The organism is Algoriphagus locisalis, from assembly GCF_900116615.1.
Lineage (GTDB): Bacteria > Bacteroidota > Bacteroidia > Cytophagales > Cyclobacteriaceae > Algoriphagus > Algoriphagus locisalis.
This window is the reverse complement of sequence record NZ_FPBF01000001.1, coordinates 353,625-468,967: the sequence shown is the minus strand read 5'-3', so window position 1 is coordinate 468,967 and position 115,343 is coordinate 353,625. Positions and strand designations below refer to the sequence as shown.

The 115,343-nt window shown below is 41.6% G+C and carries 109 protein-coding genes, 2 pseudogenes and 1 riboswitch (1 of these 112 only partly in view); of the genes and pseudogenes, 54 read left to right on the top strand and 57 right to left on the bottom strand.

All coding sequences use genetic code 11. The features are described 5' to 3' along the window. On the bottom strand, nucleotides 1-2,355 hold the 5' end (the start) of the coding sequence (locus tag BM386_RS02055; protein WP_091691398.1) for a CHAT domain-containing protein. Its footprint begins 3,057 nt before the window's first position; only the first 2,355 of its 5,412 coding nucleotides appear in the window; it begins with the start codon at nucleotides 2,353-2,355; its stop codon lies off the left edge, out of view. Between the two features lie 566 nt (nucleotides 2,356-2,921). On the opposite strand from BM386_RS02055, the gene BM386_RS02050 reads away from it, so the two are divergent. The 4 genes from BM386_RS02050 (at nucleotide 2,922) to BM386_RS02035 (ending at nucleotide 5,079) form a co-directional block, all read left to right on the top strand. Then, entirely contained in the window at nucleotides 2,922-3,593 is a 672-nt protein-coding gene (locus tag BM386_RS02050) for a CAP domain-containing protein (RefSeq protein WP_091691397.1), read from the top strand. Between the two features lie 135 nt (nucleotides 3,594-3,728). Further along, on the top strand, nucleotides 3,729-4,235 hold the full coding sequence (locus BM386_RS02045; RefSeq protein ID WP_139235830.1) for a DUF937 domain-containing protein: 507 nt from the start codon (nucleotides 3,729-3,731) through the stop codon (nucleotides 4,233-4,235). 25 nt (nucleotides 4,236-4,260) lie between these two features. After that, entirely contained in the window at nucleotides 4,261-4,647 is a 387-nt protein-coding gene (locus tag BM386_RS02040) for a hypothetical protein (RefSeq protein WP_091691395.1), read from the top strand. A gap of 18 nt (nucleotides 4,648-4,665) precedes the next feature. Further along, entirely contained in the window at nucleotides 4,666-5,079 is a 414-nt protein-coding gene (locus tag BM386_RS02035) for a hypothetical protein (RefSeq protein WP_091691394.1), read from the top strand. Between the two features lie 49 nt (nucleotides 5,080-5,128). On the opposite strand, the gene BM386_RS02030 is transcribed toward BM386_RS02035, so the two are convergent. The 8 genes and pseudogenes from BM386_RS02030 to BM386_RS02000 all read right to left on the bottom strand — a co-directional run bounded on the left by BM386_RS02030 (nucleotide 5,129) and on the right by BM386_RS02000 (nucleotide 12,584). Continuing rightward, nucleotides 5,129-5,893 (bottom strand): 3-keto-disaccharide hydrolase, encoded by a 765-nt coding sequence (locus tag BM386_RS02030; RefSeq protein ID WP_170857006.1) that lies wholly within the window; start codon nucleotides 5,891-5,893, stop codon nucleotides 5,129-5,131. A gap of 500 nt (nucleotides 5,894-6,393) precedes the next feature. Then, complete coding sequence (locus BM386_RS02025; RefSeq protein WP_139235829.1) at nucleotides 6,394-6,813, bottom strand: hypothetical protein; 420 nt, start codon at nucleotides 6,811-6,813, stop codon at nucleotides 6,394-6,396. A gap of 126 nt (nucleotides 6,814-6,939) precedes the next feature. Further along, nucleotides 6,940-7,359 carry an energy transducer TonB gene (locus BM386_RS02020; protein ID WP_091691392.1) on the bottom strand — a complete coding sequence of 140 codons (420 nt, stop codon included), beginning with the start codon at nucleotides 7,357-7,359 and terminating at the stop codon, nucleotides 6,940-6,942. Nucleotides 7,360-7,527: 168 nt separating this feature from the next. Beyond that, a pseudogene (locus BM386_RS23875) lies at nucleotides 7,528-7,839 on the bottom strand (energy transducer TonB); the annotation flags it as partial. 213 nt (nucleotides 7,840-8,052) lie between these two features. Continuing rightward, nucleotides 8,053-8,661 (bottom strand): annotated as a pseudogene (locus tag BM386_RS23870) (M56 family metallopeptidase); the annotation flags it as partial. A 128-nt stretch (nucleotides 8,662-8,789) separates the two neighbouring features. After that, a complete protein-coding gene (locus tag BM386_RS02010; protein WP_091691390.1) occupies nucleotides 8,790-9,161 on the bottom strand; it encodes a BlaI/MecI/CopY family transcriptional regulator in 372 nt (123 codons plus the stop codon). Between the two features lie 182 nt (nucleotides 9,162-9,343). Beyond that, nucleotides 9,344-10,180 (bottom strand): DUF4249 domain-containing protein, encoded by an 837-nt coding sequence (locus BM386_RS02005; RefSeq protein ID WP_091691389.1) that lies wholly within the window; start codon nucleotides 10,178-10,180, stop codon nucleotides 9,344-9,346. 1 nt (nucleotide 10,181) lies between these two features. Further along, entirely contained in the window at nucleotides 10,182-12,584 is a 2,403-nt protein-coding gene (locus BM386_RS02000) for a TonB-dependent receptor (protein ID WP_091691388.1), read from the bottom strand. Nucleotides 12,585-12,727: 143 nt separating this feature from the next. On the opposite strand from BM386_RS02000, the gene BM386_RS01995 reads away from it, so the two are divergent. The 14 genes from BM386_RS01995 (at nucleotide 12,728) to dprA (ending at nucleotide 25,424) form a co-directional block, all read left to right on the top strand. After that, nucleotides 12,728-13,693, top strand: coding sequence for a vWA domain-containing protein (locus tag BM386_RS01995; protein ID WP_091691387.1), 966 nt, complete (start codon nucleotides 12,728-12,730; stop codon nucleotides 13,691-13,693). Then, a complete protein-coding gene (locus BM386_RS01990) occupies nucleotides 13,694-14,338 on the top strand; it encodes a hypothetical protein (protein ID WP_091691386.1) in 645 nt (214 codons plus the stop codon). Then, on the top strand, nucleotides 14,328-14,957 hold the full coding sequence (locus BM386_RS01985) for a hypothetical protein (protein WP_091691385.1): 630 nt from the start codon (nucleotides 14,328-14,330) through the stop codon (nucleotides 14,955-14,957). Before BM386_RS01990 ends, BM386_RS01985 begins: the two co-directional genes overlap by 11 nt. A 92-nt stretch (nucleotides 14,958-15,049) precedes the next feature. Further along, entirely contained in the window at nucleotides 15,050-16,228 is a 1,179-nt protein-coding gene (locus BM386_RS01980) for an acetyl-CoA C-acyltransferase (RefSeq protein ID WP_091691918.1), read from the top strand. A gap of 54 nt (nucleotides 16,229-16,282) precedes the next feature. Beyond that, nucleotides 16,283-17,368, top strand: a complete 1,086-nt coding sequence (locus BM386_RS01975) for a toxin-antitoxin system YwqK family antitoxin (RefSeq protein WP_091691384.1) — start codon at nucleotides 16,283-16,285, stop codon at nucleotides 17,366-17,368. A 59-nt stretch (nucleotides 17,369-17,427) separates the two neighbouring features. Continuing rightward, on the top strand, nucleotides 17,428-18,366 hold the full coding sequence (locus tag BM386_RS01970) for a phosphoribosylaminoimidazolesuccinocarboxamide synthase (RefSeq protein ID WP_091691383.1): 939 nt from the start codon (nucleotides 17,428-17,430) through the stop codon (nucleotides 18,364-18,366). 21 nt (nucleotides 18,367-18,387) lie between these two features. Then, the gene (locus tag BM386_RS01965) at nucleotides 18,388-18,774 is read left to right on the top strand and encodes an STAS domain-containing protein (protein ID WP_091691382.1); all 387 of its coding nucleotides are present in this window, start codon (nucleotides 18,388-18,390) and stop codon (nucleotides 18,772-18,774) included. Further along, nucleotides 18,771-19,688, top strand: a complete 918-nt coding sequence (locus tag BM386_RS01960) for a ribonuclease Z (RefSeq protein WP_091691381.1) — start codon at nucleotides 18,771-18,773, stop codon at nucleotides 19,686-19,688. The genes BM386_RS01965 and BM386_RS01960 overlap by 4 nt, the downstream gene beginning before the upstream one ends. Next, nucleotides 19,685-20,476 carry a queuosine precursor transporter gene (locus BM386_RS01955; protein ID WP_091691380.1) on the top strand — a complete coding sequence of 264 codons (792 nt, stop codon included), beginning with the start codon at nucleotides 19,685-19,687 and terminating at the stop codon, nucleotides 20,474-20,476. The genes BM386_RS01960 and BM386_RS01955 overlap by 4 nt, the downstream gene beginning before the upstream one ends. 84 nt (nucleotides 20,477-20,560) lie before the next feature. Continuing rightward, nucleotides 20,561-20,776 (top strand): hypothetical protein, encoded by a 216-nt coding sequence (locus tag BM386_RS01950; protein ID WP_091691379.1) that lies wholly within the window; start codon nucleotides 20,561-20,563, stop codon nucleotides 20,774-20,776. A 557-nt stretch (nucleotides 20,777-21,333) separates the two neighbouring features. Further along, nucleotides 21,334-23,100, top strand: coding sequence for a DEAD/DEAH box helicase (locus BM386_RS01940; protein ID WP_091691378.1), 1,767 nt, complete (start codon nucleotides 21,334-21,336; stop codon nucleotides 23,098-23,100). Nucleotides 23,101-23,178: 78 nt separating this feature from the next. Next, nucleotides 23,179-23,883 carry an RsmE family RNA methyltransferase gene (locus BM386_RS01935; protein ID WP_091691377.1) on the top strand — a complete coding sequence of 235 codons (705 nt, stop codon included), beginning with the start codon at nucleotides 23,179-23,181 and terminating at the stop codon, nucleotides 23,881-23,883. A gap of 88 nt (nucleotides 23,884-23,971) precedes the next feature. Continuing rightward, nucleotides 23,972-24,325 (top strand): MerR family transcriptional regulator, encoded by a 354-nt coding sequence (locus tag BM386_RS01930; protein ID WP_091691376.1) that lies wholly within the window; start codon nucleotides 23,972-23,974, stop codon nucleotides 24,323-24,325. Then, a complete protein-coding gene (dprA, locus tag BM386_RS01925) occupies nucleotides 24,306-25,424 on the top strand; it encodes a DNA-processing protein DprA (RefSeq protein ID WP_091691375.1) in 1,119 nt (372 codons plus the stop codon). Before BM386_RS01930 ends, dprA begins: the two co-directional genes overlap by 20 nt. 5 nt (nucleotides 25,425-25,429) lie before the next feature. On the opposite strand, the gene BM386_RS01920 is transcribed toward dprA, so the two are convergent. Further along, the gene (locus tag BM386_RS01920) at nucleotides 25,430-26,281 is read right to left on the bottom strand and encodes a hydroxymethylglutaryl-CoA lyase (protein ID WP_091691374.1); all 852 of its coding nucleotides are present in this window, start codon (nucleotides 26,279-26,281) and stop codon (nucleotides 25,430-25,432) included. Nucleotides 26,282-26,600: 319 nt separating this feature from the next. On the opposite strand from BM386_RS01920, the gene BM386_RS01915 reads away from it, so the two are divergent. Further along, nucleotides 26,601-27,122: a hypothetical protein gene (locus BM386_RS01915; RefSeq protein WP_091691373.1), complete on the top strand. Its 522-nt coding sequence runs from the start codon at nucleotides 26,601-26,603 to the stop codon at nucleotides 27,120-27,122. Between the two features lie 156 nt (nucleotides 27,123-27,278). Here BM386_RS01915 and metF read toward each other — a convergent pair whose 3' ends face one another. The 5 genes from metF to BM386_RS01890 form a co-directional block, all read right to left on the bottom strand. Beyond that, a complete protein-coding gene (gene metF / locus BM386_RS01910) occupies nucleotides 27,279-28,232 on the bottom strand; it encodes a methylenetetrahydrofolate reductase [NAD(P)H] (RefSeq protein ID WP_091691372.1) in 954 nt (317 codons plus the stop codon). Next, nucleotides 28,229-30,925 (bottom strand): methionine synthase, encoded by a 2,697-nt coding sequence (gene metH, locus BM386_RS01905; RefSeq protein WP_091691371.1) that lies wholly within the window; start codon nucleotides 30,923-30,925, stop codon nucleotides 28,229-28,231. Before metH ends, metF begins: the two co-directional genes overlap by 4 nt. A gap of 4 nt (nucleotides 30,926-30,929) precedes the next feature. Then, entirely contained in the window at nucleotides 30,930-31,982 is a 1,053-nt protein-coding gene (locus tag BM386_RS01900) for a homocysteine S-methyltransferase family protein (protein ID WP_091691370.1), read from the bottom strand. A 65-nt stretch (nucleotides 31,983-32,047) separates the two neighbouring features. After that, nucleotides 32,048-32,146: riboswitch (SAM riboswitch) on the bottom strand. Between the two features lie 90 nt (nucleotides 32,147-32,236). After that, nucleotides 32,237-33,478, bottom strand: coding sequence for a hypothetical protein (locus BM386_RS01895; protein ID WP_244545436.1), 1,242 nt, complete (start codon nucleotides 33,476-33,478; stop codon nucleotides 32,237-32,239). A 144-nt stretch (nucleotides 33,479-33,622) separates the two neighbouring features. Continuing rightward, entirely contained in the window at nucleotides 33,623-35,554 is a 1,932-nt protein-coding gene (locus BM386_RS01890) for a hybrid sensor histidine kinase/response regulator (RefSeq protein ID WP_091691369.1), read from the bottom strand. A gap of 226 nt (nucleotides 35,555-35,780) precedes the next feature. On the opposite strand from BM386_RS01890, the gene BM386_RS01885 reads away from it, so the two are divergent. After that, nucleotides 35,781-36,101, top strand: coding sequence for a YbjQ family protein (locus BM386_RS01885; RefSeq protein WP_091691368.1), 321 nt, complete (start codon nucleotides 35,781-35,783; stop codon nucleotides 36,099-36,101). A 29-nt stretch (nucleotides 36,102-36,130) separates the two neighbouring features. On the opposite strand, the gene BM386_RS01880 is transcribed toward BM386_RS01885, so the two are convergent. From BM386_RS01880 to BM386_RS01865, 4 genes are read right to left on the bottom strand one after another with little or no spacing between them, the layout of a single operon-like run. Next, nucleotides 36,131-36,373, bottom strand: coding sequence for a (2Fe-2S) ferredoxin domain-containing protein (locus tag BM386_RS01880; RefSeq protein WP_091691367.1), 243 nt, complete (start codon nucleotides 36,371-36,373; stop codon nucleotides 36,131-36,133). Then, nucleotides 36,373-37,626 carry a DUF819 family protein gene (locus BM386_RS01875; protein WP_091691916.1) on the bottom strand — a complete coding sequence of 418 codons (1,254 nt, stop codon included), beginning with the start codon at nucleotides 37,624-37,626 and terminating at the stop codon, nucleotides 36,373-36,375. The genes BM386_RS01880 and BM386_RS01875 overlap by 1 nt, the downstream gene beginning before the upstream one ends. A 57-nt stretch (nucleotides 37,627-37,683) precedes the next feature. Beyond that, a complete protein-coding gene (locus tag BM386_RS01870) occupies nucleotides 37,684-38,322 on the bottom strand; it encodes an NUDIX hydrolase (RefSeq protein ID WP_091691366.1) in 639 nt (212 codons plus the stop codon). Nucleotides 38,323-38,324: 2 nt separating this feature from the next. Beyond that, the gene (locus BM386_RS01865; RefSeq protein ID WP_091691365.1) at nucleotides 38,325-39,008 is read right to left on the bottom strand and encodes a hypothetical protein; all 684 of its coding nucleotides are present in this window, start codon (nucleotides 39,006-39,008) and stop codon (nucleotides 38,325-38,327) included. Between the two features lie 319 nt (nucleotides 39,009-39,327). Here BM386_RS01865 and aceK point away from each other — a divergent pair, with 319 nt between their 5' ends. The 4 genes from aceK (at nucleotide 39,328) to BM386_RS01845 (ending at nucleotide 44,932) form a co-directional block, all read left to right on the top strand. Beyond that, nucleotides 39,328-41,055 carry a bifunctional isocitrate dehydrogenase kinase/phosphatase gene (gene aceK, locus BM386_RS01860; RefSeq protein WP_091691364.1) on the top strand — a complete coding sequence of 576 codons (1,728 nt, stop codon included), beginning with the start codon at nucleotides 39,328-39,330 and terminating at the stop codon, nucleotides 41,053-41,055. A 78-nt stretch (nucleotides 41,056-41,133) separates the two neighbouring features. After that, nucleotides 41,134-42,264 carry an alpha/beta hydrolase gene (locus BM386_RS01855; RefSeq protein ID WP_091691363.1) on the top strand — a complete coding sequence of 377 codons (1,131 nt, stop codon included), beginning with the start codon at nucleotides 41,134-41,136 and terminating at the stop codon, nucleotides 42,262-42,264. A gap of 20 nt (nucleotides 42,265-42,284) precedes the next feature. Further along, nucleotides 42,285-43,712, top strand: a complete 1,428-nt coding sequence (locus tag BM386_RS01850; protein WP_091691362.1) for a leucyl aminopeptidase family protein — start codon at nucleotides 42,285-42,287, stop codon at nucleotides 43,710-43,712. 2 nt (nucleotides 43,713-43,714) lie between these two features. Beyond that, nucleotides 43,715-44,932 carry an ATP-grasp domain-containing protein gene (locus BM386_RS01845; RefSeq protein WP_091691361.1) on the top strand — a complete coding sequence of 406 codons (1,218 nt, stop codon included), beginning with the start codon at nucleotides 43,715-43,717 and terminating at the stop codon, nucleotides 44,930-44,932. A 29-nt stretch (nucleotides 44,933-44,961) separates the two neighbouring features. Here the strand turns inward: BM386_RS01845 and BM386_RS01840 are convergent, their stop codons facing one another. The 3 genes from BM386_RS01840 to BM386_RS01830 all read right to left on the bottom strand — a co-directional run bounded on the left by BM386_RS01840 (nucleotide 44,962) and on the right by BM386_RS01830 (nucleotide 47,647). Beyond that, nucleotides 44,962-45,729, bottom strand: a complete 768-nt coding sequence (locus tag BM386_RS01840) for a TIGR02757 family protein (RefSeq protein WP_091691360.1) — start codon at nucleotides 45,727-45,729, stop codon at nucleotides 44,962-44,964. Continuing rightward, nucleotides 45,729-46,283: a hypothetical protein gene (locus tag BM386_RS01835; RefSeq protein WP_091691359.1), complete on the bottom strand. Its 555-nt coding sequence runs from the start codon at nucleotides 46,281-46,283 to the stop codon at nucleotides 45,729-45,731. The genes BM386_RS01840 and BM386_RS01835 overlap by 1 nt, the downstream gene beginning before the upstream one ends. Nucleotides 46,284-46,474: 191 nt before the next feature. Continuing rightward, nucleotides 46,475-47,647 carry a DPBB and LysM peptidoglycan-binding domain-containing protein gene (locus tag BM386_RS01830; RefSeq protein ID WP_091691358.1) on the bottom strand — a complete coding sequence of 391 codons (1,173 nt, stop codon included), beginning with the start codon at nucleotides 47,645-47,647 and terminating at the stop codon, nucleotides 46,475-46,477. Between the two features lie 145 nt (nucleotides 47,648-47,792). Between BM386_RS01830 and BM386_RS01825 the strand changes: the two genes are divergently transcribed. The 8 genes from BM386_RS01825 to BM386_RS01790 all read left to right on the top strand — a co-directional run bounded on the left by BM386_RS01825 (nucleotide 47,793) and on the right by BM386_RS01790 (nucleotide 55,851). After that, a complete protein-coding gene (locus BM386_RS01825; RefSeq protein WP_091691357.1) occupies nucleotides 47,793-49,148 on the top strand; it encodes an NfeD family protein in 1,356 nt (451 codons plus the stop codon). A gap of 22 nt (nucleotides 49,149-49,170) precedes the next feature. Further along, on the top strand, nucleotides 49,171-49,545 hold the full coding sequence (locus BM386_RS01820) for a globin domain-containing protein (RefSeq protein ID WP_091691356.1): 375 nt from the start codon (nucleotides 49,171-49,173) through the stop codon (nucleotides 49,543-49,545). Next, on the top strand, nucleotides 49,538-50,275 hold the full coding sequence (locus BM386_RS01815; RefSeq protein ID WP_091691355.1) for a lysophospholipid acyltransferase family protein: 738 nt from the start codon (nucleotides 49,538-49,540) through the stop codon (nucleotides 50,273-50,275). The genes BM386_RS01820 and BM386_RS01815 overlap by 8 nt, the downstream gene beginning before the upstream one ends. Beyond that, on the top strand, nucleotides 50,266-50,553 hold the full coding sequence (gatC, locus tag BM386_RS01810) for an Asp-tRNA(Asn)/Glu-tRNA(Gln) amidotransferase subunit GatC (protein ID WP_091691354.1): 288 nt from the start codon (nucleotides 50,266-50,268) through the stop codon (nucleotides 50,551-50,553). Before BM386_RS01815 ends, gatC begins: the two co-directional genes overlap by 10 nt. A 17-nt stretch (nucleotides 50,554-50,570) precedes the next feature. Then, the gene (locus BM386_RS01805; protein ID WP_139235828.1) at nucleotides 50,571-53,318 is read left to right on the top strand and encodes a tetratricopeptide repeat protein; all 2,748 of its coding nucleotides are present in this window, start codon (nucleotides 50,571-50,573) and stop codon (nucleotides 53,316-53,318) included. 100 nt (nucleotides 53,319-53,418) lie between these two features. Continuing rightward, entirely contained in the window at nucleotides 53,419-54,135 is a 717-nt protein-coding gene (locus tag BM386_RS01800) for an ABC transporter ATP-binding protein (RefSeq protein WP_091691352.1), read from the top strand. Nucleotides 54,136-54,194: 59 nt separating this feature from the next. Beyond that, nucleotides 54,195-54,746, top strand: coding sequence for a cob(I)yrinic acid a,c-diamide adenosyltransferase (locus BM386_RS01795; protein ID WP_091691351.1), 552 nt, complete (start codon nucleotides 54,195-54,197; stop codon nucleotides 54,744-54,746). A 37-nt stretch (nucleotides 54,747-54,783) separates the two neighbouring features. After that, nucleotides 54,784-55,851, top strand: a complete 1,068-nt coding sequence (locus tag BM386_RS01790) for a branched-chain amino acid aminotransferase (protein WP_091691350.1) — start codon at nucleotides 54,784-54,786, stop codon at nucleotides 55,849-55,851. Nucleotides 55,852-55,908: 57 nt separating this feature from the next. On the opposite strand, the gene BM386_RS01785 is transcribed toward BM386_RS01790, so the two are convergent. Continuing rightward, the gene (locus tag BM386_RS01785; protein ID WP_091691349.1) at nucleotides 55,909-56,295 is read right to left on the bottom strand and encodes a GreA/GreB family elongation factor; all 387 of its coding nucleotides are present in this window, start codon (nucleotides 56,293-56,295) and stop codon (nucleotides 55,909-55,911) included. A 472-nt stretch (nucleotides 56,296-56,767) separates the two neighbouring features. On the opposite strand from BM386_RS01785, the gene BM386_RS01780 reads away from it, so the two are divergent. Then, the gene (locus BM386_RS01780) at nucleotides 56,768-57,274 is read left to right on the top strand and encodes a hypothetical protein (RefSeq protein ID WP_091691348.1); all 507 of its coding nucleotides are present in this window, start codon (nucleotides 56,768-56,770) and stop codon (nucleotides 57,272-57,274) included. A 65-nt stretch (nucleotides 57,275-57,339) separates the two neighbouring features. Next, nucleotides 57,340-58,444 (top strand): peptide chain release factor 2 gene (prfB, locus tag BM386_RS01775; protein WP_211482872.1). Its coding sequence is split into 2 segments (ribosomal slippage): nucleotides 57,340-57,390 and nucleotides 57,392-58,444, totalling 1,104 coding nucleotides; the frame shifts between segments, so codons are not numbered across the junction. Between the two features lie 277 nt (nucleotides 58,445-58,721). On the opposite strand, the gene BM386_RS01770 is transcribed toward prfB, so the two are convergent. After that, complete coding sequence (locus BM386_RS01770) at nucleotides 58,722-59,372, bottom strand: putative polyvalent protein kinase domain-containing protein (RefSeq protein ID WP_091691346.1); 651 nt, start codon at nucleotides 59,370-59,372, stop codon at nucleotides 58,722-58,724. Between the two features lie 213 nt (nucleotides 59,373-59,585). Between BM386_RS01770 and BM386_RS01765 the strand changes: the two genes are divergently transcribed. Continuing rightward, nucleotides 59,586-60,761: an MFS transporter gene (locus BM386_RS01765; protein ID WP_091691345.1), complete on the top strand. Its 1,176-nt coding sequence runs from the start codon at nucleotides 59,586-59,588 to the stop codon at nucleotides 60,759-60,761. A 266-nt stretch (nucleotides 60,762-61,027) separates the two neighbouring features. Here BM386_RS01765 and BM386_RS01760 read toward each other — a convergent pair whose 3' ends face one another. The 6 genes from BM386_RS01760 to BM386_RS01735 form a co-directional block, all read right to left on the bottom strand. Then, entirely contained in the window at nucleotides 61,028-61,462 is a 435-nt protein-coding gene (locus tag BM386_RS01760; RefSeq protein ID WP_091691344.1) for a hypothetical protein, read from the bottom strand. Nucleotides 61,463-61,655: 193 nt separating this feature from the next. Then, nucleotides 61,656-63,008 carry a M24 family metallopeptidase gene (locus tag BM386_RS01755; protein WP_091691343.1) on the bottom strand — a complete coding sequence of 451 codons (1,353 nt, stop codon included), beginning with the start codon at nucleotides 63,006-63,008 and terminating at the stop codon, nucleotides 61,656-61,658. 69 nt (nucleotides 63,009-63,077) lie between these two features. Further along, nucleotides 63,078-64,433: an MATE family efflux transporter gene (locus BM386_RS01750; RefSeq protein ID WP_091691342.1), complete on the bottom strand. Its 1,356-nt coding sequence runs from the start codon at nucleotides 64,431-64,433 to the stop codon at nucleotides 63,078-63,080. A gap of 1 nt (nucleotide 64,434) precedes the next feature. Next, complete coding sequence (locus BM386_RS01745) at nucleotides 64,435-64,977, bottom strand: NUDIX domain-containing protein (RefSeq protein ID WP_091691341.1); 543 nt, start codon at nucleotides 64,975-64,977, stop codon at nucleotides 64,435-64,437. A 57-nt stretch (nucleotides 64,978-65,034) separates the two neighbouring features. Beyond that, nucleotides 65,035-65,517, bottom strand: coding sequence for an Lrp/AsnC family transcriptional regulator (locus BM386_RS01740; protein ID WP_091691915.1), 483 nt, complete (start codon nucleotides 65,515-65,517; stop codon nucleotides 65,035-65,037). Nucleotides 65,518-65,726: 209 nt separating this feature from the next. Continuing rightward, a complete protein-coding gene (locus BM386_RS01735; RefSeq protein ID WP_244545435.1) occupies nucleotides 65,727-66,902 on the bottom strand; it encodes a tetratricopeptide repeat protein in 1,176 nt (391 codons plus the stop codon). A gap of 97 nt (nucleotides 66,903-66,999) precedes the next feature. Here BM386_RS01735 and BM386_RS01730 point away from each other — a divergent pair, with 97 nt between their 5' ends. Then, the gene (locus BM386_RS01730) at nucleotides 67,000-67,650 is read left to right on the top strand and encodes a sulfate ABC transporter permease (RefSeq protein ID WP_091691339.1); all 651 of its coding nucleotides are present in this window, start codon (nucleotides 67,000-67,002) and stop codon (nucleotides 67,648-67,650) included. Between the two features lie 64 nt (nucleotides 67,651-67,714). Here the strand turns inward: BM386_RS01730 and BM386_RS01725 are convergent, their stop codons facing one another. Next, nucleotides 67,715-69,238 carry a DUF4394 domain-containing protein gene (locus tag BM386_RS01725; RefSeq protein ID WP_091691338.1) on the bottom strand — a complete coding sequence of 508 codons (1,524 nt, stop codon included), beginning with the start codon at nucleotides 69,236-69,238 and terminating at the stop codon, nucleotides 67,715-67,717. A gap of 259 nt (nucleotides 69,239-69,497) precedes the next feature. Next, nucleotides 69,498-70,304: a sulfite exporter TauE/SafE family protein gene (locus BM386_RS01720; RefSeq protein WP_091691337.1), complete on the bottom strand. Its 807-nt coding sequence runs from the start codon at nucleotides 70,302-70,304 to the stop codon at nucleotides 69,498-69,500. Between the two features lie 214 nt (nucleotides 70,305-70,518). On the opposite strand from BM386_RS01720, the gene BM386_RS01715 reads away from it, so the two are divergent. After that, on the top strand, nucleotides 70,519-71,322 hold the full coding sequence (locus BM386_RS01715) for a universal stress protein (RefSeq protein ID WP_091691336.1): 804 nt from the start codon (nucleotides 70,519-70,521) through the stop codon (nucleotides 71,320-71,322). Here the strand turns inward: BM386_RS01715 and BM386_RS01710 are convergent, their stop codons facing one another. Next, nucleotides 71,323-71,979 (bottom strand): Crp/Fnr family transcriptional regulator, encoded by a 657-nt coding sequence (locus BM386_RS01710; protein ID WP_091691335.1) that lies wholly within the window; start codon nucleotides 71,977-71,979, stop codon nucleotides 71,323-71,325. Nucleotides 71,980-72,148: 169 nt separating this feature from the next. Here BM386_RS01710 and BM386_RS01705 point away from each other — a divergent pair, with 169 nt between their 5' ends. From BM386_RS01705 to BM386_RS01675, 8 genes are all read left to right on the top strand, one after another. Beyond that, entirely contained in the window at nucleotides 72,149-72,376 is a 228-nt protein-coding gene (locus BM386_RS01705) for a FeoA family protein (protein ID WP_091691334.1), read from the top strand. A gap of 5 nt (nucleotides 72,377-72,381) precedes the next feature. Then, nucleotides 72,382-74,514, top strand: coding sequence for a ferrous iron transport protein B (gene feoB, locus BM386_RS01700; RefSeq protein ID WP_091691333.1), 2,133 nt, complete (start codon nucleotides 72,382-72,384; stop codon nucleotides 74,512-74,514). A gap of 1 nt (nucleotide 74,515) precedes the next feature. Next, nucleotides 74,516-74,632, top strand: coding sequence for a FeoB-associated Cys-rich membrane protein (locus tag BM386_RS23420; RefSeq protein WP_139235826.1), 117 nt, complete (start codon nucleotides 74,516-74,518; stop codon nucleotides 74,630-74,632). Between the two features lie 51 nt (nucleotides 74,633-74,683). Next, nucleotides 74,684-76,159, top strand: a complete 1,476-nt coding sequence (locus tag BM386_RS01695; protein WP_091691332.1) for a lipopolysaccharide biosynthesis protein — start codon at nucleotides 74,684-74,686, stop codon at nucleotides 76,157-76,159. Between the two features lie 435 nt (nucleotides 76,160-76,594). After that, nucleotides 76,595-77,515: a universal stress protein gene (locus BM386_RS01690; RefSeq protein WP_091691331.1), complete on the top strand. Its 921-nt coding sequence runs from the start codon at nucleotides 76,595-76,597 to the stop codon at nucleotides 77,513-77,515. A gap of 104 nt (nucleotides 77,516-77,619) precedes the next feature. Beyond that, complete coding sequence (locus BM386_RS01685) at nucleotides 77,620-78,168, top strand: RNA polymerase sigma factor (RefSeq protein ID WP_091691330.1); 549 nt, start codon at nucleotides 77,620-77,622, stop codon at nucleotides 78,166-78,168. A gap of 33 nt (nucleotides 78,169-78,201) precedes the next feature. After that, nucleotides 78,202-78,561, top strand: a complete 360-nt coding sequence (locus BM386_RS01680) for a hypothetical protein (protein ID WP_091691329.1) — start codon at nucleotides 78,202-78,204, stop codon at nucleotides 78,559-78,561. A gap of 123 nt (nucleotides 78,562-78,684) precedes the next feature. Continuing rightward, nucleotides 78,685-79,125: a hypothetical protein gene (locus BM386_RS01675; protein WP_091691328.1), complete on the top strand. Its 441-nt coding sequence runs from the start codon at nucleotides 78,685-78,687 to the stop codon at nucleotides 79,123-79,125. A 34-nt stretch (nucleotides 79,126-79,159) separates the two neighbouring features. Here BM386_RS01675 and mscL read toward each other — a convergent pair whose 3' ends face one another. Beyond that, entirely contained in the window at nucleotides 79,160-79,573 is a 414-nt protein-coding gene (gene mscL, locus BM386_RS01670; protein WP_091691914.1) for a large-conductance mechanosensitive channel protein MscL, read from the bottom strand. A 185-nt stretch (nucleotides 79,574-79,758) separates the two neighbouring features. Between mscL and BM386_RS01665 the strand changes: the two genes are divergently transcribed. The 4 genes from BM386_RS01665 to BM386_RS01650 all read left to right on the top strand — a co-directional run bounded on the left by BM386_RS01665 (nucleotide 79,759) and on the right by BM386_RS01650 (nucleotide 84,251). Further along, on the top strand, nucleotides 79,759-81,813 hold the full coding sequence (locus tag BM386_RS01665) for a S9 family peptidase (RefSeq protein ID WP_091691327.1): 2,055 nt from the start codon (nucleotides 79,759-79,761) through the stop codon (nucleotides 81,811-81,813). 82 nt (nucleotides 81,814-81,895) lie between these two features. Next, complete coding sequence (locus BM386_RS01660; protein ID WP_091691326.1) at nucleotides 81,896-82,267, top strand: methylglyoxal synthase; 372 nt, start codon at nucleotides 81,896-81,898, stop codon at nucleotides 82,265-82,267. Between the two features lie 3 nt (nucleotides 82,268-82,270). Beyond that, nucleotides 82,271-83,257: a 6-phosphofructokinase gene (gene pfkA / locus BM386_RS01655; RefSeq protein WP_091691325.1), complete on the top strand. Its 987-nt coding sequence runs from the start codon at nucleotides 82,271-82,273 to the stop codon at nucleotides 83,255-83,257. Between the two features lie 100 nt (nucleotides 83,258-83,357). Continuing rightward, nucleotides 83,358-84,251, top strand: coding sequence for a tetratricopeptide repeat protein (locus BM386_RS01650; RefSeq protein WP_091691324.1), 894 nt, complete (start codon nucleotides 83,358-83,360; stop codon nucleotides 84,249-84,251). Between the two features lie 53 nt (nucleotides 84,252-84,304). On the opposite strand, the gene fbaA is transcribed toward BM386_RS01650, so the two are convergent. From fbaA to BM386_RS01625, 5 genes are all read right to left on the bottom strand, one after another. Beyond that, the gene (gene fbaA, locus BM386_RS01645) at nucleotides 84,305-85,366 is read right to left on the bottom strand and encodes a class II fructose-bisphosphate aldolase (protein WP_091691323.1); all 1,062 of its coding nucleotides are present in this window, start codon (nucleotides 85,364-85,366) and stop codon (nucleotides 84,305-84,307) included. A gap of 15 nt (nucleotides 85,367-85,381) precedes the next feature. After that, complete coding sequence (locus BM386_RS24075) at nucleotides 85,382-85,558, bottom strand: T9SS type A sorting domain-containing protein (RefSeq protein WP_091691322.1); 177 nt, start codon at nucleotides 85,556-85,558, stop codon at nucleotides 85,382-85,384. 710 nt (nucleotides 85,559-86,268) lie between these two features. Continuing rightward, nucleotides 86,269-86,892 (bottom strand): DUF6992 family protein, encoded by a 624-nt coding sequence (locus tag BM386_RS01635; RefSeq protein ID WP_091691321.1) that lies wholly within the window; start codon nucleotides 86,890-86,892, stop codon nucleotides 86,269-86,271. A gap of 166 nt (nucleotides 86,893-87,058) precedes the next feature. After that, nucleotides 87,059-87,679 carry a LysE family translocator gene (locus BM386_RS01630; protein ID WP_091691320.1) on the bottom strand — a complete coding sequence of 207 codons (621 nt, stop codon included), beginning with the start codon at nucleotides 87,677-87,679 and terminating at the stop codon, nucleotides 87,059-87,061. After that, nucleotides 87,676-89,226 carry a GH3 family acyl-acid amido synthetase gene (locus BM386_RS01625; RefSeq protein ID WP_091691319.1) on the bottom strand — a complete coding sequence of 517 codons (1,551 nt, stop codon included), beginning with the start codon at nucleotides 89,224-89,226 and terminating at the stop codon, nucleotides 87,676-87,678. The genes BM386_RS01630 and BM386_RS01625 overlap by 4 nt, the downstream gene beginning before the upstream one ends. A gap of 49 nt (nucleotides 89,227-89,275) precedes the next feature. Between BM386_RS01625 and BM386_RS01620 the strand changes: the two genes are divergently transcribed. Both BM386_RS01620 and BM386_RS23415 read left to right on the top strand, forming a co-directional pair. Continuing rightward, complete coding sequence (locus BM386_RS01620; protein WP_091691318.1) at nucleotides 89,276-89,944, top strand: YggS family pyridoxal phosphate-dependent enzyme; 669 nt, start codon at nucleotides 89,276-89,278, stop codon at nucleotides 89,942-89,944. 244 nt (nucleotides 89,945-90,188) lie between these two features. Further along, nucleotides 90,189-90,335 carry a lmo0937 family membrane protein gene (locus BM386_RS23415; RefSeq protein WP_139235825.1) on the top strand — a complete coding sequence of 49 codons (147 nt, stop codon included), beginning with the start codon at nucleotides 90,189-90,191 and terminating at the stop codon, nucleotides 90,333-90,335. A 477-nt stretch (nucleotides 90,336-90,812) separates the two neighbouring features. Here the strand turns inward: BM386_RS23415 and BM386_RS01615 are convergent, their stop codons facing one another. From BM386_RS01615 to BM386_RS01550, 14 genes are all read right to left on the bottom strand, one after another. Continuing rightward, nucleotides 90,813-91,655, bottom strand: a complete 843-nt coding sequence (locus BM386_RS01615; protein ID WP_091691317.1) for an endonuclease/exonuclease/phosphatase family protein — start codon at nucleotides 91,653-91,655, stop codon at nucleotides 90,813-90,815. A gap of 329 nt (nucleotides 91,656-91,984) precedes the next feature. Further along, nucleotides 91,985-92,170 carry a hypothetical protein gene (locus BM386_RS01610; RefSeq protein ID WP_091691316.1) on the bottom strand — a complete coding sequence of 62 codons (186 nt, stop codon included), beginning with the start codon at nucleotides 92,168-92,170 and terminating at the stop codon, nucleotides 91,985-91,987. Between the two features lie 74 nt (nucleotides 92,171-92,244). Then, nucleotides 92,245-94,011 carry a RagB/SusD family nutrient uptake outer membrane protein gene (locus BM386_RS01605; protein WP_091691315.1) on the bottom strand — a complete coding sequence of 589 codons (1,767 nt, stop codon included), beginning with the start codon at nucleotides 94,009-94,011 and terminating at the stop codon, nucleotides 92,245-92,247. 11 nt (nucleotides 94,012-94,022) lie between these two features. Then, nucleotides 94,023-97,565 carry a SusC/RagA family TonB-linked outer membrane protein gene (locus tag BM386_RS01600; protein WP_244545434.1) on the bottom strand — a complete coding sequence of 1,181 codons (3,543 nt, stop codon included), beginning with the start codon at nucleotides 97,563-97,565 and terminating at the stop codon, nucleotides 94,023-94,025. A gap of 147 nt (nucleotides 97,566-97,712) precedes the next feature. Beyond that, on the bottom strand, nucleotides 97,713-98,726 hold the full coding sequence (locus tag BM386_RS01595; protein WP_091691314.1) for a FecR family protein: 1,014 nt from the start codon (nucleotides 98,724-98,726) through the stop codon (nucleotides 97,713-97,715). A 107-nt stretch (nucleotides 98,727-98,833) separates the two neighbouring features. Next, a complete protein-coding gene (locus BM386_RS01590) occupies nucleotides 98,834-99,451 on the bottom strand; it encodes an RNA polymerase sigma factor (RefSeq protein ID WP_091691313.1) in 618 nt (205 codons plus the stop codon). 409 nt (nucleotides 99,452-99,860) lie between these two features. Beyond that, a complete protein-coding gene (gene kdsB, locus BM386_RS01585; RefSeq protein WP_091691312.1) occupies nucleotides 99,861-100,586 on the bottom strand; it encodes a 3-deoxy-manno-octulosonate cytidylyltransferase in 726 nt (241 codons plus the stop codon). Between the two features lie 18 nt (nucleotides 100,587-100,604). Then, nucleotides 100,605-103,058, bottom strand: coding sequence for a GumC family protein (locus BM386_RS01580; protein WP_091691311.1), 2,454 nt, complete (start codon nucleotides 103,056-103,058; stop codon nucleotides 100,605-100,607). Further along, nucleotides 103,055-103,867: a polysaccharide biosynthesis/export family protein gene (locus tag BM386_RS01575; protein WP_091691310.1), complete on the bottom strand. Its 813-nt coding sequence runs from the start codon at nucleotides 103,865-103,867 to the stop codon at nucleotides 103,055-103,057. Before BM386_RS01575 ends, BM386_RS01580 begins: the two co-directional genes overlap by 4 nt. Next, complete coding sequence (locus BM386_RS01570; protein WP_211482871.1) at nucleotides 103,864-104,883, bottom strand: polysaccharide deacetylase family protein; 1,020 nt, start codon at nucleotides 104,881-104,883, stop codon at nucleotides 103,864-103,866. Before BM386_RS01570 ends, BM386_RS01575 begins: the two co-directional genes overlap by 4 nt. A 1-nt stretch (nucleotide 104,884) precedes the next feature. Beyond that, nucleotides 104,885-106,072, bottom strand: a complete 1,188-nt coding sequence (locus BM386_RS01565; protein WP_091691309.1) for a hypothetical protein — start codon at nucleotides 106,070-106,072, stop codon at nucleotides 104,885-104,887. Next, a complete protein-coding gene (locus tag BM386_RS01560; protein ID WP_091691308.1) occupies nucleotides 106,069-107,259 on the bottom strand; it encodes a glycosyltransferase in 1,191 nt (396 codons plus the stop codon). The genes BM386_RS01565 and BM386_RS01560 overlap by 4 nt, the downstream gene beginning before the upstream one ends. Before the next feature lie 181 nt (nucleotides 107,260-107,440). After that, on the bottom strand, nucleotides 107,441-109,129 hold the full coding sequence (locus BM386_RS01555; protein ID WP_280140985.1) for a DUF6044 family protein: 1,689 nt from the start codon (nucleotides 109,127-109,129) through the stop codon (nucleotides 107,441-107,443). A gap of 60 nt (nucleotides 109,130-109,189) precedes the next feature. After that, on the bottom strand, nucleotides 109,190-110,260 hold the full coding sequence (locus tag BM386_RS01550; RefSeq protein ID WP_091691306.1) for a glycosyltransferase family 4 protein: 1,071 nt from the start codon (nucleotides 110,258-110,260) through the stop codon (nucleotides 109,190-109,192). 693 nt (nucleotides 110,261-110,953) lie between these two features. Here BM386_RS01550 and BM386_RS01545 point away from each other — a divergent pair. Continuing rightward, entirely contained in the window at nucleotides 110,954-111,262 is a 309-nt protein-coding gene (locus BM386_RS01545; RefSeq protein ID WP_139235824.1) for a hypothetical protein, read from the top strand. A gap of 258 nt (nucleotides 111,263-111,520) precedes the next feature. After that, nucleotides 111,521-111,826, top strand: a complete 306-nt coding sequence (locus BM386_RS01535) for a hypothetical protein (RefSeq protein ID WP_091691303.1) — start codon at nucleotides 111,521-111,523, stop codon at nucleotides 111,824-111,826. 1,182 nt (nucleotides 111,827-113,008) lie between these two features. Here BM386_RS01535 and BM386_RS01530 read toward each other — a convergent pair. The 4 genes from BM386_RS01530 to BM386_RS01515 form a co-directional block, all read right to left on the bottom strand. Then, nucleotides 113,009-113,251, bottom strand: coding sequence for a hypothetical protein (locus tag BM386_RS01530; RefSeq protein ID WP_091691302.1), 243 nt, complete (start codon nucleotides 113,249-113,251; stop codon nucleotides 113,009-113,011). Between the two features lie 243 nt (nucleotides 113,252-113,494). Continuing rightward, nucleotides 113,495-113,719 (bottom strand): hypothetical protein, encoded by a 225-nt coding sequence (locus BM386_RS01525; protein WP_244545433.1) that lies wholly within the window; start codon nucleotides 113,717-113,719, stop codon nucleotides 113,495-113,497. Continuing rightward, nucleotides 113,719-114,165, bottom strand: coding sequence for a DUF5675 family protein (locus tag BM386_RS01520; RefSeq protein WP_091691300.1), 447 nt, complete (start codon nucleotides 114,163-114,165; stop codon nucleotides 113,719-113,721). Before BM386_RS01520 ends, BM386_RS01525 begins: the two co-directional genes overlap by 1 nt. Before the next feature lie 3 nt (nucleotides 114,166-114,168). Further along, the gene (locus BM386_RS01515) at nucleotides 114,169-114,915 is read right to left on the bottom strand and encodes a hypothetical protein (RefSeq protein ID WP_091691299.1); all 747 of its coding nucleotides are present in this window, start codon (nucleotides 114,913-114,915) and stop codon (nucleotides 114,169-114,171) included. Nucleotides 114,916-114,940: 25 nt separating this feature from the next. Between BM386_RS01515 and BM386_RS01510 the strand changes: the two genes are divergently transcribed. Next, nucleotides 114,941-115,180 carry a hypothetical protein gene (locus BM386_RS01510; RefSeq protein ID WP_091691298.1) on the top strand — a complete coding sequence of 80 codons (240 nt, stop codon included), beginning with the start codon at nucleotides 114,941-114,943 and terminating at the stop codon, nucleotides 115,178-115,180. Nucleotides 115,181-115,343: the final 163 nt, after the last annotated feature.

Here is a 115,343-nt window from a genome sequence, read left to right as displayed (position 1 = left end):
TTTACCGCTTTGTCCCGCGATGTAGGTAAAGTTACTGAAATCCAAAGGCTCCTTTATTGACCAGATCTTACGCTGATGCTCACCAAACTCGGCCAGCAAACCCTCATCGGGAATTGGCCAGCCTTCGTCTCCATGCGCTGTCCTCATTTTTTGCCAGAGTTTCGGATCTGAGAAATCGAATTTCCCATTCGGATCTATAGGTAAGAGGTTGAGAATTCCCGGGAAATCACAGAAGTATTGAAGAAGTTCCTTGGTAGAATGCCTTATGTCGATTTTGCCCAACAGCTTTATCAAACTGTCCTTGCCAAAAAGTACGTAGGGAATCCTGAAAGATCCACCCAGAGGAGAACCCAGAAATATTCCCCGAAACCCAACTGAAGTATTTAGCCTGTTCCAGGTTTTAGAATAATATACCATAAAATCCCTGACCAAAACGCCCCCCATACTATGAGCCACAATTTTGATGGGTTGCTCTTTCTTCAACAGCTCATCTATTTTACGTTCGAAAACAGCAGCGGTGTCTTTCAGGGGCTTTCTCCAATCAAACTGGAAAGTGACCACATCGTAGGTTTCCGCTAACTTTTTACCCAAATCATGGTACGATGTTTTGATTAGAGAAAGTGCATTCAGGTCACTCGAATTGTTTTCTCCAAGCTTCAATTGGGATAACCCTCCCCTAAAAAAACCCAGGTAATTTATCCAAATGAGTTCTTCTTTTACATTAGCTGCCTGCGGGGATTTCCCAATATTTGAACCCATTATCCCAGGGATCAGAATCAAAATCGGCTTGTCTCCGGAAACCTCCGAAGCCACATAAGAGCCCTGTTCTATACCAAGACTACCACGAGTACCATAGTTACTTCTTAAGGTGTATTCTGCTGGAAATTTGCCGGGTTGTGCAGCAAGCCCTGCCGCAATAGCAGTTAAGGTTTGTGGACTGCAGAAATACTTGAAGTGGTCAATTTTTCCACTTTCCTCCATATAAATCCCTACTTGATCGTCTTTCCGAGGCGATCCCCATTTCATACTTTCCGTATCGACGACCAGGTCATTTTTTCCCAAAAAGAAAAACTTACCCAGCAGTACCACCAGCGTTTTAAAAGTAAAACTCAGTTCGGCACTACCTCCTACGACCAATAAAGGAAAATCTATCTTAACCTCCGTCGCTTGATTATTCAGTGCCTTGATGAATGGCGATTTGGGATTCATAGCTTCCAGGCCAGGAAGCACATCTGCATCATCTTTGCAGGCGACAGCAGCCATGATGAATTCCTTGAAAGCAACGAAAACCGGATTCCCCACATGCCCCACTGCCAAGCCAACCAAATTAAAGGTGACGTTTAGGTAAATATTCAATCTACCGGATGCCAGTGTGGTGCCATTAGCCGGTGCAGCAACACGTACCATCGATCGAACCTGAATGTTTTTCTCCTTAACGATTTTTGAAATAGCCGCTATATCTTCTAATTCCTTAGCTCTTTTGTGTTTGGTAAACAGTTCCTTTTCGGCCTTATCAAAGCCGATTTTATCCTCACCGGCACAGAACCTTGCCAGTAACTCAGCCAGTAAGCCACCTCGGGATTGGCTGAGTAGGTCTAGCTTTATATTCGCCGGTAGGCTCTTTACCAAAACAAGAATATTTTCCAAAGGGCTGGAAGTCAAGGTCCGATGCTGGAAAGCCAGTATATGATCTGCTTTGTATTTCCCGGAATTGTCCTCATCATCAAAAAGTTTTTGCCACTGATCAGATTTCCCTAGATCCCCAAAGGAACTCTGGGTGGATGATGCCGTGCCGTGAAGCAGAAGCACATATGCATCATCGACCTTCAATTTGGCAGCACCGTCACGGCCAAATTTCAAGGGACTCAGCTCAATAGCTGTAGAACATTGGGTCAGAAGACCATGCCCGATTTTTTCAAAGGATTCGCCCGGAAACGCCAGTTGCTTATTTTCCAGCTTGGTTGCCAGTTCCTTTATTTTAGGCGGTATGATATTCTTTTTTACAAAAATCTTGACCAGCCTGATGGCTACTTTTTTGAATACTCCCCGATCCTGAAACTCGGAGGCAAGTTCATCGGGAAGATAAAGCTCATCTCCCGAAGCCGATCTTTTTAACTCTTGAGGAAAAAGGGAGTGTAAGGACTCGCTATCGCCCATCCATACCGTGTCGTCTTCAAATTCAAACTCAATGATACGATCATCATCGAGTTCTACGGTCTGCTCAGGCACATCGCCACGGGTGGGACTCAGCACGGTGTAAGCTTTATCCAGCTGATAGAGGTCAAAGCCCTGATCCTCTCCTGCTATGAATGGCAAATGATCTTGTCCTTTCAGCTTGATTTTCAAAGTAGCCATAAATAAAAATTATAAGTTTAATTATAAAATATCCTGTCAATAATGAGAAGAAAGAAATGCTAAACCGCCAGCACGCTGTCCAATGTGTAAGCTAGAGATGAGAAAAAATCATCTCTGAATTTTCAAAAACTAATCGAATTGTAATTTCACCTGACGGAAAAACCTATTCTGAAAACTCCCCTACAAATTAAAATTTATTGTTTAAAAAAAGTCATTATCACCAAATAATCTGATACTTAAACAATAGTAATCCAATGTATTATCTGCAAATGCAGTGAATAAGTAATATGATTATCCGCAAGGATGCCAGTGACCAAAATTTCTCTGCTCAACCTGCCAGAAGACCTCCCGATAGCTATCGGGAGACCGAAGACTCCCGCAGGAGCGGGACAGGCTGAAGTACCAGCAACGCTAGTGTTTACCATACTTTAAGTCGCTTTTTATCTTTTACTGGTAGAATTGCGTTTATCCGTAAAGAAATTCATCCATTTCAAATAAAATATTCTCTTCAATTTTTCGTCTAGAAATAAGATTAATCCAACTCTCATTTTCAAAAATCCGCACACTTGAAATTCCAGTTTCTTGCCTTTACCCTACTGTTATTTGCCAATAATTTGCTTGCCCAAACTTGGATCCCCTCAGATTACAATCGCTTCACACCATCGCAATTTTTCCAGCTTGCAGCAGTTAATCAAACCATCAATTACAAAAAAATAGACCGGGGGCTTTTGCAGGCTGCTATGTTTTACGCCACCAATGAGGAACGCGTCAAGCATGGCTTGAAACCTTTTGAGTATTCTGATCAAATAGAAAAAGTAGCATCAGAGCATGCCAGTGATATGGTGAGCTATAATTTCTATTCCCATGTCAGCAGGGTAAAAGGCAAAAAAACCATTGGGGAGCGATTTGCAAGAGAAAATGTAAACCGAGCCTATATAGGAGAAAACATTAGCTCAAGCATAGCTTTGCAGTATCAGCCGGGAAGGAAAATCAATATTCCCAGAAGTGGAGGAATGTACACCTATGCTAATAATAGCCGGGAAGTAATCCTTCCGCATACCTATTTGACCTATGCCCGGGAAGTGGTGCAACTTTGGATGAGCTCACCTGCCCACAGAAAAAGTATTCTCAATCCTAATTTTGAGGAATTGGGTTGTGGCGCTCAGGTTTACAACAACAGGGAATCAGACAATGTACCCTATTTTATGGGCGTCCAATGCTTTGGGAGTAAAAACTAAAGCGGATTTTAATTCCTTGTAAAAGTAGTGAGAAATGGAAAAGCAACTGAGACTGCCCATTTTTGCATTTTTTATATTTTTTATTGGATTACTTTTCCTATTTCTTGAAATTACACCAAACAAACTTTTATAATCATGCTAGAACAATTGTTAAGTATGGCGGAAGGCCCGCTACAGGAAATGCTCGCCGGAATGAATCAAAACCAGGCTGGAGCTTCGGCCTCAGTATTAAAAGACTCGATTGCATCTAGTGTGCAGAAGCAGGTTGCATCGGGAGATCTGAGTGCTATCAAAGAAATGTTTTCGGGAGGCGAAACCTCTCCCAGTGCACCTGTAATCAATAATTTGCAGGGAGACGTTTCCCAAAACCTCATGGAAAAACTGGGAATCTCCAAAGAGCAAGCAATGGGAATAGCCGCAGCTGCACTTCCCATGATCATGAACTTCTTCAACAAGCGGGTGAATGATGCTCCACAGGATAATAATGATATCATGTCTTCACTGATTTCATCCGTACAGGGTGGTCAGGGCAATATCAATCCTAGCGATTTACTGGGTTCGCTGATGGGCGGAGGAAAAGGTGGAAGTGGAGGATTGGATCTGGGTGGGCTGATGAATATGGGCAAAGGGCTCTTTAAGTAAACGATTCAACTTAAACTCCCTACTTATGAAAATCAAATCTCTCTTATTCGCAATGCTGTTATTAGCAATCAGCTGGCAAGCTTCGGCTCAAAAAATCATTTTGCCATCTCCGGATTTCAAAAAGGATATGTTAAGTGCCTTTGAGCCTGGAAACGATCTGGAACTGACTAGTTCACAGAAAGAGGAACTCAAGAAAAGTAACAGTGGCTTCTTAGATGAGGTAATCGATATTGCCGGAGGTTCTGATTCTGACGATGCCAAAATCAAGAAAATCACAGACCTCACCAAGAAGCAAAACTCCAAGTTAGGAGGAATTCTTGGGGATAGCGCGGTGAAGGATTACCGTAAAAAAGTCAAAAAACAAGTTGCTCCTTTCAAGAGAAAGTATAAACTGGCAACTCTTATTATTTAACAACAAACTACCATTACGATGAACAAATTGAAATTAATCCTAGGCTTTGCACTCTTCTTTTTCTTAGCTTCAAATGTAAATGCCCAGTCTATTCCTTCTGTTAAAACTCCAAAAATGAACATCCCAGAGATGGATTTGTCCACGCAGGTTCTGGGAATCCTCAACACTACAGATGGCTTGGGACTAAATTCGGATCAAAAAGACAAGCTGACTAAAGAAAATTCCAGCTTTGTGGATCAACTGATGAATATCAGCAAAAGCGGAAAGTCTGACGATGACAAAAAGGCGGCCTTTTTAGGATTGAAAAACAATCGTACAAAGTTCCTTACCAGCTTACTCGGGAACGATTTATTCAAAAAGTATTCAGGACAAATATTGAAATCTATCAACCCACTGAAGAGTAAACTCGGACTGGCTGCGTTGGCGTTTTAAAAGCTTAGATCAAAAAATAAAGGCTTGGAAATTTCCAAGCCTTTATTTTTTACAACTCCCTAACCCAGATATTTCTGAATCGCACCGGGTTGCCATGATCCTGAAGTTTGATTGGTAACTTCTCAGGATGTGCTTTGTAATTTGGAATACCTATGTATTCAGTAGGACCTTTTAGGGTTACATGGTTCTGAACTACTACCCCGTTCATTATCACAGTCACTGTAGCAGGGGAGGTCACAATACCATCCTTGTTAAATCGAGGCGCTTTGAAGATGATATCGTAGTAGTTCCACTCGCCTGGAGGTCTTAGTGCCATAGCCAACGGTGGATGCTGTTTGTAGATACTTCCAGCCTGTCCATTTGTATAGGTTTTACTCTCGTAACTGTCCAACACCTGCACTTCATACATTCCCATCAAAAAGAATCCGGAATTGCCTCTGCCTTGACCTTCACCTACGATTTCTGTAGGAGCAGACCATTCTACGTGATACTGGGCATCGCCAAAAGGCAACTTGGACTGAATATCACCCTTACCTCTGGTGACTACCAATTCACCGTTTTCTATAGTCCATGCAGCAGGACTTCCGTCTCTTGCACTCACAAAACCATTCAGACTAGTTCCGTCAAAAAGTACAATTGCATCTGATGGAGGAGCAGTATTTTCTGCACCTGGGGTAACTTTTGGGGGTACTGGCGTATAAAACTCGGTCGCTTCTGGCTTCATAGGCGGAGGAGTTTTTTCTTGAGCATTGGCTAAAGAACTCAAAGTCAAAGCACTTGCTGTAATAGCTAGCGAGAATATTCTCTTTTGCATAGTATAGATTATTTAGGGAAAATAACTTGAGGCGATAAATTACTCCAATTTGAACTCAATCAAAAAACCATTGATGGATTTTATGGAGTTGAAGGTGAAAAAATGGAAATGGAGTAGATGTCGTAGAAAGTGGAATTAGGCAGGATTAAGTTGCAAACTCAAGTTAGTTTGAGTCTTAATACATTCCTGATCAGAAGACAGGCTTCTCTTGGTGCCCAAACTAAAGGTTCGACCCTCTTCGGGGTCATTATAACTATAAAATCATGCTGTTTCCTAACCCATGGGGTTCACCCATAGCAATGGAAAATTTGATCCTATCAGGATCATTAAATTCACACTAATCTTTAGGTGCAAAGTCGATCTCTCGCTGCTGTTTGATATTTGCAGTCGGAGACTTATGCTAACATTAAGTCCTAAGGCCTTCCTGTATCGCTAGGTAAGCTTCTATTGCTCTTTGCTTACACAGTTACATTTTTGGTCCATGACAAATAGCCATCTAGTTAGCGAGTGTAGGACAACCTGATTTTGCCTTTCAATACGCCACTGGGTGTTTCTAGTTCTACTCCGTGAAGTGTAATCAGCTCATGATCACTTACTTTAATCAGGGTGTAATTCACCTCCTCACCGGATTCGTTTCTGGCAATGAGTTGATCATCCTGCACGCTCCACGTGCCTTTGCCATTGTCATATTCTCCAACCAACCGTTGAAAAGAGCCATCTTCCTCAAGGATCAATTTGCTTCTCAGATGTTGCTCTATGCCCCCATTTACGGTTACGACGATATCTGGCCCACCTGTTTTCTGAAAAAGATAATCAGATCCCTGCCATGCTCCAACCAGCTTTTCTTCAAGCCCAGCGCTACATGAAAAAGTACCTAGCACGAAAACCAGCAAGGCGGAAGACAAGGAAAATTTACGCACTAGTTTGGACGTATTCATGGGAGAATTGCTAAATAAGTCCTCTAAACTAGCTGTTTTGCCAATAAACAAAAAAAAACGCCCAAAGAAGCTTTGGACATTTTCCACCTTTAATTAAAACTTAAGTCTTTATAATTTGAACCTCACGGGTAGCCTCATTTGAACATTCACAACTTCTCCGTCCTTTTTACCCGGTGTCCATTTAGGAGCCTCCTTCACAAGGCGCAATACTTCTTCATCGCAACCGCCGCCTATTCCTCGCAGGATTTCAACTTGATCCAGTTCTCCACTATCCAACACCACGAACTTAACGATCACGGTGCCTTCAATTTTCTTTTCCTGAGCAGCTTCCGGGTATTTCAGGTTTTCGGCCAAATAGGTATTCCAACCTGCGAGCCCACCCGTGGGCTGTGGCATCACATCAACTTCAGTCAGTACTTCCTCTGTCTGAGCCTGAGCAGTTTGATTGGGGAGAAAAGCGAAGAAAAATAGCGCGGCCAGCACCAGGGAGGTTGCTTTTGGTAGTAAATTGAGGGTTGATAGTTTCATAGTTTGTGGTGTAGTTATGTTGTCAATAATTACTTCAGTAATTACAGTATTGAATAATTTACAAGATCACTCAAAACAAAACACTTAGTTCCTAACTGGAACTTCGATCGTTTCAGGAAAATCATTTGATGGTGTAACCTGCGGATTCCCCACACCTTGAACATCTCCTCCAAGTTTGAATCGAATAGGCAATCTCATTCTGGTATTTACAGGGTTACCTTTTTGTTTTCCAGAGATCCAGTTGGGAGCATTTTCTACCACACGAACAGCCTCTTCATCTGCTCCTCCACCGATTCCCCGAAGGATTTCTACATCAGAGATGCTACCGTCAGTATTCACCACAAAGACTACAATTACAGTTCCTTCAACTCCCAATTGTTTGGCTTGGGCAGGATAAGTCAAATTTTGACTCAAGTACTGATTCCATCCTTCCATTCCACCTGGAGGCGAAGGTTGCTCTTCCACTACATCAAAAATAGGTTCTCCATCTTTCGCTAATTTTCTAGCGCTAATGTCACCCGGACCGATTTGCACTTCTTTTACTTCGCCTGCCATCATTGGCCCTTCCATTTCTTCCTCTGAAGCTATTTCGCAGGAAAAGACGAAAAACATAGCTGCCAGAACAGGGATCGCGAGTAGGAACCTACGTAGTTCCTTCTTCTGGGATTGTGGTTTACTCATCATAATAATTCTTTTTTTGGTTTGAAATTGGTTAAAGTTGTTCATGAAATGCCAGCCTTGTCCCCGAGTGATCAGCTGAAGCAAAAGGCCAGAATATTCCTTTCTGGAATAGGAAGAAGTCACACCCCGGTCTGCCTGATATTCATGCACTTCCCTGAGGGATTTTTCAAATTGATAGATCAAAGGATTGAACCAAAAGATGATTTTAGCAAACTGGATCAAGAGCAAATCCCAGCTGTGTTTTAAGCGCACGTGAACGGACTCGTGCAAGATAATTTGCTGCTGATCAGACCGATTAGGATCAAAATCCGGCAATAAAATGTAATCAAAAAAGGAAGCAGGAATAAATTTGGGATGCACGGCTATCCAATAATTCTGATAGCGAAGTAATTTAGACTTCCCTATCATACGCTGTGAAGTAAAGTAGCCTAACATCAGATAAACAGCCATAATGACCACTCCAGCGAGATAGGTCAAAAAGACAATTTCCTGCCAGGTAAAGCTTGAAGTATCCCGAGTCACAGGATTACCCACCAGGAATTCAGGAAGCGTGATTTCCGCAGTACCCAGGGAAGTGATACCGATTTGGAAAGAAAGCAAGGGAATAATGAAAGAAAGCATCAGCATGCCAATCAAGAGTACGCGGTTCAATGTGAAGAATGTAAGCCCACTCAACACAACCCGGTAAAATAACACCGTGATACCTACGCAAATACTTGCTTCGACTAGATAAGTTAAGATTAGATTCATTATTCTGAAGGTTTATCCATGTCATCAATCATTCGCTGCAAGTCTTCAATTTCCTTGTCAGAAATCTTATTTTCCTTCACCATAAAGGACAGGAAATTCCCCACCGAACCTTCGAAATAATGCTTCACCAATTGATTCACACTTTTCTTGCTGTATTCAGCCTGCGTGATCAACGGGAAATACTGGTGTGTGGTACCATAGGCTTTGTGATCCAGATACCCTTTCTTCTCCAGAAGTTTGATGGAAGAAGCCAACGTAGTGTAAGGAGGCTTTGGCTCTGGCAGCTCATCAAGTACATCGCGTACTAGCGCTTTTTCGAGTTTCCAAAAAATGCGCATGATTCTTTCTTCGTTGCTATTCAATTCGTTCATATCCCTAAGGTAAAAACGATTTTTTAATAATCCTACGAATTTTTCGTATTACTACGGAGAACATGAAATATTTAGGAAAATCTTAATGCGATCGATAGCGCATTCGCAAACAGAAACTTCAGGTGGAGCTATTTAATCTATTGCAGAATTACCCCTAAGAAGAGGGTTTCCCTAGATCAAGCTTACTCCTCTTGTTCTTCAATCTGAATGGTTCTCGTGAGCACGGAAGAAACATTAAAATATCCAAGAACATCAGAATCACCACTTTCGACTACAATATTTGTATCCGGGTTTTGTGGAGGAGGCGAGAATAATCCCCCATCACTGAAGAGTAAATTAACCAATTGTGATAGGTAGTCATAAGCACTCTGGTTCATACGATAAAGCTCCAGCCTAACTTTATCCCCTTCCTCAAAAGAATAATTCAGTTCCAGCCCTTCCTCAAAAAACGTTAGCCCAAACGTGTCATCAAAAAGCAAATAGTCATCCCTTCCATTTTTCAGCGTATCATTCTCAATCACCTTGATTCGGTAATAATTATCCTCCTCAAAGGGAATCTCTCCAAACACTTTAATATAATAGCCTTCATCCCGGAAAAGCCTATCCTCCTGATACTCATAAGTGACACTATCCACTGTAGGCGGAGCCAAAAGTGTCCCCATGGAACTGAAAACTTTATCATCCCAAACCACCCGCAACTGATAGGTCTCTCCCACTTTTGCGGTCTCATTTGAGTTTAGCGGCAGGTAACTTTCAGAATATACGTTGTATTCAAAAGGAATTTCACGGGAGGTACTCTGGGCGATGATGGATACACTGGCATCAGATACCACGCGGGTTTCTACAGAGTCAAAGTAATTTCTCGCCAGAGAAATATCGATCTGATTATAAAAGGGTGTATCAGTCCAAGTGGCTTCGATTACGGGCACTTCCCCATCAATAGTCGCCAGTGGTAAATCAACCTCTTCCTGGCAAGAAAAAGCAGCTACAGCTAGGAGAATAATCCAAAATCTCTTCATCTTAAAATTGGAAATTATAGGTGATTGATGGTAAAAACGTGAACAAATAGGTCATTACTATACCTTGCCTAGTAGATACTTTCGGGCCATCTTCATCGCCATCGTATCTAAAATCATCGTTGTAGATTTCTCTGAATTCATAGGCAAAGGGATTTTTTCTCCCATAAAGATTATAGATAGAAAAGTTCCAGCTGCCTTTCCATTTTCTCCCCTTGTCTGCATTTTTCCAGGTCACTGAAGCATCCATTCGATGGTAATCCGGGAAGCGATCTTCATTTCTAAAATCCGAATAGAGAGGCACCGACTGATTGTCCAAGTCATACACTCCTATTGGAAATGAAACAGCTTGACCAGTAGTATAGATGAAAGTAAGTCCCGCTGACCAAGCCGGTGAAAACTCATGATTCAACACCAACGTGATGTCATGTGGTCTATCGAATCTCGGGTTATAGGCTTGATCCAATGAGATACCATCTATTTTTCGCCAGGCTCTGGAGTAGGTATAAGCCAACCAGCCGGTGGTTTTACCAATATTTTTCCTCAACAAAAATTCCGCACCGTAGGACCAACCGTTTCCAGTGAGCAGTTCCGTTTCCACATTATCAGTAAACAATACCTGAGCACCATTTCGCAGGTCAATTACATTTCTTAAATCTTTGTAATACCCTTCCACAGAAAACTCCCAACGGTTCTCATCAAAGTTTTTGAATAAACCCAAGGAAACCTGATCAGATCGAATCGGAGGAACATAAGTCCCTGCCAAAATCCAGCGATCTATTGGCAATCCGGCTGAAGAGTTGGAGGCGATTTGCACATACTGGAAATTACGGTTGTAAGCGGCTTTCACAGAAAGCTCATCGTTGATTAGGTATCGAAAAGCAATTCGAGGTTCCAACCCCTGATAGAACTTCATATTCTCAAGAGTCTTGTAGCTCAGCGTATCCACAACCGGGGAGTCAGGGCTTACCTCATTGCCTTCATAGATGTAATCCACTCCTTTTCCGATCTGGTTGAAAAATCCCCAGCGAAGTCCAGCTTCTGTGCTGAGTTTGGGAGTGATTTCATAAGTGATCCCGGCAAAGGCACTATTCAAAAAACCGTTTTTCGGATTGGTGACAATAGGTTGAATGTTACTTTCAGGAGCTGGATTTAATTCTATCGGCGCAAAATGGTACAACTGGCTTTGGAATCCCCAATAGCTTTGAACTTTATAACTGTTCAGTAAAGTCCATTGTACTTTCATTCCGGTTTCAGAGAGTTTATTTCTCCACTCGAACCCAGAACTTGGATCATCAAACTCCACCCGGTAATTATAGCGGGAATGATATCCCTGTAAATCAAAAAACAGTTTTTCGGAACTATTTCTACTCCACTGAGCTGAGGAAATCCAGTTGGTCCAACCCAAACCAAATTGATCATCGAGTCCCAGAAAATCACTTCCCTGATAGCTGGAAATCGTCAACTTATCTTTATCACTTAAAAGAAACGTCAGTTTTCCACTTAAGTCATGAAAATTAAGCTTGTTGTTTCTAAGGTCTTCGTCATTCGAAAGTTTCAAAAACAAATCCGCATAAGTCCTCCTACCGGAAATCACAAAGGTGGATTTGTCCGAAAATAAGGGGCCGTCTAAGGTCAAACGGGAAGAAATACTCCCTATGCCGCCTTCTCCATGGATCTGTTCAGTATTGCCTTCTCTCAAAGTCACATCTATCAAGGCTGAAAGTCGCCCACCGAAGGAAGCTGGCATATTCCCTTTGTAAAGCTCCACCTGATCCAAAGCATCTGGGTTGAAAACAGAAAAGAATCCGAAAAAGTGGGAGGGATTGTAAATAGGCGCACCGTCCAACTGCACCAAATTCTGATCTGCCGAACCTCCCCGCACGAACAACCCTGTAGTTCCTTCCCCAGCGGTCTGAACGCCGGGAAGCAGCTGCAAACTTCTGAGCAAATCCACTTCTCCGAAAAGGGCGGGGATATTTTTAATTGTAGCAATTGGGATAGTTGCTTTTCCGGTTTCCATATTGCGCACTTGCTCATCAGGCCTGCGCTCCTGAATGATGATTTCATCAAGAGACATATCTTCAGGTTTGAGGAAAAAACGCTGTGTTTTTCCCAAGTCTTTCTCGGCGATGACGCGAATAGAGGTTTCATAACCAATAAAAGAAACAACTAAGCGAGCGGGCAGGGATTTGATTTTGATCCGAAAGACTCCATCAATATCGGATACCACGCCGGAAGAAATGTCATTTTCCCAATAGACGCTTGCTCCAGGGAGTGGTGATGTATTTGTTACGTCAAGCACCTCAGCAGAGAAAAAGCCGTTTTCCTGAGCTCTGGCCGTGGTTAATAGTAAAACAAAAAAAGAAAGTAAAATGAATTTGCTACGCTTGCCAGTTGGCTTCATCCTTTGTTAATTAGAATTGTAAACTCAAAACTAGACGATTCAAAAAAATTAATGTTTGTTAATTATTAATAACATTTGAATTTACCTTCACCACTTATAGCATTCTCGCTTTTAAAGTAATCTTTATTTTATAATTTCAGGCTATGATTTGGGCATATCCGGACGTAAAACTCACCCTCTTGCTAGCCGGCATATTCGGCTTGCTGTATTTTATTTACCTATTCCGCTACTGGAGGATCAATCAAAAACTGGTCGTAGAAAAGCGCAGGCTATTCACTAAGGTGGTCATTCGCACCGTCTATTTTGTGTTGTTCCTGATAGCTTTTGCTGGTCCTTCCATAGGAACTTCCCTGAAAGAAATCCAGGAAGAAGGCAAGGACATCTTCATCGCTGTGGATTTATCACAGTCAATGAATGCTACGGACATTGGTCCCAGCCGACTTCAGCGCATTAAGTTTGAATTAAAAAACTTAACAAAAAGTTTTCCTTCAGATAGAATAGGCTTGATCATCTTCAGTTCCGAAGCATTCATGCAATGTCCGCTTACTTTCGATCAAAGTGTTTTGCAACTTTACATTGATGGATTGAATACAGGCTTGGTTCCAAATTTCGGGACTGATCTTAACGGCCCCTTAAGAATGGCTGAGGAAAGATTTTTGAATGATGAAAGTCAGGAAGTGAAGTCCAAAACCATCATTTTGATCTCCGATGGAGAGAATTTTGGGGACGATCTGGATGAAATTGGTTCCAGGCTGAATAGCGAAGGAATAAAAGTATTTTCCTTAGGAATTGGAACGAAAGGTGGTAGTAGCATTCCTAGAGGAAATGGTTTGGTCATTGATCCTCAAACTGGCAAACCTGCCCAAACTGTTCTTGACCGTGCACCGCTTCAGCAAATAGCAGCGGAGACCAATGGTGCCTATTTTGAGATATCCGATGAAGTGCAGGAAATTGGAGATTTAACTGCCGCAATAGAACGAGTAGAAGGTGGAGTAACAGGATCCAGAGTGGTGGAAGCTTCCGCAAATAAATATTTCTATTTCTTATTGGCCGGCTTAGTTCTTTCTATGCTGGACATGATTTTACCGATCAAAACTATCAAATTATAAATGAGCTGGAGTAAGCTAACATTGGCCCTTTTTCTTCTGGTTCCTGCGTCATGGACACGAGTTTCCAGGTTGAATTCCGCCATTGATTTGGCAGCAGAAAGCTATGCCAAAGCCGAATACGAGCAGTCTATCACCAATCATCTGATTTTGGTGGATGAGTTTGGCTATGCTTCCCCGAAGCTGGATTACAATCTTGGGCTGAGTAGCCAATTTGCTGGAAAAGTAGATGAAGCTACAGGCTATTATGACAAGGCTTCTATTGCACCAAATAAAATGCTCGCCTCTTTCGCTTACAACCAAGGTGGCGTATTATTAGGTGATAAAAAGGAGTACGAGCCTGCCCTCTCCAAATTCAAATCTGCCTTGATTCAGGATCCGAATAACGAAGTTGCCAGATACAATTATGAATTGCTGGCAAGATGGCTGGAACGTGACGAAGAGCGCAAGAATGAAGACCAAAACAAACCAGAACCATCGGAATTTGCGAAGCGTAAAAAGGCAGAGGCAGATCGCATGGTGGAACAATTCCGCTTCAAAGATGCGTTGAACCTAATGAACGAAGCAAGACTTCAAGATGAAACCGTTGATGCCTATCAAGATTTTATGACGAGTCTTCAAGAAATCACTGAAATCGATGAACAATAAAATAGTAATACTACTGGGATTTATTTTCACCTTAACTCTTTCCAGCAGCATAGCACAAACTTCTGGCGAATACTTCAATCGCGCCGCGAGATCCTATGTCAAAACTGAAAAGGACCAGGCATTGGCAACTGTAAATGATGGGCTGACCAAATATCCTGGCGATGCCAAACTACAGGCGTTGAAGGAAAAGTTGGAGAAAGAGCAGGAAGAGCAAGAAAAGCAGGATCAGGAAAATAAGGAGAATCAAGACCAGCAAAACCAAGAAGAAAAGCAGGATCAAAAAGATAACTCCCAACAAGGAGAGGATGGTGACCAGCAAGAGCAAAAGGAGGATGGCGAAAAAACCGATGAGGATAAAGCCAAAGAATCTCAATCTGGCGATCCTTCAGAGCAAAGCGAGGACAAACCAGGCGAGAATTCCAACGATCAGAAGGACGCCAATCTAGCAGATAAGCAAAAGGCCATGGAAGAGTTCAAAGAAAAGCTTAAAGCGATGAACTTAACCCCTGAGCAAGCCGCGCAAATCCTGGAAAGTATGAATGCTGCAGAATTACGCTACATACAGCAAAACAAGAAAAAGGCCACAGAGAGACCGAAGAGAGGTATTCCTGATTGGTAAGAATGCCTGGTGTTGGATGTCGGGTGCCCGATGTTTCCTACACCGGACATCCGACATCGGACACCTAACATTATAAAACCCAAATAAACATGATCAAAGAAGTATATATCGTTTCGGCCGTTAGAACTCCTTTGGGGAGTTTTGGTGGAAAATTAGCTGGATTGACAGCAGTAGAATTGGGTAGCATCGCCATCAAAGGTGCACTGGAAAAAGCCGGAGTAAAGTCAGAAGCTGTTCAGGAAGTTTTTATGGGAAATGTAATTTCCGCCAATCTTGGACAAGCTCCTGCGCGTCAAGCATCTATAGGCGCTGGAATCGGCTACAATGTCCCATGTACAACTGTAAATAAGGTTTGTGCTTCGGGAATGAAAGCAGTCATGCTTGGTGCTCAGTCCATTATGCTAGGAATCAATGACGTAGTCATTGCTGGTGGTATGGAAAGCATGTCCAATGTGCCATTCTATGTCCCAAAAGCCAGGTTTGGATACAAATATGGCAATGCCGAATTCGTAGATGGCTTGGTGAAAGATGGCCTTTTCGAAGTCTATAATAAATTCCCGATGGGAAACTGTGCAGACAACACTGCCAAGGAAATGAATATTTCCCGCGAAGCTCAGGACGCTTACGCGATTCAGTCGTACCAGCGTTCCGCTGACTCCTGGGCCAAAGGTTACTTCAAAGATGAAGTTGTTCCAGTGGAAATGAAAGGCCGAAAAGGTGAAACAATCATCATCGATGAGGATGAAGAATATAAGAACGTGATGTTTGACAAGATCCCTTCCCTTCGACCTGTTTTTGATAAAGAAGGAACTGTCACGGCTGCGAATGCTTCTACCATGAATGACGGAGCTTCCGCCTTGGTTTTGGTGAGCAAAGAAAAAGCTGAGGAGCTAGGTTTAAAGCCATTGGCAAAAATCAGAGGTTTTGCAGATGCGGCAAGAGATCCACTTTGGTTTACCACAGCTCCTGCTCTAGCCATCCCAAAGGCAATTCAACATGCAGGACTGACTGCTGAAGATATTGACTTCTATGAAATCAATGAAGCATTCTCAGCTGTGGCTTTGGCCAATCAACAAGAATTAAATCTGGACAATGACAAAGTAAACGTCTTTGGCGGTGCTGTTTCTCTTGGACATCCACTTGGAGCCTCTGGTGCTAGAATTATAAGTACATTAAACTCGGTATTACACCAAAAAAATGGCAAGTTCGGCGTTGCTGGAATATGCAATGGCGGTGGAGGAGCATCAGCCTTGGTCATCGAAAAAATGTAAACCAAAACTCATCAAAGACCTCAGGGCAATTTGTCTTGAGGTTTCTTTTATCCTATGAACAAACTCTTCCTGCTTGCTTTTTTCTGCACTATGGCCAACACTGCATTGGCTCAGGATACTATTCGTACTTATTATGACGAGGAAGAGACTATCATCAAGGAGTTATATTTTAGGCTGAATGGTCAGGCAAACGGAGAAATCAAACGCTTTGACGAAGAAGGGAATCTTATTCAAATCGGTGAATTAAAAAATGGTCAACGAAATGGAGTTTTTGCTGATTTGGATCCTCGAACTGGAGACACAATAAGAACCACTCCATTTATTGACAATATCAGATCGGGCGTTGCAAAGAGCTTTTTTCCTAATGGAAATCCAAAACAAGTATCCACCTATGTAGCTAATCAGATCGAAGGAGAGGTAATTACCTATTTCGAATCCGGACAGATTAGCGACAAAACCACTTTTGCAAAGAACAAGCCTAATGGGTTGAGTGAAACCTTTTACGAATCTGGAAAACAGGCCTCGAAGGTAAATTTCACGGAAGGAAGATACGATGGCCTTTTTGAAGAATTTTATGAAAATGGACAGCTGATCGTTTCTGCCACCTATTCCAACGGAGACTTGGATGGAAGAGAAACTCAATACTATGAAGATGGACAGGTATTATCTGTCATAGATTATTCTGATGGAGTTTTGGATGGTGTCTATGAATTGAACTATCCAGACGGTTCACCCCAGAGAAGAGGGAATTACAAAAAGGGATTTGAGGATGGAGAATTACTGTCCTACCATGAAAATGGGAAGGTTAGTGAGAAAGCGATTTTCAAAAAAGGAATCCCAACTCAACCGATCGAAAAGTATTATCCTTCTGGGGAAATCGAGCAGAAAAAGTCCTTTGATAAGGATGGGAATTTGGTTTTAGAAATCAACTACTTTGAAAATGGGACAGTATTTTTTGCAGTGAATTATGTGAACAATGAAGCTGAGGGAGAAGTGAGAATATTCAGAGAAGATGGTTCCTTAGAAGAAATCAGGCGTTTTCAAGCAGGAAAAATGCACGGAAAGCGCGAATACTTCGATGAAGAAGAAAGTCTCATAAAAAGTGAAACCTACGAATACGGAAACAAAACAGATAAATAATAGAGCTCGAAAGAGAAGAAAGGCAAAGCTTTTTCTATTTTTGCCCAAACGATAAAAGGATGAGTAACGCAATCAAAGAAACCCATTTTCAATTCCCTGGACAGCAAGGATTTTACAAAGGTAAAGTTCGTGATGTCTATATGTTTGACAAAGAATTGGTTGTGGTGGCATCTGATAGAATCTCCGCATTTGATGTGGTTCTTCCTAGGCCTATTCCTTACAAAGGACAAGTGTTGAATCAGATCGCTGCCAAGTTCCTTCAGGCAACATCAGATATCGTCCCAAACTGGGTCACTTCTATTCCAGATCCAAATGTGACGATCGGGACGCGTTGCGAGCCTTTCAAGGTAGAAATGGTGATCCGTGGATACATGTCAGGTCATGCAGCCAGAGAACACAATGCTGGAAAGCGAATGATCTGTGGAGTAGCAATGCCAGAGCATATGCATGAGAACGATCCTTTTCCTGAGCCTATCATCACTCCTACTACCAAGGCTGACGAAGGCCACGATGAAGATATTTCCAGAGAAGAAATTTTAAAACAAGGAATCGTAAGTGAAGCAGACTATGTGCAACTCGAAAAGTACACTAGAGCCTTATTTCAAAGAGGTCAGGAAATGGCGAATGACATGGGACTGATCCTGGTGGACACGAAATACGAGTTTGGAAAAGTTGGAGATAAAATTCTCCTGATCGACGAAATCCATACGCCGGATTCTTCACGCTACTTCTATGCTGATGGCTATGAAGAAAACCAAGCAAAGGGTATCGCACAGAAACAACTTTCCAAAGAATTTGTTAGACAGTGGTTGATTTCAAATGGCTTTCAGGGTAAGGATGGACAATCTGTGCCAGAAATGACTGATGAAATTGTAGAAAGCATCTCTGATCGCTATATTGAGCTCTTCGAAAAAATCACAGGAGAAAAATTCCAAAAAGCAAATACAACAGAAATTGAGTCTAGAATAGAGAAAGCAATTCTTTCACATTTAGGCTAAAAGACCAATATAACTTACACTATGAAATATTCAATTGATAAAAAAGAACAGTACGTCATCTTCACTCCACAGGAAGAGAAATTGGATTCATTACTTGCTCCAGTTTTGAAGTCTGAATTGTTGACGATTCATGCTGAAGGCTTCGAAAATCTTGTTTTGGACATGAGCGAAGTGAAATATGTAGATTCTTCAGGACTTAGTGCGCTTTTGGTAGGAGATCGTGAGTTTGGCAAAAACGGTGGTGTATTTATCATCTCCGGTGTTCAGGATCATGTGATGAAGCTTTTGAAAATCTCCATGCTTGACAAAAAGCTGAACTTGGTAAGCTCTCTTGAAGAAGCGAGTGAAGCAATCTTTATGCATGCTATCGAAAATGGCGAGGAGGAAGAAGAAGAGGAGGAAGGTTGATACCAGACTTTGAAGTCACCATATTAGGAAACACATCTTCCATCCCTGTGCATGGAAGGCATCATACTGCCCAAGTCGTTAGATTTGGGCAGGATTTTTTGCTACTGGATTGTGGAGAAGCGATGCAGCTTCAGGCTCGTGCCTATAAGGTCAAGGTCTCCAAAATCTCAAGTATTTTCATTTCACATCTCCATGGAGACCATTATTATGGCTTAATTGGCTTGCTTTCTAGCTACAGTTTAGGAAAGCGAACTACTCCCCTGACCATTTATGGACCAAAGGGATTGGATGAAATCATCACCACTAACTTCAGATATAGCAATACCAAATTGCCCTATCCTCTGAATTTTGTGGAAACACATGACGATGGATTAAACCTTCTCATTGAAACTTCCCGATACCAAGTTTTCAGCTTTCCATTAAAACATAGGCTGACTACGACAGGTTTTTTAGTCAAAGAAAAACATGGGCTGAGAAGTATGGTCAAAGAGAAACTTCAACAGAGTGAAGTGCCTCTTGCGGCGATACAGTCCCTTCGCCAAGGGGAAGATTATAAAGATGAGCAAGGAAAAGTTTACAAAGTAAAAGTTTACACGCACCCTTTGCCCCCACTCCGCTCCTACGCTTATTGCTCAGATACGATCTACAATCCAGCGTTGAAGCAATACATCAAAAATGTAGATCTGCTTTATCATGAGTCCACCTTTATGGAAGATAACCTTGAACGTGCAGCTAAGACCTATCACAGCACAGCCAAACAAGCTGCCGAAATAGCGAAAATGAGTCATGTGAAGAAGTTGCTTCTAGGTCATTTCTCCTCCCGATATGTGCATCTTGAGCCTTTATTGGAAGAAGCAAAAACAATTTTTGAAAATTCCATCTTAAGTGAAGAAGGCTCAACCTATGCACTATGAACAAGTCTCAAAACTCCAGAAAAACTAACCTATTTATCATTCTGGGAAGCATCTTCCTGACCAATGCTATTTTGGCAGAAATCATCGGGGTGAAGATATTTTCTGCGGAAAAAACCTTGGGTTTTGATCCTGTTAACTGGACTTTCTTTGGAGAATACTTATTGGATTTCAACCTGACTGCTGGGGCAGTGATATGGCCTGTAGTCTTTATTACTACCGATATTATCAATGAGTATTTTGGTAAGAAGGGAGTGAGAAAAATTTCATTTTTGACGGCTGGGCTGATTGCCTATGCATTTATAGTAATTAGTGTAGTCACAGCATTGACACCCGCGGATTTTTGGCTTGATGTAAATTCGACCACTCCCGATGGGGAAAGTTTTAATATCAGCTACGCCTTCAATACGATTTTCCGTCAGGGATTAGGAATCATAATTGGATCACTCACTGCATTTTTGCTCGGTCAGCTGATCGATGTGTATGTATTTCAAAAGCTGAGAGCAGTGACTGGAGAGAATAAAATTTGGCTCAGGGCTACTGGTTCCACATTGGTGTCTCAGTTTATTGATTCCTTTGTCGTTTTGGGCATCGCGTTTTATGTGTTTGGTAACTGGAGTTTCAGCCAGATCATCGCAGTGGGAATCATGAATTACATCTACAAAATGACTGTGGCTATTGCCCTTACTCCCCTACTATATTTAGCACATGGAGTTATTGATAAATACCTCGGCAAAGCCTTGGCTGCGGAAATGACAGCAGAAGCGAGTGAGGATAAAGCTTTTTTGTGATTGAGATTGGAAAATTGAAATATTGGAAGATTGGAAGATTAACTCCTTCTGGAAAATGACTAATTATTTGAATATCTTTGAGTAATGAAAACTTTACGGCTAGATATATCATTAACAGACCTGAAGAAATCACTTCAAAGCCTGTCTAACGAGGACAAAAAAGAACTCTATTTTTTCTTAGAAAATGAACTTACTAGCGATAAAGTGGAAGAACCTTCTGAAATACATTATGCATCGGAAAAATCTCTAGCCAAAGACTGGCTTACAAAAAAAGAAGATGAACAGTGGAAGGATTTGTAAAAGGTGATATTGTTGTAGTATCTTTTCCCTTTTCAGATTTAAGTGCATCAAAAAGACGGCCTGCTTTAGTTTTGGCCAATGCTGATAATGGAGATTACCTGCTTTGTCAAATCACATCCAAAATTATCAAAGACAAATAGGCTTTAGTGCTACCCGAGAATCGAATCATTGAAGGCTCACTTTTCAAATCAAGTAACATAAGACCAAACCGGATATTCACGGCAGACCAACGAATCATACTTTATAAAGCAGGTGAAATCGATCCCTTATTTCATGCTAAAGTTGTAGAGAAAATTATAGAGCTCATATCTTAACTTACCATACAATCCTTGGGAAAGCTAGCCTAGTTTACTTGCAACCAAATATTTTTCTCCCAAAACGGTCAAATTTCAAGTAATATTCTAAATACTTTCAAATATAGTTTGGTATTCCAAATTATTAATCATACTTTTGTGCCGTCAATAAGACATAGAACAATTTTTCGTGCCGTGAATTCCTTACTGTCGCTTGTCGGGATATTTATTAGGACCGAATGGCAGGGAAATTAAGGAAACATCATGGATCAAACACTCAAGTTCTCAGACTTGGGAATTTCTGCGGAAATTCTTAAGTCAGTGGAAGAGATGGGCTATACCCAACCTTCCCCAATTCAATCACAAGCTATTCCTTTCGTACTTCAGGGAAGAGATGTCATCGGACAGGCTCAAACTGGTACAGGTAAAACAGCAGCTTTTGCTATTCCTATTATCGACTTAGTCGATTCTGAATTCAACAAGCCACAAGCAATTATTCTTTGTCCTACCCGTGAGCTTGCAGTTCAGGTAGAAGGAGAAATTCAGAAACTTGCAAAATACCACAGACAGATTAACTCTGTTGCCATATATGGTGGTGAGTCTATCGACCGTCAGATCAGAGTGCTTCGCAAAGGAGTTCAGATCGTAGTTGGTACTCCAGGCCGTGTACAAGATCATATCAACCGTGGCACATTGAAGCTTGATTCAGTAGGCATCCTAGTATTGGACGAAGCTGATGAGATGCTAGACATGGGCTTCAGAGATGATATCGAGGCTATCCTTCAGGAAATGCCAGAAGAAAGACAGACGGTGTTCTTCTCTGCAACTATGGCAAGACCTATCATGGACTTGACCAGAAAATATCAGACAAATCCTGAGATTGTAAAAATAGACAAGAAGGAATTGACGGTATCGAACATCGAACAAACGTATTACGAGGTTAAAAATCCATTGAAATTGGAATTGATGGCTCGTTTGATGAATGTTCACAACATCAACCTTAGCGTAGTATTCTGTAATACTAAGAGAATGGTAGATGAAGTTACTGAAGGCTTGATCGCTAGAGGAATCGCTGCTGATGCACTTCACGGTGACCTTTCTCAAGCTCAGCGTGACAAAGTAATGGGCAAATTCCGTAAGGGACATTGCAAAGTACTTGTTGCAACTGACGTAGCTGCAAGAGGAATTGACGTTGACAATGTAGAGGCTGTATTCAACTACGACCTTCCATTAGACGAGGAATATTACGTACACCGTATCGGTCGTACTGGCCGTGCAGGTAGAAATGGTAAAGCCATCAACTTCGTAACAGGCCGAAGAGATAACTTCAAGATGAGAGATTTGGAAAGATATACCAAAGCTACCATCACCAAGATGTCTCCTCCTTCTGCTGCTGATTTGATCGAATTGAAAAAAGCTCAATTCGTGAAAAGCGTAACAGAACAAGTTCAGAAAGAAGAAGACAATCAAATCTTCGAAGCAACTATCGGACAGATGCTTGCTGAAGGTCTTACAATCGATCAGGTAGCTGTTGGCTTGATGAAGTTAGCGATGGGCGACTCTGTGAAAGAAATGAGCGAGCAGAACTTTAGCATTGACACTTACGGTGGCGACAGAAGAAGAGAAGGTGGACGTGACGGCGGAAGAGGCGAACGTGGCGGAAGATTCGAAAGAGGAGAGCGTGGCGAGAGAGGCGGAAGAAACGAACGTGGTGGCGAGAGAAGAAGAGAATTTGGATCTCGTGATGGAGGCTCAAGAGACGGAGGTAAAAGACCAGAAAGAGCTCGTGAAGCAAACATGACTCGTCTATTCCTGAACCTTGGTAAAAAAGACAGAATTCGTCCAAATGATATCGTAGGTGCAATTGCCGGTGAAACTGGTGTACCTGGTCGTAGCATTGGAGGTATCGATATCTATGACAACTTCTCTTTTGTAGATGTTCCTTCTAAAGATGCTGATCAAGTGATCAACGGTATGAAGAACAACACCATCAAAGGCAAGTCTGTCAGCATGGAAGTATCAAAAGGTTAATAGATTTTAAGGTTTATATGTAACTAAGGCACATTTCCTGGGGAAATGTGCTTTTTTTGTGTCTTAGTAAATTTAACGATGCAGCTTTTTTTTCAAGAAAACATAACTCCTCCCCTTATCACACTTGAGCCTGATGAATCCAAGCATCTCTGTCGTGTGCTTCGCAAAAAGCAAGGTGATCAAGTTTTTGTCACTAATGGAGAAGGTAACCTTTTCGAATGCGTCATACTGGAAGCAAATCCAAAAAAGACAAGTCTTAAAGTAATTCAAACTAGTGAGGTGGCATCAGATGATTTCCACATACACTTGGCAATTGCTCCAACCAAAAGCCCAGACAGAATGGAATGGATGGTGGAGAAAATCACAGAAATCGGCTTCCACGAACTTACACTTTTGGAAACGATGAATTCAGAAAGAAGCTACCTGAAAACTGATCGACTGGAGAAAAAAATAGTTTCTGCCTGCAAGCAAAGTCTGAAATACAGAATCCCAAAACTTCATACCATTTCCAAACTGAATGAAATCCTTGATTCAGGGGAATTTGAAGATTACCAGAAGTTTATCGCCTACGTAGATGAAAACCATGATTTTCATTTATTTGACAGTGCTGTGGCAAAAGGAAAGTATCTTATTTTAATTGGTCCAGAAGGCGATTTTGATCCGCTGGAAATCAAAAAAGCGCTTGCATCAGGCTTTAAACCTGTTTCACTGGGCAATGCAAGACTTCGAACGGAAACTGCTGGATTGGCTGCAGTGCAGATGCTGCAAACACTAAATCGTTAAAATATTCGTTTTTTTGTTAATCAGTTAAAGTTCTTGTTGAATAAACTATTGCATTTTCATTAATTTAGAGTCAAAGACCATTTTTACCGTGCCGTACAAAGAGCGAGAAATAGAAAAGAAATATTATTCCATTGGCGAAGTAGCGCAAATGTTTAAAGTTGCGCCTTCACTGATTCGATATTGGGAAGGTGAATTTGACATCATCCGTCCTAAGAAAGATAGAAAAGGCAATCGCCGCTACACCAAAGTTGACATCCAGAAGATCAAATACATTTATCATCTGGTGAAGGAAAAAGGATATACGCTCCAAGGCGCCCAAGAAGTGATCAAATCTGGAAAAGAGCAGGGATTTGATAAAGTTCAGGCGGTACAAAAACTCCAGGAGCTCAAAGACTTTTTAATAAATATCCGGGACGAATTCAATGCAAAATCAGGGGCATGAGGATTTACGCTACTATTTAGCTTTAGCCCTTGCTCCTAAAGTCGGGCCAGGAATATTCAAAGCTATTATAGCCTATTCCGGCTCTGCTGAGTTATTTTTCAAGCTTCCCAAAGGAAAAGTTGCCAAAACCCCAAAAGTTGGAGGTAAGCTTTTGGATCTTCGAAATCAAGAATCCGAACTACTGAGAAAAGCCGATGAGCTAATTTCCAACTGTCAAAAAAAGAATTTTCAAATTCTTACCTCCCTTCATCCTGACTTCCCAAAACGATTCAAAATGCAGGAGGACAGTCCCGTTGTGATTTTTGCTCAAGGAAAAACTGACCTTAATTTTGAACGAAGTGTAGGAATCGTCGGCACCAGAAGTGCTACAAGCTATGGAAAATCTGCCACAAGAAAGATCATTGAAGACTTGGCTATTTACCAACCTGCTATTATATCAGGTTTGGCATATGGGATAGATATAGAAGCACATCGAGCTGCACTTGCAGTTGGACTACCTACTATTGCTGTGATGGGCTCACCTATAGGGAGAATTTATCCTGCCGTTCATCGGAAAACAGCGGAATTGATTTTAGAAACCGGCGCTGTCATCAGTGAATATGCTCCGGAAAGCACAATGGTTCCGGGTAATTTTCCTGCGCGAAACCGGATAATAGCCAGCCTATCCGATGCACTTATCGTCGTAGAAGCAGCAGAAAAAGGAGGCGCTCTGATTACTGCGGAGATTGCCTACAGCTATGACAAGGATGTCTTTGCTGTGCCGGGTAACTTGCAATCCCAATACAGTGAGGGTTGTAATCTGCTGATCAAGAAAATGAAGGCTAATATCTACACTGGGCCAAATGATGTAGCTGAAGCGCTTTTCTGGAGTAAACCTGGAGAGGTAAAAACGGTTAAACCTAAACTGGATTTTACAAATCGAGAGGAAGATGACATTACGATTTTGAAACTTTTACTGGAAAAAGGCGAGATGGAAATTGACACCTTGAGTCTTTCTACCGACATACCGCTCGGACTACTGTCTTCTAAACTATTATCCTTAGAATTTGAAGGTATTGTTAAGTCTTTACCAGGGAAAAAGTATAGGCTTCTGATTTAGCGATTTTATGGATTGAATACGAAGTTTGCCAACTTCATAGCTTCTCCAAATTCCAATTTATTCAAGTTCAGCTCAAGGCCATCCAACTCCATCGTTTCGATCATCACCTCCGTAGCCATATTTCCCACCAACTCATCATCCGCCATCGGACAACCGCCATATCCTTTCAGCGCTCCGTCAAATCTCCTGCAACCCGCCTTTACCCCTGCCCTGACTTTTTCCGCAATTTCTTGAGGCTTACTGTGAAGATGTGCACCAAATTCAATATGAGGAAAAGCAGCAATCTGAAGACTCAACAAACTATTAATCAAAGTAGGGTCTGCCACGCCAATCGTATCAGATATAGAGATGATTTTCACTCCTAACTGATCCAATTTCTCTACGAACTCAGCCACTAATTCTGGAGAGTAAGCATCGCCATAGGGATTTCCAAAGCCCATACTTAGGTAAGTCACCAAGGTTTTCCCCTTCACTTCACATAAATTCTGGATTTCTTCTACGGTTGTTAACGCCTGAGCTATGCTTGCGTTAGTATTACGTTGTTGAAAGGTCTCTGAGACAGAAAGTGGAAAACCCAAATAATCAATTTCGGGGAAATCCATTGCGTCCTCAGCTCCTCTCACATTAGCTACAATTGCCAGAAGTTTACTCTTAGCATTATGCAAATCCAACAAGCTCAATACTTCAGCTGTATCTCGCATCTGCGGGATAGCCTTGGGGCTCACGAAACTCCCAAAATCAATCGTATCAAATCCCACCTCCAGCAATTGGTTGATGTAAGCGGCTTTGATAGCGGTATCTATAAATTTCGGAATTCCCTGCATGGCATCCCGTGGGCATTCTATCAATTTAATCATGGCTCAAGTTACCAAAGATCATTTACTCTTAGTTGAAAATTGGCGGGAAGTATTTTCGAGTTCTTATTTGCGGCTTTTATTCCACCATAATTATTGCTTTCAGAATGTCCCGAATGTGGGATTTTTGGGTAATAATTCTCATAAAGTGGGGAAAATTGATCAATGCTTAAGATAACTGCCAAGAAAGTAAAAACAGCTTAATAAGCAATTAAAGGCACTTTTTTTGTCAAATTCATTTGCCAAAAAAAGCTTGGAGACAGTATTGTGATTGAAACATTAGAATTAACCACTAACAACCTTTATTTAAACCAATCTAAAAATGAAAACTCAAGCAACACTACTTATCGGAGCAGCGGTATTGGCTGTCACTTCATGTGACACAAAAAATTACACAGAACAGGATCGTGTGCAGGCAACACAAAACTTAGAAAATTATGTAGATAGTGTAGAAACTGCAGTAAAAGTAGTTCCTGTACACAATTGGTCTGTAATTGACGAACGCTATGATAGCCTGGATTCCCGTGCTGAGAAAGTTTACAATGACCTAAAAGTAGAGGACGATAATCTGGAAATGATCGAAGAGCGCTATGAAACGGTAGTTAAAAATGCCAAGACTGAAGCGGAGAATTTCGAAAGAACCGCTGAGATGCACATGGGCAATGTGGAAACTTGGTGGGATAAAACTACGGCAGATGTAGAAAAAGGTACTAAAAACACCGCCGAAGATATCGAAGAGGCTACTCAGGAAAGTCTGGACTGGCTAGAAAAAAACTTCGACAAACTAGGTGATGAAACGAAGAAGAAATACCAAGAAATCACTGCGGAACTTCAAAGAGATTAATCTAAGTATTTCCTATAGAAAAAGCCTTCTGAATCAGTTTCAGAAGGCTTTTTTCAATTTTATCGTAAAGGGATCAGAATATTTTGATTCCTTTCTTTCCTCGTGAATGGCATTGTGTTTAGGTTTGTGGAGACACAAACCTAGGCTATGGAATTATTAAAATATCTCCTTAGCGATTTTATACGTGGTATCTGCCTTGCTCATGGTATAAAAATGCAAGGAAGGCACCTTAGCATTCACCAATTCTTTGCACTGCTGTATTGACCATTCTATCCCAACTTCTTTGACTTCAGCATTGGTTTTACACTTCTCCAACTCATCCATCAGCGGATCCGGTAAATCCAAAAAGAAGGTACGCGGAAGCATGGTAATCTGACCCAAAGTCGTGATAGGTTTGATTCCAGGAATAATCGGCACGTTAATGCCTGCAGAACGAACCTGATCTACAAATTCGAAGTATTTTTGATTGTCAAAGAACATCTGAGTTACGATGTACTCTGCACCCTTATCCACTTTCTCCTTCAGGTATTTCAGATCAAATTTCATTGATGGTGCTTCAAAGTGCTTCTCAGGATAACCAGCCGCGCCTACACAAAAATCAGTTTGAAAACCAATTTCAGTTTCTTCGTGCAGATACCTACCCTGATTCATGCGTATGATCTGCTCAATCAATTCACTGGCGTAACCATGGCCTTCCGGCTCTTTAATGAATTTCCCTTCTGTCTTTGGAGCATCTCCACGAAGCGCTAGCACATTCTCTACCCCAATGAAATTGAGGTCAATCAATGCATTTTCTGTTTCCTCCTTAGTGAATCCTCCACAAAGCAAATGAGGCACCGCATCGATGTGAAATCGATTCATAATTGCTGCGCAAATACCTACCGTTCCTGGACGTTTTTTGGTACTTATTCTTTCAAGCAATCCATTTGGGTGCTTCTTATAGATAAATTCTTCCCTGTGGTAGGTAACATCAACAAAGGGTGGCTTGAAATCCATCAAAGGAGCGATTCCTTCAAGCAATTCTTTCAAGCTTTGCCCTTTTAGAGGAGGCAAAATTTCGAAGGAAAATAGCGTGTTTTTCGCATTTCCTAAGTGTTCGGTGATCTTCATGTGGTAGGTTCTACTATGGTTAAATTAGGCTGATAAGCAAGGTTTGGAGAGAGTAAGCGCTCAGCATCTTTAAGCGAAATCCCTTTTCGCTCGGCATAGCTCGCCACTTGGTCCTCTCCTATTTTCCCAAGACCAAAATATTTGCTCTCAGGATTTCCAAAGAAATACCCTGAAACGGATGAGGTTGGGTACATCGCAAAGCTGGAAGTTAGTTCGATCCCAATTTCTTTCTCCATATCCAAAAGCTGTGAAATCGTGATCTTCTCTGAATGTTCAGGACAAGCTGGATATCCTGGTGCAGGTCTGATACCTAGGTACTCCTCTCGTACCAAAGAATCATTTTCCAGGTTTTCATCAGGAGAATAGCCCCAGTATTCCTTTCTCACCAATTCGTGAATATATTCTGCAGCAGCTTCAGCTAGGCGATCCGCAACAGACTTGAACATAATATCATTGTAGTCATCCCCGTCTTTCTGGAATTCGGCAAGTTTCTTTTCCATTCCAATTCCTGAAGTCACCGCGAAGCAACCCAAGTAATCTTGCTCGGAAGGATGTAAATAATCAGCTAAAGAGCGATTTGGAACTCCCTTTCCTTTTTTGCCTTGCTGGCGCAAAAAGTGAAAGGATGCGGCCTGATTTCCATCTTCATCAAATACGACTGCATCATCTTCAGATCTTTGCACAGGGTAAAGCCCAAAAACAGCATTCGCAGAAAGCCACTTCTCAGCAATTGCTTTGTCTAGCATAGCGTTGGCTTCATCATAAACTTTCTTTGCTTCATTGCCCACCACTGGATCGGAGAAGATTTTAGGAAATTTCCCGCTGAGCATCCAAGTGCTGAAAAATGGAGTCCAGTCAATGTATTCCCGAACAATATTCAGATCAAGTTCTTTCAGCACAGTCCTGCCCAATTTCTTTGGAACCACCGGCTCATAGGAACTCCAGTCTATTTCCACAGGATTAGCTTTAGCTTCGTTATAGGATACGAGTTGCTTAACCGATTGCTTGGCCTCGTGCTCTACCCGGAGTTGGGCATAGATCTCTTTATATTTTAAGCGATAAGCCTCCTTTGTTTCCTCAGAAATAGCCTCTCCCGCAATAGGAACAGACTTACTGGCATCCATTACATGGATTACCGTGCCACTGTACACAGGGTCGATTTTGACTGCAGTATGAATTCTAGAAGTTGTGGCGCCGCCGATTAACAAAGGAATTTTAATTCCCTGCCGCTCCATTTCCGAAGCCACATTCACCATTTCATCCAGAGAAGGAGTGATCAAACCGCTAAGTCCAATGATATCTACTTTATTCTTTACCGCTTCATCTATGATTTTCTGGGCATCCACCATTACTCCCAAATCAATGATTTGGTAGCTATTACAGGCTAAAACCACACCCACGATATTTTTTCCAATATCATGAACATCACCTTTGACAGTTGCCAAAAGAATCTTTTTCAAGGAAGAAGCTTCCTGACCTTCTTCAGGTAGAGGCATAAATGGCTCCAGATAAGCTACCGCCTTTTTCATAACCCGGGCAGATTTCACCACCTGAGGAAGGAACATTTTTCCTTCACCAAATAAGTCCCCTACCACATTCATCCCATCCATCAAAGGCCCTTCTATGACTTTCAGCGGATTCTTAAGCTCAATTCTAGCTTCCTCCGTATCTTCTACGATGAAGTCCAAAATCCCTTTAACCAAGGCATGCTCCATACGCTTAGCCACAGGATCCGAACGCCAAGCCTCGTTGACAACTTCCTTCTTATCAGCAGACTTAACAGTCTCTGCAAAATCAAGCATACGCTCAGTGGCATCCTCTCTTCTATCGAAAAGCACATCCTCCACTCTTTCGAGCAGGTCTTTTGGGATATCGTCATAGATCTCCAACATGGTTGGGTTGACGATACCCATGTCCATTCCACTTTTGATCGCATGGTAGAGAAAAGCAGCATGCATTGCCTCTCTCACAGGGTTATTTCCCCTGAAGGAAAAACTCACATTACTGACTCCTCCACTGACCTTGGCACCAGGAAGATTTGCTTTGATCCATTTAGTTGCATTGAAGAAGTCAAGCGCATTCTTTCGGTGCTCATCCATCCCGGTAGCAACTGGGAAAATATTCGGATCGAAAATAATATCCTGAGGATTGAATTTCACCTGATCCACAAGTATTCTATAGCTTCTTTCGCAGATCTCTATTCTACGCTCATAAGTATCCGCTTGTCCTGCCTCATCAAAAGCCATCACGACTACAGCAGCACCGAATTTCTTTACAGTCTTCGCCTGCTGGATAAATTCTTCTTCACCATTTTTCAGTGAGATAGAATTCACAATTCCTTTTCCCTGCACACATTTCAATCCAGCGACGATGATCTTCCATTTGGAACTATCGATCATAATAGGGATTCTGGAAATCTCAGGTTCAGAGGCTATCAGATTAAGGAATTTGACCATCGCAAATTCCCCGTCAAGCATCCCTTCGTCCATACAGACATCCAGCACCTGGGCTCCGCCGCGTACCTGATCCAATGCCACTTCGAGAGCTTCATCGTAATTCCCATTCAATATCAGACGGGCAAATTTTTTCGATCCGGTGATATTGGTTCGTTCGCCTACATTGACAAAATTGATTTCAGGGGTAAATACCAAGGGCTCTAAGCCCGAGAGTTTCATGTAGTTATTTCTTGCCATCTTCTCAGTCCAACGTTTCTTCTAATTCTTCTTCTTGTAATTTTCTAGGCTGGAAATTAGCAGCCATTTGCGCCAAAGCAGCGATATGTTCAGGCGTAGTTCCGCAGCATCCGCCAAGTATGTTCAGCATTCCTTCTTTCAAAAAGTCTCTCACCTGATCAGCCATTTCATTTGCTCCCTGATCGTATTGCCCAAATTCATTTGGCAAGCCGGCATTTGGATAGGCACTCACAAAGAATGGTGCCTTATTCGCAAGTACCTTCAAATAAGGTCTCAATTCTTTGGCTCCCAAAGCACAATTCAGTCCAACTGAAAGTAAAGGCACATGGGAAATTGAAATCAAAAATGCTTCTGTAGTCTGACCGGAAAGCGTACGCCCTGAAGCATCGGTAATTGTACCCGAAATCATAATCGGAATACCTCCTTCTTTTGGATCCAAAGGAATATTTCGCTCCTCATACACGTCCTGAATGGCATACAAAGCTGCTTTTGCATTCAGTGTATCAAAAATCGTCTCTACCAAAATGATATCTGCCCCACCATCCAAAAGCCCATGAACTTGCTCTGAATACGCTTCTGCCAATTGATCAAAAGTAACCGCACGATAGCCCGGATCATTTACATCAGGAGAAAGTGAGGCTGTTCTATTGGTTGGCCCAATTGCTCCTGCTACAAATCGCGGTTTATCTGGATTCTTTGCTGTGAATTCATCAGCAACTTCACGAGCCAATTTTGCAGACTCAAAATTGATCTGATAAGCTAAGTGAGAAAGATCGTAATCTGCCTGAGCGATAGTAGTCGCTGAGAAGGTATTGGTTTCTATAATATCTGCTCCAGCTTTGAAATATTCAGCATGAATATCCTTAATAATCTGAGGTTTGCTCAGAGATAAGAGATCGTTATTCCCCTTCAATGATTTAGGGTGTGACGCTAGTTCAGGAGTACGAAAATCCTCCTCTGTCAAAGTATATCGCTGAATCATGGTACCCATGGCTCCATCGAGAATCAAAATTCGCTGAGAAAGTTGTTGAAGTAGGGTTTCCGTTCTGTTTTGCATACTAGTCTTTTTTTAATCAAAAAGCTTATCGAGCAACACACGGAAAAAAGTACAAAGTACTGATCCGCTCATCTGTTCCCGATGAATCGGGATGGGAGTTAGCACCTTGTTTACAGGTTGCTAAGACTTCGTCGGGCCCTTCCCTCAGTCTTTCTCGATAAGCATCCCAAAGTTAATAGCATTTTGATAATAAAACAGGAGTTTTGCTTAAAAGGCTCTACTAAAAATAGACCTGAATTGAATAAAGTATAACCTTAAGGCCTCACCCCTACACCGAAACTCAAGTATGATCCTGACATGAAACTCGCCATACTTTGATCACCCAGCTTGTAGTTTGCCAAAGGAATTTCATAGCCGGCAGCAGCTGTGAATACAAGTTTAAAAAGCTTGCGTTTTGTCATAGGAATAGCATAATCCACAAAAACCTCCGGCTTCATCATTAATCCATTATTTTTTAAATACCCATCAAATTCCCGCTGCTCGAATAGCTCAGGAAAATCAGGTTTTGCCTCTTTAAGTAGTGAATAACGTATGTTTCCAAAGCCTAGACCTGCCAGTGCACCTATTCCAATATTCCTATATTCTATGAGATTATACCCCATATTACCATAGATTCTGAGACTATTTAAGGAGTGATTTCTTTCTGCATTTGCTTTGCCACTCAAGGCTAGATTGTAGAGTTCTGCTCCATACAGCAAGCGATCAGTATTCCCCAATATTCTCAAACCCCAATTTGATGGAGATCCAGTCAATGGGTTTAAGCCTGCGTCTTCTAGTTTAGCATTGAATGCTTTGGCATTGGTAAAGTGAAAGCCTCGGATCAAAGAAACTCCTATGCTCGCGTCTTTATAGAAAAAGTTTCGGTCAGCTAGTGAAATCCCAGCGCCAACTCTGATGAATGCGCCACTTTGGGCATTGTCAAAAGAAATTCCATGCATGTTCCATTTTCCCTGAATAGGGCTGAAAGAATATCCCATTTTGGTGATTAGCTGCAAAGCCTCCGGTCTGCCAGGCAAATCAAAATCATAACTCAACTGAAAACCAATCTCCGTAAGAAAGTTACCGTAGTTGAACGTTCCTTTTTGAATGTCTTTTTTCCTTAGAATAAACCCTTGGGCTGGATTTGCTAAAAAAGAGTCCAGATTTTCAGAGCGCTCTGAGGGCAACATCTGGAAATTTAGAAATCCCACACCCAACGACATGTAATGAATCAGCTGAAAACGAGACTCTTCAGTAAATGCATACCCAACATTCAGCAATGCTCTGGAGGTGCGGTAATTCATCCTAAACTCATCCAACTCGCTCACTCCTCCTCTATTATGAAGCACTTCCATACCCAAAACAAAATCGTTGATTCTAGTCTGGTAGCCCAGCCCGACGGTTTGATATCGGTTTCTGAGACCTGACAAGCCTCTAGCCTGAAGCATCTGGTCAAATTGATTGAGCTTACCGCCAGAGGTCCCCAGCAAAGCATAAAAGGTTGGCCGTTTTGACATTAATTGCTGTCCGTATGAACTCGCAACAAAAGAAAAGAAGAAAAAAAGGAAAATATATCTTCGAAAAAGGGGCATTGAATAGTCGGTTTGAAATAAGCTGGTAAAAACCCAGAGCTCCAAGGCAAAATTAATGCTAAACCGCTTTCAGCTGAGATTTTTTGGGGTAAGATGCTCAGTTATTTTACCATATAACCCTTCTGGGGTAAATGGCTTTTCTATAAAATCATTAATGGCTAACTCCAGCATTTGAGACTTTAAATCTTGATGTGAGGCGGCTGAAAGAACCAAAATGGGAAGTTGACTTTTCTTTAAATCACTGTCTTCACGTATTAGCTTGGCTACAGAAAGCCCATCCATAACTGGCATCTGTATATCTAAAAGTATAATATCAAAATCCCCTTTACGGAACTCATCAATTGCTTCTTGACCGTCTGAGGCTATCACTAACCTACCAACGTGCCAGTTTTTGAGAAATTTCTTAATCAGGATTTGGTTAACCAGATTATCCTCCGCTACTAAGATTGAGGCATGCTGCAAAGACTTTTCTTTATATTCCTGTTGTTGGGACTGACCTGTACTATTTAATTCCACGCTTTTAAATTTCAATGTAAACTCAAAGGAACTGCCTTGATTCAACGAAGTTGATACCCTGATTTCAGAGCCATGAAGTTCAACTAATCTCTTCACAATTGCTAATCCCAGCCCTGTTCCACCAAATTTACGGGTAGTATCTGAGGTGGCTTGGGTGAATGCTTCAAAAATTGAATTAACCTTATCTTCAGGGATACCAATTCCGGTATCCTCAATTTTAAATTTGATCTGGCAGACATCTTCGTCTGCGCTTACTATCTGCAAAACAGTCCTTACTTGACCTTTATCCGTGAATTTGATTGCATTAGAAAGCAAGTTATTAATGATTTGACTCAATCTCAAAGAGTCCCCAATAATCATTTCCGGTATTTCACCATCAATATCGGTATTGATTTTCAATCCCTTTTCCTTGGCTTGGAAACTGTAAGAATGCACTATCCGGTTGATTAATACACGCAAATCAAATGGGGAATGCTCCAGTTCTATCTTCCCGGCATCTATTTTACTGAAATCAAGGATATCGTTGATCAATCCCATCAGGTTCTCCGCTGAAAATTTGAGTGTTTTTAGGTTTTCCAATTGGTCTTCTCTGGGGTTTTCATCCATCAGGAGATGTGCCATACCTATGACTGCATTCATGGGGGTTCTGATCTCATGACTCATTACCGATAGAAACTGGGACTTGGCAAGTGATGCCTGCTCTGCTCTTTCTTTTGCAAGAAACAAATCCTTCTGCGTCTGCTTCAGTTCCGTAATATCCCTCGCTATTCCCGTGTAGAATTGATTTTTCCCTCCTGCTTCCTGTACCATTCTTCCATTGGAGCTAACCACACGATAGCTTCCATTTTTATGCCTAATGCGGTATTCTAAGTATTGGTTTTCATTTAAAAAATCACTGATTTCACCACCTATTGAAAGAAATACATCTAAATCTTCAGGATTGAGGTAATCCAAAAAGCTTTTGCCTGTGACCTCCTTCGCGTCATAGCCGAGGAACTGCTTCACATTTGGAGAAATATAATAGATGTCAAGTGTGTCGGAGAGAGAGAAAATAATCTCAGTTGATTCCTCCACCAGTCGCCTATACTTCTCCTCGGACTGCAATAGTTCCTCCCTGGTTTTGGCCAGTATTTCGTCCTGACCCACTCGATACGGTGTTTTGTGACCCCGTACGATCAAAAACCTTTCAGTGTAGCTTGAAGGAAGATTTGTAAACGTCCACTCATATTCCCCTGAATCAGCTTGTTTTGGTTTTATTGTTTCCAGATGGGTGTTTTTCGGAATTGTTCCCGTCCTAAAAAATACCTCAAGATCCTTGACCACCTTTTCTTCAACTATGCTACTCCTCCAATCAAATGGTATTTCCAGGAAGTTTTCTAAAAAATACCTGTTGAAAAATATTATCTCCTCTGCTTCTATGATAAATAAAGGAGCATTCAACTCATTGAAAACATCTGAAATATCAAACTGATTGAATTGTTTCATAGGCTAGGAAGCCTCTCCTTCTTACGTTTTATATCAAAATTGAATTGGATTCTACAACACCATGCATTTTAAAACTAAAAACAAAATATAAGTAAACATCTTCAATTTTCAACTATCTGCTTTTGAATTTAAAGCAACTTCTTTTTCACCTTAATTTAGCAATAAACCTTTTCTTTGTAATATTCGTGATCACATTTAAACCTATTTCAACTTAACTTCAAATACAATGATTGTAACAACCACTAACACACTTGATGGCTACAGCGTAGAGCAATACTTGGGAATTGTATCCGGAGAAACCATTATTGGAGCCAACGTTTTCAAGGACTTTTTCGCAAGCATCACCGACATCGTAGGAGGAAGATCATCTGCTTATGAGCGGGTATTGCGTGAAGCAAAAGCAACCGCGATGACAGAAATGGAAATGCAGGCTAGAACATTCGGAGCCAACGCAATAATTGGGATTGATCTAGACTATGAAACCATTCGGGATGGAATGCTGATGGTCACCGCCAGTGGCACGGCAGTAAAAGTTGTGAAACAGTAACTATAATGTATCTGGAAAGTCCTGAGAAATCAGGACTTTTTTATTTGTCCAATTACAGCTGCCAAATTGGCTTTTTTACAAAAATGATCCCCTACGATTACATTTGGGGCAGTTTTACACATATCCATACATTTGGTTTTGATGAATTTGCATGTGCCTTTCATAGAACTTTCATTTGTAAGATTTTTAAGTTCTTTACTCAGCTTTTTAGCACCCTCCTTCTTACAGTCAGATCCATTGCACACAAAAACCAATTTTCTGGAATGTTTCATTATCCTACCGAAATAGCCTGCATCATCAAACCACAAAGATACGCTCCATAAGTGCCAGCTGCATAGCCAAGAACAGCTAATAATACTCCAACCGGAGCCAGCGAAGCATCAAAGGCAGCTGCAACGATTGGTGCGGATGCCGCACCGCCTACGTTTGCCTGCGACCCAACTGCCACATAGAAGAAAGGAGCTTTGATGATGTATGCAACGATAAGCATGATGATGATGTGAAAAATCATCCATACTATGCCTACCACAAACAATAGCGGATTATCAAGAACTGCTCCCAAGTCCATTTGCATCCCAATAGTAGCCACTAACACATAGAGCAATACACTTCCCATACGAGATGCACCAGCACCTTCCAATTTCCTTGCTTTGGTAAATGACAATAAAAGTCCGGCTGTGGTTGCTATTACCACAATCCAGAAAAATGCCGAATCCAGTGAATACTGCTTCAGGTTAGGGTAGTTTTCTCCAATGAAAGGTGCTACATAATCTGCTGTCAAATGTGCTAATCCTGTTACACCAAACCCAACACCGAGAATAATCATCGTATCAGAAAGCGTCGGAATCTTCATTATTCCCTTCCTGAATTCTTCTATTTTATCACGCAGTTCATAGATTTTGGTACTATCCGCTTTGAACAGCTTATCGATTTTTTCTGGCTTTGCAGCCCAATAAAGCAATACAGCCATCCACAGGTTAGCGACCAAAACATCCACTGCTATCATCTGACTGAATAACTCCGGACTAGGCCCAAACACTTCCAACATTGCCGTTTGATTAGCACCGCCCCCTATCCATGATCCTGCAATAGTCGATAGTCCTCTCCAAACTTCCTCCGGACCGGAGCCGCCAAGCAAATCAGGAAAGAAAGTACCCACCGTCAGTAAGGCTAAAGGTCCCCCAAGCATGATTCCAACTGTTCCCGCTAAAAACATGGTTAGTGCTTTTGGTCCCAATTTCAAAATCCCCTTGATATCAATACTTATGGTAAACAACACCAAGGAGGCCGGAAGCAAATACCTACTTGCAACTTTATATAGTGAGGAACTTTCACCAGAAATCAAACCGAATGAATTGGCAAGTGCCGGGATAAAATAGCAAAGCAAAACGGTGGGAACTACTCCGTAGAATTTCTTCCAAAAAGGTTTATCACTGGCTGAAGTAGCAAAAATGAGCGCCAAAATTGCCATCAGTAATCCGAAAACTACAGCATCATTTGTAAGCAAAGGGGTATTTTCTTCCATTATATCTGGGATAATCGACTGCAACAATACCAACATTTGCGCAAAAAGACCAGAATTCTAATTCTTTCCGTTTTCCAGAATCTGCAAAAACTCACTTAAAATCATTGCGGTAGCTCCCCAAACCATCTCCTGATCCACTTCAAAATAGGGCGTGTCTAATCGGAAACTATCACTGAACTCCAAGACCTTTTGTTTGCGAAAAGATGGCTCATAAAGCGTACTTACTGCAGTTTGAATTATTCTGGCTACTTCCTTTTCCTCAGGAACAAAATCAGGAAGCACTTCTGAATAACCCAAAACTGGACTAACCAAAAAATTACTCGTAGGAATAAACAAATCACTCATTCTTCCTATCAATTTAACTTGCTCTGGCTTAATATTGACTTCCTCCCAAGCTTCACGAAGTGCTGTTTCTATCTCATCTTCGTCATCTTCTTCCATTTTACCGCCTGGAAAAGCAATCTGCCCACTATGAACTCCTTTGTAAACTGGCCTCTTGATCAGTGGAAAAAATGCCTTGTCATCGTTTGGATAAAGTAGAATCAAAACAGATCCTTTTCGATGATTATCAGGCAATTTAGAATCAAACCGCCTTGAATCTACAGGATTTGGAGACATGGACAGCTGAGCTTTTTTGCCAGGAAGGGGATATTTCATCCCTTTTTCCAACAAATCCAAAACGCTCCTAAAATCCATTATTAACTTAAGTCTATCTGTTTTATTTTTTTATTGAGATAAGAGTGTGACTCATAGCTCTGGGAAACCGAGGTAAATTGGAATTGCCTCAATTCATGATTTTCTACATTGATTAGCCATGCCATAGGTCGATATCCGGACTCTTCCTGAAAATATCCAAATACTAAAAACTCCTGAGCACTTAACCATATCCCGTCTTCAAACATTCCCGAAGGCCCCATAAAAAGTAAACGCTCCTTCATACCATCTTCCCGGTACCAAACCACTTCAGAATCTGGGTTCAAATAAGGCGTATCTAGACCTTCTTGTGCTTCTACTTTATAACTATAGATGTCAATAGTCCCATTTCCCTCAGGGTGTGGAAACTGATAGGGAAAAAGCGGATCTTCTTCCAAAATCGGGTTCTTCTCCGGCATTTCCATAGGATCTATCGAGTCAGTCATGACCAACTCAAATTGGGAAGCGTCAAACCTCCCGAGGTCACTACTCCAGTGACTAAACCAGGTCTTATTTTGAGCTAAGGCTAAGTCTATCTGGGCTCGGTTTCGGCTTACTTCTTCGGCTGTAGTTGAGCTGTTGCCCAGACGGTTTTCTTCTAGTTTCTCCTTGGAATCACAGGCTAAAAGAGACCATATCGCCATGCCAAAGGTGATCAAATAAGTAGGTGTAAATTTCGAGCTCCTCATGGAAGGTTAAATTGAGAAAGTTAAGCTAAGTCTTGACGAGTAAAAATCAAAAAAGGTTGAAACATTGTTCCAACCTTTTCCTGCTCTCAAACCTATTAAACCTATTGTAGATATTCGTTTTATGAATACCTGCGAAAATTAGAAAATGTTTTCATATCCACCAAACAATCGATTGCGAAAGATTTTCAAAATTTTATTTTCCCAAAGAATTTTTATTCTAAACCCTTAAAAATCAATGAAATTATATCTTAGCTGATCGTTAAAATTTTATGAAATATTTTTTTTTGATTTTATTCCCTCTTCGAATAGTTAACTCTCTATGAACTCAAATCTATCCCAACAAGTCTCCAATAAAATTTACCTAGGATTTATCACCTACATGGAGACGTTTAATACTTACACTAGATTAGCTCCTCAATATTTCAGTGAAAAAGCCTGGCATGCTACCCATCTGAACAACAAACAGCGCCTTCGACTTTACAAGGATCTACTTTTTCCACTTGCCCATGACTGCTCTGAACTATTGGGAGATTTGGCAGCTGACTCAGCGAGCTGGATGGAAATAAAGTCCATGTATCAACTGCTCATAGCAGAACGACCAGACATGGAAATAGCCGAGACATTTTTCAACTCCGTCATCAGAAAAAGCTTTCCTAAAATGACCATTGATGAAGACTTGATGTTTGTGATGGAAGGGTATGACAGCTGCACCGTCAGAGAATCTGATGAACTGTTGAGAACCTACCCTTCTTTCTTGGGTTTAGAGAAAAATATACGCCAAATCCTGGACGATTACGACTTTGGCGCACCCTTTATGGACAAAGAGCAGGACATCAAATTTCTGATTTCCAGCGTCAAAAAAGTAATTCTTAGCAGGTATCGAGTTGGTCCTGATACAAAAACGCAGATTTTGAAATCTGTTTTTTATAGAAATAAAGCGGCTTACTTGATTGGGCGAACATTTCTAGGGCATAAATGGATGCCTTTCATCATTCCTGTGCTTCATGGAGAAAAGGGGGTATTTGTGGACACCTTGATTTTTGACCCAAACCTGATGAGTAGCATGTTCAGCTTTACCAGATCTTACTTTATGGTCAAAGCCGAAGTACCTTCACAGGTCGTTAGCTTTCTGAATTCGGTGATTCCCCACAAGAAAATCCACGAACTCTACAATGCAATTGGTTTTAATAAGCATGGGAAAACACTTTTCTACCGAGACTTTCTTCATCATTTGGATGCGAGTAATGATCAGTTCGAGGTGGCTGCCGGGATCAAAGGAATGGTGATGACCGTGTTCACTTTGCCATCGCTGAACATAGTTTTTAAGATGATTAAGGATCATTTTGAGCCTCCCAAAACCATGACCAGGCAGGAAGTAAAGGGAAAGTATAAATTGGTCTCCCTGCATGATCGAGTGGGAAGAATGGCTGACACGCATGAGTTCGAGTACTTTAAAATCCCAATCGAGCGAATCAGTACCGAGTTGATGATTGAGCTTAGAAAAACCGTCAACTCACTTTTGAAAGTGACCGATACTCATTTAGTAATCAAACATTTATATACAGAGAGAAGAATGGAGCCTTTAAATCTTTTCTTGGAGCATTGCAGCACTGAAGAAGGCATCAAAGCTGCTGAAGATTACGGGAGAGCCATCCTACAATTAGCCCAGGCAAACATTTTTCCAGGGGATATGATGACCAAGAATTTTGGACTGACTAGACAAAAACGGGTAATCTTCTACGACTACGATGAGATCGAGTTTCTGACAGACATGAATTTCCGGGTAAAGCCAAAAGCAGAAACATACGAACAAATTTACGCTTCGGAGCCTTGGTATTCCATTGCAAAAAATGATGTTTTCCCGGAAGATTTTAAGCGTTGGATGATTGGGCGCAAGGATATCAAGGAAAATTTTCTGACTTATCACAAAGACCTTTTTGATCCGCTGTATTGGCAGGAAATTCAGGAAAGAATCACTGCTGGCGAACTGATTCATGCATTTCCCTATCCGGATGAAATTCGGTTCAGGCCAGAGGAAAAGATTTAAGTAGAGAAGTTTATTTCATTGCTATGAGTGCAAGCGTTATTTTTGCAGACTGGGTTTGTCCCCTAATCACCCCTTAGAATGAATTCTGAATCTACACCGAATATATCACCCAAATCCGAAATCAAGACTAAGACCATATTCCTGAGCACAGCCCATGACGATGAAAGACCTGTCTATATCTCAGGAAATTTCAATAACTGGACTACTCAGGACCCTCGTTTTTTGATGCAAAAAACTGCCAAAGGAAAGTATGAGTTTACCTTTCCCGAAAGCGAAGAATTTAACAAAGAGCTAATCTATAAATTCACAAAAGGAGATTGGTCTGAGGTAGAAATAGACCGCTACGGGAATAGAACCCCTAACAGACACTGGAATGATGAAATGGCTACCAAGCAGGAAAAGGTAGCAAAATGGCGAAAAAACTGGCTTCCTTACCGCCCCAGCCAACTGCCGATAATCCGCTTGATCTCTGAAGAATTTGAAATTCCTCAACTTAACAAGACACGAAAAGTCTGGGCGCTTTTGCCGCATGATTACAACAACAGCGGGGAGCATTATCCTGTTCTTTACCTCCAGGATGCCCAAAACCTTTTCAATGAAAATGCAGAATTCGGTAACTGGCAGATAGACAAAAAACTGGCTGTAATGTCGGATTATGGAATTGGGAAGATCATTATCATCGCCATAGAGCATGGAGAATCCGAAAGATTGCAAGAGTATAATGTGGGTAAAACCGTATTAGGACAAGGCAGCGGAAAGAAATATATCCGATTCATTACCGATACACTTAAGCCATTTGTTGATAAAACATACCGTACAAAACCCGAGCGGGAATTCACCGGAATTGGAGGTAGTTCTATGGGAGGATTGGTAAGTATATTCTCAGGCCTGATTTATCCTGAGGTTTTTGGAAAATTGATGGTTTTCTCCCCATCACTATGGGTGATTCCAAAAATCAAACTTGGATTCCTGGATATTTTCGAACCTCAGGAAACAAGGCTATATCTCTACGCAGGTGGAGATGAAAGTGAAACCATGGTGAAGCATGTAACTAAATTCCGAAAGCGCCTACTCAAAAGAGAGAGTCTAAAAGGCAAAATGAAGGTTCATCTCAGCATCAACGAAGAGGGAAAGCACAACGAGACGTATTGGAGTGATGAGTTCCCCAAAGCCATAGAATGGCTATTTTTCAGTACTAAAGAAGATTAAAACAGCGAAAGCCATAGCATATGCAATTCAAGACTCAAACAGAAGCGGGTGAAAACACAGGACTTCTGATCATCCCTGTTCTAAGTAGTAATTCCGAGGAAATCATTAAGAGTAAACTTGGTGGATTCAGTGTAAACTCGGCGCTTTTCTCAGGAAAAAAGGATAGTTCTTATCATTTGGAAATAGATGGACGATTGATTCTACTCATAGGTTTGGGAGAAAAACCAGATATCTCCAGTATTGAAAAGTCTTTTCGCAGGGTTCTTTCCAAAAACAAAGACCTTGTAGAAAAGTCCGTCGCTATAGATTTCTCAGATGATTTTTCGGCTGAGTTAGTCGAAAGTGCATTAGTCGGCTTGCAACTGGGCGCCTATTCTATTGGCTTTTTCAAACAAAAGAAAGCTGATCAAAAAGACTTAGAAGACTTAGAAGTCAATGTAATTTCTACAACTCCTGACCTTCCAAAAATGCTGGTTCGAGCTTCCAAAATTGCCGCAGCTAAAATTGAAGGATTCAAATTAGTTGACCTCCCTCCCAATGTAATCACACCGGAATATTTGGCAGACTGGGCGACAAAGCAAGGAGCAGCGCATGGGTTTGATGTCACGGTTTTTGATCAAGAAAAAGCCAAAGCTGAAGGTCTGGATGCATTTTTAGCTGTTGCTCGTGGCAGTGCCAAAGCTCCAAAATTTATCATCATGGAGTATAGAAGCCCTGATGCAAAATCCCATTTAGGGCTAGTTGGGAAAGGGGTTACTTTCGACACGGGCGGACTGAATATCAAAACTCAGGGCATGGTTTACATGAAATCCGATATGGGTGGAGCAGCAGCTGTCCTAGCTGCGACCCAACTTATCGCCTCCCTCAAACTCCCGATCAATCTCACGGCTATTGTTCCGGCAGTAGAGAATTCTGTTGACAAAGATGCCTATCTCCCATCTGAAGTGATAGGTTCACATGCAGGGCTGAGCATAGAAGTGATTGATACGGATGCAGAAGGACGCTTGATTTTGGCGGATGGCCTCTCCTATTTGGTGAAAAATTATCAGGTTGATCAACTTATTGATCTGGCAACTTTGACAGGAAGTAGCGTTGGAACTTTCGGCTATGAATGTGGCGCACTATTTTCCAACTCTGATGCTATTTCAGATGCTTTAAGAGCGGCAGGAATGCAATCCGGAGAGAAAGTCTGGCCGCTGCCGATGTGGGAGAGCTACCGTTCTGAGATGGATTCAGAAATCGCAGACATCAAAAACTACCATGGCAAACCCATTGCCGGAGCCATTACTGCAGCAAAATTCCTGGAAGCTTTTATCCATGAGCATCCTTCTTGGGCTCATCTGGATATTGCTGGGGTAGCATTTGGCGACAGTGAATTTTGTAAAATGAAGTCAGGAACTGCTTTTGGAGTTCAATTATTACTTAAATTCATCGAAAATCAATTGTAATTATGGAAGACCAAGGCAAGACTTTTCTTTGCATTTCTAATTTTTTCAAGGGAAATGCATTTTTAACTCAGTTGAAAAAACAAGGCAATCGAGTTTTTCTAATCACTTCTGAAAAGTTAAAAACCAAGCCCTGGGCTTTCGAATACATAGATGAGATTTTCTACATGCCTGGTCAGGATTTGGACTGGGATCTTGATCTCTTGATGAAAGGTGTAGGCGGATTGATGAAGAATCATAAGATCGAAAGCATAGTAGCCCTCGATGATTATGACGTGGAAAAAGCTACCTATCTCCGAGAGAACCTGAGGATTCCTGGAATGGGCCAGACCACAGGAAGATTTTTCCGGGACAAACTAGCCATGCGTATAAAAGCTCATGACTCTGACATCAAAGTCCCTGCCTTTGCACCGCTTTTCAATGACGAGGACATCAATCAGTTTGCAGATCATATTCCAGCACCATGGGTTTTGAAACCTCGTTCTGAGGCTTCTGCTCATGGAATTATCAAAGTACATGACAAGGAATCTCTTTGGGAAAACATCCATCAATTAGGAGATAACAGACTTTACTATTTGGTAGAGCAATTCAAACCAGGCGATGTTTATCATGCTGATGGATTGATGCTTGAGGGCAAAAATCTTTTCTGCTCGGTATCCAAATACTTATCTACACCAATGGAAATCTCCCAAGGCGGTGGAATCTTCCGTTCAGCAAATTTGAAGTTCGGGTCAGAAGATGAGAAAGCAATTAAAAAAGCAAATGCAGCAATCATGAAAGCTTTTGGAATGCTTTCTGGCGCTACTCATACTGAGTTTATCAAGTGTCGTGAAGACGGAGAAATATACTTCCTAGAAACCTCTTCCCGCGTTGGAGGAGCACATTTAGCTGAGATGGTTGAAGCTGCGACTGAAATCAATCTTTGGGCTGAATGGGCCAAAATCGAAGATGCTTTGGCTAAAGGCTATAAATACCAACTCCCGAAAGTGTCCAAGAACTATGCTGGCATACTTCTCACTCTTTCCAAATTCGAGCATCCTGACTTGAGTAGTTTTGATGATCCAGAAGTTTACTTCCGTGTTCCGCTGGAATATCATGCAGGTCTGATTGTAAAGTCGAAAAATCAGGATCGAGTGATGCAGCTCTTGGATGATTATGCAGAACGGATTGCAAAAGAATTCTCCACTGTTGCAGATGCCCCTGAGCTTAAGAAGTTTCATTAATACATTGAAAAAGCAATTTCAACCTCTTTTTAAAACTTCTCTTCCACGCCCAAACCAAAAAGTGCAAAGTCATATTTGACCGGATCAGCTGCGTCAAATTCACGTAGTTTCTGGGTTAGTTCTAAAGCAGTAAGCCAATCGGTTTGCTTTCTGGTAATCATCCCAAGTTTCCTCCCTACCCGATCCACATGCAGATCACATGGGCAGATCAATTGTGCAGGTGAGATTCTTTTCCAAAGTCCAAAATCGACTCCTTTATCATCGTCTCTCACCATCCAGCGCAAATACATATTAATGCGCTTGCAAGCTGCCTTGCGCGTAGGTGTGGCGATATGTTTTCGTGTACGATGTGGAGAATCGGGAAGTGAAAAGAAAAACTCCTGAAACTTGGTTAAAATTGATCCCATAGCATCGATTTCTTCAGTTTGTCCAAGTAGAAAAGCTTCTTCTAGAGAATCATGGGTTTTGTAAAACCAACTTAAAAAGTGGATGAAGTACAGCGTATCCACATCATTGAAGGTTCTATGTTTGAAGTGTACAAACGGTTTCAGATCATCTTCCTGATGATTCAGCAAAAAATCATGAGGAGCATTATCCATCATCTCAAACAACTCAACGCACTTATTGATGATTGTTTTCCGCTGTCCCCAAGCTAAAATAGCAGCAAAGAAACCCGAAATTTCTATGTCCTGTTTTTTGGAAAAACGATGCGGAATAGAGATTGGATCAAGAATTATAAACCCAGGCTGATTGTACTTCTCGACTTTCTCGTCTAAAAAATCCTTGAGGTTTTGCATTAAAGCGCGACTTTAACTTCACCGCCTTGGGTACCATCAAACCATTTGAAGCAAAGCTCATTATCGACTTTTTCCGAAACATGCCAGTCAAAGCATTTGATATTGGTAAGGGAGCGCAGTGAGTCCTCATCCGGATCGTATAAGCAAATATCGAAATCCGGTAAGTCCTTTGATTCAGTGCTATTCCATTTTTCGAGGATAAAACCTTCCTCCAGCACACGAACTTTTTTTCCAAAAACATAATCAGAAAGAATAGAAGGCACGCCGTCTTTTCTTCTAAACTTGAACCCTGAAGGACCAAACACGATATGCTTGATCAGTTTGGCTTCCAGCAATTCATTAGAAAATGGTAAATCTTCCCACTCTGATTCTTTTAAAACCACGGTTTTGCCTTCGGGACGAAGTCTGTTTAAAAATCTGGAAAGAAGAGAAAATAAGTAGGTGACACCAATAAATAACAACCCAAAGCTCGCCAGAATCGGATAAGAAATGATAAAGATCAGATTCCAGATAAAGCGGAAAATGTGGTGAAATATAAGTTGGACTTTATTCATAGCGGAAACGCAAAATTAGCAGTGGCTTTGCGGAAACCAAAATTCATCCTTAAAACCTGAGGAGCAAATGATAGGTTCAAAACGCAAAAAGACCGCCACTTCTGACGGTCTTTCTAGAATCTCTAGATTAACAAACTATACTCTTTTAATTTTCAAAGCTACATCGGACACCCTACATCGGGCATCCATCATTAATACATCACCTCTACAGGGAATCTTCCATTCACTGCTTTTAGCTGATCGAAAGCTGCTTGGGAAAGCTTGATCACCAACTTACCATTGTCGCCTGTTTCAGGAAGCGTACCGACTACACGAGCAAAAATGGTCACATCGTTCTCTTCATTTTTCACTCTCATGATGGTGCCGACCGGAGCAGTTCTATGAAGAACCAGATATTTCTTATGACCACCCGTTCCTTCAATCAGTTCAGCTTGGCCAGTTTCCTTGATGTTCTTAAATCCTCCAGAAGTAGATGCATCTGCAGGCTCCACCATCATTTCATCTACACTATTCACCACTCTTGGCGTTCCGATTACGGGAACTGTAGATTCCTGCATTGCTCCGCGACCTACTTTCAACACTTGACCTTGCTGAAGATTATTTGATGTCAAGGCATTCCAAGTAATCAAATCTTCCACACGAGCCGAGTATTGACTAGCGATTGAGAAAAGTGTCTCGCCACTTTGAACGGTATGTGATCTCCACTCTCCGGGAACCATTGGCTTGCTGGTTTCTACTGCTTCTTCAGGTGTTGCAGTTTTAACAGGCGCTGGTTTTGGAGTTGGTTCTGCTTTCTCTTTTACTTTAGGAGTTTCTTCTGCCTTCTTAGCTGGCTTTTCCTTCGCTTCATTTTTCGCAGTCACTACTTCAGTGCTGGTTGCGACTGCAACTGTTGGGGCAGGTTCTTTAGCCACAGAAACAGGAACTGCCGGCTCAATAATTAGAGACTGACCGACACTTAGGTCATTTCCTTTCAGCCCATTGTCCTTCATCACACTTTCCACAGTCACCCCATATTTTTTTGAGATCGAGAAAAGCGTTTCTCCTGGAACTACATTGTGAAGAACTGATCCGGCAGGAATCTCGGCCATAGAAACAAAGGGAACTTTGATCGTTTGACCGATTTTCAAGCCCTGCTTCAAAACCGGGTTAGCATTAACTATATCACCTACCGGCGAATTATATCTTCGGGAAATACCAAATAGCGTCTCTTTTGGATCTACTTCATGCAGAATAAAGGACTGATCTCCGATACGAGTCACTCCTACCGAATCGATAGAAGCATGCTCCGAAGCCATTGACAAAGAAGAAGATAAGGATAAAACAAGAAGAAAGGACCAGAAAAACTGTGATCTATTATTCATAGGGAATTACTGAGTTGGGAATAAACGAATTAGAAATACAAGATTAATTTCCAAAGTCCAGTGGCGCAAGAATTATGCTAGAAAAGAAATGAATCTGTTTTACGGGTATTTCGTATCTTTTCTCACTCGTACATGAATTCAAGCAATGAAAACCTATATCAGTACCCTTCTTATTCTCCTCCTACTTTCTTCTCAATTTGTTCTAGCTCAAACGGATACAGGTATTGATAAGAAGGTTTTTACTTTCAAAATCGATACGGATATCGATCCAGCCATGACCCGACGGGTAAAATTGGCACTTGAGGAAGCCGAAAAAGAGGCTGTGGATTTGATAATTATTGACATGGATACCTATGGAGGCGCAGTAAATGATGCGGATGAGATCAGAACGTTGATCCTAAATTCCAGCATTCCGATCTATGTATTTATCAATAAGGACGCTGCATCCGCAGGAGCGCTGATCTCAATAGCTACAGATAGTATCTACATGGCCCCCGGCGCCAGCATAGGTGCTGCCACTGTGGTCAATGGGACTGATGGAGCGGCAGCTCCTGACAAATACCAATCTTACATGCGCTCCATGATGCGGAGTACAGCCGAAGCACAAGGCCGTGACCCAAAGATCGCAGAAGCCATGGTCGATGAGAAAATCGAGATCAAAGGAATCTCTGAAGCAGGTTCTGTGATTACGTTCTCTGTATCTGAGGCGGAAAAATACGGATTCTGTGAAGGTCAATACGATTCCATCGAAGCTATTCTAATCGCTCAAAACCTTGGAGAAGCATCCGTTATAACCTATGAACCCGCTTCTACTGAGCAGATTATTGCCTTTTTTCTGAACCCAGCTGTAAGTGGCTTTTTGATATTAATCATTATTGGCGGACTATATTTCGAACTTCAGACGCCAGGTGTTGGCTTCCCTATCCTAGCTTCGGTAGTTGCAGTCTTACTCTATTTCATCCCTTACTATCTTAATGGTTTGGCTGAAAACTGGGAGATTTTGGTATTCTTCATCGGGGTAATTTTATTGGCGGTAGAGCTTTTCGTTATTCCGGGATTTGGGATTTTTGGCGTGCTGGGAATTATCGGGATCTTGACTGGTTTAGTGCTTGGAATGATCCCAAACCAGAATTTCAACTTTGATTTCGTCCCAGCAGCGGACCTTTTCGGTGCCTTACTCACGGTCATCATCGCGGCTATAATATCTGTAGGATTAGTTTTCTGGCTTACGCCAAAAGTGAACGAATGGGGCGCATTCAAAACCATCACGCTTGCCTCGACCCAACAAAGAACTGAAGGATACACTTCTTCATCTTATGCAGACACCTTAAATGGAAAGACTGGGGTAGTTCACTCCAGGTTAAGACCGAGTGGAAGAATAGAAATAGACGGAGATATCTACGATGCTTATTCGCGAGGAGAGTTTATCGATCAGGGAGAAAAAATAATAGTAATCTCTACTGAAGGCACTTCGCTAAAAGTAAAAAAACAGGAGGCTTAATAGAATTTGGTAAGTTTGCCCCATGAATACGGCTCAGACCATCTACGACTTGATCGGTGAAGAACAAATACGCCTGTTGACCAAGCATTTCTATCAGGAAGTCTCCAAAAATGAAGCGTTGAAAAAATTGTATCCTGAAGATCTGGAGCCTGCGGAGGAGCGACTGTTTCTTTTTTTAATGCAAGTTTTCGGCGGACCGGATACCTATTCTGAGCAAAGAGGACATCCACGCTTACGAATGCGACATGCCAAATGGAAAATAGATGCCGCAATGCGAGATCATTGGATGAATGCTATGCTTGTTGCGCTAGATCAGATCCAGGTGGATCAGAATGTACGGGAGGCGATGATGACTTACTTTGTCAAGGCCGCTAATCACATGATCAACCATGATTAACCTGCTTGCAAGGCTGTATTCTATCTATGCAGCAGTGATATTCGCTTTTAGTTTCCTGATAATTTTTCCATTTATTCTTATTTGTATCTGGATTCCAGGTTGGAAAAAGTATGGCCGGAAAATCAACCGATATTGGGCAAGAGCATATTTTACCTGCATTTTTCTACCAGTTAAAATTGAAAGGAATGCCAAGATTGAAAAGGGCAAGTCCTACATTTATTTGGCAAATCACTTTAGCTATCTGGATATCGCCATGATGGGATTTATTCCAGGTGACGTACTTTTTGTTGGAAAAGCTTCCATTCGCAAAGCGCCACTTTTTGGCTATTATTTCAAAAACCTACATATCGCAGTTGATAGAGATAGACTGAAAAGCCGGGCTGAAACTATGAAGCGAACGGATCAAGCGCTTGGATCTGGCAGCAGTATCATTATATTTCCCGAAGGAGGTATTTACACGAAAAATCCTCCGGAGATGATTGCCTTTAAAAATGGAGCATTCCGAATGTCCAAAGAGAAACAAATACCCATTATCCCTGTCACTTTATCCTATAATCATCTAATTTTGCCTGACGACGGGAAACTTTTGCTTCATTGGCGTTCTGCAAAAATGGTTCTTCATGAGCCTTTACTTCCAGAGAATTTTGAATCTGAGAATGCTTTGAAAGAAAAATGCTTTGAAGTAATTCAAACTCAACTCGAACTAGACAACATTGACTCATGCAAATAGACATCAATACCATCAAGAAAATCGCTCATTTAGCCCGGCTGGAATTTGACGAAAGCAGCGCGGAGAAAATGTCCAAAGACATGAGTCAAATCTTGGATTGGGTAGAGCAATTGGATGCAATTGATACGACCGATGTGGAACCACTGACTACCATGTCATCGGAGGTAAACGATATGAGGGAGGATAAAATTGGCCATCAGTTAGACCATGAAGCTGGTTTGAAAAATGCGCCTAAAAGAGACTCAGACTACTTCCGCGTACCAAAAGTAATGGAATAGTCCACTTGAAAACGAAATTGAAAACATCCATCCTATTTAACATTATAGCCCTCCTATTTATAATTTCGGGAGGGCTTTTTGCGCTGTATTATCTGATTTTTGATCCTCAGCCTTACGTCAGTATTCAAGCTGGCTCATTTTTGGATACGATCGCAATTCCTTTTGACTGGGTTCAAATTGGACCAATCTCCTTCCCGATTAAAGTTGATAATTATTTGGTTTTCCAGGAGTTTAAAGCCCTAGCTCCTGAAATTCACCTCACCGAGTCCTTCATTTATGCGCTTTTGGTTTGGTTGGCTGCAGTTTCTGTGCTGACTTTACTCACTGAATTCAAAAAAGCCTATTTCATCCTCGGAGGCATTATATGGATTATACTTCTCACTTTTAGCAATTTCAATGGCCTTAATATAGGAGGTCAAAGTGCTAATTACCCCTTGATAATCCTCCTTGCTGGGACGCTAATTCCTTTGATCTATTTTCATCTTTGGGGTCAAAAAATCCATCTGGCTATCAAATGGCTGATAATTTTTGTAGGAACATTTTCAGCTCTAGCTATTCTTATTGCAAAAAGCCCTATTGCCAATCCTGAAATCTACCTTTCCGAACATAGCCTTACCCTAGGATTTGGACTAGCGATAGCCTGGGTATTCTGGAATGGTCACGGCATTCTTTCGGGAATTTACATTTTGCTGACTAGGGCAAACCGGAATCTTAACCTGAACATAACTGTTCAAATCAGTCTAATAACATTAATTTATTTAGGCACTTTATTCTTTATCCTGTTGGGGCTGCGGGGCGAACTCAGGCTTCCTTTTCCCACCTTCTCTCCCCTTTTCCTACTCCTTCCATTAGGACTCTTTGGATGGATTTCTATTGGTGAAAAGGTCAGTCAAAGTGATGAACTGATTTCCACTCCTGCCGTCATAAAGGCATTACATTTAATTGGGTTAGGCCTTGCGCTTTGGTTAGTTTGGAAGGTAAAGCTATCCGGAAACCAACCAGCTGAGGAGCTTTTCAAACACTTGCTCGTCTATTCCCAAATCGGTTTTACCTTGTTTTTCTATGTTTACCTACTGGCAAATTTCGTGTCGGTGATGAACTCTGGCAAAGCCATTGATAAGATCCTTTACAAACCATACTCACTTGTCTATTACCATATTAGAATAGGTGGATTAATTGTAATTCTAGTGTTAACTACCTACACGGGCGGAATTGTAGGCGTTCAGGCAAGTGCCTTGACCAGTAATATTCTTGCTGATTATTATTACCAGGCTGACAAGAAACTAGAGGCGAGTATTCTATATGAAAATGCCTGGATGCACTATCGCAAAAACCCAAAGGCTAAATTCCTCACCGCTCAATTGCTTCTGGATCTCAAGCAGCCCACCTTGGCGAAGCAGCATTTGGAAGAGAGCTTTACCGAAGCTCCACAGATAGACAATATCCTCTTGTTGGCAGATAGGCTGCACCAAGAAAATAAGGTCTTTGAGGCAATTTATTATTTGGAAAATGGTTTGGCTATTTTCCCAAATGAGCCCCATTTAATCAATAACCTTAGTTTGCTTTACGCTAAGGTGAACAAGACAACGGAAGCCTTAGAACTGATGGCTCAGCCTGAAATCAAAAATGCAATTTTGCTGTCCAATCGAAGTGCGCTTAAAATCAAATTAGGCAAACCTGAAGCAAGCACAAGTCGAAAAACGGATCTGATTTCCCAACTAAATGAACTGGCCGCATCCAATGCGCTGGCGAATATTCCTGATGAAGAATTAGTTGCATCGATCAAGAAACACTTGAAATCAGAGGATTCCCCTTTGCTTATCGCGGCAGGATGGAGAAACGTACTCACTGAAATCAACCGAAATGATCCAAGCAAGGACCTAAATCTATTGGATAGTTTGGGACAAACGCCCGAAATGAATGCCTATATCATGTCACTTCAGGAAACGGCCGTGATCCGGAGTCTGGCAGCTGGAAGAGTCTCCGAAGCGGTAAAAAACCTGAATGGATTGGCATTCAGAAACCCAAATGACGCTGCTTATTACCTGCAACTCTCAGGAAGTATTTTAGCTCAAAACCTTGATTTCCAAAAAGCCGCAATGGAATTTATCGCAGCTGAAGAGCGAGGATTCCAAGGGTTTGATACCCACCACTGGAGCATTTTTGGATTGGCGGGAATGCCGGAAAAAGCTGTGGAGATTCGAGAGAAATATAATGTGTTATTACCGATTTATCTTACTGCCGAAGGACCGAGTGCAGCTGAATACTTAAAAATTATCAGCAGATTTCACCAATCATTTGCCCAAACTCTACTGTCCCAATGGCGAACACTTGATGAAACTGAGTTAAAAACGGACATAGCTATTCGCTTAATTGCTTATAAAGCACATGGCCTTGAAACGGATGATCTGAAAGAATTGGAAAAATATATTTCCGGAAAAATCGATTCAAATGAGGATCTGAAAACTTTTGTGGCTAACCCGGATCTCAAAAATAAAGCATCAGTCAATGCATTTACTTCATGGATTAATTCCGGAAAGGAACCAATAGCTAACCCTTACCTTAGCCCATTGATTATTAGTGAATTACACAATAAAACTGATCCTTTGGATCAATATGAAATTTTAAATTCAGCCACCGAATTCAATCATGACCCCATCCTTTGGCTTAAAAAAATAAAAGCTGCTAGAGAAAGTGGACTGGACAAATATGCCGATGAATCCTTAGAGATTTTGAAACAATGGGTTAGCGATGATGAGCTTTAAACGATTTTGAACTTGAACTATTGATTTTCATTAACGTTTTTTGTGTAAGTGAAAATTCTTTTCCCGAACCAAACCAGTACCTTTAACAAAACCTTTAGCCATGAAGAAAATCATTGAAACCCACGAAATAAACAAAACATATAAAATGGGTGCTGAAATTATCCAAGCACTTAAATCTGTCTCCATTTCAGTAAACAAAGGAGAATATGTTGCTTTCATGGGACCTTCAGGATCGGGAAAATCCACTTTGATGAACATCATCGGATGCTTAGACACTCCTACTTCAGGCAGTTATATTTTGAATGAAAAGGATGTCTCCGACATGACGGAGAATGAATTGGCTGAAATCAGAAACAAAGAGATAGGATTTGTATTTCAGACGTTCAACCTTCTTCCTAGAGCAAGCTGTTTGGAAAATGTTGCTCTTCCCTTAGTGTATGCCGGTATGAGTAAATCAGATCGTGAGGAAATCGCTTTTCAGGCACTTACAAACGTAGGATTGGGTGACAGAACCAAACACAGACCAAATGAGCTTTCCGGTGGTCAGCGTCAACGTGTCGCAATTGCAAGAGCTTTGGTAAACAACCCAAGTATCATCCTCGCCGATGAGCCGACTGGTAACTTGGATTCAAAAACATCTTACGATATCATGGAGCTTTTTCACGAGTTGCACTCCAAAGGCAACACCATCATCATGGTAACGCACGAAGATGACATCGCACATTACGCACACAGAATTGTGAGATTGCGTGATGGATTGGTAGAAACGGATACAATTAATCCGAATCCTACCCGCGGAATTGCCATGCATGCCTAATCACCCCAAATAATATCAAATAGATTCTTATTTTTGTCCTAAGAGATCAAGGATAAAAGATGAAAATCTATACAAAAACGGGCGACGAAGGTCAAACCTCACTATTAGGAGGAGCGCGAGTTCCAAAGTTCGATGTGAGAATTGATGCTTACGGAACCGTAGATGAGCTTAATTCCTATATTGGAATGCTCCGAGACCAGGAAGTCAACTGGATGAGAGCAGATGTGCTCAAAGAAATTCAGGATAGACTATTCACCATTGGTGCAGATTTGGCTACAGACCCTGCCAAGCCCAATGTAAAAAAGCCTGATCTGTTGGGATCTGACATTGAGATGCTGGAAAAGCAAATCGATGAAATGGAAAAGCCCCTTACTCCTCTTACCTCTTTCATTCTTCCGGGTGGTCATCCTTCTATATCTTTTGGCCATATAGCCAGAACAGTATGCAGAAGATGCGAAAGAATTGTCACAGAACTTGCAGCTATGGAAGAAGTTTCCGAATTAGTCATCCAGTACCTAAACAGGTTGTCGGATTATCTTTTTGTACTATGCAGAAAAATGGCTCAGGAACTCAACGTAAATGAAGTAATCTGGAATCCCAGAAATAAATAATCAGCTATCTGGCTCAGCCAGACTAAAGGCAAAACCAATGAAGACACAACTTGCCCTACCGGTAACTAAGGTTCAGAACTCTAGAATACCAGAAACAGATTTTTCCAACTTAGTATTTGGACGCACGATCAGTGACCACATGTTTGTCGCTGATTACAAAGACGGTGAATGGACGGACCTTAGAATTGAACCTTACGGCCCGCTAAGTATCAATCCTGCAAATGCAACCTTGCATTATGGACAGTCGATTTTTGAAGGCATGAAGGCTTACAGAAATGAGGATGGAAAGATTTTGGTGTTCCGTGCTGATGCGAACTGGAGACGTCTAAATGAATCCGCAGAGCGTATGTGTATGCCTGAGCTTCCTGAGGAAGTTTTCATGGAAGGCCTTACCCAACTGATCGATTTGGATAGAGATTGGGTGCCTACGGCAAAAGGTGCTTCGCTCTACGTGAGACCATATATGTTTGCCATGGATGATTACATCGGAGTTAGGCCTTCAGATACTTACAAATTTATCATTCTTACCTGCCCAGTTGGGAATTACTACAGCAAACCTGTAAGTGTAAAAGTGGAAACTACTTTTACCCGTGCGACTGAGGGAGGTACTGGTGCAGCTAAGACAGCAGGAAATTATGCTGCGTCACTTTATCCTGCGCGTCAGGCGCAAAAAGCTGGTTATGACCAACTGCTTTGGACTGATGGTAGAAGTCACAGCAAAATTGAGGAAAGCGGTACCATGAACGTCATGTTCAAAATCAACGGAAAACTAATTACTGCTCCCACCAATACAGGAACAATCCTAAAAGGAATCACCAGAGATTCTGTTATCCAACTGGCAAAAGACTGGAATGAGCCCTTGGAGGAAAGATTCCTGACTGTAGGAGAACTGGAAAGTGCTTTGATAGATGGAACCTTGGAAGAAGCCTTTGGCACGGGTACAGCAGCAACTATTGCTCATGTAGAACGCATTAATGTGAACGGAAAAGATTACATACTTCCTTCAAAATCTGCTGATGCTTTTTCTCATAGAGTGCTCGCGGAGCTAGACGGGATCAAATACGGTCAAGTGGCAGATCCTCACAATTGGATCATTTCTATTTAATACCCGACCCAAACATCCTCAAAAAAAGGGCTGCCTATTTACTAGACAGCCCTTTTTTCATTCAGAATGAACAGGGTTTCGCACGCTGAGAATTTTCAGCTTTTTCAATCCTCCAGGAAGTGCCCATTCTATTTCCATACCTTCCTGAAACCCGATTAGAGCCACGCCCAAAGGGGAAAGAACAGAAAGTTTCTTGGCTGCTAGATCTGCAAGCTTTGGCAAACTCAATTGAAAGTTCAACAGCTTACCCGAAGCTACATCCTGCACTTCAAAATAGGAATTGAGTCGAAGCACCTGAGGTTCTATTTTAGAATCAGGGACTTTCTTGGCAAGTTCTATTTCTCTGGCAAGCAAGGAAATCTCTTTTGTAATAAGATGCGACGGAGTGCCTAAGATCAGATCTTTGATCGTATTATAATCGGATTTTGTGAGTATTGGCTTCATGATTTTTTTTTATTAAAAGATTGAATCCGAACAGGTTAAGTCGGATAAAAATGTAGAAAATAAGTCTGGAAAAATTGCCCTACTTACGTAATACTAAAAATTACAGAGGGCTAAGAAATAAAGGCTTTATTCTTTTGGATATGCACACACTTCCTATCGCTGCATGTAAAGACCGCAGAAAAAGTTTCAAGAATAAAATATGATGTGTGTACTGACAAAATGATCCAGTTTCAGTTTGAACTAGTAAGCTTTGAAATAACTATTGCCTGAACTAGTGAATGATACGGATTGCCGCCAATTGAGTTTCTTTTGTTGAGATATAAAATCCAAACCAAAGGAATCGTATGATAAAGCCTGGCCTCAATGGACTAGGTGACAGAAAGTGAAATTCATTTGAAACAGGAAGCGCGCCTTACGAAATTTTAATAAGATCCTGAATGATTCTTTGTACAAATTGCTTTTATTTAGTGCTATGAAAATCCTAGTAGTTTTTTTTCTCCTGTTTACTGCATCGCCCTTCAGCTTTGCCCAAGGAACAGATTTCATTCTTCTTAAAAGAGGAGCAAAGCAAAAATCTCAAATCCGTTATTACCCCGGAGAAACGATCACCTACAAGAGCACCAAGATTGACTACTTCGTCACTGATGTGATTGAAAGTATTGACCAAAACTTTATTTACCTCAGCGAAAACATCCTATCGCCAGAATCAATTACTGAGTTGGATATTCGTAATAAAGACCGCCGAAACAACACACTGAGGGCTTTAAACATGCTCACACTTGGTGCAGGAATTATTTTACTAGGCGCGGAATCCATCAATAGCATCTACCATGACCAGGAATTTTCTATCGACAAAGGAGTTGGCGTTACCTCGGGAATATTATTGGGAACAGGCCTTGCCATGCTTCCTTTACGTTACAAAACATTTAAAAACTCCGGAAGAAACAAGATCCAGCTCATCCAAATGAGAATGGATTAATCGAAGATTTCTGGCATAAACAGATATTTTTTCGGACTTTTGCACCCTAATTTTAACCTAGACAGATGACTTCAGAACAACTGAAAGACTTGAAAGCCCGCACATCGGCTTTGAGGAGGTATCTTTGACTACGATCGTAAGATTGCCGAAATAGAAGACCTAGAGGCCGTATCGGCCCAGCCTGACTTCTGGAACAACCCGGAAGAAGCAGAAAAAAGCATGAAGCAGATTCAAGCCCGTAAAGCTTGGACAGGTTCATTTGAATCCCTCAATAAAATCATCGAGGATCTCGACGTTTTATTTGAATTCTACAGCGCAGATGAAGTTTCTGAAGAAGAAATGAAAGCTGAGTACGTAAAAGCGGAAGCTGCCGTACAAGAACTGGAACTCAAGAAAATGCTCTCTTCCGAAGAGGATCAGTTGAATGCCGTATTGGAAATCAACCCGGGAGCCGGAGGAACAGAAAGTAATGACTGGGCCTCGATCCTCATGAGAATGTACATCATGTGGGGTGAGAAAAACGGCTACAAAGTGAAGGAAGTAGATATGCAGCCCGGTGAAGTAGCCGGGATCAAATCCTGTACGCTTGAATTTGAAGGGCCGCTCGCTTATGGATTTTTGAAATCTGAAACGGGTGTTCACCGACTGGTTCGAATCTCTCCATTTGACTCAGGAGGAAGAAGACATACCTCTTTTGCCTCGGTATATGCTTATCCTGAAGTGGATGATTCTATAGAAATCGAGATCAATCCTGCTGATGTGGAGTTGCATACTTCCCGATCTGGAGGTGCCGGTGGACAGAACGTGAACAAGGTGGAAACCAAAGTTCAGCTGACACACAAGCCAACAGGTATCGTGGTAGTTTGTCAGATTGAGCGTTCACAGCTTGCTAATAGGGAAAAAGCCATGCAAATGCTGAAATCCCGTTTATTCCAGATGGAATTGGAGAAGAGAAATGCGGAAATCGCAAAAATCGAATCCTCAAAGATGCGGGTAGATTTCGGATCCCAGATCCGTAATTACGTGCTCCACCCATACAAACTGGTAAAAGACAACCGAACTGGACATGAAACCTCAGACACACAACACGTGCTGGATGGTGGATTGAATGAGTTTATGAAAGCCTTCTTGCTTGCGCAAAGTGAGGAGCAGGCGAGTAAGGACAGTTAATAGTTGGCAGTTGCTTGCACATTTCCCCATTGACAATCAAGGCTAGGATAAATATCCTGGCCTTTTTTACAGCTCACAAAAGTTTATCCTAGTTTTCAATTTCAAGTTGCCTTACTTCTAGTGCCAGAAGCATTTTTATTTGCTCAGCTTATTTGGCAAGAAGTAGAGTTTGTTCTTAACACGACTACCAAAAGTATTTTCCTGAACATATCACAATTGTCCGGCTTCCGAATGTAAACTTTGGCTCCCAAACTTTGTGGTAGTTTCCTGCAAATTTTTAATTAAAAATTTTCCAAAATTCTACTGGATCAATATAAAAAACAGTATCAATAAAGTAGAGAAGTCCATCGTTAGTTAACACATTTTCATCGTGGAGATCTTCAATAATCAACCCTAAATCTGGATGATAATAATCGTGTCTTCTGGTATTCAGAAAACCATTGACTGCCATAAATGATTTTACCTCATTCAAATCCGTCATGCAGTTTGCTTTTACATAAGGTTGAGAAACTACGGCATACAAAACTGAATTCAATTCATAAAAACCAAGCAGTTCATAAGCTGTGTCTGAAAAAAAATAATTATGCAACAAGAGGTTATGAAAGTAATCCTCCCAAGACGCATAATAAATTGCATCATTCAGTTTAATCACCTGCTTAGCACCCTTGATATAAACCTTTTGCTCTGCACCACTGGAAATAAACTTCTCTTCGGAAATCTTCTTTATAAAAAGCTGGTTTTCTTTTGCAAATACTTTTAGCCTTGCTGTTTCTTGAATTTTGTTTTGGTGTTTTTCTTCAGCCACTGGGCCTGTTCTCTTGCCGCTTTTAAGGTAGTGGGAGACTGTCTGGATAAGCGCATCATAGCTTGCGCTGCTCGCTCCTTGAATGATATGCTGTAATTCATATTTGGTTTGTTTTACGTCCATACATTTGAACGGCAATTTAATCAAAATAAGGATTATTTTAATTACTGCCTGAAAATTCGAAACCAAACTCTACCCATTGATAATCAAACAGTTTAGCTCTTTCTTTGGTCTCAAATCAGGATTATAGGCATTTAATTTTCCTCCGAGACACTTATCTTATACTACTAGAATCTTGCTACGCTATCCCCCATTTTTCTTATTTTCGCAGCTCTCATGCGAATCCTCCCCAGCTTTTTTACCCTAGACTTCTCCCTTCTCTGCCTGAGCTCATTTCTATTTTTTTCTTCTTTCAATATGATTATCCCAGAACTTCCGCAGTACTTGACATCCCTGGGAGGCGAAGACTACAAAGGATTTATCATCGCCTTGTTCACACTCTCAGCTGGGCTTTCCAGACCTTTTAGCGGAAAGCTTGCGGATAAAATCGGGAGAATACCGGTAATGATGATCGGGGCGAGTGTTTGTTTTATTGTCGGGATGCTCTATCCTCTGCTAAGTTTTGTGGGTGGATTTCTGTTTTTAAGATTCGCTCACGGCTTTTCTACGGGCTTTACGCCTACCGGAGCTTCAGCCTATGTAGCAGACATTGTTCCTTACCAAAAGCGTGGGGAAGCAATGGGCATATTTTCTCTATTCGGATCCATGGGCATGGCCGCTGGACCGGCAATCGGTGGCTGGATGGCTACCTTATTTCCTTTGGAAACGGTATTCTACGTCTCTGCATTCACCTCTGTATTTTCCATTCTGATCCTTCTGAAACTCAAAGAAACCTTGCCAGATAAAGAGGGTATTTCTTTGAAAATGTTTCGTCTAACTAGAGATGAAATTATAGAAAAGAGAGTGCTCGTTCCTTCTGGAATACTCTTTTTGTGTTGCTTTTCTTTTGGCGTTGTACTTACCATAATCCCGGATTTCTCAACGCATTTGGACATAGAAAACAAAGGCCTTTTCTTTGGGGTATTTACGCTTTCCTCTCTTGGGATTAGACTTTTGGCAGGAAAAACCTCAGATCGATACGGGAGAATTCCAGTCATGCGAGTTGCCAGCGCGACCTTAGTTTGTGCGATGGTTTTGATCGCCTTTGCAGAAAGCAAGTTTGGCTTATTGGGATCAGGGGTACTTTTTGGCTGTGCAATTGGGATGTACAGCCCTACCACTGCAGCTTGGGTGGTTGATCTCTCTCTGGATCAATTCCGGGGAAGAGCATTGGCCACCATGTATATTGCCTTAGAGGCCGGGATTGGAATTGGCGCACTGACTTCAGGATTTCTATTTGCAAATAGTGCAGACAACTTCCGCTTGGTATTTCTTACCAGTGCCGGAATGGCAGGATTGGCTTTTGTTGGGTTGCTTTTTGTGAAAAAGAATCAGATCGTAGCATTGGAATAATGGGTATGAGTAGGTTTCCCGCAGATAGCCGCTGATAAATCCGCAGATTTTACGCGGATCTTAAAGCTAATCCCTACAAATCACTGACTAAGTCTTTATTCATAAATTAACACTTAGCATAGCTCTTTCCCGCAGATAAACGCTGATAAAGCCGCAGATTTTACGCGGATCACAAGGTTAACTTTACGCCGATTTTAAAGCTAATCGCTAAAAAATCTGCGATAATCTGCGCATTAAAATCGGCGATAATTTGCGGGAAAAAGCTGTCATTCTTTAAAATCGAGTTTATATTCAACAACCTTTCTGCTAGTTGCTTCCCCGTGCTCAATTGACAGTACAAACTCTGGGTAACTAGTTTCCTTCATCTCAAGAATTTTTGGATTAAGAATCCCCTCAATTTTATAAAGTTGGCTAGCTGTATAATAGTCGCCATCGGGAGCAATAGAAACCAAGACACTGGACAAAACTCCATCATATCCTTCAAAGTATCCTTCTGGAGTAGCTTTGGAGTCAGACATTATATAGACATTGACAAAGAAACTCCGATTATAGAGCTCATGGTTTGAATAAACCACTTCCTCGATAGTTGCTAACACATAACTTAATGATTTTTCATCCGAAAGATCCTGAACTGCATTTGATTGTGCATTACAATCAATCAAAAAGAGGGAGCTAAGAGCAAAAAGAATGACTTTATTCATGTGTTTAAAATTTGATTTTTAATTGCCACAACCTGTCCCGTGACGAAGGATACGGGATGGAATCTTCGCAAGCACTATAATCATACCTCTGTGTCTCGATTTGGGTCATGCCTGTCTGCCTCAGGCAGGCTCGATTTCATACAAGCTTAAGGTTTTGAAACAGAATGCAGTTAAAATAAACGTATTTCAAATTTCAAAGTCCAAGATGCTTATTGGCTCTTGGAATAGAGAAGATCTCTTTCTGTCGGCCGTTGTAATACGTCACTTTTTGGCCGTCAAATAATGCACCCTCTTCCAGCATTATTCTCACATCCTTATTCCATTCAGGCACAAAAACCACGGCGTTCAATTCGATAGCATAGCCTGTATTCTCATGAAGTGGAAATTCCCCGGCACCTGGAGTATCCCCTTGATTATCCCACATTCCTATAGTTGGGCCTGCAGAGTGACCATAGAAACCCAATGGATGCGTGTATATACTTCCTCTGATTCCTTCTGCCCCCATTACTTGACGTGAAGCCCGAAGAATCTCATTTCCCGTTCTGCCGGTTACGTAATTGGAAGTCAAAATATCCTGAACCCTATTTCCCTGCGCAAAAGCCTTGCTCAGGTATTCCGGCACCCCAGTCTCTCCGGCTTTCAGCACATAGGCCATTTCCTGAGTATCGGTATTCAGCCTTAGGTAAGTGATTCCAAAATCAACATGTAACAAATCTCCAGGCATAATCACTGATTCAGGCGACTTGGTTGCAAAGTTTCTGTTTTGCTCATTATTTGCCGGATCTGCACGCTGTATATCCACAGAAGGATGAAACCAGGTATCCAATTTCAGTTCCTTGATTCTCTCCCTATACCACCAAATCACATCTTCTGTAGTAGTCACTCCGGGCGTGATCACTGCCTCGGAAAGTCCTTCTGATATAATGGAATGTGCGATCTCCTGAATATGCTTATAAGTAGCCATTTCAGGCTCTGTTCTAGTTTCCAGCCAGCGAACCGCCAAGGTTTGTGCTGAAACAACATTTGATTGAAGATTTTCGGGTAAATAGTCAAGGAAGACCTGATGCTCGTTTGTGGTCAAGCCATCTGCATGTCCATAATCCTTAGCGTAGTTCAAGCCTATTTTCTTTGGGTTTTTGGAAGAGATTAATTCCATCAAAGCTTTCCACTGGTCAGGCTGATTCTCTGGATCCCAAGCTCTTTTGAAAGATTTACCTACATCGTATCTAGCCACCGCATATGTTTCCACAGGAGCATTTGCCGAAGGCTGATACATCACCAGAATAGTACGTCTCCTCGCGGCTTGCCAAGTGGAAGGAAGCATGGTTCTAATTACAGGATCCTCATTGTATTCTCTGGAGATCACCACCCACATATCAATTCCAGTTTCGGTCATCAACTCTGGAAGCAGATTCTCAATACGGTATTCCAGCCAGGTATCAATCACTTTGGCCTGCTCACGCTGGGTTAAAACGGCTATGTTCTGAGCAGAAACAAGATTGGAAATAAGAAAAACTAAGAAAAGGAAAGGTAGCTTTTTGATCATAATAGAGGGGTTTTGTCCTGAAGATATAACAAAAAGAAGGAACTGCTGATAAGAATGGTACGAGAATCCTTATACTGACACCACAGGTTTATTTGCGGTAATCATACGATTACTCAATTTGTGGAATCGGTAAAACAAGACTACCGCAGTCACACTTAGTCCAATCAACAAACCGTACCATATGCCCTTTTCAGCAAAACCAAGCTCAAAAGCCAAGAAATAACCTAGGGGAAGTCCAATCACCCAGTACGCAACCAAGGTGATCAAGGTAGGGAATCTCACATCTTCCAGCCCTCTTAACACTCCCAAACCTGCCACCTGCACTCCATCGGAGAGTTGGAACAAACCCGCAATAATCAGCAAGGATGCAGAAAGTGTTATGACCTCCTCATTATTGATATAAAGGGTAGGTAGATAGAATCTCATCAGAATGAATAGCAAGCCAGTGACTGACATAAAAACCAAAACCATCCCGAAAACAACCATCCCTGCCTCCCGCATTCCTTTGAAATTATTGCGTCCGATCTGATTGCTCACCCGGATCATACCAGCGGTACTCAGACCCGAAACCATCATGTAACTCACTGACGCCAGGTTGATAGCAATCTGATGTGCTGCTAGCGCATTAACGCCTATCCAGCCCATCATAATGGCAGCGGCACTGAATGCACTCACTTCGAATATGTATTGAAAACCTGTAGGAACGCCGATTTTAAGGATTCTATTCAGCAGAAGAAATCTAAGTTTTCCCAGTCCCAACTGTAGGTTGAATACGCTATATCTTTTAGAACGCATGACATACCAGCCCATCATGAGCGGCATCAATACTCTAGAAATCAACGTTGCCAAACCAGCTCCGTTAAGGCCCAATTCAGGAGATCCAAGATTTCCATAAATAAATACCCAGTTTAGAAATACGTTAACCAGATTACAAAAAATAGTGACGTACATCGCCTGTTTTGTCTGGGAAAGACCTTCTGCCAGCTGCTTAAATGACTGAAAAATCATAAAAGGCAAAAGTGATGCTGTAATAATAAAAAGGTACGGAATGGTGAGTGTCACTACTTCTTCCGGCTGATCAAGGAAATGTAGGCCTTGAGATAAACCTAGGACAACTACAGTTAAAAGTAATGCGGTGGAAATATTGATCCATAAACCATGCTGAAAAAGATGACCAATTCGCTTGAATTTACCTTTTCCTTCAGCCACAGAAACCAACGGAGTAATACCCATGGAAATCCCCATTCCAAACATGAGAATAACAAAAAATATACTATTCCCCAAGGATGCAGCAGCCAAAGGAACAGCACCCATGCGGCCTACCATCATACTATCGGCCACGCCCACTAAAACTTGTCCCAATTGACTTAAAACCACAGGGAATGCCAGCGTGAAGGTGGTCTTGAAATGATCCTTAATCGTCATATTACAAATTTATCATTCTTGCCACTTTGAGAATTCCAGCTATACTGATTGCATCTGTGATTTCTCCATTCAACACCATTTCCAGTACTTGTGAGAAAGGTAATTTCTTTATTTTGAGCACTTCAGTCTCTTCAAATTCAGTTTCTCCCTGAGTTAATTCTTCGGCCAAGTAAATGTACCCTACTTCATCAGTGACAGAGTTTGAAGTATGTATTTTCATGATTTCCGTCCATTTTTGCGCAGACAGGCCAGTCTCTTCCTTCAGTTCGCGTTTGGCACTTTCCAATTTATCTTCTTCCAAAGGCCCTCCGCCCATAGGTATTTCCCAAGCGTATTCATCCAGGGTGTAGCGATATTGACCAATGATCCAGGTATTTCCTTCAGCATCAATCGGAATAATTCCCATTGCCCTATTCTTGAAATGCACCTTGCCATAAACCCCTTCGTTTCCAGCAGGGTTTACGATGTCATGATGCTCCACTTTGATCCAAGGATTTTCATAGATCTGGGTAATTTTGCGTGTTTTCCAGGGATTCTGTTCCATTTTTCTCAAAAAAAAAGGGCGACTTTAAGCCACCCTTTAGCATATATAAATGATTGACTAAACCGGAATCGGCATTACTTTAGAATCTTTGAAAGTAGATAAAATAACCATGGATTGCATGGAATCTACTTCTTTGATTTCAGACACTTTCTCAAGCATCAAGTTCTGATAGGATGTAATATCCTTTGCGATAATCTTGAGGATAAAATCTCCAGTACCGGTGATATGGTGACACTCTATCACTTCCGGTATGATATTTATTTCCTTCATGAAGGCTTCAATATTCCCTTTGTTGTGACCTATCAAGCTCACCAAAACAAATGTACTCACGCCCAAGCCAATCTTCTCAGGATCTAGCTTTGCATGATAACTCTTTATGATTCCAGACTGCTCCAGCTTCTTCACTCGCTCCAAAGTAGGGGCAGGAGAAAGCCCAATATCTTTTGATAACTGAGCATTCGTGATTTTGGCATTAGCCTGTAAGATTTCTAGAATCTTCCTGTCGATTTTATCGAATTTTATTCTTAAGCTATGATCCATGATCTCTTGCATTTACAAAATTTTATATGGTGCAAAGTTAATATAATTGATGATTGTTTTAAACCATTCATCAGAATTTTCAAGAGTAAATTCGAAATTTTCTTAATATTTCCAAGGGTTTACACAAACAATCCTTTTAAAATCACTTGTCTCCTTTGATAAATTCAAATTTTCTCCTGTTAGCACCATTAAAGACGTAACATTTTCAATTAAAGTTTATTCTTTTTGATATATTCTCGCGCTTCTTGATGAGCGGGATGTTTTCGCTTGGCATACTTCTTTACTTCTTTGAAATACTTTTTAGCAAGAGTCTTGTTTTTCTCCTGATTCGCGATCTTTCCCAATTGAAGCAAGGAATGCAAATAATAGCCGCTTTCTTGAGATTCGGATTCCTCACCGTAGGACAGCGTTTTCAGGTAATACTTCTTAGCTTCTGCCTGATTGCCCATGCGTTCATTGAATTGGGCAATATAAAATGCGGCATACCTCCCACTATTCGATTCATAGCCCATTTGCCCAGCATCAATCCGGTCGAGTATCTCTTTGGATTCCTGCACCGACTGTGGCCATCGCCCTACGGCATATAGATGCCGGGCATATGACCTGTGGAAATAGGGATTGTCCGGGTATTTAGTATGTAAGTACTCAGAAATCTGTAGCGCCTTAAAGGGCTCCTTTTCCTCGGAAGCATAAAGTCTGAAAAGGAAATACTGCGCCTCTATTCGTGTGTAGAATGCATTAGTAGCTACTTCCTCAAGTTGCTGCAAACCAAGTTCCTTATTTCCCTTAGGGAAAAGTGCCATGACTGGCCTCATTAGCGGGTAATGTTCAGGTATCCATTCGGAGAAGTAATTGAACAGCGCATCACCTAGAAGCAATTCAGGATTGAATTCTTCTTCTCCCCTACTGTATTCCATGTATTTCAGTGCATTTTTACCCGCCCAGGCAGCTTTTGTCCAGCTTCTTCTTTCGGAATATAGCCTTCCCTTGAAGCCATATCCTGCAGCTAAAAAGAAAGCCGCTTCCTTATTTTCCTCATCAGCATCAAACATGGCCTGAGCCTTATCTATAGACCGGTCTAGGTATTTGAGTAAAGTAGCATCGTATTTTTCATTGGTCACATCTACTTCTATCCTCCACCAATAGCCCAAAGCCACTAAAAACTCCGGCAATGGGTGATCCGGGTATTGAATAGCAAGCACAGCATAATCCCGCTCTGCCGCAGCAAAATCAAAATTATACATGCTATTAATGGCTTTGGTAATTCTAAACTGTAGCCCCTTGTCCAGTAGTAAATATTTAGAAGGCGCAAAGAACATAGAATCAGCTTCTGCCTCCTGCGCCTGTACAAGACTGAAGCAACTAACCCAAATACTAAGAATCATTACGATTCGTGTCAACATATATTTATTCCTTTTTAAAACTCAAAATTAGAGGTATTCCCAAACAAAATTTTAGATTTGGCCAAGATTCATCACAATTATGGCTAAAACTTTAACTCCAGAGGGACAACGTCTGAAAGAACTAATTGATTTCGACAAACGGGTTTATTTTTTCGTACTGGTGTTTTTGTTTCTGCTGATCAGGTATCTCACCAATACCTTAATTCTTGAAGCTATCCCGGATTATGACAACCTGGAAGCACGAGGGGATTTTATGATTTTTCATATTTTCAATGCACTCAATTACCTCTGGACACCTTTTGCTTTGCTGTGGAAATTCACTGTAATATCCTTCCTCTTTTGGCTGGGCGCGTTTTTAATTGGCTACAAAGTCCCTTACAAAGAACTTTGGCAGTTTGCACTGATTGCAGAAGTGGTATTTATTTTCCCTGAACTGGTTCGCCTTTTGGTTTACATCTCTCCATCCACTGGGGTGACTTACATGGAAATAGATGAATTCCGGCCCCTATCTTTACTTTCCTTATTAGGTTCAGAAAACGTAGCCCCTCAATATCACTACACTTTTGCCACGCTAAATATCTTCGAAATTATCTACGGAATAGTATGGCTGTATGGTTTTCATATGATCAGTCGAAGACCATTTGGAGAATGTTCCCTTGTGGTTTTCATCAGCTATTATATCCCTCTGGCTATATGGCTCACTTGGTATATTATGGTTTATAGAGCTTAATTTATTGGCAAAAAAAAGAGGATCAGAATTGACTGACCCTCTTTTTTTTAATTTTATTGCTGATTTAGAACCCTAGACCTAATGCCATGGTAGTCGGATTGAAATTCAGATCAGAAACCTTGGATGTTGCTCCAGTCATTAGATTCACTGAATACACTCCCGTTGCTCCACCTACAGTGAAAACTCCGTAAGCCATATCGGAGGTACCACCTACATCAAATCCATTATCGCTGGTAATATCGATTCCTAATGCACCGATTTCCACAAGTACGCCATCGTTTGGAGGGGAAACTTGATATAACATATCATTCTGAGCATCCACTACGAAAAGCGCAGTTTCTGTAGTTCCGGCAAAGTTCTTCGTATAGGCAGCTCCGCTGGCCATAGGTGACCCAGGACTAAGACTTCCATCTACTGCCACTACCGTCCCTAAGTCCGGGTGAAGTCGTAGATTCTGTCCCTCATCAGTAATCAGACGGATTCTATCTACAGTAGGATTGAAATCAAATCCTATAAATGTGCCCATTGCAGCTGGCATCAAAGGATCTCCAATTGCTGTTACAGCTCCACTGGATGGATTTACGCTATATAACTGGCTCATATTAGATACTGCCAGCAATTGACCATTTGCAGGACGGAAATCCAGACCTATAAGCATTTCGCCATCCATCAACCCTGTAATATCCACCGCGATAGGCTCAGGACTAGTAGGATCAAATCGGTACAGCTTATTGTCAGCATCCGTAGCATAAGCAATTGGATTGGTTTTGAATGCTATGCTTACGACTGGCTGGGAAAATGTACCTACCCACATAGCCTCACCAGAAGAAAGGTCAATTGTATAAAGTCTGGACTCATCCTCTTTTCTATTCACAGCCAGAGCTACAGAATTATCAGGATTGATATCCATGTCACCAAGGCCATCAAAATCTACTCCCAGATCACCTACTTCTTCCAGGCCTCCATCATTTGGCGGCACTTGCTTATAAAGCTTGTCCTGCTCAAAATCAATATCAAAAAGAGTTGTCATCGTTGTTCCGGAAAAGCTATTGGTATAAGCAACTGCTCCGATTCGGGGATTCATACCTCCATTAATAGAGCCGTCAGTAGCGACCACGGTACCCAGTTCTGGATGTAGTCGTAGATTTTGACCTGATTCGGTCACCAATCGTATTCTATCTACCGTAGGATTAAAATCCAAAGAAGGATTTGCTCCTTGATAAGCTGGAGTGAATGCAGCAGCACCTAAAGCAGTGGCAGCACCTGAGTTTTCATTGATGTGATAAATTCGGCTCATAGAACTAAGAGCATAAAGCTGACCGGTAGCCGGACGGTAATCAATAGATACGATCATCTCACCTGACCCCAGCCCAGTAATTTCCATGGAACTTGTCGGGGCGGAAAGATTTTGAGCATCATACATCAAAATCATATTGTCTGGAGTCAATGCTGTGAAACTTACTTCTGGTGCAGTGCCAGGCATGTCGATGATAGGATTTCTATCCTCATCTTTGTCATCACATGAGATAAACGCCAGTGACAAAATCATACTGGCAAGAAGTGCGGGGAAAATGTTTCTTGTTTTCATTAGTTGATTAGTTAGTTTCAATCAATTACGAACCCAACTATCCAACTGGATTTTTCAGTAGAAAATAAATTTTCAAAAAAGTAAAACTCCTAATATGAAATCGAGCATATCGAAGATCGTCACACACTGGGATGATTATAAGGTATGCGAGATTCTCCCGAATCAAGTTTGGGACAGGCTATGTGGCCATTGAAATACAAATTATTAACACATGAAATCAAGTAGCCAACCTTCCTTAAAAAAATTGGAAATCAACCAGTTACATTGAAATAAGCTCGGTTGTAATGATGTAAAACCCCATAATTAAAACAAACCATCCAAAGCCTTTTTTAAGCGCCTGTTCGTTTATTTTCTTTGAGAGGGAGCTACCTATAAAAATACCAACTATGGATAAACCTGTGAAAATCAGGAGCATTTTCCAATCTATCGTTTGATTGGCAACATCGCCCAAAAACCCTATTAAGGATTTTGCTGCTATGATTAACAAGGATGTTCCCACAGCCATTTTCATCGGTAGTTTAGCAAGTAGAACCAGTGCCGGAATAATCAAAAAACCTCCACCAGCTCCCACCAATCCGGTAATTAATCCCACTACTATTCCTTCCAAGGCAATCAAAGGAATATTAAACTTCACCACGCTTTCTTCCTCATCTTTCGCATTTCCATTTCGTTTGATCATGGAGTAAGAGGCTGCAAGCATAATTATTGCAAACAACACCATGATGCCTATGCTCTTGGTAACCTCCATTCCTGCCATGTCAAACAAAGGATCCGGAAGAGCTGGGACGATGAATTTCCGTGTTAAGAATACTGCAATAAAAGAAGGAACAGCAAAAACCAAGGCCGTTCTATAGTCCACCAGCTGTTTTTTCATATAGGTAAATGACCCTACCAGAGAAGTACTTCCCACCACAAAAAGCGAATATGCGGTAGCCAGTACTGGGTCTAACCCCAAAATATAAACCAGAACTGGCACAGTCAAAATAGACCCTCCACCCCCAATAAGCCCCAGACTGATCCCGATAATAACTGCAGCTGTATATCCTACTAATACGATAATGTCCATAATAAATTTCTAAGATTTGATAGCACAAAAGTACCTGCAAGCCTTAGCGTATGAAGTGACAAATGTTACACTGGGTTTGGATAGAAAAAAACTTTGATGAAATTTTTATGCTAAATCCACTAGCTCTAGTTGCAAAATAATTCAGATTACATCTGCAGAATCCCACTTTTATTCCTCCACATTTGCTTAAATTGACTAAAGTAATCCACTAGCCATGAAAATAATTCTTGCGATCGATTTTTCGGAAAACTCACTTAACGCATTAGATTTTGCTGTAGCCCTAGCGGAAAAAAAGGAAGGTGAAGTGGTCTTAGTGCATGTGATAGAGGCCGTTTTTGATTTCGCATCCCAGGCGGCAGTCGCTATAGAAAGTATGCACCGGGATGCTGAAAAGTTGATGCAAGAGGTCTTGGAGAAATACAAAGACTCAGCTCTATCCTTTAAAACTGTAATCAAAGAAGGCACAGCTTCTATTTCAGTTGCTAGACTGGCGAAGGAACTAGATGCCACCCTGATCGTGATGGGAACTCAAGGAGCAAGCGGAATTAAACTTGCCTTGATAGGTAGTACGACGATCAACCTGATTAAAGAATCGGCTGTACCTGTCCTGGTAGTTCCGGCGGAATCCGTGGCAAAGGATATTCGAAAGATTGCCCTCGCATTAGAATTTGCGAGTCACGAAGAAAAATTCATCGATTGGGTAATCGACATGAGCAAGCGATGGGAACGGCGCTTAGAATTCATCCACGTACAAACTGCCAATGCCTTTGAGGAAGATCCTGGCATCAAAAAATTAGAGAATTTAATTGTTTCCCAGTATCCTGGATTACCTGTCAAGATTCATACATTTTATGCAAAAACACCCATAGAGGGTCTAGACCAGTTTTTGGAAGAAAATGAAAATACAATCTTAGTGATGTGCCATGAGCATAAAAACCTCTGGGAGCAGATTCTTAACAGGAGTAGAACCATTGAAATGGTTTTTCATTCTAAAGTCCCGCTTCTGGTAATGGTCTGATCACTTACTGATCAACTCTTCGAAATCATCACGGATATAAATCACATTTCTTCCCAGTTCAATCCACTTCTTCTTTTCCAATTGCTTCAGCAATCTAGAAACTACTTCTCGGGAAGTCGTAAGCTCATTGGCAATTTCCTGGTGAGTAGTATGAAGCTCATTCGTCTTTAGCTGCTTCATTTTGGTTACTATATATCCCATCAGCCGCTCATCCATTCGTTTGAAAGCCACAGCATCCAATGCCACCAGCATTTCCTGGAAACGGTTTTGGTAGGTATTTGACACAAAATCCTTCCATTGCTTGAAATCATTTGAGAATTGCTCGATAGCAGTTATCGGTATAGCAATAAGTGTAACATCTTCCTCGACAACTGCCTTTATCTCACTAGGCTTTGAAGCCGAACAACACGTCAAGGATAAGGCGCAGGTCTCTCCCGCATCCAAAAAATACAAGAACAACTCTCTCCCCTCATCGTCCATTCTGGAAATCTTAATTGATCCCTCCAACACGATTGGCACCATCTTCACAAACTGGCCAGGCTCCATAAGTACTTTACCAGCCTGTAATTCCAGGATTTGTCCTTTTTCTATAAGTTGCTCTAGCAGTGCAGTATCAGTGAAAATAGGTAGTGCTTCTTTTAGTTCTTCTGTAGTCATATCGTAGTGAAAAGATGGCCAATATAAGAATCAATGCATTTTATCTAAGTGATATAGATCACAAAATCGATTCCGGGTCAAAAACATGACAAAAATCTTCTTTGTTTTTCTTTAGATTCATTCCAAATAATCCTATTTTTGCAATCGGTCAAAAGGCCAAGTCAAAACTATGTTAATAACTGCTGATTCAATACCTATCACCCGGGCTGCAATTATCCAAGATATCTTAGATTCTCCGTTGAAAATCAACTTGATGGAACTTGGTTTTTTACCAGGAAAAACAATCACACTACATCACTCTGCCCCAATGGGAGGTCCAATGGCGTTTAAGCTTGATGAAACTATCCTTGCCTTAAGAAAAACTGAAGCTTCGCTCATTGAAGTACAATTGCTCTGAATTTCATGAATGAGTCCCCAATTCCTTCCCAAGTAAAATCACCAAAGATTGCCATCATCGGAAACCCGAATGTCGGTAAATCCACCATCTTCAACCAACTCACTGGGCTGAACCAAAAAATCGGTAATTACCCTGGCGTGACTGTAGATAAAAGAACTGGATCCATGCACTATCATGGGGCTAGTTATGAGATTATTGATCTGCCTGGCACGTATAGCCTTTATCCTAATTCTGAAGATGAAATCATCGCCCATCGTGTACTGAACCAGCTGAGCGAAGGAGAGAAGCCGGATTTTGTGCTAATGGTCATCGATTCCTGCCAGATTTCCAGAGGACTCTTTTTAGCAACCCAGTTAATCGACTTGGGGCTAAATATGGCCTTGGTGCTTAATATGGCTGATATTGCTACCAGAAAAAATATTGCCATCAAAAGTTTTGAAATTTTCAAATCCCTTGGAGTCCCAATCTTAAGTACTGATGCGCGGGGCGAAAAGGGATTAGATCAAATCCGGGAACTGATTCACCAACAAAACTTCAGTAATAAATCAACTTTTTTAGCTATTGAAGAGGTAGTGCCGGCGGCCTTCCTTGATGAAGTGAAAGCCAAATTCGGATTTTCCAACTCCTATCAGGCCTATCAAATGCTCCGGTTTGGAGATAAGGATAAAACGATTTCTATAGAGGACAAAAACTGGATCAAGTCAAAACTTGCCGAAAGAAACTTTGACTTGGACAAAGCCCAGCTGGAAGAGACTAAGATCCGATACAGGCTGATTACCGCAATCGTAGAAAAAGCTGTTGTGAAAACTCCGGATGTAAAAAAAGAATCCGGTATCGATAAAATTCTACTTCATCCGGTTTTTGGATATTTGATCTTTGGAGCAATTCTCTTGTTGATTTTCCAAGCCATATTTGCCTGGGCTTCAGTACCCATGGATTTAATCGATGGGTTCTTTGCTGAGATGTCCGGCTGGGTTTCTACTCTGCTTCCTGAAGGTCCACTTGCCAGTCTGATCACCGAAGGTATAATTCCCGGTATAGGTGGAGTCGTGATATTTATCCCACAGATAGCCATGTTATTTGGTTTTCTGGCGATTCTCGAAGATACAGGATACATGTCCAGAGTGGTGTTTTTGATGGATCGCTGGATGAGACCATTCGGACTGCACGGCAAAAGTATTGTTCCATTGGTTTCCGGCGTAGCCTGTGCTATTCCCGGTGTGATGGCTGCTAGAAATATCGGAAACTGGAAAGAGAAAATCATCACTATAATGGTGACTCCCCTGATGAGTTGCTCTGCACGGCTCCCTGTTTACATCATTCTAATCGGGCTGGTGGTACCGGATGAGTTTATAGCTGGCATTTTCAATCTTCAGGCTGTTGCGCTACTTGGACTCTATCTGCTGGGTGTGGTAGGTGTATTTTTCACCGCATTACTTATGAAACACGTGCTGAAGTCAGAGGAGAAAAGTTTTCTGATGGTAGAACTTCCCACTTACCGAGCACCACGCTGGCTGGATGTATTGCTGACCATGTACAACAAATCCAAAACCTTTGTCATGGAAGCGGGAAAAGTAATCCTTGCGATTTCCATTATTCTATGGGTATTGGCTTCTTATGGTCCTCCTGAGCGCATGGATGCTGTCCGAGCTGAGGGAGAAGCTAAATTAGAAGCGGCCACTTCGGAGGGTCAAATCGCCGAAATAGAAAATGAAACAGCTTCACATTTACTTGAAAACTCTTTCATAGGCATCATGGGTCAAGCCATAGAGCCTGCTATCCGACCGCTGGGCTATGATTGGAAAATCGGAATCGCGTTGATCACGAGCTTTGCTGCAAGAGAAGTATTTGTCTCCACGATAGCCACTATCTATAGCATTGGCTCAGATACTGAAGATGAACTAACGATAAGGGAAAAACTCAACCAGCAGGTAAATCCGAACACTGGAGAAAAAGTGTACACCACAGCAACAGCTTTCTCGCTTATGGTGTTTTATGCTTTTGCCATGCAGTGCATGAGTACGCTAGCAGTGGTGTACAGGGAAACTAAAGGCTGGAAATGGCCGTTGATCCAGACAGCATACATGACAGCTTTGGCCTATTTCTCGGCCTTGCTCGTTTATCAAATTCTATCGTAATATGTGGCAGGAAATCGTAGTAGGAGTACTTATTTTAGCAGCTTTGGGGTTTTTGGTGAAAAAGTATTTCTTCAAATCAAAAACTGAAGCAGGCTGTGACAAATGCGCCAAACCCTGATTTTTGTGTCAAATAATCTCATAATGCTAGTTTTTTGATACTTTTAGGCTCATGGGCAAAGTAGCCAAGCAGAGTATTCAAACCACCATTTTTTCTTACCTGGGCGTAGTCATAGGATATGTTAATGTCCTTTGGCTCTACCCCTATGCCCTAGATGCATCTCAATTAGGTGCCTTCCGAACAATCCAAGATTTAGGTTTACTTTTCGTTCCCTTTGCACAATTGGGCGTAGGTCATGGGATCACGCGCTTTTTCCCCCAGCTCAAATCCAATCAATCGGCTTTCCTTAGTTACGGGCTAGTCTTTTCCATGGTAGGCTTTGCGCTGGTAAGCGCCATATTCCTAGGTTTTAGAACGCAGATCATCGATCTCTTTGCCGTCAATTCTCCCGAAGTACTAGACTTTTTCGGGGTAGTTCTATTGATCACACTATTTGCGCTTTTGAGTAGCATATTAGATGCATACAGCCGTTCGTTTGTGAAAGTTGCAGTTCCCACCCTCTTCCGGGAGGTTTTTCTGCGGCTACTAACCGGGGTTCTCGTCGGAGCATATCTGCTGAAATGGATCAGCTTCCCGCAAGTGATGCAGGGCCTAGTGGCAGTTTATGGACTGGCTTTTTTGGGGGTTCTAGTGTATTTACTTTGGCTGGGAGTTTTGAAGTTTGACTTTCGCTGGAACACTTTTCCCAAAGGTTTTCGTACCTCTTTTGTTCAGTTTAGTTTGGTTACTTTCTTGGCCACTGCTGCTTCTACCTTGATCATGAAGATTGACAGCATTATGGTGAGTTCTATGATCAGTCTTGAAGCTAATGCCATTTACACCATTGCATTCAGCATGGCGATGGTAATAGAACTTCCCCGGAGAGCGATATCACAAGTAGTGATGCCAGTTATTGCAGACCATTTTGCCAAAGGCAATCTCGAAGAAATAAATACACTTTATAAGCAAATATCAAACCGTCAACTCTACATCTGCCTCCTACTTTTCCTAGGAGTTTGGGCAAACTTAGATGCCATCTATTATTTTATACCAAACCGGGAAATCTATGAATCTGGTAAATATGTGGTGGTTTTAATAGGGTTGGGAAAATTACTTGACGTAGTTTTCTCAGTGAATGGTGAAATTCTTGTTTTCTCCAATCATTACCGATTCAATCTGATAGCGACAATTGGGATGAGTGTCTTAATCGTAGCATTGAATTACCTCCTTATCCCACTCTACGGTATAGAAGGAGCAGCCCTAGCCTCGGTTGCGGTGATGTTTTTATTCAATTTTGTAAAATACCTATTCCTAAGGATCAAATTAGGTTTTGATCCATTTTCGAAGGAAACGTTAAAAATAATTTTTGTGGGAGTTATAACCTATAGTCCTACCCTTGCTGGTTCATTTACCCTATCTCCTATTCCTAATATCATTATTACCAGTTTGTTGATCCTTGGTTTTTATTGGTTTTGGTCAGGAATACTAGGTGTGGGAACTGAAGAATGGGCATGGATAAAAAATAGAATAAAAAAGTCCGGATCTTAGAGTGTTGCAAACCTCCTACTTGACAAGATTTGAGCTGCCTGTAAACCGCAAACTTCCACTGTTATCCTGACCGTTTATAGGACGAGGTCCCGCAGATGCGGGATGAGGCCTGTTTTTGGGAAGGGCTTCACTCGGTAAATTTGTAATTTGTGAAGTTTGAACATGTCGGCGACCCGGACTCTGCAAATATACGATTTATTACACGGCAGGTTGGCGATTTCCCTAGATGATTACGATCATGCAGGATAAACCTTAGAAAAGACAATGTACTTCAGCGATTTAACTCAGAATAAAATTTTCTCTTTCTTGCACTCACAATCGATTGCAAGCGCATTTAACTTAAAAATTGATTTATTTCGGAATTTTATCTTAGTAGAGACCTAAAGTTTTACTCCTTTTAATATTAAATTTGCAAACTTAACCCTTTGGCGCTTTATGTATTTGATTAAAAAAATGGTCGTTTGCCTGGATCAAACATCGCTGGATCAGACGCTGATTCAGCATGCAGCTTTTATTGCTCAGGTAAACCAAACCAAAAAAATCTACTTCGTAAATGTGATCAAGAACCTCAGTATTCCTAAAGAGGTGCTTGAGGAGTTCCCGAATTTGGTAGAAAACATGGTCAACGAAAGACAGGAAGCCATGGAGTCTGTGGTTAATGAACATTTCAAAAATCCTAAAGGAATATCTCTTAACTACATCGTAAAAGAGGGATCTCTCTCTAAGAAAATACTGAAGCTAGCCGAGGAAAAATCCGCCGATATGATTCTTATCGGGAGAAAAGTGCACCTTCCCGGCACAGGTGTGGCTTCCACCCGTCTTGCCAGGCGCGCCAGTTGTTCTCTATTAATCGTCCCAGAAGGTTCAGTCACCAAAATGAAACGCCTGCTCGTTCCTAGCGACTTCTCAGATTATTCTAAGGATGCTTTGGAAGAAGCAATCATGATTGCAGAAAAGCATGGTGGACTTGAGATTGTGTGTCAAAACGTATTCACAGTCCCATCAGGATATCATTATACTGGCAAGACCTACGATGAATTCACACAAATCATGCGCATGCATGCTGAGATCAACTACAAAAAGTTCATCCGTAAAATTGACACCAAAGGCAATAAAATAACCCCTGTCTATACGCAGGATGTGAATGACGATCCGGTAGAAGAGATCGTAGCAAAGGCAAAAGAAATCGATGCAGATGGCATTATCATAGGTGCAAAAGGGAGGACTGCTGCCACAGCGCTATTCATAGGCAGTATGGCAGAGCGATTGATCCAATACAATGACAGCATTCCGCTTTTAGTCACCAGACCAAAAGGAAAGAATGCCGGCATTCTGGATTATATCCTAGAGATTTAGGATCAGTAAATTCTGATTTTTTTTTTGCGCTGAAAATCAAGCTGTAAGCTTGAATAATAACATCTTCACTAAACCCTTTTCTGTATCTTGGGTCTAAAAGGCGAATGAATACTAAAGGTGACCAGGAAATCCTCCAACTCATACAAAACCCCAAAACCAGGGATATGGGTTTTAGGCAACTAATCCAGGTTTACCAAAAGCGAGTTTATCAAGTCATCCGAAGAATGGTTTTGATACATGAAGATGCTGATGACATCACCCAAAATACCTTTATCAAAGCTCATCAGTACATCGGGAAATTCCAGGGACAGTCAAGCCTCTTTACCTGGCTGTATAGAATTGCGACCAATGAATCATTGACTTTCTTAGAAAAGAAGAAAAAAAGGTACTTCTTCTCTATAGATGATCATCAGGAGAAATTAGAATCCTACATAGACCAACCGGGAAATGTGGATGGAGACGAAATACAGCGCTTACTACAGAAAGCATTGCTTACACTTCCTGACAAACAACGGCTCGTATTTCATCTGAAATATCAAGAAGAACTAACCTATGAGGAAATGTCAGAAATCACCGGCACGAGTGTAGGGGCTCTCAAAGCCAGTTATCATCATGCTGTGAAAAAAATCGAACAATCCTTATCCTTAGAATAAACTATTGACCCTCAACCCAGTCTAAAGTACGACATGCAAAAAATTCCAAAAATCAAGGATTTCAAGGCACCCGATAATTACTTCGAAAGTCTCCCCGAAAGGATAATGGATAGAATCCAACCAAACAGGTCTTTTCACTGGATGAAATACGCCGCAGCTGCCGCTATTCTGATAATCAGCTTGGGAGTCTGGCAGTTCAATACATCTACTTCCCAATTTGAAACGCTTGCTATGGATGAAGAAGTTAATTTATACATAGAAAGTCAGTATTGGACAGCTGAAGATGTCCTGACTATGGTAGATAATCCAGAGGAAATTTTGGATCAGATTCTTGCCGAGGAAATGGTTTACGAAGTTGAGGATCTAAGTGAAAATGATCAAAATTGGTATTAAGATTATGAAATCGAGAATGTCGAAAACGGCACACAAGGGAATGATTAATCACCATCCGAGATTCCATCCCGTATCCTTCGTCACGGGACAGGTTATGGCCTTTGAAAGACAAATTATTCACATATGAAAAAATACATAGTAATAGCACTTATGTTTTTCCTTGCCATTGGCCCCACCATGGCCCAACGCCCCGAAGGTGGATATGACAGAGAAAAACTAGAAGCTGCAAGAGTAGCCTTTATCACTACTAGATTAGACCTAAAGCCAGAACAAGCACAAAAATTCTGGCCTATTTACAACGTCTTCAATGATTCTAGAGAGAAAAGCCTCAAAGAAATGTCGGCCCTAGGAAGAACGAGAGACCTGGACTTAAGCGAAGCAGAAGCTAAAAGTAGAATTTCTAAGAAATTTGAAATTCAGCGCCAAATGATTGTTGACGAAGAAAAATTCGTCAAGGATCTCTCAGACGTGATCACCTATAATCAGATTATTCGATTGGATGGCATCAATAGAGAATTTGCCAGACATATTTGGCAAAGACGAAGAGAGGATGACAAGAATTAAAAAAAGCGGCTTCATCGCCGCTTTTTTTAATTACTTACTTTTTCAAAAGATCTCTAATTTCTTCTAATAGCACTTCAGATTTTGGAGGTGCAGGAGGGGGTGCTGGAGCAGCTTCTTCCTTCTTTTTCATGCTATTCATGGCTTTCACAGCTATAAATATCACAAAAGCTACAATGATAAAATCAACCACATTTTGAATGAAAATACCGTAAGTAAGTAGAACAGGGCCTAGTTCTTCCCCAGCAGGTCCAACACTACTTTCCTTGAGCACGATGGCCAAATCGGTAAATTCCATACCTCCCAGCAATACTCCTATTGGTGGCATCACGATATCCTTGACAAAAGAAGCGACGATCTTACCAAATGCGCCGCCAATAATCACGGCAACCGCCAGATCGACCACATTGCCTTTGACAGCAAATTCTTTAAACTCTTTAAGAAATCCCATACGATTTTGGTTAATGGTTATATGAATCATTGAATATTTTAAAAAATATGCTCCAAAGCAAGAGTTAAGAGTTTTACCCAGTGTTTTAATTAACAAAAAGCGCTGTTCAAACAGCATTTTCATTCTGAAAAGAGAACTCTTCGTTCATTTTTTTCATTAACATTGCACCCTTAAAACAAAGAAAAATGCAGGCACCTAAAGCCAAAAAAATAGCTCAGCTTTTAGAATCTCATGGTCATCAGCGCATTGACAATTACTATTGGATGCGTGATCGGGAGAACCCCGATGTAATAGCCTACCTAAACGCCGAGAACGAATACCTCAAAACAAGCCTTAAATCCACGGAAGACTTTCAGGAAGAGCTTTTTCAGGAAATGAAAGGTAGGATCAAAGAAGCAGACGAAAGTGTTCCTTACCTCAAATCCGGATACTACTGGTACGTCAAGTATGAAACAGGAGGAGAATATCCTATCTATTGCAGGAGAAAGGAAAGTATGGATGCAAAAGAAGAAATTTTCTTAGATGTCAATGTACTTGCTGAAGGTAAATCATATTATCAAGTAGGTGGAACAGCGGCGACGGAAGATCTCAAAACCCTCGCATTTGCTGCTGATGAGGTAGGTAGAAGAATCTATGCCATCCATTTCAAAGATCTGGAGACAGGTGAAATCCTTTCCGATCACATTCCCGCTATCACCGGAAACTTTGCCTGGGCATCCGATAATGAGACGCTTTTTTATTCCAAACAGGACCCAGACACACTTCGCTCCTACCAGATCTATTCCCACAAACTAGGAACATTAGTATCTGAAGACCGCCTGATCTACGAGGAAAATGACGAGGAATTCTCTTGCGTGGTGCATAAAACCAAATCTGAAAAATATATCCTAATCCATTCTGAGAGCACTATTTCTTCCGAAATGAGGTTTTTGGATGCTGGCAATCCTACTGGTGAGTTTCAGGTTTTGCAATCCAGAATTCCATTCTTGGAATATGCCGCTGATCATTACAAGGATCACTTTTGGATCAGAACCAATCATGAAGCTCAGAACTTCAAACTGGTAAAAGCTCCGATCGACTCACCTGAGTTGGAAAATTGGGAAGATGTGATTCCGCACCGGGAGACGGTTTTGCTGGAGGATTTTGACATTTTCGCAAACTTCCTCGTGGTACAGGAGCGTAGCAAAGGGCTATGCAAAATCAACATCAAACCCTGGGATGGTACTCAGGCACATACCCTGCAATTTGACGATGAGACCTATACCGCTTGGATCAGTACCAATCCGGAATTTGACACTTCAATCCTTCGCTTTGGTTATAATTCGCTCGTTACTCCGGCAAGTACCTTTGATTACCACATGGTCACAAGAGAGAAGACTTTGCTAAAGCAACAAGAAATAATCGGCGGTTACGATGCTTCACAATACACTTCGGCCAGAATCTGGGCCAAAGCATCTGACGGTGTCATGGTCCCTATTTCTCTGGTTTATAAAATCGACAAATTTTCTCCAGACGGATCAAATCCCCTCCTGCTCTACTCCTATGGCTCATATGGCTTTAGTATGGATGCTTATTTCTCCAGCAGCAGGCTAAGTCTATTGGATCGAGGATTTGTATTTGCAATAGCCCATATCCGTGGCGGGGAAGACCTAGGCCGTAATTGGTATGAAGATGGAAAAATGCTCCGAAAGCGAAATACCTTCACCGATTACATCTCCTGCGCGGAGCATTTGATAGCAGAGAAATATACCTCAGCAGCACACCTATACGGCATGGGAGGAAGTGCAGGAGGGTTATTGATGGGTGCAGTGATGAATATGCGTCCTGATTTGTTTAATGGGTTGATCGCAGCAGTGCCCTTCGTAGATGTAGTGACTACTATGCTGGATGAAAGTATCCCTTTGACTACAGGAGAATTTCAGGAATGGGGAAACCCAAAGAATAAGGAATATTACGAATACATGCTTTCTTATTCTCCTTACGATAATGTGGAAGCCAAAGAATATCCGAATTTATTAATTACCTCAGGCCTACATGACAGTCAGGTGCAATATTGGGAACCAACTAAGTGGGTGGCAAAACTCCGGGAAATGAAAACAGACTCAAAACTGCTTTTCCTACATACGAATATGGACGCTGGACATGGGGGAGCTTCAGGAAGATTCAACTCCCTAAAAGAAATGGCATTGGAATATACATTTCTGCTTTATTTGGAAGGTTTGGTTTTAGCCAAAGGTTAAGTCCCCTTTAAATAACCAAACTCCACTTATCAGGGAATTATTTTTTCCTAACTTTGGCATCAACCTATTACACTAAAACCCCATGAAAATTGCTCTTATAGCCCATGATGGTAAAAAAGCCGACATGGTTCATTTTTTAAGTGGATTCCGCGAAAGGCTACATCAGGCCGATGTAGATTTAGTAGCTACTGGGACCACTGGATCTCATATAGAAAAAGCTGGATTTGAAGTAATTAAATTGCTATCAGGACCATTTGGCGGTGATGCACAGATAGCGGCTATGGCTGCACAAAAAGAGCTCGCCATGGTTGTCTTTTTCAGAGACCCTCTTGACAAGCATCCGCACGAACCGGATGTACAAATGCTGATGAGAATCTGTGATGTGCACAATATTCCATTGGCTACCAATCCGGCTTCAGCCGAACTTATGTTTAAAGCCTTTACTCAAACCTAAGAAATGGAAGCGAAAACCATTAAAAAAATTGGCGTTTTAACCTCAGGAGGAGACTCTCCCGGTATGAATGCCGCAATCCGTGCTGTAGTGAGAGCTGGATTTTATTACGACATAGAGATGTATGGAATCTACCGCGGTTACGAGGGTATGATTTCGAATGATATCAAAAAGCTGGAATCAAAGCACATCACCCATGTGCTTGAGCGTGGTGGAACATTCTTGAAGTCAGCGAGAAGTGCTGAATTCAGAACTCCAGAAGGCCGTCAAATAGCCTACAACAATCTGAAAAGCCATGGCATTGATGCCTTGGTAGTGATCGGGGGCGACGGTTCTTTGACTGGGGCACATTTATTCTACAAGGAATTTGGAGTACCTGCCATCGGATTGCCAGGCACTATCGACAATGACCTTTCCGGTACAGATTCCACCATTGGTTTTGACACCGCATGTAATACAGCTATCGAGGCGATTGATAAGATCCGTGATACAGCAACTTCTCATGATAGACTTTTCTTCGTGGAAGTAATGGGAAGAGATGCTGGATTTATTGCCATCAATGCGGGTATAGGCAGTGCAGCTGCTGCTATTTTAATTCCGGAGAAAAAGATGCCGATTGAGCACTTGGTTGATAAATTAAGAATCAGAACAAAGGCAAAAAAAGCATCCAATATTGTGATCGTAGCAGAAGGTGGAAAAAGTGGCGGAGCTACAGAAATTGCAGCGTTGGTATCCAAACACCTGCCGTATTATGACATCAAAGTAACCATTTTAGGCCATTTACAACGTGGCGGATCGCCTAGTTCTTATGACCGTCTGCTTGCATCCAAACTTGGAGTTTCAGCTATTGAAGGTTTATTGCAAGGCAAATACGATGTAATGGCTGGTCTGATCAACAATAAGGTTGTTTATACCCCTATCAAAAAAGCAATCGTGGATGACAAATCTGTAGATGAGGATGATTTCCGTGTGGCAAAGATTCTGTCCACCTAAAATCTCTTAAAAATTCTAAAAACTCAAAGTCCAAGATTTATCTCTTGGACTTTTTGCTTTAATTAAATGCGATTTTAACCTACTCTTTAAAAACACTTCAATGAATCGATATTTTCTATTTGGTCTTATTCTTTTATTCACCCATAAAATCTTAGCTCAGACACCACAAACCTATACCAACTCAGCGGGAGATATTCATCTCGCTGGCGAATTAGATCTAAGTGTTTTAAAGACAGACACTACTTATCAAGGGTGGTTTGAGCAATATTATAATGCATTTCAGCTCTCGGGGAAAAATACCGATTGGAAAAAACGATTTGAAAATACTGAGATAGAGATATTCTTGGGTACCTGGTGCGGAGATAGCAAACGCTGGGTGCCGCAGCTTGTCAAACTTTGGAATGAACTGGGGCTGGATGAAAATCAACTCAAATTCACAGCCTTATACGATGGGGAAGAACGCTACAAGCAAGGTCCTAAGGGAGAAGAAAAAGGAAAATCAATTCACCGGGTTCCCACATTCATTTTTAAAGAAAATGATAAGGAATATGCACGGATTGTAGAATTTCCTGTGAATGATTTAGAAACTGATTTGGCTCAAATCGCGCTAGGTTATGCCTCAGAACCTAATTATAGAGCGGCTACTTATCTTCTTGAATTATTTGATACAGATTCACTGGAATCTATTTACAATAATGTCCAAACACATTTCAATGAAGTGTATCAACGTGTGGGCAAAGAAAAGGAATTGAATACGCTAGGTTACCTTTTCGAAACTTCAGACCGCTTTCCCCAAGCTTTACTTACTTATGAGATCAATTCTGTGATCTTCCCCTACTCTCCGCGAGTATTAAACAGTTATGCGGAAGCCTTGGTGAAAAATAAGCAGACAGATCGTGCTATTGAAGTGTTCCAAAGAGTAGTAGCTCTGGAGCCTACGTTTGAAAGTGCTGTCGCAAAATTGAAAGAATTAGAAGAAGAAAAAAAGGACTAAAACAACAAAGCCTGATCCATCGATCAGGCTTTGTTGCTATTGGAGAACTACTATTAGTTTCTGTTTACTGCATTTAGCATATCGAAAGCCAACTCTAGACGCTTTACGAAGTTCTCTTCGCCTTTACGCAACCAGTTTCTCGGATCGTAAAACTTCTTGTTTGGGCTATCAGCTCCATCAGGATTTCCTAATTGAGTCTGTAGGTATGCCTCATTCTTTTTGTAATTATTCAAAATACCTTCCCAGAATGCCCATTGCATATCTGTATCAATATTCATTTTGATTGATCCGTAGCTATTTGCTTCTCTGATTTCCTCCACTGTAGATCCAGATCCTCCATGGAATACAAAGTTCAATGGCTTGCCTGTCAGGCCATGCTTTTCTTTGATGAAGTCTTGGGAATTTTTCAGGATAATTGGCTTCAAGCTAACATTTCCAGGCTTGTAAACACCGTGCACGTTGCCAAAAGCTGCAGCAATTGTAAATAGATCACCAATTTCTTTCAAGTGCTCATATGCATAGGCCACTTCTTCAGGCTGAGTATAAAGCTTGGATGAATCGATGTCTGTGTTGTCCACACCGTCTTCCTCACCACCAGTCACACCCAATTCGATTTCTATGGCCATTTCCAGCTTTTCGAATTCTTTGAAGTAATTGCAGGAGATCTCCACGTTTTCTTCCAAAGGCTCTTCAGAAAGATCAAGCATGTGAGAGCTATACAAAGGTCTTTTGTGCGTAGCGTAGTATGCTTTGCCAGCATCAAGAAGGCCATCTATCCAAGGCAATAATTTTTTAGCTGCGTGATCTGTATGCAAAATGACAGGAACACCATAAGCCTCAGCCATTAAATGCACGTGATGTGCACCAGAGATACCACCGGCAATACTAGCTTGTTGTTTATCGTTAGCTAAAGATTTTCCGGCAAAAAATTGAGCTCCACCATTTGAGAACTGAATGATCACTGGTGAGTTTAACTTTTTAGCAGTTTCCAAAACAGCATTCACCGAGTTGGTGTTAATCACATTTACTGCAGGCATAGCAAACTCATTTTCCTTTGCGTAAGCATAAAGGTCTCTAAGCTCTTCACCGTATTTTACTCCAGGTTTAAATTTCATAGGTATTAGATTTGATTAATTCTTTATAAAGCGCCCGACTAGCACTCGTTTCGTATCGAATGCTTCAAAGATATAAATCCCTGCCTGAATATCCGTAACATCTAATTCTAAAATTTCCTGTTGAGCGGGTGTTAAGCCTTGCTGCAGAACCCTTCCTGCCATATCCACAATCCTATAATTAGCCCTTGCCATCTCTGAAGGAATCCTTAATTACAGTCCCGTTTGGGACTAGCTATAGGTAGCCCATGAGTTAATAGTGAAGTTAAAAGTGCCTTTAGGTACGATCCTCTTTTGAACTGAACCTTTTTTTACCACATAAGTCACAAAGCAAACAAAGAAATAGAGGTATGAATTGATTGCGGGAATTACGATTTTAAAAGCTAGGTACAGCTATGATTTACTTTACGCTAAAAAAAAAATTGAAGCTACTTTTTACCACAGAGTTCACAGAGTATAGCACAGAGGACGCAACTAATACGGGATTCAAATACTTAAAAACCCCGATAAGTTAACTGTCCCGTTAGGGACCTACTATCGGTAGCTCTGCATAATTATACCGGAGCCCAAAGTGCCTTTAGGTACGATCCTCTTTTGAACTGAACCTTTTTTTACCACATAAGTCACAAAGCCAACAAAGAAATAGAGGTTTGAATTGTATTGAGGAACTAGGGTTTTAAAAGCTAGGTACAGCTATGGTTTACTTTTCGATTAAAAAGAATTAAACTTTTTGATACTACAGAGGTCGCAGAGGATATCGCAGAGAGCGAAGCTAAACGACGATTCCAATCTTTGAACATTGAATTTGATAATTGACCATTGAAAATTTTTCACCACAATGCTCGCGGAAAATAACGCAGAGAGCGAAGCTGAGATAAACGCTGTAATTCCCTAACTCTATAACTCTACTTCTTCGAACCCAGCGGTATAGTCAGGTTAAAACCCGTAGGACCCAAACTAATCTGATTTACGATCTGCGGAAGCTCCTTAGCATGTGAGTGGTGAAAAGTGTACATGACAGCATCAAATGTCAGCAGAAAAGCACCTTGAAGTATGATCGACTTTCCAAATCCTACAAACTTTTCTTTGTCAATCCGAAGTCCTCGCTCCTTCAGATACATACCCCCAGCTATATAGGCTATATCCAGAGCAGCATTGAAAAGCAATATTTTCTCCATGTTCTGCTGAACATCCATAGTGGCCCAAAAGTCGGTACTTGGGCTATCTTTTGTTGCCTGCCAATACCCAAAACCAGCGATAACCAGATTTACAGAGTTCCAATACAGATTCATTTGGTGAAAAGCCTTCGTCTGCCCACTAGTTTGCCCAGCTGCAATTCCTCCCCAAATCATATTTCCAACAGCCCAGCCACCCAAAATCATCATTCCCTTTTCATTGTAAGAAATCCGGGTTTGGTTGAAATCTTGCAGTTCAGGAATGCTTTGTGCCATGGTTTCAAGCGGGAAGAATACCGCAGCTAGGAGGAGAATGAAAAGTGCAAGCGAGTAAGATGGAAATTTGATAGTCATAGGAAAAGATTTGATACCGGAGACGGATGTTTGATGTCGGGTGTAGGATGTCCGATGTCGGATGCTTGAAAACGTGACACAGGAGACAGAAGACGGAAGACTGTAAGTTATCTAAAGTATCTCATATAAAATCTTAACTAACTAGTAATACAACTTGTTTTTATAGCTAGGCCATTGCAAACAAGATCAGTCTAAATCCAAAACCTATCATGGCTACTCCCACAGCTTTGTTCAGCCAAAACATAACCTTTGGAGTGACGAACTGTGCAAGCTGCTTTGCTATAAATGCTTTGATCAAGTCAATGGAAAATACTGTAAGTAGAATTCCCAAATAGTAAGACCAGAAATCAACTCTATCAAAATCAGTCTTTAGATGTATTAAGCTTGCGATAGAAATCCAGAAAAGCAGGACAAAAGGGTTGATGCCATTGATGCTAAAGCCTTTCAGAAATGCACTTCTCTTTTTGGCTCTTCTCACCTCTTCCACGGAAGCCTCAGCTTTGACAGTTTGTTTTTTGACTAGGTAAGCTATTCCAAATCCTATCAAAATTGCACCCCCCACGTAGCCTAAGACAGCTTCAAAATAGGTTGCCTTTGCCAAGAATTTTACCCCAAAAAAAGTAAGCAAAACATAGAGCGCATCGCTAACCTGAATACCCAATGCAACCATCGCTGCATAGCGGAAGCCCTTTTCCAGGCTACTTTGGATCAGGGTAAAAAACACGGGGCCAATCATGGCGGACAGAAGCAAGCCCATGCTGATTCCTTCCAAGAGTGCTTGACTCACAGCTTGATTTCTCTATTGTTTAAAAATGCCTGCCAATTTGCGGCTTTGTCCCCTTTGAGCACGCGGGGAAATTTGTGCGACCCTCCTTCTTTGCCATGCTCCTTCAGCCAATCATAAAATAAAGAAGAGGGAATTACGCTAACAATCAATTTTTTCAGCGCGTGGTTTCTCTCCACAGCGTAGTCGTCATTGAGCTCTTTTAGACGGGTATCAATAGTAGCGCTTAGTCTTTTGGAATCTACTTTGGAATCCACTCCGATGAACCAGTGATGCGCAAAAAGACTTCCATGAGGAACTCCGATCACGGTAAATTCACGGATATTTAAGTCATGTTCTTCAGCGGTGAGCTCTATTGCCTTGTTCATATTATCCACAGAAAGATGCTCTCCACAAAGACTCAGGAAATGCTTTGTACGACCGGTAATGATTATTTCTGACTCTTCCTTTGAGACAAAGCGCACCACGTCCCCGATCAAGTATCTCCAAGCACCTGCACAGGTACTGATCAAGAGTGCATAGTCCTTCCCTACTTCTACTTCATCTATTTTCAGGGTCTTGGCTTCTGGGTTGATATTTCCATCCTCGTCGAAGTTCTCCTGATTGAAAGGCACAAACTCATGGAAAATGCCATTGTTGAGCACCAAGCGCATAGATTTACGGTTTGGCAAAGCTTGGAAAGCCAAAAATCCTTCCGAAGCCAGGTAGGTTTCCAGGTAGAGTAAGGGTTTGCCCAGAAGCTTCTCAAAGCCTTTTTTATAAGGCTCAAAAGAAACCCCTCCATGAACAAAAATCCGGAGGTTAGGCCAAATCTCATGGATATTATCCACCTGGTAATGGGTTATGATTTTCTCAATCAAAATCTGAAGCCAGGCCGGCACCCCAACTATTATCCCAATATCCCAGGACTTCGCCTTCCCAACTATCTGATCCAACTTATCTCCCCAGTTTTTGCTTCTGGAAATCTTCTTGCCCGGCTTGTAAAAGCGCTGAAACCAAATCGGTAATCTTCCTGTGGTGATCCCACTGAGATCACCGGAGAAATACGTGCCGTTAAACTCCAAATCCGTACTGCCTCCCAGCATCAAAATCCCCTTGGTCAACAAGGATGCAGGCAGATCATATTTTGAAAGAGAAAGAATCTGGCGGACGCCTGTCCTACGAATAGCCTTCACCATGTCTTTGGTGATGGGGATAAATTTGGAAGTAGCCCCTGAGGTACCGCTGCTCAGGGCAAAATGTCTAACTGGCCCTGGCCAGGTAACATTTGATCTACCTTCCAGTGATTTGTACCACCATTCCTGATGAATTCGGTCGTAGTCATAGATGGGTACATTAGATTTGTACAACTCATAAAAATCATCCTCTCCATTTCGGAAGCTCTTTAAGATTATGGGAAATTCATATTTCCGCCCTATCTCAGTTTCAGCAGCTTGTATCAGCAGTTTCTTCAATTCCTGACGCTGAAGCTCCAATGGATGAGAGTATTCCTGTTCCAAACTCTCCCTCAGGCGGATGCCTTTTTTTAGTAAAGTACTAATGATCGCCATATCTTTGTTTTAGGCCTTCTGTAAAAGTAGTAAAGTATAAAAATAGAAAATGGACATCAAAGCCAACCTCGAAGCGGTAAAAAAAACATTCAATAACCAGAATTGCCTCCTAGTGGCGGTGAGTAAAACCAAGCCTCTGGAAGATTTAAAAGTGGCTTATGCTGCTGGAATCAGGGACTTTGGGGAGAATAAAGTGCAGGAACTTCAAGCCAAGCAGCCAGAGATGCCAGCCGATGTGAACTGGCATATGATCGGTCACTTGCAGAGCAATAAGGTGAAATACATCGCTCCCTTTGTGCATCTTATTCATGGAGTTGATTCCTTCAAACTACTGAGGGAGATCAATAAGCAGGGTAAAAAAATCGAGCGAAAGATACCTGTGTTGCTGCAAATGCATATTGCAGAAGAAGAGAGCAAGTTTGGTTTTGATGCAGCAGAATTGAATGAGATGCTTTCAAATCCAGACTTTTTGAACCTGACTCATGTGACTATCCAAGGCCTGATGGGGATGGCGACCTTCACTGAAAACACCGATCAGGTGAGAAAGGAGTTCCGGGGATTAAAAGCACTTTTTGAAGAGTTGAAAAGCCGTCAACTTCCAAGTTTCGTCCAGCTGAAAGATATCTCTATGGGCATGAGCGGGGATTACCTGATAGCTCAGGAGGAAGGAAGTACTATGGTGAGGATAGGTTCGGCGATTTTTGGGGGAAGAGGGTGAGATTTTGGATTTCGGATTTCAGATTGGGGATTTCGGATGTGGGATTTGGGATGTAAGATTTCGGATTGTTTACGCATTAGAAAAATCCCGTAATGGGATTAATAATTCCCAAAAATCAATGGAATGCTAGGTGAAATTAATGATATGAGCTGAAAAAGGTGGATTAGGACATTTTTTGTTTGCTGGCATTAGGATTGAATTTGATGGTATTCAAAGAATCGAGTACTAATCAAACATTAACATCATGAGTTCATTATTATATATCATTGCAGTAATCCTTTTAATTGGCTGGTTAGTTGGAGTATTTGTTTACAGCGTCACCGGCCTGATTCATATTCTTTTAGTATTAGCGCTTGTTGCAGTAATTTTTAGGCTGATTGGTGGTAGGTAGGTAATGAGAAATGTAAAATGATGGAATTTAAATTTTATTACTACATACAATCTTGCCAGTCACCTTAGATACCTCGCTTCTCTGGTCAGAAGACCGAAGATGTTCTAGATTGCTTTTCATCATTTCCTGCGGAAAAGTGTGTATGCATAAATTTAAAATTTAAAGAGTGATTATTTAATATGTATATCCGCTTTTCTGCCATTAAGGAGGCAAAAGCAACATAGTATATGTTAAACTTAAGAATTGAGGTTACTTCAGCCTGTCCCGCTCCTGCGAGAGTCTTCGGTCATCCCCGCCTGCTGTCGGGCAGGGGTCTTCTGGCCGGTTGAGCAGAGAAATATTGGTTACTGGCATCATTCCGTTTAATCATATTATTTAATTGCCTTTACCTATAAAGGAAATTCACTCCTAAGCCAGAATAACAAAAAGCCATCAAGGTATTCCTCAATGGCTTTCAATTTCTTAGAAATAGCTTGCTTAATTTGCGAAGTGCACGGTGGCTACTACCGGCAAATGATCAGAAGGATATCTCTGATCCTTAGCGTCTGTTAAAACTGCGTAGTTGGAAACAAGAAAGTCTTGGCTTACAAAAACATAATCAATTCGATTTTTCATGGATGCAGTAAATCGAAAACCATTGGACGTTCCAACTGGGCCATAAGGAGGCATCTTAGTCACGGTGTAAGCATCCTTGAGGTAGGCAGACAATCCTATGATTTGCTCGGTATCAGGGGTTGAATTGAAGTCACCTGTACAGATAACCGGCTTGTTTTTGGCGATTTCCTTCATTTTCTCAACCATAAGCTTTCCTGATTCCCTTCTAGCCACTACCCCTTGATGGTCAAAATGCGCATTGAACACGTAGAATTCCCTTTTGGAATCCTTATCCTTGAATAAGGCCCAGGAAGCAATTCTGTTACAGCAGGTTGCATCCCAACCCAATCCTGGTTTATCAGGCGTCTCGCTCAACCAGAAATCGCCTGAATCGACTACCTCAAAACGGTCAGTTTTGTAAAATATCGCAGAATGCTCCCCGGTAGTTTTACCATCATCTCTTCCAGCTCCCACAAAAGCAAATCCTGGCATTTCAAGTAAATCATTGAGTTGGTGGATAAATCCTTCCTGCGTACCCATGATATCAAAATCATGATATTGAATTAGGGCTTTCACGTTTTCTTTACGAAGCGGCCAAGCGTTCATACTATCCCGTGGCGTATCCATCCTGATATTGTAACTAGCTACCTTTATTTCACCCTCTTCCTGAGAAAAGGCCGAAATAGATACTAGTAGAGCAAAAATAAGTGCTAAATAATTTTTCATCTGTTTATAATTTGATTTTCAATGGTCATATGTCCGCCCGGCTTACGTCAGTCGGACGGGGAATCTTGCAGCGATTATAATCATGCCAGTGTGTCTGTTAATGATGATTTTAATCGTGTCGATTTCAAATGTTTATAAATTAAATTTCTTAGTTATTTTGAAGAAGTAACCCTGGGTTTCTCCGTTCTTTTGGCTTGGCCCAAAAGAACCAAAAGGCCAAGACGCCAGCAAAGCTTCAGCACGCAAACCAGCCGCTGGCTCGCTGCTGCGTCACCCTCCGCGCCATAACAACAAGCACATCTGCTAATTTGATGGATGCTCGAATATAATCATCCCCCTGTGTGTTCCAATAGGTACGGAATCATGGATATTTTAAATGACGATAATTTCTCTTTTAAGGCCATAATCTGTCCCTTTACAACGGATACGGGATGGAATCTAGCATGGCTTTTAATCATCTCAGTGTGTGTCGCTCTCGACATGCCTGCCTGTCCGGTAGGCAGGCTCGATTTCATTTTATAGGGGTTAAAACACCCCATAAGCCGCTAGAGAAGGGCTTACGGGGCGTATTTGAATTAAAAACTTTTGTTTATTCCCAGCCCGGATTTTGCCCCAAGGCAGGATTTCGGATAAGATCAGACTCCGGGATCGGGTAAAGGTACTTTTTATCCATCCACTCTCTGAAACCCGGATTAAAGATTACTTCCCCGGAAGTGCCGTTAGAAAGCTGCAATCTGCCTGCTCCCGAGGAGGTACTTACATCTACAAAGGCTATAGCTGGGTTGGAAGACTCAGGCTTCGTTCCCTGGTAGAAATACACATCCATTATTCCATCGCTGTTCAGGTCATATTCTCCCAAACCAGGAACGTACATGCCGTTCATTTGAGATTCAGCAAACAGTTCTCCAATATGCCATCTTCGCAAATCATCTGGTCGAAGCCCTTCAAAGATTAGCTCAACTGCCCGCTCCCTGATTACTTCCAATAATACAGGATCAGTAAATTTGCCCTTATAGTAATCAATCAAATAGGGATCTGCCTGGGTGGGGAGACTAGTTAAGGTACTTCCTGTGATCCCAGCCCGGGCACGAAGGGCTCCAATGGTTTCAGCCCATTCACCGGGAGTCATAGTGCCCAGCTCTGCGAGTGCCTCAGCTTTATTCAATAAAACCTCAGCATATCTCATAATAATATGGGCATTGTCATTCCGGCTTTCATCATCGTAAGGAAAACGCTCATCATAGCACCATTTGATCGGTTGATATCCGGTAAAGGTCTGATTGAAATTTGGTGGAGCGACTACAGGAACACCGTTCTCTGTGCGATGGTAGTCTCCTAGACGCACCGTTTGTTTCAGGCGTAGATCACGGTTCCTTACTTCTTCAACAAATGGAGTAGTCTTATAATCAGGATTATCGGTAAAAGAAGTTCCGTCCAAATTCAGGTAGGTATTTACGAAATTACGGGTAAGACTAGGCCTGTTTCCATAAGTAGGGCTGATAAACCGTCTGTTAGCCGAACTAAAAACCTGCAGACTAGCATCCAAAGCTACGGCCAGAATAGTCTCGTCCGCAAAAGGCGATTTTGTAATGAAGAGCTCTCTATAGGATTGATCCACCTGTGCTGCCTCATGTAGGCTAAAGCCAGTGATATCGTTAGCAGTATTTACCACTTCTTGGTACCAAGTGTTTGCGGTGCCCTGCATGCCTTCTTCAACATGGTATTTTCTATACGAAGCTTCAAATAAAGCAATCCTTGTTTTATATGCCCTAGCTACGTTTTTGGTGATTCGGGTAGATGAAGCATCGGAGGTCAGCGTGATGTTTTCGATAGCAAAATCTAAATCCTCCAAAACTTTCTCCATAACCATAAACCTGTCATCTCTTGGCCCATAGAGCGTCAAACTATCTGTGATTTCAATTGTCTGGTCAATCCATGGTACATCGCCAAAGCGAGTAACCTTATCGAAATAAAACAAAGCTCTGAAAAACCTTGCAACCCCTATATAATTGTTCTTTTCGGCAACCGTGCTGTTTTGCGCGTTTTCGATGAAATAGTTGATGTTTCGCAAGGCGCTCCAAGACCAACCTGAACTAGTAGCCGGGCTCAAAGCATTCACGGACAAATAGGTGTCCACACCATTTCTGGCAACAAGATCCGAAACGTCATCACCTTGAAAAACCCCCACATCAGTACCTGGCAGGATATTATAAAATGAATTGCTGTAAAGTTCCAGCCCTGTGGCAGAACCGAATATGGCTTGATTGCTGGCAGTGTCCACTGGATATTCATCCAGATTGCAGGAGGTGACTGCTGCTAATAAAAGAAATAATAAGATATAATGAATATTCTTCATGACTGTTCTAATTAGAAGTTAACTGTTAGACCTGCTGAAATTGCCTTTAGCATGGGATAGTTATACCCGTCTCCGCTTGTCCCTCCGCTAAGGTCACGGTCAGATCCATAGATACTGGTAACATCTGTATCCTTGGTCCATTTGTAAAGTGAAGACCAGGTCCATAGATTTTCAGCTGATAGGTAAACCTTCACATCATTTGCCTTGATTTTTGAAGTCAAATGCTGCGGAAGGGTGTAGCCTAATTGTATGTTTCGAAGACGGATATAAGCTACATTCTGTATAAACCGATCATTTGGAGTACTTAGAGCTCTGTCGTTTCCTAGAGCTACATAACCTACTAACCTTGGCAGATATGCATCAAAGTTCCCCAATTCTTCACGGAACATATTGTCTTCATGCCAGCTTGGGTATTGATTGTATGGACGATTATACTGTCCCCAGAAACGTGATTCACCGGATGGATACCAGTCCTGCTTCAGAACTCCCTGGAAGAAAGCACCAATAAAGAATCCGTTCCATTCGGCATTCAGGTTAACGCCATAAGAATAGCGAGGCTCTGAGTTGCCTATAACAGATTTGTCACCGGAATCCCCTACCCGATTCGATCCATGATAAATAACATCATCTCCATCCACGTTTCTGAATTTCAAATCTCCCACATAGTTTTTCCGGGTATTGGTATTTCGGATATTTGATTGGGAAGGGGAGTTGAGGATTTCCTCATCAGAGCGGAACAATCCTTCCACTTGGTACCCCCAAATTTCACCGATTCGTTGACCTTCATAGTAGTCAGTCAGGTTTTTATCCGGGTTGTTGTACTTCGTGATGTATGCTTTATAATCTGAAAGGGCAACTCTTACACTATAGTTGAAAGGCTTATCTGCCACTATAAAGTCATCATTCCAAGTAACTGTTGCTTCCCAACCCGTGGTCTCTAGATCCGCATAGTTCCCTTTTGGTACGGTAGTGCCATAGATAGCAGGCAAAGTCGGCCCAACGGTAAACATATCCGTGGTCCAACGACGATACCAGTCTGCTGTAAATTGAAGCTTATTGTTGACGCTTGCAAAATCCAGCCCTATGTCTGCTGTGGTGGACGTTTCCCAGGTAAGTCCCTCAGGCACAACCCCTGGCATACTGGTAGCTTGAGGTCGTTGCCCGTTTATAATTCTACCCAATTGGGAAATAGAGAAATTCTCTGTGAAGGAATAAGGACTGATATTACCGTTGCCCAAGGAGCCATAGGAAGCACGAACTTTTAGACTAGTCAAAATACTTGGTTTCACATTCCAAAACTTCTCCTCGGATACCGCCCAACCTGCAGATGCGGAAGGAAAGAATGCCCATTGTTGATCAGTTGGGAATTTGGAAGAGCCATCGTAACGCCCATTTATCTCTAGCAGATACCTACCCATGTAATCGTAATTCACCCGGAAGAATGAACCTGCGATAGCCCATTTTTGGTAACCTCCATTGGTCACAATACTTTGCCCAAGGGCTAAGTTGATGTCCTCAGCGTCTGGGAATACTATACCGTTCCGTCTGGCAGTAAGATTTTCGTAGATAGATGTCTCGTAATTAAAACCAAGCAACAAACCTAGGTTATGCGCCTCATTAAAGGTGTTCTGGTAATTGGCATAAAGGTTCGTAGCATAATATTGGGTGGTATTTCTACGGTCCTGAAGATCATTAGTATTGGTACCGGTATATCCAGTCACGCCTTCATATCTACTGTATGGCACCTGAACCCGCTTCTGAAAGTAACTATTGTCATTGGACTGAAAGGTAAAGTTTCCGTTCAGGGTCAACTTCTTATCAAATAACTCCGCCTTAGCTGCAAATCGGTTTTTCAGGAAGCGCTGTACCTGGTCCACTGCATTTCTTCCTATGTAATAATCCCCAACGGTATAGGCTGCAGGAAAGGACAAGGAACCGTCAGGATTGGTCAAAGGTGCAAGTGGATGCCCTTCATCTGCCATATTTCTCCATATTCCACTTCCTTCACCCACGTTCAATGGCTGATGGTAAGTCATTCGGGAATAATCAGTATTATTTTCTACCTGCAGCCAAGGAGTTACCTGAATGGTTCCTTTGGCGCGGAAATTATACATCGCATAGGTATCAGTATTGTAACGGAATAATCCGTCTTGTCCATTGTACCTTCCACTCACGTAATAAGAAGTTTTAGTATCACCACCTGTCACTGCTATGTTATGATCTTGGGCAAAGAATCTTTCTTTGTACAATTCCCTGTACCAGTCCGTGCTATAATAGTATTGGTACTCTCCTGTAGCAGGATCCACTTCGATTCTTGGCAAAGAGGGATCTTCCCATCTTCTCTTTATTTCCGCCAAGTATGCAGGAGAGAATGGTAAGGTCTTATTTACTGCAGTAGGTGTATTTCCGTTGTCATTCCATTTAGACCAGGCGTCGCTGAAGCCTTTTGCCCAAGGATAAGATTCGGTGAAATTGTCCGGGACTGCAGTTGGGGATTTAGTGGAAAAATTCCCCGAGTAAGTGACGGAAATTTTCCCCTCTGTAGCAGCTTTGGTAGTAATCAAAACCACCCCAAATGCCGCTCTTGCACCATAGATAGAAGCAGAAGCAGCGTCTTTCAGCACTGTGACACTGGCTATATCGTTGGGGTTAAGCATTTTGGGATCACCTTCTACCCCATCAATCAAAATCAAAGCACTACCCTGCTGACCAATGGAAGTCGTACCACGAACGTTGAACGAGGGAGATTGGGTAGGTTTACCATCCAGCATTCTGATATTTAAATTAGGAACCGCTCCTACCAATCCCTGAGCAATATTAGAAATAGGTCTATTTTCAAATACTTCAGATTCCACTTGGTCCACTGCTCCTGTCAAATTGGCTCTACGCTGCTGACCATAGCCCACTACTACAAATTCCTCCAGGCTATTTTCTGATTGGGACATGACTACATTCAGCACTGAAGCTGACCCTACAGGCAGTTCTTGCTGCTCATACCCTATAAAGGAAAATAGTAATGTCTGTCCTGGAGTTACATCAATTGTATAAGATCCATCGATGTCAGTGACTGTGCCTGAGGTGGTTCCCTTCACCAAAATGGAAACTCCCGGCATGGGTTCACCCGACTGGTCCTTAACTACCCCTGATATCTTTTCAAAGGCAAGCTCTTTAGTTATCAGTTGATCCGATAGATCTTTATTAATAATAACACTAATTGTGTTATTCACCTGCTTAAACCTTAAATTGGTCTGCTTGGCAACCTTGTATAAATGTTGCTCTACGGTACTTCCAGACTGGAGATATTTTATAGTTCCAGCATTTTTTAAAGCCTCCTCAGTATAGAAAAATTTAAAATCAGAATTTTTCTCAATTGCTTTAAAAAACTGGAGCAAGGTTTTTGGCTGAGATTCCAATACTACAGACACCTCATCTATTCCCTTAATCTGGGCTGTGGTAGTTTTTGCTAATATTGGGCTTAAGGTAATGCATAGCATTGCAATTCCCCTGGCCAATAGTTTGATAGACATTGCTATAAACGGTAATATTTTTTGCATAATTTTGAATTGAAAGATTGAAACATAGTCTCCCCTGATTTCAGCATGCGAAACTGATTGACTCAGGGGTAATAATTTGTTTTGATTTCGCAGGAACGTATTGGTAGTACGTTCCTGTTTTTTTTGCTTTTTGCTATTACATAGGCATTAGTTAAAGTTTAGGGTTATCTCCTGATCATCGATTACAAATTCAAATTCCAGTGTTTTGCTCATCACGTTCAACACATTTCTGAGAGACTCCTGATTATCAAAAACCCCGGAGGCATGTAATGCCTGTGGCTGTCCATTTATCTTAATAGTGACTCCGTACCAGCGCTGCAGTATCTCCACCATTTCATCAAGATCAGCTTCGTCAAAGCGAAGGATTCCTTTAGTCCACAGTATTTTGTCTGCTGCCTTTACCTTATATTTTTCCATCTCAGGCAGGTCAGGAGAAAGTAGGGACTCTTCGCCTGGGTTGAGCTCTATATAGGCATCCTTTCCTGACTGGTTTAGCTTTACCTTCCCTGTGAGTAAGGTTACTGCCACTTTTTGATCTTTATTAAAAGTTGAAATATTAAAGGAAGTCCCTAAGGCTGTGGTTACTATTCCTTTGGCATCTACTACGAAAGGATGATCAGGATCTTTAACTACCTCAAAAAATGCCTCTCCCTCTAATTGAATAGCCCGGTTATTCTTAAAGTTTTTAGCATAGGTAATGCTGCTTTGGGAATTGAGGTAAACCACCGACCCGTCTTCCAGGGTTGCTTTGGTTTTCTCGCCTTGATTATTGGAATTGGTTATCATCGTTTCCTCATTTGCAAGCTCAAGGCTGGAGGTTTTTTCTTGCCTGTTTTGGATATAAAAGAGCGAAGCCAAGCCAAGTACGAGAAAAACCACTGCCGCCCTTAGCCAGTTGAGATTGTAAGTCTTTTCGATTTTTGGCTCACTCTGCTGAGAAGGTAGGGAGTAGCTATTTCTTTTATGATTGATCTTTTTCCAGAGTTCATTGGTATCTATGGGCAAATCTCCCGATTTGATCGTTTCAGACCACAGCTGGAAAATCTCTTTGGAAAGGAGGTCTTCAGCTTCTTTGCCTTCCAGAAATTCCAAAAATTCCTTTGCTTCTGATTGGGAGAGTTTTCCTTCACTAAATTCCCTGTACTTATTTTTAAAATCCATTCTTGGCTAGTTACAGTGATAAATAGCCACGAAGCGAAAAAACTACTCATCTGAACCAATAAAAAATTTGGAAAATAATTGTTAAGGAGATAGATAATTCTTAACAATCATTTAATAATAGAATCAAAAAGAATTTTAACCTGTAAAAACCAACTACTTACAGACACTATTTCCAGTATGGAAAGTCTTTCCTTAACCCATTTTGTGGCCCGGTAAGCCTGGTTTTCCACAGTTCGCTGGGAAACATTTAATTTCTCCGCTATCTCTTCAAAGGAATTATCCTCCAAATGCTTCATTTTAAAAACCTGTTTCTGGGCTGGAGGCAATTTTTCTATGATTTCCATGGACAGGACGTGGAATTCAGAATAAATCAAATCATCCTGAGGGCTATCAGTAGAGTTCTGGTTGACCAATGTAATCTGGTATTGCTGAAAGGCAATAAAACGCGCGTCTTTCCTTTTTTTCTTGATCACAAGCGACCTAATAATGGCTATCATGTAGGCGTTGATGGAAAGTTCAGGATCGAGACTAGCCCTGTTTTTCCAGATACTTAAAAACACATCCTGCACAACTTCCTCTGCCTCTTCATGGCTCAGGCGCATTTTCCTTGAGACATTGTAAATCTTTTTGGAAAAAAGTCTGAATAGTTCCTCAAAGGAAGTCTCATCCCCTTGAGAAATTTTTCTTACGGTATGTTGTAAAGAAATAGGATTTGATTTTTCCAAGGTTGCAGCATATTAAAGCGAATCAAAGTAAACCTTTTGGATACCCGCTTCAAAGCTGCAAAGTGAACTGTAATGAAATGATAATATGAATTTAAAGTAAACTTCTCTGGATAAAACTTGGATAAATTTGAACTATTCGTATGAAATTTTGAGTAAAAAAGAAACTTTTACCACTTATAAAAGGACAAAGAGAACGGTCAATCTGTACTTGGATTTAAACTCTAACTCAAACCTTTTTTTGGAGTAGTCATTATGACTTGTTCTGATGGAGGAGTTAGTCTAAAGACATTTTGACCTGAGTGGAGACACTCAGGGCGGCATTGGTATAAACCATTCGTGATGACACGAACGCTGGCACAGTGGAAACATTCAGGGCGGCGATGAGATGGGAAACAGATGGCTTTTAATCCTAATTCCTCAATCCCAAGATACTTCTGGCTCTTTCCAAGTCTTCAAGGGTATCAATAGCGACGGCATGGTGGACGGTGGAAACCATTCTGATTTTAAATCCATTTTCCAATAGTCTTAGCTGCTCAAGCATTTCCACTTTTTCCAAGACGCTTTTTCCCAGAGCCGTATAAGCAGTTAATGCTTCCCTTCTGTACGCATAAATCCCAACATGCTTCCAATACTGGAGGTCTCGGATTTTGTCTCTATTGTAGGGAATGGGTGATCTGGAAAAATACAGCGCATCGCTTTTCAGGTCTGTAATGACCTTTACAAAATTCGGGTTTTGGGCCTCGTCCTCAGAAATCAGGGTTTTTAAGGATGCTATCTCAACCGACTTATCCTCAAACACTTCCACCAAATCTCTCAGTGACTTTTCATCCTGAAAGGGTTCATCCCCCTGCACATTCACAATGATTTCAGCATCCACTTTTCCCAGTGCCTCTGCGATCCGGTCTGAGCCACTTTCATGAGCTGTCTCGCTGTAGAAAACGTTCCCTCCAACTTCCTCTATCTGCTTTCGGATTTCCGCATGATCTGTCACCACCCAAACCTCATCAAACACATTCGTAGCCAAAGTGCTCAGATAAGTTCGTTGGATTACTGATTTCCCACCGAGATCCTGGACAAGTTTGGCTGGCAAACGGGTGGAAGCGTATCTGGCTGGAATAAGGGCGGCGGTTTTCAAAACAATCTTGAATTAAAGTTATACTCTAAATTTCGCAAGTAGCTTACTCAACCAGTCAGGAGATTTCCTCTCATCTTCTTTATCATAATAACTACCAGTATAAGCATCTTTTCTCATGTAAGAGTAATTGTAACCATAGCCGTAATTGTATCCACCAAAATCATATACATCCAGCCCTGCCTTCATGCCATTGAAAACAGCATAAATATTATCTACCTGGTCGTTGGCATACAAATCATTGATCATCAAGAGGTATCTTTTATGCGTGTAATCCTGACGGACGATATATAAATTCACATCCGAGAACCTCATTAAATCCATAGTTTCAGAGACTAATCCGATTGGTGGCGTATCCATCACTACCACATCAAACTCTTCCTCAAAAGACTCCAACAACTGATTCATTTTATCCTTTAAAAGAAGTTCGGCAGGATTGGGAGGCACAGGCCCGGATGGAACAACAAATAAATTGTCAAATACGGTAGGGACCACAATCTCTTCCCTCGTTGCTTTACCCACAAGGTAATTAGACAAACCAGTTTGATTTTCCACTCCAAGATATTCGGAGATTTTTGGCCTACGAAGGTCCAGACCAAGTAATATGGTTTTTTTGCCGCTAAGCGCAATGGCAGAAGCCAAATTGATACTTACAAAGGTTTTCCCTTCTCCTGATACTGATGAGGTTACCAGTATTCTCTTGCATTTCTTTTCACTGGAAATATAAAACAAGGCTGAGCGCAAAGATCTAAATGATTCAGTGACCATTGACTTTGGGTGCTCCTGTACCAGCAAATTAGTGTCTTTTGTACTGTACCCTATAGTACCCAACAGCGGGATTCTAAGCACATTTTTCAACTGAACCTGATCTACTACTTTATTATTCAAATAATGGTATGCGAGTAAAAGTGCCAAAGGGATGAATAAGCCCAAACCAAAAGCAAGCCCATAATTTTGTGCTTTTTTAGGAAAAATGAGGCTACCTCTTCTCGCGTAATCCAAGACTGAATTATCCGAAATATTAGAAGCTCTGGCTATTCCTGCTTCAGCTCTTTTCTCCAATAAATAGTTATATAAATTTTCTCTAAGCTTAAACTCCCGATTCAGGGATACAAAATCAGATTCTGCCTTAGGCAATTTTGAAAACTCCTGATCCTCCAATTCTAACTTTGCAAGGGCTTGCTTTTTTCTGTTTTCTGTATTTGAAACGAGATTATTGATGTTTTCAAAAATATTCTCCCGCAGCTTGGTAATCTGCTCGTCAAGCTCAATCACATCCGGGTGTATTTCATTTACTACGGCCAGAAGTTTTCGTCGCTGCAGAGAGATATCGATTAAAGAACCTACCAAACCATTCAATAAACCATCATCAATTCCTACAAGGGAAGGTGCCAAGATATCCGAATAGTCTTTGCCTTTTTCTATTAAGTAGGTCTGAAGAGATCTATAGTATTGCAGCTGAAAATCTATATTTTGAACCTGCTCTTCCAGACTATTCATATTACTCAACACCCCACCAAACTCAGAGTTGATGTCAAGCAATTTATTTTCTACTTTAAAGTTTAAGATCTTCCTTTCAGCAGATTTCAGTGAATCCTCTACTATATGCAACTGCTCATCTAAGAAGTTGAGGGTGTTTTCTGTGATCTGATTCTTTTCTTTGAGATTATAGATTATATAAGAATCCATCAGGGCGTTTACGTAATCCCTACCTTTCTCCACCACCTTGGTCATCATGGATACTTGGAGAACAGTCCCATAAGAATTAATAGGCTTTACAGAAATTGCTCTGGAGTAGTCGTCGATTACATTCATCTGGTTATGAACGATGAACGATAACTTATCTCCAGGCGAGAGATTCTTCTTTTTGTGGATCCGGAAACTACTTTTATCCGAAACAATCTCTTCTTCAAACTTAAAAGGCTTATTTAAGATGGCCTCGTCCATGGGACCAGCTGCTTTGGCGTTCAAAAAGTCAAAGAAACCCGATTCTTCTTGAGTCAAAATAAACTCCTCATCCGAAAGCATGGTAAAGGTAATCTCTCCCATCTCCATCTGAGGGAAAGCAGGGTCCACCTCCACATAGATAGGTGATTGGTCATAGAGCTCCACCTCTTTGATATTGGTAGAGGCAAAGTAGCTCACATTAAAATGAAGCTTACTCAGAGCATCTGCTGCGAGGTTTTTGGAGGTAAGCATCAAAATATCATTCTCCAGATTATATGCTCCCGAGAATATATTTGACCTATCCAAAATCCGCATTTCAGGACTGGAATTCTGTTTGATCAAAATGCTACCCTGTACATCGTATTCTTCCACAGAGTATCTGTGAAAGAGAAAGGTGACGATAAGGCCTAAAAATATACTGGTAACGTAGAGCGGCCAGTACCTGGAATATTTGATCAGGTAATACTTGATATCGATAGGCTTGACCTCATCCTGAAACTTAGTTATATCGACTTTTCCATCTATCATAATCTATCTCCAGTCAGTAATGCAACGATTAATATGATAGAAGAAGTCACAGAAATTATCAAGCCCAGCGAAGATGTCAAGTTATCTGCATTCCCAAATTGACGGATATTCATAGGTTCCAAATACAGAATATCATTGGGTTGAATAAAATAAAAAGGAGAAGCTAGTAACTGACGGTCATTCAAATTGATCTGGTGTATTTTAGTACCTCCATCGTATTGCCGGATAATAAAAAGCTTATTCTTTTTTGCCAAAATATTGGACTCTCCGGCTACTGCCAAGGCATCGAATATAGTAGCTCTATTTTTCAAAATCACCTGTGCTCCAGAACTGCTAAATTCGCCCAAGGCTGTAAAACGAATACCACCGATTCTTAGTTTTACATAGACTTCTTCCTTAAAAAAAGCATTGATCTTTTCCTGTACCAACTGCTGTGCCTCTTCCTCTGTAAGGCTGGATATTTTTATTTTACCCAATTGAGGTAGCTCCACATAGCCTTCTTGATCCAGGCTGTATCCAGTGAAGTAAAATATATCGCTGACTCCGCCGCCGCCACCACCTCCACGCATAGATCTAGACCCCTGAAACTCGAAAGCTTTGGTCAATTCTTCATCAGAAGAAGCAAAATCTATATCCACTACATCAAATGGCTGTAGCACATATTTATATTCTACAGTGGCATAAGGAATAAATTCATCCAAACCAATTTCCGGATTCCCTGGCAGGTTTTGAAGGTAAGTGATGCGCTTATTGCTAATGCATGCAGTAAACAACAAGCAGATCAAAATAAAGCCAATTAGCTTTTTCATTTAACAATTTTAATTATTTCTGTCTTCTGCTTCTCTTTTTTTCTATCTGGGGATCCTTCCAGCATTCTTTGACTCACATCTCTCATAGAAAGGCTTTCTAACTCCCCTCCCTCCACAGCATTATGGATGTGAATAAGAAGTTCCTCTAAGATATTTAAATTTTCGTTTGGGCAATGACCAAAATTATGAGGGTGCCACCACAAATGATAGGCTTTCTTAAGTTTACAAGCAGAATCAATTTCGGATATTATTCGCTCAATTCTCAATTTATTAAAAATAGAATTTTCCCGGTATGGACGAAGGAGCCTACTGGAAGGTATTTGAACTAAAGGCTCTATAGTGCATTTTTCTAAGTCAAATGTCACCGGACTCCCCATTGGAAACAGGGTATCACCAGTTCTAAACACTTTCTTGAGCAGGTTCTCTTTGGAAGTTTCTTGCCAAAACCAATCAGAAGGGTTGGTTCTAGCAGCTTTAAAACCACTTTTAGCAGCAATCTCCAATACCTGTGAATGGTATTGATTTCTAGGGAATACCAAACTTTGGACATCTAATCCAAACTTGGATTTTGCTATTGCTTTTGCTGCTAATAGATCTGATTCAAAGGCTTCCAGGGAACTTCCTTTCTCCCCTGTATAAAAGTGTGAAAATGTATGCGAAGCCAATTCCTGACCTGCAAGGGAAGCGATCATTTTGACCTGATCAGGGGCAAATAAACCAGGTAGAGAAGCTGAATTAGATTGCTGCCCCCAGGTATAAGCGGAGTACTTTTCCTTATGAAAATCAGGTTTTCTGCTTGGTGCAAAATGATTCCATTCCTCCCAATTTTCAGCCATTAGCATGCCTACTGTAGCCCAGGTAGCTCTTATCTGATACCTTTCAAAAAGATCCAGAATCTTTGGAATAACCGCTAAAGTTGTCTTGTAATAGCCTTGGTAATCTTCAAGTCGGTATTTATCAAACCTACCCCAGTGTAGTTCAAAATCTAAGGAAATTACTATGGAAGCTTTAGACAAATTACTGTATTGATGTGTTTTCCGACCGGAGTGATGAGCTACAAATTAACCATAGGAATGTGAGATGCACAAATGGAAGCCAAATTGACTTCATCCTGTAAAACAACCCCATGTTATTCAGAGTAAAGGTAAAAATCAAAAACATAGCAAATGCAATTATTGTGTAGTATTTAATTGAAAAAGGCATTTGAACTGCTTTTTTCCAGCTAAATCCTATCCCAAGAATTAAAATCAAAAGTAGGAAACTGTTTTCCATGGCAAAGACTAAAGACAGGAAATCCCAGCTTTCCCAAATTAATGGTCTAAAAGTAACTGCAAACCACCTTTCCATTGTATTCATACCTCCCATCGGAAGTTCTGTATTGGCATTGTATTCAGTCAAAAAGCGAAGCTGGGAATCACTAAGATTTCTTAGCTTCTGCCAGGTAAAATCCTCCAGATGTAAGTAGGAAACAAAATGCTGAACAGCTTTGAAAAGAACTAAAGCCATGATCACTATCACTCTAAACCTTATAACAAACGATCGTTTTTTTAGGAAGAGAAAAAGGTAATAGGCTAAAATTGGTAAAAACATGAACCCAATAAAGGGGCGAACCAATAAGCAGGTCATCCATCCGGTTAGGACCAAAAAAGGCTGGTTCTTTTTGACTGAAAAAGCGTAGAACATCAACCCGAGCCCAAAAAAAAGCAAGGACTCCTTGGAAACTCCTGCGGTCCAAAAATGTAAACCCGGCAAAAAGAGGGGCAAATAAAGCAGTTGGGAATAAGCGAGGGAATCCTTGTATAAACTGATCAAATATCTGATTCCCTCAAATAGTAGAAGTAGCCCCGCATAGGAAATCATAGCATATAGTACAGATCCTGATAAATAACTCAAGCCTAAGGCCTTATAAGGCAGGTAATTCAACCATTGTATAAAAAAGGTGTTTACACCGAAATGCTCCATCCAGGTGCTGGCATATTGGGAAGAGTCAGCAGTGACAGTCCAGTATCGGTAAGAGTCTCCTCCATTTCTCAGGATATATAAGGCAAAGACAAGTGAAAAAGTAAAATGAACTAACCAAAGCAGCACTACCAATAACACCTCTAACTTACTATAAATCTTTTGCTTATACCTAAAAATCAAAAAACTCAGAACCAGCAAATTGCTACATCCAAAAATAAAATAGTCTAAGATTACCAAGTTCATTTTACGGCCTCCTCATAGGAATCAAGTGTTGTTTCTAAAGAAAATAACTCCTGCCCCAAGTTCTGAATACCAATTCTATCCTTGTATTTCACTCCAAGACTCCAATTGAGTATTGCCTCTATGGAAAAGTTGCTATGCTTAAGAAAAAAACAAGCATCACTTTGGCCTAGAATAGAATCCAAATCTCCAATTCCGGAGGAAATTAAAGTTGGCAGACCACACATTAGGTATTCTCCCACCTTGATCGGCAAAATTCCTCTTACGCTTGGAACGGTAGTTCTTAAACTTATCCCCAGATCAGCTGCGGAGAGATAGGATGGAATTTCTAAGAATGGAACCTTACATAATTGAACCAGATGGGATAATTCTTCAGGAACCTTTCCATTCAAATATACCGAGTCTCTACACAGGAAGATCATTCTAAAGGAAAGTCCTGCTGACTGAAATCCTTTCAAAATATTAAACAAGAGCTCAATAGAATATGCAGGTCCCAAACTTCCAGAATGCACAATAAGCAGTTCATCATCTGTTAGGGTTAATTTCTTTCTGACCTCCTCCCTGGCAGCTTTGTCAAAGTAGAAAGTTTTTGAATCCCTCCCATTCCCTACCAGGAAAAATTTACCTCCATTGAGATGGGGTAGGTTGTTTAGATGCCAGTCGATTGATCGCTGAGTTCTGGTAATAACTTTATCAGCATTTATCAGCATTTTACGCTCTACACCTGACAAAATCCTATGCATAATAGAACCCTCTTTCAGCCCCCCCTGATCCAAACGCTCCTGAATAGGCAATCCATCCGCATCAAAGATAAGCTCGCAACCCAATTCCCTCACTTGCTTATAGATACTTAACAGTAAAAAAGCTGGCATGGTGCTCCTAGGGATCACTGTGTTGATTTGATCGGATTTTATGCTATTCAAAACCTTCTTTCTGTTACCAATGATCGCATAAAGGCTGGCTACACTGGTTGGAATATGGGTAGAGATAGGTATATGAGAATAACGAATATTTACCGCCTCAGCCAATTCATTTATTCTGCGTACTTCTTTGGGGTCTGCCCAGGAGAATTGAAGCACTGATACTTTGGCTACTCCTCTTTCCTGTAATCCAGAAAAAATCGGGAAAAATAAATTTTCCAGGTAATTAGTCTTGTCAGAGTCCCAGGTGATGAATAGAATGTTTTTCAAGGATTTTTGATTTCGGATGTCGGATTGCTGATTTCGGATTTGGGATTTCGGGTTTGGGATTTCGGGTTTTGTGTCATTTCGAAGGAGGAACGACTGAGAAATCTAATTCTAGATGCACATGTAGGATTTCGGATGTCGGATTTGGGATTTCGGATTTGGGATTGTATTATGAATTAACCCATTATTTCAACTCGTATAGATGGATGCGCCATGCAGAACTTTCATTTTCAAACACTTTTACTAAAGACATTTTATCACTTTCCACAGGCAATGCAGAGAGAATATAATCCACCTCAAGTTCCTCTTTCAGATAGTCATAATCGTAATCAGGCTCCATCAAAGGTGATTCATTTCTCCACTTGTACATAAAGTAATCATCCGGATATTGGGCATTTTGAAAGTAACACTTATTTCCCCAATCCAGAAAATGAGCTTTTAGAGATTGGTCTTTTTCCAATTCATGCTGAATCACTTGATAGACTTTCTCTTTATGAGATTTGGCATAGACCTGCAGGTAACCATCGTAAGTCTGCAACCCATTGAATGTAGCTACTGCGGGCGGAATATTGAAATTTATAAATCTTTCTTGCCCTTGTTCATCAGCTAAGAACACCTTTAATTCTTCAAACTGAGTTTCTGCAAAATAAGAGCTATAGGTGGGCACCTTTTGATCTAAAACATGGATATAAGAATTGATCGTATATCGCCACTCGTACTGATAGAGGAAAATATTGACACACAAAAACAGAGGTATCAAAACCCTATATCCTAGGAAATGTAATTTTGCCCAAAAATAAACTATAGATGCCATCATGAGAAAGGGTATCCAGTATTCAAATCTTAACACATTGAGGGAACCCAACTCTGGAATCAGCTTTCCCATGATAGTTATACTACCAGTTAGGCTTACCAGAGAAAGAAGGCAACTAATCAACAGTAGTAGGGCCAAAAACAGGAAACCTTTGCGGGAAGCTGACTTTTTATACCATGCGTAAATCCCCAGGCAAAGCATAAAAATGATATAAATGGGGCTGTAATGAACACCATTTTGATCCCCAGAACCAAAAAAAACCCAAGGATATTGCTGGGTCCATATGCCAAAATCATAGGTAAATTCAGTTCTGTGACTAATAAAACTAGGGTTAAAGAAATAGCCTTTGATCAAGTGAATTTCCTGAACTAGGAAGAAGATCAACAAAAAGCACCAAAACAAAATGGCTTTTAAATGGAATTTTCTCTCCAGGAAACATACCACAAGCAGCCAAAATAAGATGCCAAGAAGTAAATACAATGCTGCCAAAGAAAGCATAGAGTAAATGGCATACCCTATTAGAATCATTAAAGAGGCGGTAGTTTCTTTTTTTCGCAAAAGCAGCACAAACACTTGCACTACTGCAGGAAGAGCGGCAATAGAAATCCCTCTATGAGGGTAGAAAGCCAGGCTCGCCCAAAGCAGGCAAATAAGAACTTCCAGTGTATTGTCTCCAAAAATTAGTTTTTGTCCCCTCAGCCAAAAGCGAAAGGAAAAAAAAGCAATTATACAGATGAGTGCCTTGTTTATTATATAAGCCTTGAAAAATGGAAAGAGCGCAAAAAGAAGCAGTTCAATATTAAAACCAGAAGGATAAGAAAATCGGGGTAATTCCAACAGCATCCCCTGAACAGGCGTATTCCAAGAAGAAAAGACCTTTCCCTGATCCTTAAGCATTTTATACCATGCCAAGTTCGAATCCATATTGTCAGTAACTGGCAGATATACATCCTCACCGAATATCAGGTAAGGTAGAAGCATTGCTATGAAAATTATAGCTGCAAAAAGGTAAGGTATAAGTTTTGGTCTGGATGATTTGAGATTTGCAACTACGGTCACGGTCTAGATCTTATTGTTTATAGGACTCCAATTGATGCGAAAAGACATAAACTACCCAGTTCACTTTTTTCTTAACAGTCTTTGCAACACCATAAAATTGCCATCCAAAGTGTATTTCTCCTCTACCAGCTTTCGTCCATTCTGACCCAGCTTTACCCTTAAATCCAAATCCTGAATCAGTTTCTCAAGAGCAACTTCCCATTCCTGAGGATCTTTGGCCAAAAAGCCATTCCAGCCTTCCCTTACCACATCTTTATTCATCCCAACAGCAGAGGCAACCACAGGCAGTGCACAGGCCATATACTGTATCAGTTTATAGGCACACTTCCCCCGTTCCCAGGCATCATCCGGAAGAGGCATTATCCCTATATCAAAATCAGAGATCAAATCCCCTTCTGACTCTTCTGACCAAGGAATCAAACGAGCCGGGATACCTACATCGGGTATCTTTGTTCCTACCGCATTAATCACCACTAGCTCAATGCTATGTCGCTTCCCTAAGTTTCGGAAAACTTCTTCAAGTGTAAGAAGATATTTCATCGTAGTGGGCGAACCCACCCAACCTATTTTTACGCTTGAATTATCCGACTTTACTTTTTGAGGGTACTTATTGATATCCACTACTGTGGGTAATATTTCTACCTGCTTAGCTTCTGCGAGTAGCGCATACTCTTTCAAATAAGTGTTTCCTGCACATACGAGCTTACTATGACGCATTACCCAGGCGATTTTATCCCCCATCCATTTTCTGACAAGAACATTGGGGTGAGAATCATAATTGTGAAAGACTGCATCATCATAGTCAACCACATACCCTTTACCTGATTTCTCTAAAATCCACTCCCCGTAAGAAGGGAGAAATGGAAACAACTCCTTTTCTATCCAAATTATATCATATCTCCAAGCCCCCAGCAGCCCCCATAACCTCCGGAAATAGCAACCCAGCACAATCATGGGGTTTTGCTTACCCTTCGAATAAAACCCGGTTAGGTATTTCTCATTAAAAAAAGAAGAAACACGCACCTGATAGCCTTCCTTTTCCCAAAGTGGTAAAAATTGATAAGTCCTCAGTCTGCTAGAAGCACCGAGCTTAGGGTATTTTGGAAAAAAAAGAATTTTAGTCTTGGGCACTAGTGCTAATGGTCAATGATCAATTTTCAATGGTCAATGATCAATGGTTAATGATCATTTTCAATAGGCAAATTTGAATGTACACTTTTTAGTGGTCAGGTGAAAAGTATGGACAAATTTAGAATGAAATGTGGGGATTTGGTGAAGTTAGTGGTTGGCGGTTGGAGGTTGGAGGTTGGCAGTTGGGGAACACGGATTAAAAATCCTACGGTTTGTTACTCGACATTGCAAATGTCGTATAGCGGGGATATGACGTACACTTATGACCACGAAGTGGTCTAACCTTTCAATAGCCCAGGGTAAGGAGGCACGACGCAACCCTGGGTAGAAGAATTAATATGTTCATCAGCGCTGGCCCACGAGCATCATTCGGAGACGGAGGCGTGGTGCCAGCAAGATGGAAATGGCGGTTATCGGTTGGCGGTTGTCAGTTGTCAGTTGTCAGTTGTCAGTTGTCAGTTGTCAGTTAGGGTAACACGGATTAAAAATCCTACGGTTTGTTACTCGACATTGCAAATGTCGCGTAGCGGGAGTAGCGGGATGGCGGTTGGCGGTAGGTTGGCAGTCTGAAGACTGCATTATCCTAGGTCTAAGCCCGCCTGTCGTCGGACGGGTCTGAAGACTCAGACCAGAAGTGGGCTTAACTTTACAGGTAATCTTCCGTTAGATTAGGAAACCAAAATCAACCTAATGATGAAACTTATTTTTCCCACCGACCCACTGATCAGTGCAGATATTCCCAGCGATTATCCCATCCCTCCAATTGGAGAAGAATTTTACATACGCTTTGAAACTTTTGTGACTGATCCAGAGGATTGGAAAAAAGTAAAGGAACTATTGGATGGAGAGGGATTGACTGTAGAGCGAGTGGAAGATGGAAAAATCTATCTCTATGAGGGACAAAAAGTAGATCTACAGGGCACCCTAGAAAGTGCTGAATACATGCCGTCTATTGTTCAGTATTGGGAAAATCATCCCGAGACGAAACCTGATGGGAATTGATTATGTAATAGTTATCGGTTGGCTGTTGGAGGTTATCGGTTGGCTGTTGGAGGTAGGTTGGCAGTCTGAAGACTGCATTATGATAAGCACAAGTCATGAGACTCCAAAACTTGCTATCAATTGCCGATATGAACCAAAGCGATGTAGGCGCGGAATTATTGTAGCCTAGGGTGGAGACCTGAGGAACGAAGGTCGCAGCCCTAGGTCAAAAAAGACAAAAGGCCATTGCCTTCCCGATATCGCTAATCTCACCGGGACATGCCTGACCTGGAGTATCGTCTGGAAACGATAGACAGTGCAGGAGGATGGAAACGGGAAATTTTTAATAGTGAGTTTGCCGTTGGCGGTTGGTGGTTGGTGGTTAGGGTAACACGGATTAAAAATCCTACGGTTTGTTACTCGACATTGCAAATGTCGTATAGCGGGCTTCCAAAACCATTTTTAGAGGGGCAATATGACCGGAATATCCACTTGATACAAGTCGGGAGAATTGAACCGGATTGTACGGCATTTTTCCCCTTTCTTTTTGAAGGCAAAAAGAAACAAAAACCTTTGTCAAAATAATGCTTCAGCCGCACTGGCATAACGCTGGCCCGCTATTTTGACCTCCTCCCCGCCCTAAAAACTAGCTAATGTGCTAGTTGAGTATTGCTCTTTGATCTAGATACAAGCACTAAAAGTCCAATAGGGACGACCTATGGGTAGCCCCGCCACGGCGGGCTGGCAAAAGATGGAAACCGAATCGATTCTGATAAATGGTCTGTGAAGACACAGACCATGGCGAATCGGATGTCGAGAAGTCCGAATGATGAATATCGAACGATGAATGATGAAGTTTGAGGCAGTCAGAAGACTGCATTGAGGTGGGTCAGCATTTTCCCCTTTCTTTTTGAAGGCAAAAAGAAACAAAAACCTTTGTCAAAATAATGCTTCAGCCGCACTGGCCTAACGCTGGCCCGCTATTTTGACCTCCTCCCCGCCCTAAAAACTAGGCTATGTGCTAGTTGAAAATTGCTCTTTGATCTAGATACAAGCACTAAAAGCCCCATAGGGACGACCTATGGGTAGCCCAGGGTAAGGAGGTACGACGCAACCCTGGGTAGAAGAATTAATATGTTCACCAGCGCTGGCTCAGAATCATCAATCGGAGACGGAGGCGTGGTGCCAGCAAGATGGAAATGGCAGTTGACGGTTGACGGTTGGCGGTTGTCAGTTGTCAGTTATCTGTTGTCAGTTATCTGTTGTCAGTTATCTGTTGTCAGTTAGGGTAACACGGATTAAAAATCCTACGGTTTGTTACTCGACATTGCAAATGTCGCACAGCTGAAATAAGGGTTGGCAGAATGACAAATCCCCCTAGCCCCCTTTGATCATAGCATGTTTTTCAAAAGAAATGTAAAGGTAAAGGGGGAGTTTGTGAAGTGGATGCTTTTTGACTGAGGTCAATTTAAAGTCTGTTGTGGAGTGGAGAATATGGGTTGGCAGTTAGCGGGTGTTGGGTGTAAAATTGAAAAATTTCGGAGTTGTAAATGAGCAGTCTGAAGACTGCATTATCCTAGGTCTAAGCCCGCCTGTCGTCGGACAGGTCGTGAGACTTAGACCAGCTGGGGCATGACAAATCGGGATTACAAATCCCGCTCAGCACAAATCAGCACGAGGAATAAAACCTTCGGGGTTTTGAAAACCCCAAAGGTTAAAAAAACCGGAGAGAAATTCCCTCCGGCTTAATTAATTGTAAGATCAAATTCAATTCATCAACACCTGCTCAAAGGATCCGTCATCGACGGTCAATTGGGAAATGGTGACCAGGACGGTGCCTGCCGTTACTGCATAACCTGCATAGGCCAGCAATACAGCCGGGACCATTCCCGGTGCCGTCAAAACGGCCGTACCGATGGCGGCGATGATCAATCCTGCCTTTTTTACCTTTTGGAAAAAGAGCGGTGTGGGCGCGGTGGCGCGTTGTTTTACTTCTGTGAGTATGTTCATTGTTGGAACGTTAAGTGTTAAATGTTAAAATGTTAAGTGTTATGGAGACCGGTGTCGGATGACCGATACTTCGACTTCGCTCAGTACAAGTGCCGGATGTGGATGTGAAGACAGGAGACCGAAGACGGAAGTGTGCACCGTCGTGGTACGGCGAAGCAGTCGCAGTCATCAGTCTCAGTGTGAGAAGTGCAAGCTTTTTGAGATTGCTTCATCGGGCTTTGCCCTGTTCGCAATGACTTACCTTCAAACGCTTTCATCCTTTCGGGAAGCAGACCTCCTGGGCGGACTTCTTGTTTGCTGCATCACGGTCTTTAGCAATGCCTGCTCGGCTTCCAGCCGGATAAAGAGTTCTTTCAGTTTGGAAAGCTCTTTGTTCAGCTGTCTGAAATCCTGAATAAGGAGGTTCAGGAAGTACGCGATGACAGAGAGGAGGAGTGCGATGACTCCTCCTGTTACTGCCTGAAACATTAGTCCATCCATTCTAATTGATGGCAGGTAAGATTTAAGGCATGTTCTGGATAGCTCCTTATCTCCAGTGTAGCCTTTTCACCTCTTTGCAGTGCCTGACCTATCAGGTGAAGGAGGTTTGTCCATGCTTTTTGGCATGGTACTCCCCTACCTTCTCCTGTAATTTCAGACACGAGGACTATGTTGCGTTGCAGTTGCCTGGTGCAGATTTCCACTTCGGTGGGCTTGTCTGACCTGATTCCGTTGGGGCATCCGAACAGGCTGATCCGCTGCATATGAGTGTCGGGGATCAGATCCAGTTCATAATTACCCTCTGGAATACAGGCTACATCAGCTCTGAAGTGTGCTGCAGGAGGTTCTATGCATTGGCATAGGGTTTTGCCATCCAGCAGCAGTGCAGCGTTTGTTCCTCCGGGCCAGTATTCCCGGTCTAGTACCAGATCCATGGCCTAGCTGACGGCAAGGATGACCGCAGGATTCTGGGATACATCGCGAGAGTCGTACCTGGTCTCGTTCACATCCAGAAAGAACTCAAGTGCCAGCGCGAAGAAGTACGTCTCTCCCGCTATACCCGGTTTGGGGAGGGTCAGGCTAACCGCCGGGGTAGGCAGGCTATTGATCGGCAGTGGCTCGATCCCTATGGTTTCGCTTTTGTAGGTCTTCTGCGCAAAGTCCACTGCTGCCCGGATCAGGGAGAAGCGGTAGAACTCGGTCCCATCCGAATAGACCAGGTTGGTAGTAGGGACGATTTGGGGAATGGTCACCGTGAAAGAACCTTCATCCTCAGCCTTCTCAGGCTGGATTTTCAGTACATTTTCCAGGGTGGCTTTTTCTGAGAACTCAAAGCCTCTCAGCATGGTCATATCCCCCAGTTCGAACTTCCGCTCTCCTCTTACCGAAACGGGATCAGACTTGACCACTTTCATCGCTAAGGAATAAAGTCGGTTATGGAGTTTGCCTCCGTTGGACTTGATTTCGATTTCCCGGAAGGCATTTTTGAGGAACTTAGCCGAAGAGGCAGCAGCTGCAAATTCAGCAAGATTTTCCCGCGTCCTCTGGTATTTGGGATCTGTGAGAATCCTTTTTTTGCTTACTCCTCCTTTACGCCTGGCGATGAATTTGCCATCGCGGTTTTTGTAAAAGGAAAGGTCACCCATGGTGCCTTCCAGTTTGATATATCCAGCTTGTTTTGCCATTTTTTGATTTGTTCATGTGTGAAACATGGGGGAAATCTGGAGGTATCTATCTGGAAATCAAAACAAAAGTGGAATCTGTGGAAACAAAGGAAAACTAAAGCACTATGAGGAAAATAAGGACGAAACCCAACGTATAGGTGACGTATGTATAACGGAACCCCAGCGGAACTATAACGGAACCCCAAAGGAGCTATACTTCAGTATGGGGATATCTGGAGGTTGGAAGTTGGAGGATGGAAGTTCTGGACATGACTGTTGTTTGTAAGGAGTAAGTAGTAGGAACTCTTTAGACTCTGCCCTGATGGAGTTTGAAGGCAGTCTGAAGACTGCATTAGGTTTGGTCCAAGTCTGGAAAGCTCTGGAGCGGTTAGAAGTTGGTAGATGTCCATAACATTAGCCAAAGCGCTGTAGGCGCGGAATTATTGTAG

Coding starts and splice junctions, on each gene's coding strand:
- BM386_RS02045 (WP_139235830.1), top strand. CDS start 3,729: ATGCTAGAACAATTGTTAAGTATGGCGGAAGGCCCGCTACAGGAAATG.
- BM386_RS02040 (WP_091691395.1), top strand. CDS start 4,261: ATGAAAATCAAATCTCTCTTATTCGCAATGCTGTTATTAGCAATCAGC.
- BM386_RS02035 (WP_091691394.1), top strand. CDS start 4,666: ATGAACAAATTGAAATTAATCCTAGGCTTTGCACTCTTCTTTTTCTTA.
- BM386_RS02030 (WP_170857006.1), bottom strand. CDS start 5,893: ATGCAAAAGAGAATATTCTCGCTAGCTATTACAGCAAGTGCTTTGACT.
- BM386_RS02020 (WP_091691392.1), bottom strand. CDS start 7,359: ATGAAACTATCAACCCTCAATTTACTACCAAAAGCAACCTCCCTGGTG.
- BM386_RS02010 (WP_091691390.1), bottom strand. CDS start 9,161: ATGAACGAATTGAATAGCAACGAAGAAAGAATCATGCGCATTTTTTGG.
- BM386_RS02005 (WP_091691389.1), bottom strand. CDS start 10,180: ATGAAGAGATTTTGGATTATTCTCCTAGCTGTAGCTGCTTTTTCTTGC.
- BM386_RS02000 (WP_091691388.1), bottom strand. CDS start 12,584: ATGAAGCCAACTGGCAAGCGTAGCAAATTCATTTTACTTTCTTTTTTT.
- BM386_RS01995 (WP_091691387.1), top strand. CDS start 12,728: ATGATTTGGGCATATCCGGACGTAAAACTCACCCTCTTGCTAGCCGGC.
- BM386_RS01990 (WP_091691386.1), top strand. CDS start 13,694: ATGAGCTGGAGTAAGCTAACATTGGCCCTTTTTCTTCTGGTTCCTGCG.
- BM386_RS01985 (WP_091691385.1), top strand. CDS start 14,328: ATGAACAATAAAATAGTAATACTACTGGGATTTATTTTCACCTTAACT.
- BM386_RS01975 (WP_091691384.1), top strand. CDS start 16,283: ATGAACAAACTCTTCCTGCTTGCTTTTTTCTGCACTATGGCCAACACT.
- BM386_RS01970 (WP_091691383.1), top strand. CDS start 17,428: ATGAGTAACGCAATCAAAGAAACCCATTTTCAATTCCCTGGACAGCAA.
- BM386_RS01965 (WP_091691382.1), top strand. CDS start 18,388: ATGAAATATTCAATTGATAAAAAAGAACAGTACGTCATCTTCACTCCA.
- BM386_RS01955 (WP_091691380.1), top strand. CDS start 19,685: ATGAACAAGTCTCAAAACTCCAGAAAAACTAACCTATTTATCATTCTG.
- BM386_RS01950 (WP_091691379.1), top strand. CDS start 20,561: ATGAAAACTTTACGGCTAGATATATCATTAACAGACCTGAAGAAATCA.
- BM386_RS01940 (WP_091691378.1), top strand. CDS start 21,334: ATGGATCAAACACTCAAGTTCTCAGACTTGGGAATTTCTGCGGAAATT.
- BM386_RS01935 (WP_091691377.1), top strand. CDS start 23,179: ATGCAGCTTTTTTTTCAAGAAAACATAACTCCTCCCCTTATCACACTT.
- dprA (WP_091691375.1), top strand. CDS start 24,306: ATGCAAAATCAGGGGCATGAGGATTTACGCTACTATTTAGCTTTAGCC.
- BM386_RS01920 (WP_091691374.1), bottom strand. CDS start 26,281: ATGATTAAATTGATAGAATGCCCACGGGATGCCATGCAGGGAATTCCG.
- BM386_RS01915 (WP_091691373.1), top strand. CDS start 26,601: ATGAAAACTCAAGCAACACTACTTATCGGAGCAGCGGTATTGGCTGTC.
- metF (WP_091691372.1), bottom strand. CDS start 28,232: ATGAAGATCACCGAACACTTAGGAAATGCGAAAAACACGCTATTTTCC.
- metH (WP_091691371.1), bottom strand. CDS start 30,925: ATGGCAAGAAATAACTACATGAAACTCTCGGGCTTAGAGCCCTTGGTA.
- BM386_RS01900 (WP_091691370.1), bottom strand. CDS start 31,982: ATGCAAAACAGAACGGAAACCCTACTTCAACAACTTTCTCAGCGAATT.
- BM386_RS01895 (WP_244545436.1), bottom strand. CDS start 33,478: ATGTCAAAACGGCCAACCTTTTATGCTTTGCTGGGGACCTCTGGCGGT.
- BM386_RS01890 (WP_091691369.1), bottom strand. CDS start 35,554: ATGAAACAATTCAATCAGTTTGATATTTCAGATGTTTTCAATGAGTTG.
- BM386_RS01885 (WP_091691368.1), top strand. CDS start 35,781: ATGATTGTAACAACCACTAACACACTTGATGGCTACAGCGTAGAGCAA.
- BM386_RS01880 (WP_091691367.1), bottom strand. CDS start 36,373: ATGAAACATTCCAGAAAATTGGTTTTTGTGTGCAATGGATCTGACTGT.
- BM386_RS01875 (WP_091691916.1), bottom strand. CDS start 37,626: ATGGAAGAAAATACCCCTTTGCTTACAAATGATGCTGTAGTTTTCGGA.
- BM386_RS01870 (WP_091691366.1), bottom strand. CDS start 38,322: ATGGATTTTAGGAGCGTTTTGGATTTGTTGGAAAAAGGGATGAAATAT.
- BM386_RS01865 (WP_091691365.1), bottom strand. CDS start 39,008: ATGAGGAGCTCGAAATTTACACCTACTTATTTGATCACCTTTGGCATG.
- aceK (WP_091691364.1), top strand. CDS start 39,328: ATGAACTCAAATCTATCCCAACAAGTCTCCAATAAAATTTACCTAGGA.
- BM386_RS01855 (WP_091691363.1), top strand. CDS start 41,134: ATGAATTCTGAATCTACACCGAATATATCACCCAAATCCGAAATCAAG.
- BM386_RS01850 (WP_091691362.1), top strand. CDS start 42,285: ATGCAATTCAAGACTCAAACAGAAGCGGGTGAAAACACAGGACTTCTG.
- BM386_RS01845 (WP_091691361.1), top strand. CDS start 43,715: ATGGAAGACCAAGGCAAGACTTTTCTTTGCATTTCTAATTTTTTCAAG.
- BM386_RS01840 (WP_091691360.1), bottom strand. CDS start 45,729: ATGCAAAACCTCAAGGATTTTTTAGACGAGAAAGTCGAGAAGTACAAT.
- BM386_RS01835 (WP_091691359.1), bottom strand. CDS start 46,283: ATGAATAAAGTCCAACTTATATTTCACCACATTTTCCGCTTTATCTGG.
- BM386_RS01830 (WP_091691358.1), bottom strand. CDS start 47,647: ATGAATAATAGATCACAGTTTTTCTGGTCCTTTCTTCTTGTTTTATCC.
- BM386_RS01825 (WP_091691357.1), top strand. CDS start 47,793: ATGAAAACCTATATCAGTACCCTTCTTATTCTCCTCCTACTTTCTTCT.
- BM386_RS01820 (WP_091691356.1), top strand. CDS start 49,171: ATGAATACGGCTCAGACCATCTACGACTTGATCGGTGAAGAACAAATA.
- BM386_RS01815 (WP_091691355.1), top strand. CDS start 49,538: ATGATTAACCTGCTTGCAAGGCTGTATTCTATCTATGCAGCAGTGATA.
- gatC (WP_091691354.1), top strand. CDS start 50,266: ATGCAAATAGACATCAATACCATCAAGAAAATCGCTCATTTAGCCCGG.
- BM386_RS01800 (WP_091691352.1), top strand. CDS start 53,419: ATGAAGAAAATCATTGAAACCCACGAAATAAACAAAACATATAAAATG.
- BM386_RS01795 (WP_091691351.1), top strand. CDS start 54,195: ATGAAAATCTATACAAAAACGGGCGACGAAGGTCAAACCTCACTATTA.
- BM386_RS01790 (WP_091691350.1), top strand. CDS start 54,784: ATGAAGACACAACTTGCCCTACCGGTAACTAAGGTTCAGAACTCTAGA.
- BM386_RS01785 (WP_091691349.1), bottom strand. CDS start 56,295: ATGAAGCCAATACTCACAAAATCCGATTATAATACGATCAAAGATCTG.
- BM386_RS01780 (WP_091691348.1), top strand. CDS start 56,768: ATGAAAATCCTAGTAGTTTTTTTTCTCCTGTTTACTGCATCGCCCTTC.
- BM386_RS01770 (WP_091691346.1), bottom strand. CDS start 59,372: ATGGACGTAAAACAAACCAAATATGAATTACAGCATATCATTCAAGGA.
- BM386_RS01765 (WP_091691345.1), top strand. CDS start 59,586: ATGCGAATCCTCCCCAGCTTTTTTACCCTAGACTTCTCCCTTCTCTGC.
- BM386_RS01760 (WP_091691344.1), bottom strand. CDS start 61,462: ATGAATAAAGTCATTCTTTTTGCTCTTAGCTCCCTCTTTTTGATTGAT.
- BM386_RS01755 (WP_091691343.1), bottom strand. CDS start 63,008: ATGATCAAAAAGCTACCTTTCCTTTTCTTAGTTTTTCTTATTTCCAAT.
- BM386_RS01750 (WP_091691342.1), bottom strand. CDS start 64,433: ATGACGATTAAGGATCATTTCAAGACCACCTTCACGCTGGCATTCCCT.
- BM386_RS01745 (WP_091691341.1), bottom strand. CDS start 64,977: ATGGAACAGAATCCCTGGAAAACACGCAAAATTACCCAGATCTATGAA.
- BM386_RS01740 (WP_091691915.1), bottom strand. CDS start 65,517: ATGGATCATAGCTTAAGAATAAAATTCGATAAAATCGACAGGAAGATT.
- BM386_RS01735 (WP_244545435.1), bottom strand. CDS start 66,902: ATGATTCTTAGTATTTGGGTTAGTTGCTTCAGTCTTGTACAGGCGCAG.
- BM386_RS01730 (WP_091691339.1), top strand. CDS start 67,000: ATGGCTAAAACTTTAACTCCAGAGGGACAACGTCTGAAAGAACTAATT.
- BM386_RS01725 (WP_091691338.1), bottom strand. CDS start 69,238: ATGAAAACAAGAAACATTTTCCCCGCACTTCTTGCCAGTATGATTTTG.
- BM386_RS01720 (WP_091691337.1), bottom strand. CDS start 70,304: ATGGACATTATCGTATTAGTAGGATATACAGCTGCAGTTATTATCGGG.
- BM386_RS01715 (WP_091691336.1), top strand. CDS start 70,519: ATGAAAATAATTCTTGCGATCGATTTTTCGGAAAACTCACTTAACGCA.
- BM386_RS01710 (WP_091691335.1), bottom strand. CDS start 71,979: ATGACTACAGAAGAACTAAAAGAAGCACTACCTATTTTCACTGATACT.
- BM386_RS01705 (WP_091691334.1), top strand. CDS start 72,149: ATGTTAATAACTGCTGATTCAATACCTATCACCCGGGCTGCAATTATC.
- feoB (WP_091691333.1), top strand. CDS start 72,382: ATGAATGAGTCCCCAATTCCTTCCCAAGTAAAATCACCAAAGATTGCC.
- BM386_RS23420 (WP_139235826.1), top strand. CDS start 74,516: ATGTGGCAGGAAATCGTAGTAGGAGTACTTATTTTAGCAGCTTTGGGG.
- BM386_RS01695 (WP_091691332.1), top strand. CDS start 74,684: ATGGGCAAAGTAGCCAAGCAGAGTATTCAAACCACCATTTTTTCTTAC.
- BM386_RS01690 (WP_091691331.1), top strand. CDS start 76,595: ATGTATTTGATTAAAAAAATGGTCGTTTGCCTGGATCAAACATCGCTG.
- BM386_RS01685 (WP_091691330.1), top strand. CDS start 77,620: ATGAATACTAAAGGTGACCAGGAAATCCTCCAACTCATACAAAACCCC.
- BM386_RS01680 (WP_091691329.1), top strand. CDS start 78,202: ATGCAAAAAATTCCAAAAATCAAGGATTTCAAGGCACCCGATAATTAC.
- BM386_RS01675 (WP_091691328.1), top strand. CDS start 78,685: ATGAAAAAATACATAGTAATAGCACTTATGTTTTTCCTTGCCATTGGC.
- mscL (WP_091691914.1), bottom strand. CDS start 79,573: ATGGGATTTCTTAAAGAGTTTAAAGAATTTGCTGTCAAAGGCAATGTG.
- BM386_RS01665 (WP_091691327.1), top strand. CDS start 79,759: ATGCAGGCACCTAAAGCCAAAAAAATAGCTCAGCTTTTAGAATCTCAT.
- BM386_RS01660 (WP_091691326.1), top strand. CDS start 81,896: ATGAAAATTGCTCTTATAGCCCATGATGGTAAAAAAGCCGACATGGTT.
- pfkA (WP_091691325.1), top strand. CDS start 82,271: ATGGAAGCGAAAACCATTAAAAAAATTGGCGTTTTAACCTCAGGAGGA.
- BM386_RS01650 (WP_091691324.1), top strand. CDS start 83,358: ATGAATCGATATTTTCTATTTGGTCTTATTCTTTTATTCACCCATAAA.
- fbaA (WP_091691323.1), bottom strand. CDS start 85,366: ATGAAATTTAAACCTGGAGTAAAATACGGTGAAGAGCTTAGAGACCTT.
- BM386_RS24075 (WP_091691322.1), bottom strand. CDS start 85,558: ATGGCAAGGGCTAATTATAGGATTGTGGATATGGCAGGAAGGGTTCTG.
- BM386_RS01635 (WP_091691321.1), bottom strand. CDS start 86,892: ATGACTATCAAATTTCCATCTTACTCGCTTGCACTTTTCATTCTCCTC.
- BM386_RS01625 (WP_091691319.1), bottom strand. CDS start 89,226: ATGGCGATCATTAGTACTTTACTAAAAAAAGGCATCCGCCTGAGGGAG.
- BM386_RS01620 (WP_091691318.1), top strand. CDS start 89,276: ATGGACATCAAAGCCAACCTCGAAGCGGTAAAAAAAACATTCAATAAC.
- BM386_RS23415 (WP_139235825.1), top strand. CDS start 90,189: ATGAGTTCATTATTATATATCATTGCAGTAATCCTTTTAATTGGCTGG.
- BM386_RS01615 (WP_091691317.1), bottom strand. CDS start 91,655: ATGAAAAATTATTTAGCACTTATTTTTGCTCTACTAGTATCTATTTCG.
- BM386_RS01610 (WP_091691316.1), bottom strand. CDS start 92,170: ATGAAATCGAGCCTGCCTACCGGACAGGCAGGCATGTCGAGAGCGACA.
- BM386_RS01605 (WP_091691315.1), bottom strand. CDS start 94,011: ATGAAGAATATTCATTATATCTTATTATTTCTTTTATTAGCAGCAGTC.
- BM386_RS01600 (WP_244545434.1), bottom strand. CDS start 97,565: ATGCAAAAAATATTACCGTTTATAGCAATGTCTATCAAACTATTGGCC.
- BM386_RS01595 (WP_091691314.1), bottom strand. CDS start 98,726: ATGGATTTTAAAAATAAGTACAGGGAATTTAGTGAAGGAAAACTCTCC.
- BM386_RS01580 (WP_091691311.1), bottom strand. CDS start 103,058: ATGATAGATGGAAAAGTCGATATAACTAAGTTTCAGGATGAGGTCAAG.
- BM386_RS01575 (WP_091691310.1), bottom strand. CDS start 103,867: ATGAAAAAGCTAATTGGCTTTATTTTGATCTGCTTGTTGTTTACTGCA.
- BM386_RS01565 (WP_091691309.1), bottom strand. CDS start 106,072: ATGAACTTGGTAATCTTAGACTATTTTATTTTTGGATGTAGCAATTTG.
- BM386_RS01545 (WP_139235824.1), top strand. CDS start 110,954: ATGAAACTTATTTTTCCCACCGACCCACTGATCAGTGCAGATATTCCC.
- BM386_RS01535 (WP_091691303.1), top strand. CDS start 111,521: ATGCCTGACCTGGAGTATCGTCTGGAAACGATAGACAGTGCAGGAGGA.
- BM386_RS01530 (WP_091691302.1), bottom strand. CDS start 113,251: ATGAACATACTCACAGAAGTAAAACAACGCGCCACCGCGCCCACACCG.
- BM386_RS01525 (WP_244545433.1), bottom strand. CDS start 113,719: ATGTTTCAGGCAGTAACAGGAGGAGTCATCGCACTCCTCCTCTCTGTC.
- BM386_RS01520 (WP_091691300.1), bottom strand. CDS start 114,165: ATGGATCTGGTACTAGACCGGGAATACTGGCCCGGAGGAACAAACGCT.
- BM386_RS01515 (WP_091691299.1), bottom strand. CDS start 114,915: ATGGCAAAACAAGCTGGATATATCAAACTGGAAGGCACCATGGGTGAC.
- BM386_RS01510 (WP_091691298.1), top strand. CDS start 114,941: ATGGGGGAAATCTGGAGGTATCTATCTGGAAATCAAAACAAAAGTGGA.